Here is a 115343-nt window from a genome sequence, read left to right as displayed (position 1 = left end):
TCCAGTCGGTCCCGCCAGAACTCGGTCGGGTCGGGGACTGCCCGGTTCACCGGCGCGTCGGCGCGAGCCACGTCTGTACCTCCAGGGAAGGCGGCTTCCGGACATGGGCGTGCCAGGGCAAGGAGCCGGAAGCCGACAAAGGAACGTCGGAAGGGGAGCGAAGGGGGAGCGGTCCGGGGCCGGGGCCGGCCGGTGCGCGGACCGTGGCGGGGTGCCGGCGGGACGGGTGCGGTTACGCAGCCGTCGTCCGCCGGGCGGAACGACCGCCGAGCTGCATGAGAGTGACGTCGCCGGTGGCGGGGTCGGTGACGAACCGGCCGGAGAAGGGCGCGGTGCCGGTGTCCGTCCGCCGGGCGGTGAAGACCAGGTCGGCGTGGACGGTCAGGTCGGCGGTGAGCCCGGTGGCGTCCGTCAGGCGGAGCGTGGCGCCGTCGTGGTGGGTGCGTACGGCGAACGAGGTGTCGCCGTTGCGGTAGTCGCCGGCGAAGCGGCCGAGACCGGAGGAGAGGGCCGGTGCGGCGGGGGTACCGGGACGGTGGTCGCCGACCGGGATCCCCTGTTCGCGGAGCACGTCGACGAGGTCGGCCCACATCCGGGTGCCGGTGGTCGCGTTGGTGGTCAGGGCGACGGCGGTGCCGCTCGCCGAATGCCACCGCACGTGGGCGGTGCCGCCGTCGACGGTGCCGTCGTGGCCGAGCCAGTGCCCGGCGGGCGAGGCGTAGTGGGCGGGGCCCATGCCCCAGCCGTCGGCCATGCCGAAGGCGTCGGCGGCGGGCAACCGGCCGGCCATCTCGGCGCGTTGCTCCTCGGGGAGCAGCGCGCCGGAGTCGGGGTGGACGCCGAGGTGCAGTGCGGCGAGGTCGGCCAGGTCGTCGGCGCTGCCGGCGAGGCCGCTCGCCGGGGCCCAGCTGTGCGGGAGGAACAGGCCGACGGGCCGGGCCGGTTGGCCGCCTCCGGGCGGGACGGCGTGGCCGTCGGCGAGGGGGCGCTGCCCGGCCGAGGGGCCGTTCACGAACACCGGGTCGATGCCGAGCGGTCGGAGGACCCTGTTCTCCAGGGCGGCCTGCCATTTCATGTCCGTGACCGCCTCGATGACCCGGCCCAGAATGTTGTAACCGGAATTCGAGTACGAGAAGCAATGGCCCGGTTCATGCAGGGTCCGGGTGGTCGCGAGGCTCGCGGTGTAACGGACGAGCGAGGACTCCTCGACATCGTCGAGTTCATGGTCGGCGACCAGTCCGGCGGTGTGGCCGAGCAGTCGCCGCAGGGTGACGGACGAGAAAGCCTCGTCCACCGCCCCGTCGAACTCCGCCACGTACTCGCCGACCGGATCGTCCCATTCCAGGTCGCCCTCGGAAACGAGCTGGGCCACCAGGGTGGCCGTGAAAATCTTGGTGACCGAGCCGTAGGCGAAAGCCATTTCCCCGGTCACCGGTTCCGCGGTGCCGGCCCGGGCCACGCCGGTGCACAGCGACCGGCGTCTCCCGGCCTGCTGGATCGTCAGCTGTGCGCCGGGGACCGAGTGGTCGTGCGCGAGTTCGCGCAATCGGTCCGCCGCGAGATGCGCTTCCACATTTCCCCCTTATAGAAGCTCCACAGTACGGCTACCCGCACCGTGTGGGGTGCGGGTAGCCGTACCACCCCAATGATCGATCAGGTGGCCGTCGCGCGGCAAGGGCTTTCGATCAGAGGAAAACTCGCACGTCAGAAGGTGTGCGCCGACCAGGGGAGGGCGGCCCGGACGGTGGTCGGGCCGCCGGGCGGACTGCTGAGTTCCAGGCGTCCGCCGAGCGCGGCGGCCCGGTCCTCGAGCCCGCGCAGCCCCGTGCCGGCCGCCATGGAGGCGCCGCCGGCGCCGTCGTCCGTCACCGAGACGACCAGCTGGTTGTCCTCTTCTTCCAGGCACACGTGAATACGCGTGGCCGACGCGTGCTTGACGGTATTGGCCAGGCATTCAGCGGTGATGTAATACGCGGTCGACTCCACGTTCACATTCGGACGCCGGTCGAGGCTGCTGTGCACCGTCACCGGTACATGGAATCGTTCGGTCAGAGCCGTCACGGCCGCTTCCAGGCCGCGGTCGCTCAAAATGGGCGGCTGAATACCCCGGACCAGATCGCGTATGTCATCGAGCGCTTTGCCGATTTCCTCGTGGGTCCGTTCGATGAGCCCGCACAGATACGCCACGTCGTCCGTGCGCCGGCTCTTGGCGCGCGAAAGGTGCATGAGCAGCACGGCCAGCCGCGCCTGTGCCCCGTCGTGCAGATCCCTTTCCAGACGGCGGTAATCGGCGTCGTTCACCCGGAGCGCCGCGACGCGCTGACGTTCCGCCGCGTCCTCCCTGCGCTGCGCTTCGGCCACGTCGATACGGCTCAGGATGCGGCGCACCATCCGGGCGCGCAGTTTCCCCATCCAGAACAACAGCCGCAGGAGCACCGCGAAGAGCACCACGGAGGCCAGCGCCACCGACGAACGCGTCACCACCCCGGTCACCAGCAAGGTGTTGCCGGGGCCGAACGCCAGCTGTTCGGGCGGTCCGATGGGCAGGGCGATGAGGAACACCACCACCGGGAGCGCCAGGGCGGCCAGCGGCAGCAACCACACCGTGCCGAGGAGCAACAGGCCGAGGTAACCGATGTCGTCCCAGCTCGCCTTCGCGCCGCGGTGCACCCACTCCCGTTCCTCGGCGGCGGCGCGGGGTGTGCCGTCCCCTTGTCCGGGGTCGGCGGCGACCGAGTGGGCGAGCAGCCGCTCCAGGTCGGCGACGGCCCGCAGCAGCGGCAGGCTGAAGGAGAGGCCGTCCCGCAGGTGCGCCACCCGGCCCGGAAGCTGCCGCAGCACTTCCCGCAGCGGGGTGTCGGGCCGGCCCGGCCGCCGTTCCCCCGCGGCGGTCACGAACCGGACCGCGGCGGTCACGGCGCGCACGCCGAGGACCACCGCCATCGGCAGGCCGACGAGCAGCAGCCAGGAGGCGGCACGCAACGCCAGTGAGACCACGAGCAAAGGGGCGAGCAACAGGCCCACCAGGCTGCCGACGGAGAGATAGATGAGGCCGGCCGCCACGCGGTATGAAGTCGGAAAAGTCACAGGACTACGCGCATCCGTGTGTTATTCGGCTAGGTCCTGGACTTTTTCTCTGCCCCGCAGGTAGTTCAATACCGCCAGTACCCGCCGATGGTCCTCGCCCGAACTGGGGATGCGCAGCTTGCTGAGGATCGACGTGACGTGTTTCTCCACGGCACGCTCGGATATACCGAGCCGGTTGACGATTCCGCTGTTGGTCAGCCCGGTCGCCATGAGTTCGAGAACCTGGCGTTCGCGCGGTGTCAGCAGCTCGGTGGCATGCTTTTCGCGAGGGCTGCCGATGAACTGCTTGAAGATATCGGAATCCAGTACGGTCTCCCCGCGCCGCACCCGGTGCAGTGCGGAAAGGAACTCCTCGAAGTCCCCCACGCGCTGCTTCAGCAGGTACCCCACCCCGGCCGGCGCGTCCCGGACCAGCTCTTCCGCGTACGTGGGCTCCACGTACTGGGACAGCAGCAGGACCGCCGTCCCGGGGCCGAGTTTCTGAATCTCAAGGGCGGCGCGAATGCCTTCGTCCGTGAACGTCGGAGGCATACGGACGTCCATGGTCACCACGTGCGGCCGGGTTTCGCGGACGACTTCCAGCACCTCTGTGGCGTCACCGAGGGAAGCGACGACATCGATTCCCTCATCGGACAGCAGCCTCGCCATTCCGGCTCGCAAGAGCGCGGAATCCTCGGCGATCACGACGCGCATGGGAGACTCCTGCTCGTAAGGATCGTGCCAACCAACTCGCGGACGCGTGCCGCCGAATGGTGTGGACAAAGTGGAGCTGTGGGGACTGCCTCAGCATAGGCGCGGCACGACCGATGACGCTACGTGGTGTCTCGTAAGTCCACAGTGTGGAAGATGTTACTGGCGAGAAGTGACCGTTGCCACGCTCACTTGCCGGAGCAAACGTCCGGATGCCGCGAGGCTCACCACCACGCCCACGACTGCACACGCGGCCGTGAGCGTTCCGAGCATCGCCCACGGCACGCTCAGCGGCGCCGCGCCGCCGAGCACGTCCAGCGACGCCCGGTGGGCACGCACACCGAGTGCCACCACCACACCGGCGATCACCACTCCCAGCAGCGTCGTGGAGAGCGTCTCCCACAGCGCCATCCGGCGCACCTGCGCCGCGCTGACGCCGATCATCCGCATGCCCGCGATCTCCCGGCTGCGCCGGCTGTACGACATCACCAAAGTGCTTGCGACCGCGATCAGTGCGTACAGCGAAGCGGGCACTGTCAGGACGCCCAGAACCAGCCGGTTGAGCCGGTCCTGACCGGTCGCCGTCCGGCCGAACCAGTCGGCGGTCGGCGTCACCCGCACCCGGTCCGGACCCAGCCGCTCGGCCAGGTCCGCGGCCTCCGCCGCGGCGGAGCCCGCGGTCTCCTCGTCAAGCAGCACCGCCGCACGCTCCGGCCCCGGGGCGGGGGTTCCCCGGGAGCCGGAGGGCAGCAGCAGCGGGGGCACAGCCGACCCGCCGTCCAGTACCGCGGTCACCCGGCCCGTCATCGGCTTCCCGCCGAAGAGGCCGTACCTGACCACGGAGCCCACGTGGTACCCGTACCAGTCGGCGAACTCCCGGGAGACAGCGACCTTCCCGGGCCCGAGGTGACCGAGGGCGCCGTCCACCACGGTGACCCGGTGGGTCCGGGCCAGTGCCACCGGGTCGGCCACCGCCGCCTGTTCCTTCCACACCGAGTCGGGCCCGGCCACCGCCACCTCCAGCGGGGCCGGCGCGGAGACCGCGGCCACCCGGTCGTCGGACCGCAACCGGTGGAGGACGTCCCGCCCCAGCGTGGCACCACCGGTGGCGGGTTCGACGACGAGCTGCGCCGCGGTGCGCGCCCGGTCGTCGGCCTCGGTCGCCGCCCCCGTTGTGGAGAGCACCGTGGTGAAGACGCCGACGATCGCGAGGATGGCCAGCACCGGGCCCACGAGGGAGGCGGTGCGGCGGCGCGAGGTGCGCACCGACTCCGCGGCGAGCCGCCCGGCCACCGGGTCCGCCCAGCGCAGCGGCAGCGCCATCAGCCGCAGCAACGGCGGCAGGTACAGCGGCCCGAACGCGGTGGCCGCCACCGCCAGCGCCATCGTGCCGAAGAGTGCCAGCGGGGTGGCCGCTTCGGCACCGGCACCGGGGGCGAGCGCCACCATCACCGCACCGGCGACCAGCGCCAGCGCACCCATCACACCGCGCCCCGCGGTCATCGTCCGGGCGTCCAGGTCCGCCTCGCGCAGCGCCTCGGTCGGCCGCACCCGGGCGGCCCGCTTCGAGGCGGCCAGCATGCCCAGTACGGCGATGACCAGACCGCTGCCCGCGGCGAACAGCAGGGGCCACCACAGGGGACCCAGGTGCAGCTCGACCGGCGACAGCCCGGTCCCGTTGAGGGCCTTCACGACGACCGGGGCGGTCCCGGCCGCCACCGCGCAGCCGACCGACGCGGCCGGCACCGCCACGGCCAGGGACTCACCGAGCACCATCCGGCGCACCTGCGGGCCGCCCGCGCCGACCAGGCGCAGCAGCCCCATGTCGCGGCGACGCAGCGCGATGCCGAAGGCGCAGGTGCCCGCGATGACGAAGACGGTGACGAATGCCGAGACCACGCCGGCCATCGCCAGTACGCTCTGCACCCCGCCCATGTCCACGTCGCCGCTGGACAGGGTGCGGGCGGTGCCGTGGCCGTCGGTCAGGGTCACCGACGCGCTCTCGGCCCGCGGTGCCGCGGGCACCGCCCAAGTGGCGGCGAGCGCCGCGGCCGACACACCGATCAGCGCCACACCGAGCGCCAGCGCCACGAACGTACCGGCGAACAGCGCCCAGTAGTGGCGCACCGACCGCACCGAGATGCGCCACATCACCGCTCCCACAGGCTCAGCTGCTGAGCGACGGCCTCGGCCGTCGGGTGGTCGAGCCGGCCGACGACCTTGCCGTCCGACAGGAACACCACGCGGTCGGCGCACGCGGCGGCGGCCGGGTCGTGCGTCACCATCACCACCGTGCTGCCCACCCGGTCGACGGAGTCGCGCAGCAGCTCCATGATCTGCCGGCCGCTGCGCCGGTCCAGCGAGCCGGTCGGCTCGTCGGCGAAGACGATCTCGGGTTCGGCCACCAGCGTCCGGGCGATCGCCACCCGCTGCTGCTGACCGCCGGACAGCTGAGCGGGCCGCCGGTCCGCCTTGTCCTCCAGCCCCACCTGACGCAACGCCTCCCGTACCCGGTCGCGCTTGACCCGGCCGCGCTGCAGCCGCAGGGGCAGCGCCACGTTCTCGTAGGCCGTCAGCATGGGCAGCAGGTTGAACTGCTGGAAGACGAAGCCGATACGGCTGCGGCGCACCACCGTCAGCTCGCGCTCGCCGCACTTCGCCAGATCGGTGTCGCCGAGCAGTACCTTGCCGCTGTCGGGCTTGTCGAGACCGGCGGCGCAGTTCAGCAGGGTGGTCTTGCCGGACCCGGACGGCCCCATCACCGCGGTCAGCGCCCGCTGGGGGAAGCCCAGGCTGACCTCGCGGAGCACGGGTACGGCGCCGGCGGCGCTCGGGTAGCTCTTGGAGACGGCGGCCAGCTGGACGGCGGGGAGCCGGATGTCGGTGAGCAGTGCCATGCTTCCAGTCCAACAGAAGCGGCGGTCCTGGTCAGTGGGGCTTCGGCGAATCATGGGGGGAGGGTTTTCCCTACCACCGGCCGGGCCGCCGGGCCGGTTAGAGTTCCTGCTGGACCAGTCCGCCGCACGGTATCCCGGAGGGACCGCATCATGACCGTCGCCGTCTGGGAGGCCATGCGACGGCGCCCGCTGCGCTTCGCCCTCTCCGCCTGGCCGCTGCGCGCCTGGGCGTTCCTGCTGAGTGGCACGGTCTTCGGGTCCGTGGTGCTGTTCCTGTTCGCCGCGTTGCTCTGCGCCGGTCTCGGCCTGTCGGTGGTGGGCATCGGCCTGGTGCTCCTCGCCGCTTGGGCCGTCTTCGGCATCCCGGTCGCCGCCCTGGAACGGCGGCGGCTGCTGCTGGTCGAACCGGAGCCGCTGCTCGACCCGCACGGCTCGCTGCCCGGTACGGGCGCCGTGCCGTGGGTACGCAGCCGACTGCGCGAACCGGCCACCTGGCGTGAACTGGCGTACACGCTGATCCTGGGCGCCGTGTTCACGGCCACGGGCATCGGCTTCACCGCCCTGCTGGGACTCTCGGCGATCCTGACGGTGACACCCGTCATCGTGTGGGCGATCGCTCCGGACACGGTGATGCTGGTGCCCGGGGAGCCGCTGTCCGACCCGGTCGCGGCCCTGCCGGGCAGCGCCGTCGGCCTCTTCGGGCTCCTCGTCTCGGCGTACGTGGGCGGACTGCTGGCGGGCGGCCAGGTACGGATCGCGCAGCACCTGTTGTCGGCCCGGGACGAGGACCTCAAGAGCCGGGTCATCGAACTCACCCGTTCACGCGCCCGGTTGGTCGATGCCTTCGAGGCGGAGCGGCGGCGCATCGAGCGGGACCTGCACGACGGCGCCCAACAGCAGCTCGTCGCACTGACGATGACCCTGGGCCTGGCCGAACTGGAGCTGAAGGGAGCGGAGTCGCCCGCCCGGCCGCTCATCGCCCGGGCCCGGGACGAGGCCCGCCAGGCCTTGGAACAGCTGCGCTCCCTGGTGCGCGGCATCCACCCACAGGTCCTCACCGACCACGGGCTGCCCGCCGCGGTCGCCGAACTCGCACTGCGCAACCCGATACCGGTGACGGTGGAGATGGACCTGCCGCACCGACTGCCCACCGGGGTGGAGTCGACGGCGTACTTCACCATCACCGAGGCGCTGACCAACGCCTCCAAGCACAGCGGCGCGGACCAGGTGTCCGTCGTCGGACAGCTCAGCAACGACAAACTCGTCCTCCTGATCACCGACAACGGCCACGGCGGCGCCGATCCGGCCGCCGGCGCCGGTCTGCAGGGATTGGCGGACCGGGTGGCGATTCTGAAAGGCAGGCTCATCGTGACCAGCCCCGTCGGCGGACCGACGCAACTGCGGGTGGAGGTGCCGTGCTCCGCATAGTGCTCGCAGAGGACGCCGTCCTGCTCCGCGCCGGCCTCGTCGAGCTGCTCTCCCGGGTCGGGCACGAGGTGGTCGCCGCCGTCGGGGACGCCGAGGAACTGGCCCGCGCCGTGGACGCCGACCGTCCGGACGTGGTCATCACCGACGTACGGATGCCGCCCGGCTTCCAGGACGAGGGGCTGAAGGCGGCGCTGGAGCTGCGCGAGCGGCACCCGGGCCTGCCCGTGCTCGTACTGTCGCAGTACGTCGCCACCGCCTACGCGACGCAGCTGCTCAGCGGCGGCTCGTCGGCCGCCGGCGGCCTCGGGTACCTGCTGAAGGACCGGGTCGGGGAGGTCACGGACTTCCTCGACGCGCTGGCCCGGGTCGCCGGCGGGCAGACCGTGATCGACCCCGAGGTGGTACGGGTGCTCCTCCAGCAGCGGACCGCGGACGAACCGCTCCAGCGGCTCACCCCCCGGGAGCGGGAGGTGCTGACCCTGATGGCGGAGGGCCTGAACAACCAGGCCATCGCGCAGCGGCTCACCATCACCGAGGCGTCGGTGGTGAAGCACTCCAGCAACATCTTCATGAAGCTGGAACTCGACCCGGCCGAGGGCAACCGGCGGGTGCTGGCGGTCCTCGCCCACCTCCGCCGCGAAGACCCGCCGGCCTGAGAGCCCGGGGCCCGGGCGGTGCGCGGGCCCCGGACGGTCAGTCTTTCGCGGATGCGGCCCGCAGCCGGTCCGTCTCCGGGTCGAGCAGCCGGGCCAGGCGCTCCGCCGACGCGTCCCAGGACCAGTGCTCCGCCACCCACGCGCGGCCCGCCTCGCCCATCGCGGCGGCCCGGTCGGGGTCGCGCAGCACGGCCGAGACGGCGTCGGCCACGCCCTGTACGTCCGTGCCGTCCACCACGGTGCCGGTCCGTCCGTCGACGACGGTGTCCGGCGCGCCGCCCGAGTCGCCCACGACGACCGGCAGCCCGCTGGCGGACGCCTCCAGGAACACGATGCCCAGACCCTCCGCCTCCAGCCCCGCCTTCCGCGTCCGGCACGGCATGGCGAACACGTCGGCCGCCGCGTAGTACGCGGCCGTCGCGGCGTGGTCCAGGCCCCCGGCGAACACCACGTGCCCGTCGGCGTGCTTGGCCGCGAGCCTGCGCAGCCGCCCCATGTCCGGGCCGTCGCCCACGATCACGAGCACCGCCTCGGGCACGGCCCGCCGGATGGCCGGCAGCGCCCGTATCAGCGTGTCCTGGCCCTTGCGCGTCACCAGCCGCGAGACGCACAGGACGATCCTGCGGTCCTCGATGCCGTGCCGCTCACGGACCTGCCGGGCCTGGCCGTCCGCGGGCCGGAACGCCGACGCGTCCACGCCCGGCACCAGCCGTACGAGTTCGGCGCGCGGCCCCAGCGCGGGGGCGATGCGGCGCCGGGTGTACTCACCCAGGTACGTGACGACGTCCACGTGCTCGCCTATGCGCCGCATCACCCGGCGCGCTCCCGGTGTGCGGGCCCACCAGATCTCGTGGCCGTGCGTGGTGGCGACCATCCGCCGGATGCCGCCCTGCCGCAGCGCCGGAGCCATGGCGGCGAGCGGCGCAGCGGCCCCGAACCAGACCCGGTCGCAGCCGTGCGTCCGGGCGATCTCCAGGACGCGGCGGGTGACACGCGGCGTGGGCAGCAGCATGCGGCTGCGGTCTCTGATCACCGGGAAGGGCAGTGTGGAGTCGTACGCGGCACCGCCCGGTTCGTCGGACGTGTAGACGACCACGTCGTTGCCGGGCATCCGCGCCGCCATGGCGTACACGAACGTCTCGATGCCTCCCTGACGGGGCGGGAAGTCGTTGGTGACGATCAGAGTGGTGCTCATGAGTGGTCGCTGCCTCACTGAGGGGGGTCAGGTGGTGAAGAGGTGGTTACGGCAGTCGCCGGTGACGCGCGGGGCGGATGTCCAGCTGCAGTGGTGCCGGTGGTGGGCGCGGTAGCCGAGGTCCCCGAGGTGCTGGAGCACCTCGGCGGGCGCTCCGCCGTACTTGGCCAGGTGCCGCTGCTCGGTCTCCAGCAGCACGGGCCGGTGGCGCCACAACGTCGCCGTGCCGCCCCGGAGCACCGCGAGTTCGGCACCCTCCACGTCGGCCTTGACGAACGCGAGTGCCTCCAGGCCCGCCTCGTCGGCGAGCTGGTCGAGGATGCGCACAGGAGTCCGCACGTGGCGCGGGGTGCGGAACTCCGCGTTCGGCCCCGGTTGTTCGGCGCCCTCGGTGACGTACGCCCGGCCGTGCACCGGCAGCCCCCGGCGGACCGGCAGGCTGAGCACGCCGGAGCCGGGTCGGGCGCCCAGGGCGGTGCGGTACGCGGTGACGTGGTGTGCGCCGAGGAGCCGGGCGGCCGTGCGCAGCCGGCGGCTGGGCACGGGCAGCGGCTCCACACCGTGCACCTGGCCGGAGGGCCCGGCGAGCGCGGACAGGGCCCAGGTGCAGAGGCCGTACTCGGCACCGATGTCCACGCACACCGCACCGGGACGTACGAACGCGCGCGGGCCGACGACCTCGTCCTCGACGAACGGCCGCCGGCGCGCGCCCCAGCGCAGCGCCGCCGCCACCGCGGCGGTGCGCCGGGCGCTCACCGGCCGTCCCCGACCGGTACCGACCGGGCCGGCACGGAGGCCGCCACGACGAGGCTCCGCGCGGGGGCGGTGCGCCGGACGCCCCGCACCAGCCGGGCCCACCCGGCGAGGAAGACCGGCAGGGCGAGGTAGCCGAACCGTCCGGCGGGCGCCAGGAGGAAGGCCACGCAGAGCCCGAGGGCGAGCCGGTCCGCCGCGGTCACGAGGTCGTGCGGTGGCCGGACGAAGAGGGAAACGGCGACGGCCAGCCCGCCGGTCAGCAGCAGGCCCACCGCCGCGCACCAGCCGGCCGGGCCGAGGTCGGCGAGCAGCCGGCCGGGCAGCGGACTGGCGGCCGGGGTCTCCCACTTGCCCTGCCCGAGGGGGAAGGCGAACACCTGCTGCACCAGCGGCCCCGGCGACAGCACGGCGCTGGGCAGGACCAGTACGAGCGTTCCGGCCACCGCGACGGCCGCACCGCGCACCGCTGCCCGCAGCCCCGCACGGTGGCCGAGGAGAGCCACCGCGACCGCGACCGCGGGCCACGCGGTCCACTTCATCGAGCAGGCCAGGGCGAGCGCGAGCCCGGCGGCGACCGGCCGTTGCCGGGCGGCGCACGCGAGCGCCAGGCAGAGCAGCCCGGTCATCGGCAGGTCGACGCCGCTGACCGACAGCGGCAGCGCCACGACCGGCGAGGCGATCAGGACGCCGATGGCGAGCCGGCCGGCGCCGTCCGGGCCGAGCACGCGGCGTGCGCCCCACAGGCAGCCGAGGAACACCGCGGCGCACCAGAGCCGGGCGTCGCCCAGGAAGCCGAGCAACCCGCCGCCCTCGCCCAGGACCGCCCGCGGCAGGCCGAACACCGCCATGCCCGGCAGGTACGGGGTGACCTCCGTGACCGTGTGCGGATCGGCGAGGTACGGGGTGGCCTGATGCATCGTCAGGATGCCGGAGCGCTCGATCACACCGACCTCGCTCTGCGCTCCGCCGGTCACCAGGAGCGCGACGAGGGGCACGACGACGGCGCCGCCGGAAGCCAGCCAGACCGAGGCGACCCGGCCGTACGGGCGCGACGACAGGACGGCACCCGCCGCGCAGACGTAGCCCACGCAGGCGCTCATGCCCCACACACGGTGCGGCTCGGGCGCCGTGATCAGCGGGAACACGGCGGCCCACACGGCGGCCACCAGCCACCCGCCGCACCACAACTTGCGGGTTCTCGCACACTTATGAGCCTGGTGAGTCAGCACACACCCATTGCAGCGGGAGCAGCCTTGAGGGTCATGACAGCCAGGTCGAGACTTGAGGGTCGGGTTTTCCCCACCATGCCCTGCACCGCCCCGGCGCGCTCAACGGCATCGCTCCGCCCGCCTCTTGGCCGCCTCGGCTCCTGCCGGTCGGCCGGATCGCTGTGGACCGCCCCTTCCGCTCCGGCGGACACGCGAGGCACGGAACGGACGTCCAGCTCCTCGCCGATCCGTCCGGCCGACCGCCGTGGGCCCCACCGACTTCGCCCGGCGCCGCCCACGACGTCCGGCCGCCCGGGAGCACGGCGTCATCGACGCCTTCGCCGAAGTCGGCATCACGAGCCTCTTCCAGGCGGTCCGCACCCTGCACCTGGCCGGCTCGGAGTGAGGCCGGAAACGGCTCAATGGCAGGAGGCGCGCGAAAATCCTGCTGGTAGTGGCAGTGCGCAGAGTGGGTAATCGTGGCGATGGCACCGGATAAACCTGATGCTGCTGTTTCCGGTCGACCGATTCTCTCATGCTGGTTCTCGGCGCGGGGGAGCTCCCCGTCGCAGTGCGCAGAGGAAGGACGCGAAGGTGTGCCGAAAAATCGGCCGGGAGAAGCGGGACGTCACTATTCCGGGGAATGGCTCCCGACCGAATCCCTGCTTGCATCGGACGCACCGGGACGGGCCGGCGAGAGCGTGGCGCACGCAGGGGTCCTTCGCTGTCGGAGGTGGACTGTCGACAGTCGTGACCTGACCACTGACCGCGTCATCGACACAATGCACCGGTTGCGTGCAACGGGGTCGCGTAATCAGAAAACATTTGGGTGAGCCATTCCGCACCTTGCCGGGAATCTCGGGCGGCGCGGGCCGACCTGGAGAAGGGGACGAATATCATGACCGTCGAAACCGTTGAATCGATATCCGATCGGCTCGTCGGAACCGAGGCGCACCGCGCCTTCGTCGACCACGAGTTCTTCCAGCAGGTACACGACCGCGATCTCTCACACGAGCAGGTGGAGACCTTCCTGGGCCAGTGGTGGCACCCGCTGCATTACTTCCCGACCTTCCTCGCGCGCTGCATCTCGGTTCTGCCCGACATCGAGTCCAAGAGCGCGATCACACGGATCCTTTCGCAGGAGGCCGGTGTCCGGTCGGTCAAGGCCGCCCACGAGGTGATCTATGCCGACAGCATGGAGAAGGCGGGCTACGACCGCCGGACGGTGACCGGTTCCGCGCCGTTCGCGGAGACCGCCGAGCTGTTGGCCTGGTACGAGAAGTGCTCGGCGGAGCAGTGCTCCGCGCTCGGCGGCATCTTTGCCACCGAGGTCACGGACCTGCTGATGGTCTCGGCGATCGGCGAGGCGGTCAGGCGGGAGTCCGGCACGGAGCGCAACGCGTGGGTCGACATCCACGTCACACAGGAACCCGACCACGTCGACCAGGCGACCAACGCCCTCTTCTCGGGGCTCACTCCGGAACAGGAACGGGCGGTCCTCGACTCCGCCGAGGAGATGTGGCGTCGCTGGACCGCCTTCTTCGACCGGCTGGCCGTCGAGACCGGGATGATCGCGCCTTCCGGACGCATCTAGGGAGAAGTGACTGCCGTGGCCTCCGTCATCGCCGATGCGGTGCGTACTGCCACGGGATGCGGACGACCGGACGCCGCCATGACAGGGAGCCCCATGTCCTGGCTGCTCGCCGGGCTCTTCCGCGCGCTTGCCCCACGCACCGTACCGGGGGCGCCAGGCGGACCCGGTACCGCCCGCCGTACCGCCGGCCGCGGCGGACGAGACCAGCGACGGCGTGCACGACATCGAGCCGGAACGGGGACCTGACCGGTCGGTCATCGCGTACGACCCGTGCCGCGCGCGGTCGGCGCGGCGGCGGGACCGAACGCCGGCACGCGTTCCGTGGCCGCCCACGGGGCGAGCCGATCGCCCCCGACCGTCCGGCAGGCGGTGCCGGCATCCGGTCGATGACCGTCGAGCGCTGGTGCGGACAGTCCAGTCCGACAAGGGGGTTCTCAGTGACCCATGCGGTCTCCGCCGAAGAAAGCGTTCGACACTCACCACGCGAAGGAGCTGACACGTGACTGCCCCCGTCATCACCGGGCTGACCGATCCCCATCTCTATTCCCACGGCGATCCGCATGCCACCTGGGCACGGCTGCGCAGAGAATGCCCGGTCTCCTGGCACGACGAACCGGATCACGAACCGTTCTGGGCGGTCACGACCTATGACGAGGGCCTTGAGGTACTGAGCGACTGGAAGCGGTTCACCTCGACCAGGGGAACGTTCCTGCGGCCCAACCTCTCCGATCCGTACCCCGGTGCGGGGGTGATGATGACGCTTTCCGACCCGCCCCGGCACGATGTGATCCGAAAGGCGGCAGCAGCCCTTTTCACGCCCAAGGCGGCCGCCAGGTTCCGGGCCAGGGCGACAGAGGTGTCGCGGGCGCTGTTGAGTGGTGTCGTCGACGCCGGGCCCCACGACTTCGTCAACGACGTCGTGGCACCGTACCCGCTCCAGGTCATCGCCGGTCTGCTCGGTGTCGAGGGTGAGGATGTGGAGCGGATCGCCGGCTACGCCGAAGCGGCCGTGGGCAACATCGTGGACCTGGACGGGACGGCCGCGCAGCGGGCGCACCTCGAGGTGCTCGCCTACTACGCCGACGCGATCGAGGAGCGCAGGGCGCGACCCACCAACGACGTGGTGTCGGCGTTCGTCCTCGCGCAGGCGGACGGGCTGGACATCACCGACGACGAGATCATCCTGACCTGCGACAACCTGGCTGTGGCCTCCGGGGAGACGACGCGCCAGGTGCTGAGCGGCGGGCTGCTCGCGCTGCTCGCCAACCCGGTGCAGATGGCCGCGCTGCGCTCCGGGGCGGTCTCGCTCAAGCCGGCCATCGAGGAGCTCGTGCGCTGGACGACGCCGGTGAATCACCTCATGCGCACCGCTGTCGCCGACACCTCTCTCGGTGGCGTCGAGATCAAGGAAGGTCAGGCGGTGAGCGTGTGGTTGCCGTCGCTCAACCGGGACGAGAAGGTGTTCGACCGGCCGATGGAGCTCCAGCTGGACAGGAGCCCCAACCGGCACGTGAGTTTCGGCGGCGGTCGCCATTTCTGCATCGGCGCACCGCTGGCCAGGGTGATGATCAGGGTCTTCCTCGAAGAAATGATGCGCAGCGTGGCGAGGATCGAGCAGGTCGGTGAGGTGCGACGCACGCCGTCCTACGTCACCAACAGTCTCGACTGCCTGCCCCTCGCGTTCTATTCCAAGTGATCAGAATTTCCCAGCTCAACTGACCTTTCTTCCAGCACTGTTCAACTGGCCGGAACGTGAACGGCTGCTGGATATGCCAGCACCATCCTGCCGCACAAGGGGGGCGTCAATGTCCGTGTATCACGACTCCACGAGGGAGCGATCGGGAATGGACCCGAGAACCGATCTCGTCCGGTCGATATTCGCCGAGCTCCTCGGTCTCCCTGCGGTGGCTCCGGACGACGACTTCTTCGAACTGGGCGGCCAGTCGCTGCTGGCCTCCCGCGTTCTCGGCCGGTTGCGTGCCGCCTTCGGGGTCGACGTCACCGCGCGAGAGTTCTTTTCTTCGCCGACTCCGATCGGTCTGACGGGCAAGCTCGACTCGTACCGGACGACCCGTCCGCCCGTCGAACCGAAACGGCAGCCAGCGCAGATCCCGTTGTCGTACGCGCAGCAACGCCTGTGGTTCCTCAACCAGGTCGCCGGTGGCGGGGCCGGCTACAACATCCCGGTGGCGCTGTGGCTGTCGGGCGAGCTGGACCGCGACGCACTCCGGCACGCGGTGCGTGACGTGATCTCCCGGCACGAATCGCTCCGGGCGATCTTCCCGGCCGAGTCGGACACGCCGCGACAGAAGGTCCTGGAGGTGCCTGACCTGGAGACCGTCATGCCGGTGGTCCACGTCGAGCCCGGCGAGGCGGCAGCGGCGGTCCGGCGGCGTGCGGCCGAGGGCTTCGACCTGACCGTCGACGTCCCACTGCGGGCGTGCCTGTTCGTCCTCGGACCGAGGGAGCACGTGCTCCTGCTGTCGTTCCACCACATCGCGGTCGACGGCTGGTCGTTCGCGCCGTTGCGGCACGACCTGTCCGCCGCCTACCGTTCCCGGCTGGCCGGTGAAGCTCCGACGTGGCCGGACCTGCCCGTGCAATACACCGACTACGCCCAGTGGCAGCGGGAGTTCGCCGACAACGACACCGACGGCATGCTGGCCGAGCAGCTGGGTTACTGGCTGACGACGCTCGAAGACCTGCCTGCGCAGATCGCCTTGCCCGTCGACCGCTCCCGTTCCGCCACCACCAGCTACCGCGGCGGACGAGTGCCCTTCCACCTCGACGCGGAACTGCACCAGCGGCTCACCGAGCTCGGCCGGGAGCACCAGGCGACGTTGTTCATGCTCCTGCATGCGGGCCTCGGTGCTTTGCTGACCCGGCTCGGCGCGGGCACCGACCTGCCGATCGGTGCACCGGCCGCCGGGCGCACGGACGCGGCGCTCGACGACCTCATCGGTTTCTTCGTCAACACGCTGGTGCTGCGCACCGACACCTCTGGCGAGCCGACCTTCCGCGAGTTGGTCGAGCGCGTCCGGGCGACCGATCTTGCCGCGTACGACGCGCAGGACGTGCCGTTCGAGCACGTGGTCGAGGCGCTCAACCCGGTCCGTTCGCTCGGCATGAACCCGCTTTTCCAGGTGATGCTCGCGGTGCAGACGCACGTCGATCCCGCGCTCGACGCGCCCGGCGTCGTGTCCCGGTTCGACCCCGTCGACATCGGGATGTCCCGGTTCGAACTGTTCTTCTCGCTCCAGGAACGGCGGTCCGCCGACGGCACGCCGTGCGGGATCGACGGAACGGTCGAGTACTCCGCCGACCTGTACGACCAGGGCACCGTAGAGGCCATGGTCGAGCAGTTCTGCCAGGTGCTGGCGCAGGCCGTCGCCGATCCGGACCGGCCGGTGCTGCGGGGGGAACTGCTGTCCGCAGCCGGCAGGCACCGGGTGCTGACGGAGTGGAACGACTCCGCCCGGCCCCTTCCGGCTGCCGACCTGGTGACGTTGCTCGATGACCAGGCCGCGCGGACGCCGTCGGCGATCGCCGCCGTCACGGACACGACCAGCGTCACGTACGCGGAACTGCACGCCAGGGCCAACCGAATGGCCAGGGAGCTGATCAGCCGGGGAGCGGGCCAGGAGCGGGTTGTCGCGGTGCTGCTGGAGCGGTCCGTGGACCTCCTGGTCGCGCTGCTGGCCACGGTCAAGGCCGGTGCGGTCTACCTGCCGATGGATCCGGAGTACCCCGACGAACGGCTCGGTTTCCTGATCGATGATGCCGCGCCGGTGGTCGTGGTGACCCACCGCGAGCACGCGCACCGGGTGCCCGGCGCGCTGGTCGTCGACTCCCCCGGCGACATGACGCGGATCGAGCGGCACCCGGCGACGGCACTCACCGAGGACGAATGCCGCACCGGCGACCCCGCCGCCGCGGCCTACCTGATCTACACCTCCGGCTCGACCGGCGCGCCCAAGGGCGTGGTCATGCCGGCCGCCGGCCTGCTCAACATGGTGTGCTGGCAGGCGGACCGCGATACGGGGAGCTCCAGCGGCGTCATCGCGCAGCTGGCGAGCGTGGGGTTCGACGTGTCCCTGGAGGAAACCCTGCCGGCTCTGGTCAGCGGTGGCACGATCGCGATTCCCGAACCGGATGTGCGCACCGATCCGGTACGACTGGTGCACTGGATGGACCGGCACCGGGTGACCATGGTCATCGCGCCGACACTGATGATCGACAGCATCTGCTCGGCCGCTGTCGCCGAGGGCCTCGAACTGCCCGCGTTCACCGACGTCGCGCAGGCAGGGTCGCCCCTGATGCTGAGCGATGACATGCGTTCGCTGCTGAGCAGCGGTCCCGCGGAGCGCAGGCTGCTCAACTACTACGGCCCGACCGAGACGCACGCCGCGACCATGCTCGTCCAGTCCGGTCAGGTGGCCGCCGAGGGGCGTTCCCCGGCCGTTCCGATCGGCCGTCCGGTGTGGAACCAGCGGATCTACCTGCTGGACGGGGAGTCGCGGCCGGTCCCGCCGGGAGTGGTCGGCGAGATCTTCATCGCCGGTGCGGGCGTCGCCCGCGGCTATCTGGCCAAGCCGGGACTCACCGCGGAGCGGTTCCTGCCCGATCCGTTCGCGGGCACCGGTGAGCGGATGTACCGCACCGGCGACCTGGCGAGGTGGGCCGGCGACGGCACCCTGGTCTTCGTCGGCCGCGCCGACCACCAGGTCAAGATCCGGGGTTACCGGGTCGAGCCGGGAGAGGTCGAGGCGACTCTGCTCAAGCACCCCGACGTGGCACGTGCGGTCGTGACCGCGGTCGAGCAGGCGCCGGGGGACGTCCGGCTGGTGGCCTACGCGGTGGGGGTGGACGGCACCCGGCTCGTACCGGCGCGGCTGCGGCGGTACGTCGCCGACACCCTTCCTGCGTTCATGGTCCCGGCGTCGTTCGTCGTGCTGGACCGGATGCCGATGACCGCCAACGGCAAAGTGGATGTCGCGGCACTGCCGGCACCACAGTGGACGGTCAGCGGCCGCGCCCCGCGCACGCCGCAGGAAGAGATCCTGTGTCGGCTGGTCGCCGACGTGCTGAAGATCGCCGAGGTCGGGGTCGACGACGACTTCTTCGAGCTCGGTGGTCACTCGTTGCAGGTCGCCAGGGTGGCGAGCCGGGTGCGTTCGGTGCTGGGCGTGGACCTGCCGGTGCGAGTGATCTTCGAACGGCAGACCGTTGCAGGCATCGCCAACGCCATCGACGACCTGGCGCCGAGCAGGCCGTCCGCCAGAGTCATGCACCGCCCGGAGCGGGTGCCGTTGTCCTTCGCGCAGCGCCGGCTGTGGTTCGTCGAGCAGCTGGAGACGTCGGCGGGCCACGGTTCCGCCTACCACCTCCCGTCGGCGTTCTCGCTGACCGGTGAGCTGGACGTGGCCGCACTGCGCGCGGCGATCGGTGACGTGATGACCCGGCACGAAAGCCTGCGTACCACGTTCCCGGTGTCCGGCGACGAGCCGTGGCAGCACGTCCTCGACCCCGGGGGCCCTGCGCTGACCGTGGTGGACTCCTCGGAGTCCGAAATCACCGACGCGATGACCGCTGAAGTGGAGCGCCGGTTCGATCTCGCCGGCGCGCCACCGATGCGGGCCGTGCTCTTCCGGCTCGGCCCCAACCGGCATGTGCTGCTGCTCTGCCTCCACCACATCGCCACCGACTACTGGTCGATGCAGCCGCTGCTGCGGGACCTGTCCACCGCCTACACGGCCCGGCGTGCGGGCAACGCACCGGACTGGGCGCCGTTGCCGGTCCAGTACGCGGATTACACGCTGTGGCAGCGGGAGATCCTCGGCGCGGACGGCGGGGCCGCCACGAACGAGCTGGCGTACTGGACCGAGCAACTGGCCGGTACTCCCGAGCAGTTGGAGCTGCCGCTGGACCGGCCGCGGCCGGCTGTGCGCGGTCATCAGGGCGAGACCGTGCACTTCGAACTGGACGCCGACCTGCACGCCGGTCTCGCGCGATTCGCCGGCGCCGGCCGTGCCAGCCTGTTCATGGCACTGCAGACGGCACTGGCCGGTCTGCTCACCCGGATCGGCGCGGGCCACGACATCCCGATCGGCGCGCCGATCGCCGGGCGCAACGACGACGCGCTCGACGACCTGGTCGGCTTCTTCGTCAACACTCTGGTCCTGCGCACCGACACCAGCGGCAACCCGACGTTCCGCACCTTGCTGGCGCGGGTGCGCGAGACCAACCTGGCCGCGTACGCCAACCAGGACGTGCCGTTCGAGCGGCTGGTCGAGGCGCTCAGGCCGACCCGCTCGCTGAGCCACAACCCGCTGTTCCAGGTGACGCTCACACTGCAGAGCGCGGGCGAGGCCACGCTCGACCTCCCCGGCGTCGCGGTGACCAGGCGGCAGGTCGACGTGCAGACCGCCAAGTTCGACCTGTCGTTCTCGTTCACCGAACGACGCGGCGCCGACGGCAGTCCGGAAGGCATGGCAGGGCTGGTCGAGTTCGCCGGTGACGTCTTCGACCGGGAGACGGTCGTCGCGCTGACCGAGCGACTGGTCCAGGTGATGCGTGCCGCGGTGGCCGATCCGGCGGCCCGGCTCGACACGGCCGATGTGTTGCTGCCCAGCGAGCGCGAAGCGCTGCTCAGCGGCGCGATGCCCATCTGAGTTGAGGAGGCTCCCCGTGCAGGGCACTGTCAGTGCACCGGTGGACGCGCCGGTCAAGCGGCTGCGGATCCATCCGGTCTGGTTGCGGTGGCTGGCCGCGGCGTCGCTGGCCAGGCTGCCGCAGACCGCGCTTCCGGTCGCGTTGGTACTCACCGCGCACGAGGCGACCGGGTCGTTCGTGGGCAGCGGACTGCTCAGCGGCGCGAGTGCGATGACGTACGCGCTGTGCGCCCCGTGGCGCGGCCGGCAGATGGACCGGGCCGTGCTGCCCCACGCTCTTGGGTGGTCGCTGCTCGCGGCGACCGCCGGGCTCGTCGCCACGTCGATCGCGGCGGTCGCGGGCGCTCCCTTGTGGCTGCTGCTGGTGTTCGTCGTCCTGGCCGCGTGCGCCGGCTCCGGGGTGGGCGGGGCTTACCGGTCGGTCCTGCCCCACTTCCTCCACCCCACCCAGCTCACCCAGGCCTATGCGGTCGACGCGGTCGCGGTGCAGGTGGCCTGGATCGGTGGCCCGGCGCTCGCGGCCGTGGTGGCCGCCGCGATCGGACCGCAGGCATGCGTCGGCGTCGTGGCCGCGGTGACGGCCGGGGGCGCCCTGCTCAGCTGGACGCTGCCGCGGAGGGAGCCGGGCAGCCCGACGCGGCAGCACGCCTCGGTGCGCGCGCTGCTCGGATGGCTGTGGGCGCCGCTCGTGCTCAACGCGGGGATCGGGATCAACCTCGGCGCGCTCGACGTGGCGCTGCCGGCCTTGATGACCGATCACGGCGAGGCCGCGACGAACGGCGGCCTGGTGCTCGCCGGCCTCTTCGCCACGAGTGCGATCAGCGGTGCGGTCTATGCCGCACTGCCCTCGACGAACCCCTTGCGGAAGGTGAAGACCCACACGGTGGCGTGCGTGCTGATGGCCGCGTACGGCGTCGTCATGGCGAGCGCTGTCGGAGCACCTCAGTTGTGGGTTTCCGTCGCCTGTCTCCTGGTTGCCGGGCTGGCCTTCGCACCGGGCGACAGCGCGGTCATCCTGCTGGTCTCCGAACAGGCTCCGCCGGAGCGGTTGGCGGAGGCCTACGGATACTTCTCCGCCATCGGTTACGTGGGCATAGCGCTCGCCAGCCCGGTGACCGGTTGGTTCGTGACGCGATTCGGCGCCGGGGCGGGTCTGCTCCTGGCGGGACTGGCACCCCTGGTCGCGGTCGTGGTGGTGATGACGACTCGCGGCCCGCGGAAGTAGAGAACGTTTTGTCGACGAAATGCGGAGGTCGATCATGGTGGACATCGACGAAAAGGTCGATTACATCGTCGTGCTCAACGGTGAGGAACAGTACTCGATTCTGCTGGCCGACCGGGAAATTCCGGCAGGCTGGGTCGCCGAGGGATTCCGCGGACCCCGGCAGGAATGCCTGGACCACATCGACGTCGTGTGGACCGACATGAGGCCGCTGAGTGTCCGCAGGCGCATGGAAGGGAATTAGCGATGCTGTACGAACGCGTCGTCCGGCAGGCCCTTCGGAATCCTTCGGCTCCCGCGGTCACGTGCGACGGCGAGACGCTGACCTACGAACAGCTCGTTCGCCGGGCAGACGGGCTGTCGGACGTCCTGACGACGGCCGGCGTCCGGCGGGGCGATGTCGTCGGTGTCCTGATGCGACGGTCCACCGACATGATCACGGCGCTGCTGGCGATCCTGCGTGCCGGTGCCGCCTACGTCGGGGTCGACCCCGACGACCCGCCACAGCGGCGCAACGACCTGCTGACGGACGCCGGCGTGGAGTTCGTCGTGGCGGACGACCCGCTGCGCGAGGGCGTTCCCGGCCGGTTCACCACGCTCTCGCCGTCGGCCGTCAGCCGGTCCTCCGGCGCCGCGGTGAGCACCACCGGGGACGACCTCGCCTACGTCAGCTTCACGTCCGGCTCGACCGGGCGGCCGAAGGGCGTGATGGTCCCGCACCGCGCGGTCCTCCGGCTGATCACGGACATGAACTGGATGGACGTACGCCGCGACGACGTGTTCCTCCAGGCGGCTCCACTGGCGTTCGACGCCTCCACCTTCGAGATCTGGGCACCGTTGGCCCACGGCTGCCACCTCGTGATGGCGCCGTCCGGCCGGTTGACCTTGGAGGGAGTGGCGGAGACCGTACGTGAGCACGGCGTGACGGTGCTGTGGCTGACGGCCGGCCTGTTCCACGAGATGGTCGCGCACGACATCGGTGCGTTCGCCGGCGTGCGTCACCTCGTCGCGGGCGGCGACGTGATCCAGCCGGGTCCGGTCGGGCGGCTGCTCGCGGCGCATCCCGGCATCACGTTCACCAACGGATACGGTCCGACCGAGAACACGACCTTCACCACGACCTGGACGACCAGCGCCGCTGCCGGGGACGGCCTCGACACGATCCCGATCGGCACGCCCGTCAACGGCACTCGGATCGCGGTGCTGGACGCCGAACTGCAGCCGGTCGAGGCAGGCGCCTGCGGCGAGCTGTACGTGTCGGGAGCCGGGCTTGCCCGCGGATATCTCGGTCAGCCGGGCGCCACGGCCGACCGGTTCCTCCCCGACCCGTTCTCGAGTGAGCCAGGGGCGAGGATGTACCGCACCGGCGACATCGTCCGGCTGCGGCCCGACGGCGCCTGCGAGTTCGTCGGCCGGGTCGACGACCAGGTCAAGATCCTCGGTCACCGGGTCGAGCCGGGCGCGGTCGAAACCGCGTTGCACCGCCTGCCGGGGGTCAGCCGAACCGCCGTCGTGGTGCGGACCGCCGCCGACGGCGCGAAACGACTGGTGGCCTACGTCGTACCGGAGGACGTGCCACCGCCGCACTGGGGCGAGCGCCTACGCGAACAGTTGCGCGCGACCCTGCCGGCGCCGTTGATCCCGTGGGCCGTCCTGGTACGGGACACCTTGCCGCTGACCAGCAACGGGAAGACCGACCGTGAGGCACTTCCGGTGCCCGACCTGACAGCACGCAACGTGCCGAACGAGTTCGTCGCGCCGCGGACCGACGTCGAGCACCGGCTGGCCGGGCTGTGGGAAGGCGTGCTCGGTGTGGAGCCGATCGGCGCCGACGACGACTTCTTCGACCTCGGCGGCCATTCGCTGAACGCCACGGAACTGCTCGGCGCGGTGCGGGCGGAATTCGGTGTCACGATTCCGGCGCGCGTCCTCTACCTGCAGCCGACCCTCAGCGAGCTCGGCGAGCAGCTGGAAACCGCCATGCGGAGCGGAGCGCAGCGATGACCGTTGCCGTAGAGGCGGGCCGGTGCCCGATGCACGCCACCCCGGAGATCGACCTGTTCGAGTCGGGCACGTTCGCCACCGCGGACATCCACGCCGTCTGGCGCACCCTGCGACGGGAGGCGCCGGTCAGCTGGCATCCGGTCGGCGACGACGGGTTCTGGTCCGTGACCCGGTACGACGACGTACAACACGTGCTGCGCGATCACGGCACGTTCACCTCCGAGCAGGGATCGCTGCTCACCCTCCTCGGCAAGGGCGACCCGGCCGGCGGCAGGCAGATGGCGGTCACCGACCCGCCGCGGCACGCGAGGCTGCGGGAACCGTTGCAGCGCGCCCTGTCGGTCAAGGAGGTGGAGCGCGACCTGCCGCGTATCCGGTCCCTGATCCGCGAACTGCTGGCCCCCATGAAGGACGGCGGCGTGTTCGACTTCGCCGCGGCCATGGCGGCCATGCCGATGGCGGTCATCGGTTCGTGGATGCGGCTGCCCCGGTCGGACTGGCCCGAGCTGACCCGGCTGACGGCCGCGTCCATCGCTCCGGACGACCCGGCCTACGTCGGCCCGGGCGGCCCGGGGAGGACACTCGTCAGAGCGCACCGCGAGCTGTTCGCCTACTTCCAGGACGTGGTCGCGGAGCGGCACGCCGCCCCCGGCGACGACCTGATCGGCGTGCTGCTGGGTATGCGTATCGACGGGGCGAGGCTCACGCCGAGTGAGATCGTGTCCAACTGCTACAGCCTGCTGCTCGGCGCCAACGTGACCACCGCCCAGCCGCCGAGCGCCGCATTGCTCGAGCTCGCCGGGACCGACGCGCTGGCCGACTGGGCGGCCCATCCGGACCTGCTGGTGAGCGGGGTGGAGGAAGCGTTGCGCTGGTCTTCACCCGCGCAGCACTTCATGCGCTACGCCAGACGGGACGTGCAGATCCGTGACGTCAGGGTGCGCGCGGGCGACGCGGTCGTCGCGTGGCTGGGTTCGGCCAACCGGGACGAGGCCGTGTTCTCGCGGTCCGACACGTTCGACATCCGCAGGCGCCCCAACAAGCATCTCGCCTTCGGCGTCGGCCCGCACTACTGCGTCGGGCACACCGTCGCCAGGGTCGCGCTGCGTGCCCTGTTCCACGAGCTGCTGACCGGCTTCGCCGACATCGAGGTCGTCGGCGAACCCGTGCGGCTGCGGTCGAACTTCATTGCGGGACATACCAGTCTGCCGGTGACGGCACGAGGAGTACGGCCATGACGAACGGATCGGCTGTTCCCCAGCGCAGGTGGCTGCCCCGGCCGCTGCAGGAGACTCCGTCGCGGATCTTCTGCCTGCCCTACTCGGGCGCGGGTGCCTCCATGTTCGGCCGGTGGCCGGACGCCGCGGGCGATACCGGTCTCTGCCCGGTGCAGTTGCCGGGCCGGGAGAGCCGGCTGCGGGAACCGCACTTCGGGACCTATGAACAGCTCGCGGAGGACTTGGTCGAGGCGCTGCTGCCCGCCATGGACCGTCCCTTCGGACTGTTCGGGCACTGCAGTTCCGCGCTGATCGCGTTCGAGATCGCCGCCGTGCTGCACCGCGAGGGGTTGCCGATGCCACGGCGGTTGTTCTGCTCCTCCCAGGTCGCGCCGCACGAAGGTCCCTACGGCAGCTACTTGACGATGACCGACGAACAACTCCGCGCGGAACTGATCGCGCTGAGTGACAGCGAGCTCGACGACAGCGTCCTGGACGTCGTCACCGAGGTGCTGAGAGCGGACGTCGAGGCCAACAAGGCCTACAGGCCGGCCGAGCCGGTGCTGCTGGACACCGCGATCACCACGATCGGCTGGTCGGCCGACCACGAGGTCGCTCCCGAGCGCATGGCCGGGTGGGACCAGTACTCCAAGAGGGTCCACCGGGTGGTGCTGCCGGGCGTGCACCACACGTTCCTCGACGCCCCGGCCGCGCTGCTGACGCAGTTCGCCGACGGAATGGCCTCGGATGACTGAGGCGCGGACCTGCCGGATCCCTGGGACCCACAACGGCCCATCCGGCAGCGCGAACGGTGGATACGCGTGCGGGATGTTCGCCAGGGCCGCCGTCGACGTGGTCGGGACGACCGCGGTGGTCCAGTTGCACGCGGCCCCGCCGCTCGACACCGAGCTGACCGTCCACCCACACCGCGGGCGAGCGCTCGTCTGGCACGAGGACGAGCTCGTCGCGACGGTCTCCGCCGCGGTGCACGACCAGCCGGCGGTGGCGCCGTTCGTCACCGTCGCCGCCGCGGAACGAGCCAGCGCCTCCTTCGCGGGGGAGACGGCGCACCCGTTCCCGCAGTGCGTGGTGTGCGGCACCGCCAGGACCGACCCGGCTGCACTGCATCTGACTCCTGGGAGTGTGGACGGTTTTCCGGGTGTCGTCGCGTGCACCTGGACCCCTGGCGGCCCGGACCTCGACACCGTGTGGGCCGTGCTGGACTGCCCCGGCGGCTGGGCCCTCGACCAGAGCGGCTCTCCTTACGTGCTCGGCAGGATGTCCGCGCGCGTCCACCTGGTCCCACCGCCCGGCGAGCCCACGATCGTCGTGGCCCAGCACATCGCGACCGTCGGACGGACCGCGCGCGTGACCAGCGCGCTGTTCGGTCCTGACGGCACCGAGTTCGGCCGGGCGCAGGCCACCTGGGTCCGGCTCAGTGCGTCTGCTCATCCGGCGCCGAGGAAAAGGGAGTGTCTTCGATGACGAATGCCAACCTGATCGACCTGTTCGAGGAGCAGGCGCGCCGACGCCCGGACGCTGTCGCGGTGGTGTGCGGCGAACTGTCACTGTCCTATCGGGAGCTCGACAGCCGGGCGAACCGGCTGGCCCACCTGCTGGCCGGGTCCGGCGCCCGCCCCGGCGCGTTCGTCGGGGTGTGCCTGCCGAGGTCCTTGGACCTGCCGGTGGCGCTGCTCGCCGTGTTGAAGACCGGCGCGGCCTATCTGCCGCTGGACCCGAGCTATCCCGAGGAACGGGTCGCGTGGATGATGCAGGACGCGGACCCGGTCGTGGTCGTCGGCACCTCGGAGGTGCTCCCGGCCGGGGACGCCGTGCTCCTGCTGGACGATCCGGCCGTGGCGGCCCGGCTGGCGGACACCCGGGACGTCGCTCCGCCGGTCGTGCGGGATCCCGGCGACGCCGCCTACATGATCTACACCTCCGGGTCGACGGGACGGCCGAAGGGAGTCGTCGTCGCGCACGCCAACGTCTTGGCGTTGTTCGCCGCCACCTGCGACCTGTTCGACTTCCGCGAGGACGATGTCTGGACGCTGCTCCACTCCTACGCGTTCGACTTCTCGGTCTGGGAGCTGTGGGGCGCGCTCCTCCACGGCGGCACGCTGGTGGTGGTTCCGGTCGACACCGCCCGGTCCGCGCCGGACTTCCTGCGGCTGCTGGCCGACCAGCGGGTCACCGTCCTCAACCAGACCCCGTCGGTGTTCTACGAGTTGATGCGGTCCGATGCCGAGGACCCGGCCACCTCGGGCCAGTTGGCCCTGCGCTATGTGATCTTCGGCGGCGAGGCGCTCGACCTGGCGAAACTGAAGGAGTGGTACGAGCGGCACGACCCGGGCAAGCCCGAGCTGGTGAACATGTACGGCATCACCGAGACCACCGTGCTCAGCACCCACGCCGCCCTCGACCGGGACCGGACGGCCACGACCGGCCTGATCGGCCAGCCGCTGCCCGGCGTCCGATGCTACGTCCTGGACGAGGGGATGAACCTGGTACCACCCGGTGTGGTGGGCGAGCTGTACGTGGGCGGCGTGGGCGTGGGGTGGGGCTACTGGGGCCGTGGAGGGCTGACGGCCGACCGGTTCGTGCCGGATCCCTTCGGCGGGGCCGGTGAGCGGCTGTACCGGACCGGCGACCTCGTGCGCTGGGGACGCTGGGGCCTGGAGTACTCGGGGCGGCTGGACGACCAGGTGAAGATCCGGGGGTTCCGGATCGAGCTGGGCGAGGTCGAGTCGGTGCTGGCCCGGTGCCCCGGTGTGGCGGATGCGGTGGTCGTCGCCGGTGCGAACGGCCGGGGCGAGCCCTGCCTGGTCGGGCATGTCACGCCGGCCAGGACGGCCGGTGCGGTGAACCCGTCTCAACTGGGCGCCGTCGCACGGGCGTTCACCTCCCGCTACCTGCCCGCCCACATGGTGCCGGCGGTGGTCATGGTCTCCGCCGAGTTCCCGTTGTCGCCCACCGGCAAGGTCGACCGGCGGGCGCTTCCCGCCCCGGCGTTCGACGCGTCGGACAGTCGCCCCCGCTCGCCGGTGGAGGCCGTGTTGTGCACGCTGTTCGCAGACGCGCTCGGCATCGACGACGTCGGTCCGGACGACGGGTTCTTCGACCTCGGCGGGCACTCGCTGGTGGCGACGAGGCTGGTGCGCCGGGTGCGGGCCGCGCTGGGAGTGGAACTGGGAGTCAGCGCCGTGTTCGAGGCACCGACACCGGCCGCGCTCGCGCGGCTGATCGCGGGGCGGAGCACGGGGGGCGGGGCGCTCGACGTACTGCTCGAGCTGCGCGGGCACGGCAGCCGGCCACCGCTGTTCTGCATGCATCCGTCCAGCGGGATGAGCTGGTCCTACGCCGCTCTGCTGCACCACCTCGACCCGGAGACGCCGCTGTACGGACTGCAGGCACCGGGCTTGAGCGGCGACACCGACCTGCCGCAGACCATCGAGCAGTTGGCGGCGGACTATCTGGGCCGCATCCGTACGGTGCAACCGAGCGGACCGTACCGGCTGCTCGGCTGGTCGTTCGGCGGTTTGGTGGCCCAGGCGATGGCAGCCCAACTCGAGCGGGAAGGGGAGCAGGTGGCGCTGCTGGCCATTCTGGACGTGACGCCGGTGGCCGAGGAGACCGAGGGCACGCGGGCGGAGGACCTCGCCGACGACGCGTTCGACGAGGCACTCGCTGAGGAGATCGGCAACGTCAGCCTGCCGGAGGAGACCATCGCCCGGATCACCGCCACCGTCGAGCACAGCGGCCGGCTGCGTGACCGCTTCACTCCCGGCCGGTTCGGCGGCGATCTGCTGCTGTGCACCGCCGGACCCAAGGCACTGGCCGAGCTCTGGCGCCCGTACATCGGCGGCCGCATCACGACCCACGAGATCGCCACCACCCACCTCCGGATGATGCGCTCCCCGGCGTTGGCCCAGATCGGTCCCGTCCTGGCGGCCGCGCTCGCCGACGGGGACCGTGCTCAAGAGGGAGTTGTGCGGGGTGTGGGAAGCCGTTCTACGGCACTCGCGTCGTCCACTCCGCCGAGCTGAACTTGGTGGTGGCCAGCTCGCGGGCGCGGGTGAACTCCTGGGCCGTCACCGTGGCGTCCGTGCCGCCGTAGCGGGTGCGGAAGGAGGTGATCATGCGGTCGATGACCTGGGCGCGGGGGAGGCCGGTCCGGCGTCGTAGTGGGTCGACGCGCTTCTTGGCGCTGGTGGTGCCCTTGTCGGAGAGCTTTTCCTTGCCGATGCGGAGTACCTCGACCATTTTGCCCGCGTCGATGTCGTAGGACATCGTCACGTGGTGCAGTACGGCGCCGGAGCCGGCGACGATGCGCTTCTGGGCCGCGCCGGCGATCTTCCCGGCGTCCGTCGCGATGTCGTTGAGCGGCTTGTACCAGGCGTTGATGCCCATGTCGCCGAGGGCCGCGAGGACCCAGTCGTCGAGGTAGGCGTAGCTCTCGGCGAAGGTCAGCCCGTGGACGAGCGGTGTGGTGATCAGGGGCGAGTGCGGTGTTCCCTCGCTGCCGTCGACAGCGACAGCCTCGTCCGTCGCCCGGTTGTGCCTGGGAGCTCCGCCCGCTCGGATCCCACGCCCTGCCGCCTGGACCGACTCATGCAGTGCCCGTACTCGCCCCACCCAGTAGCAGAGTCCTGGTCAGGGCGTCGAAGGCTTGCGGACCGAGGTGAGTATCCGCGCTGAACGTGCTCGCCGCTCTTCCCGAAACATTGCGCTTCGGAGAATCAATATCTGTGCCCGCGGGATGAGAGTTTGGCGGGCCGCGCGGAGAGGGTTTTTATACCAATGGACGGGATGGAATTATTCGACGTACGCAGGCCGTTGCGGCGTGCTACTGTCGGTCTCGGTTGCAGTTGTGGTTCCCAAACTTCAAGCCCCTCTGGTCGGATTCTGTGCCGCTGGAAGGGCTTTTGTATTCCGGTCTTTTCCGGTCGGGGTAATCATCGCGGCGACATGGGGTCCGCGCAGCGCGGACCCCGGTGCACTGCCCCAAAGGAGAGATGACATGGCTGCTGGTACTGTGAAGTGGTTCAATGCGGAAAAGGGCTTCGGCTTCATCGAGCAGGAGGGTGGCGGCGCTGACGTGTTCGCCCACTACTCGAACATCGCCGCCCAGGGTTTCCGTGAGCTGCTCGAAGGCCAGAAGGTGAGCTTCGACATCGCACAGGGCCAGAAGGGCCCGATGGCCGAGAACATCGTTCCCGCCTGACGCTGAACGCGACTTTGCAGCTGGGGCCCGCATCTTTCGGGGTGCGGGCCCCAGCTGCAAGCTTCTCCCGCGTCAAGTTCACCGGCGGGATGCCTCATCGAGGTTCGCCTTCCCGCCGTGCACGGGTCCTCGTTCAGGGTTGCAGACGTACCCGTTCAGAGTTGCACGCAGACAGCGCCTCGAACCCCGTGGACATTCCGTGTCCCCAAGTCGACGGCTGCGCCGCACGGCGTCCCTGCCGGACGCTTCAGCTTTTCGCATTCAATTCGGCTCATTCTTGCGATTCTGCATGCTGCTCATTGCTGCGGGAATTCCTTGATATGTGTCGCATCGAGGAAGGTTCCGTATGAACCGCACACGCACGAATGACCGCTTCGCACGCACTCGTGACGGCAGTGCCGGATCCAGTAAGGGCAGGAGCCGATTCGGCTCGTCAGCTCCGCGCCGTTCCGGTGGTCCCCGCAGCCGGCCCGTCGCACCCCAGGGTGAATTCGCGCTCCCCAAGACGATCACGCCGGCGCTTCCGGCCGCGGAGCACTTCGCCGATCTCGGCATGCCCGAGCAACTGCTGGCCGCGCTCGGCTCGGAGGGCGTGACCGTACCGTTCCCGATCCAGGGCGCGACGCTCCCGAACTCCCTTGCGGGCCGCGACGTACTGGGCCGCGGGCGTACGGGTTCGGGCAAGACGCTCGCCTTCGGGCTGGCTCTGCTGGCCCGCACGGCCGGACAGCGCGCCGAGCCCCGCCGGCCGCTGGGCCTGGTCCTGGTACCGACGCGTGAGCTGGCACAGCAGGTGACGGACGCGCTGGCCCCGTACGCCCGCTCGGTGAAGCTGCGGTTGGCCACGGTCGTCGGCGGGATGCCGATCGGTAAGCAGGCCCGTGCGCTGAACGCCGGCGCAGAGGTCGTCGTCGCGACCCCCGGACGGTTGAAAGACCTGATCGAGCGGGGCGACTGCCTGCTCAGCCAGGTGAACATCACGGTGCTGGACGAGGCCGACCAGATGGCCGACATGGGCTTCATGCCGCAGGTCACCGCGCTGCTCGACCAGGTACGCCCCGATGGCCAGCGCATGCTGTTCTCCGCGACCCTGGACCGCAACGTCGATCTGCTGGTCCGCCGCTACCTGACCGACCCCGTGGTGCACTCCGTCGACCCGTCGGCCGGTGCGGTCACGACAATGGAGCACCACGTACTGCATGTCCACGGCGCTGACAAGCACACGGCCACCACGGAGATCGCCGCCCGCGACGGCCGGGTGATCATGTTCCTGGACACCAAGCACGCCGTCGACCGCCTCACCGGGCATCTGCTGAACAGCGGGGTACGCGCCGCCGCTCTGCATGGCGGAAAGTCGCAGTCCCAGCGCACGCGCACATTGGAGCACTTCAAGACCGGCCACGTGACCGTGCTCGTCGCCACGAACGTCGCGGCACGCGGCATTCACGTCGACAACCTCGACCTGGTCGTCAACGTCGACCCGCCGGCCGACCACAAGGACTACCTGCACCGCGGCGGGCGCACCGCCCGCGCCGGTGAGTCCGGCAGCGTCGTCACACTGGTCACCCCGAATCAGCGTCGCGGCATGAGCCGCCTCATGGCGGCCGCGGGTATCACCCCGCAGACCACGCCAATTCACTCCGGCGGAGCAGCGCTGAGCCGCATCACCGGCGCCCAGGCCCCCTCCGGCGTCCCGGTCGTCATCACCGCACCGGTAGCCGAACGCACCAAGCGCAGAGCTGCCTCTCGCGGCCGACGCCGGCCTGCTTCGGCACCCCGGCGCGCGCCGGCGACGTCTGCCGCCACCGGAGCGGCGGCCTAGAACCGTCGTACTCAGAAAGCTGGCCCATCTCTGTAGGAGACCCTTTTTGACACTGGTTCAGATACAGCACCGCTCGACGGAAGCCACCTCGGTGGTGGTCGAGGCCATGAACGAGGCCGGACCGCACGTCTGCGACGACATGACCGTCGAGGTGGCCCTGTCCGTCATGGCCGCCGCCCGTACGGGGCATCTGCTCGTCTGCGACGCGGACGGCCAGTGCACCGGCCTGGTCATCCAGGCCCAGCTCACCGCCGTCCGCGACGGCTGCGCGTACACGGACCGGGTCCGCCTGCGCGACATCCTCGGTGCTTCCTCGTTCACCACGACGGCTGAAGCCGTGCATGCGACGCACGGTCGCCGGCTCGCGGTGTCTACCGTGACCGCCGAGCACGGCAGCGCTCCGGGCGTCCTGGCCTGCTCCCGCTGAACCATCTCGCCCGGCCGGACCGCTCCCCTTCTCCCCTGTGAGGCATCATGCGCTGTGTCATCGCCCGCTTCCCCTTCGACCTGACCAGGAGCGGCGTGCTGGAATCGATGGAGGGTGTCATGCCCGAGCCGGTCACCGGTGAGTCCGTGATCATCGGGCGGCGTACCTACCCCGTCAAGCAGGTGGGCGGGGTGATCACCAGGCAGGACCGCCGTGATTTCAGCATCGGTGAAGTCGTCCGTGCTATGACCCGACTCGGCTTCACCTGCGTCGGCCTTCCCCAGTCGGTGGCTCCCACGCACACCCTCAGCCCCTTCCAGCGCGCTTCCGCGATGCTCGGTTCCCCCCTGTCCGGCTGACCTACGGACAGGCGCAAGCCGACACCAGAACGACAGTGAGGGTTCGACCGGCACATGCCGGTCGAACCCTCACTGTCGTGCGTCTCGGGTGACGCGAAAGCTCAGGCACGCAGGTGCCCTTTCTCTTGCGCTTCCCGCGAGTCAACAGATGAGGGTGGCTCAGTGCTGGAGTGCTGAGCCGAGGGGCGGTGTGGCCGGCGACGATACCTACGGCCGGACCACCGACCGAAGAGAATCGGGGCGGGGCCGAGGTCTCGCAGGGGCACCACCTCAATGGGTGAACATGGCCGCTCCGGTGTTGGGCAGCCGGGAGCAATGGGAGGCGTGAGCGGCTTTGAACGCCGCATCGAGGGCTGGGTTTTCGGCTGGTGGACGCGCCGTTCTGCCGCGCGGCGGGAGCCGTTGGAGGTGGTGTCGATACTGCGGCAGGTCTGCGACGACAATGCCTTGATCATGCGGCGGGGGCGGGTGGTGACACCCAACGTATTCATTCTGGAAGTGTCTGCGGACAGTCACCAGCGACTTTGCTGTCATCGGGAAGCGTTGGAGCTCAACTTGATGATGGCCGTCCGTGCGCATGCGGCGCTCCGGTCGTACGACTTCATGGGGGCGGTGAAGGTGCTGCTGGGTCCGGATCCCGCCCCGGATGCCGGGCGCTACCGCATTCGTAGCTACATCGCCCCTTCCTCGGCCGGCTCTGCGCAGTTGTCGTCAGGCCACCATGCCCCAGTCGCTGCTGTAGGCCCTGCGCCACCTCGACGCCGTCTCCGCGGGTGCCACCCTGCAAGGGCGTGGACGACTTCAGGGCAGGCCCCACCTGCTCACGTTCAGTACCGGTGGCTCCGGCAATGCCACCCACCGGGCGGCGCGAACCCCGGAAGTGCGAGGTCCACCGGCGGCGACGGTGGCACTGGCGCGGGGTGTCGGAACCGACTGAAGGAAGGCGCCGGCGGGCGCTCCCTGCCGCTTGGTCACCTCACCCAGCCGCATGGAAGCCGCGTGGCCGAGGCCGCCCGTTTGATGGACGCACGCCTCTCGCAGGCCCCTGCGAGCCGCATCGGTGGAACGGGAACGGCGGTGGGACCGGCCGGCGTGGACCGGATGGGCGACAGATCGGATCCTGACCACCGGAACACCTTCACGGATGTAGGTGCAGCGGAAGTCGAGCCTGCCCTCTGGAAAAAAACTGTCACGGTGACTGTAGACATGGATGCGTGCCAGGCGTAGCGTTTCTCTCGTACTCAGGAAGTCGAAAGAAGGCGCAGCAGACATGAACTGCTGCGCAAGCGGATCGAGCAAGAAGGGAACGGCAGCGGAGGGAGGGGCCGAAAGTGGTGGGTTCCTTCACTGGCTGCCGGGCCGGGCGGCCTCAGGGGCCGCAAGCAGGAGCGCTCCATCCAGCAGTACTCTCTGGTTGATTCAACGAGGTAAGGAGCAGACACCATCAGGATCGCCCGGGCGAAGGAGAAGTCGTTCGGGTGCCGCAGGCCCCAGAACGGAAGGTGGTCCCCGGTCACGCATTCGCGATCCCCGTACCTCTGCCCTCTCAGGCGGAACCACGGAAAACGAAGGCCGGCGTGAAGTCGGCCGGTAGATGGTGTTGAAAGCTCGGGGCTCGGGTGCCACACGGCACCCGAGCCCCTCGACGCGTCCCCGAAAGAAGAGGTCTATGCCCCCTCGCAGTACCCACCCCGTCGACAAGTTCGACGACGACGATTACCCCGCCTACACCATGGGCCGGGCCGCCGAAATGCTCGGCACCACCCCCGCCTTCCTCCGCACCCTCGGCGAACACCGTCTGATCACACCGCTGCGCTCCGAAGGCGGCCACCGCCGCTACTCCCGCTACCAGCTGCGCATCGCCGCCCGCGCCCGCGAACTCGTCGACGCCGGCACCCAGATCGACGCCGCCTGCCGCATCATCATCCTCGAAGACCAGCTCGAAGAAGCCCAACGCATCAACGAGGAACTGCGCACCCGGACCACCGGTCCGCAGCCACAGACCCCAGTCTGACCGCGAGGCGGTGACGGGAGCGCAACGTCCCCCGTTGCCCATCGTGGTCACGCATCGAGCCTGTCTCCTCCCAGCGGTCGGCCGAGGGGGCAGGCTCCGGCGAATCCGCCGCGGTGAGCGCGACTGTCCGCGGCGACTCCCGGCGAGCCAACAGCCAACGTCTTCCTCCAGCGGTGAGGGACGGTCGTTCTTCCGGGTGCGTTCGCGCGTTCCCTGCGTCGATGGCCCAAGGGCGAGGCGTGATGCCCTGAGTGCTTGCGGCTGGCTGCCGGAAAACTGCAGGCCCCAGCTGTGTCAGGCCGTGGCTGTCGGTCCGGCGGCGCGGCGGTATGCGGCGCTGATGCGCTGGGCGTCCGGACGCCGCTCATCGGACTTCGCCGGCCGTGGCCTTCTGTGGAGCGGGGCCCCTGGTCATGTGGCTGCCAGGAGGATGGCCGTGTAGTGCGCGATGAAGGCGGCGATGGTGAAAGTGTGGAAGACCTCGTGGAAACCGAACCAGCGCGGCCAAGGGTCAGGACGCTTGACTCCGTAGACAACGGCGCCCGCGGTGTAGAGCAGGCCGCCGACGATGAGAAGGACGACGACCGCGGCGCCGCCGGTGCGCGTGAATTCCGGCAGGTAGAAGACTGCTGCCCAGCCCAGGACGATGTAGCACAGGGTGTAGAGCCAGCGCGGTGCCCTGATCCACCAGACACGGAAGGCGACGCCGGCCGCGGCCCCGGCCCATACCAGGGAAAGCAGGACCACCTGCGGGCGCGCGGGCAGCAGCAGTACCGCCAGGGGCGTGTACGTGCCGGCGATGATCAGGAAGATGTTCGCGTGGTCCAGCCGCCGCAGGACCGCCTCTCCACGCGGGCCCCAGTTGCGGCGGTGGTACAGCGCGCTGGTGCCGAACAGCAGGCAGGCCGACAGCGCGTACGCCGAGCAGGCCGCCACTGCCGCCGCCGAGCGGGAAAGGGCTATCAGGACGACGCCGCCGGCCAGCGAGAGGGGGAACATTCCGGCGTGCAGCCAGCCGCGCATCCTCGGCTTCAGCACAGCCGCCGCGCGCTCCACCCCGCCTTCCAGGCCGGTGGCTGTCCGCCCGGCAGTCCGCCTGCCGGTTGTGCCGGCAGGCGAATCAGCCGCCGATGCACGGTAGGTGTCGGGCGTGGTGACGGAGCGGCGCCGGTGCTCCCGTCCGTGTGTCGGCGGCTGGGATCCTTCAGCGATCATGCGCTCATATTAAGAAGTCTGTGCAAGGGCACGGTACCGGCGCATCGCCACGGATCGCGGGTCAGTTGCCTACCGTATGCGGGGATGTGGTGCGGCGGTTTCGGCGAAATGCTTGAGGGGCCCTGGTGCCATGTGGCACCAGGGCCCCGAAGGAACTGCTACACCATCTGCCGGCCCTGGTACTGCGCCGGCGTCCTGTTTCCGCTGACCCGACGGGAATGCTGTCGGGGGTGCGGGGATCGCGGTTGCTTGACCGAAGACCACCTCACTAACGATGTCCTGCGGTACCCGGACTCAAGGCTTCCGCCCGGGCGATCCTGATGGCGTCTGCTCCTCCGTTCTTCCCTCGGTGAACAACTGCGTAGCTGGTACCGCGAACTGCACTTACGGATACTGCGGTACCGCTCACGGCGGCCCCTGACCGCTGCGGGCCACCCGGTCCGGTTGCCGGTCCCGTCGCCGTCCTGCAACGAACCTGGCTTCGGAACTCCGCCACCGCACCGTCCTGCCAACTGCAACTGCGGGTACTGCTACCTGGCAGTCCGTCTCTGCCAGATCCTGCTGACTTCCTCGGTTACGAGAGAAACCCTAGCCAGACAGAGATCGAATGTCTACCTCGGCCAGCATAGATTTTCGGACGCGCGGTGAGGAGGTAATCGGCCTCGAGCGGCGGCGCCGCGAGGGTCCGCGGCGTCCGCAGCTGTCGCACGCGAGGGCGCCCGGTCCTTCCTCGAAGGGCTCGTACGTCCGATCGCGGCCGAGACCGCCGAAGCCGTGGCCCTGGTCGTCCCGGGGCTCGTCACCGATGCCCTGCACCCTGGGCCTGACCGCTCACCCGGACAGCGCCGAGATGGCCGCGCACGACCGCAGCCCGCAGGCGCCACACATGGGCACCTCCGACCTGAACGGCGGCACCGGAGGCTTCGGCCGGCCCATGGTCGGTCGCCGCGTCCGCACCGCCTCGGTCCTCCGCCGGCCGTCCGGTGGCAAGACCGTCAGTGCGGTTCTCGCCCGGTAGCACCTTGGCGCTTCGATGCCGACTGCCGCTCCGCTCCGGCGAAGCTGTAGGGCCGCTCGACCGCGTACCGGCGGATCTCGGCGGCCGCCTCGCTGGTGAGAACCGCTCTCACCGGAGGCATGATTCCCGCGGTCCGGCTACACCTACGCCTGCTGCCCGCTGCATCCTCGAAGAACAGCTCGAAGAGCCCAGCCCCTCAGCGGGCAACTGCGCGATTCGGCGGTGCCCTCGGGCTCGCAGTCGATGCCTGAGGCGCGCAGCCCCTTGTGTGACGGGCCGGGGGTGGCCCCTGTTTTCAGGGGGCCGAGAAGAAGCGTGCTCAAGCGGGCGAAGCTGCCCTCAAGGGGGCGGCGGGGTCCGGGCGGTGGACAGGGCGCGACAGCAGCCTGCCGGGGAATTCTGACAGCCCCTGGAGGGAAATACCTGGACTCGCCGTTGCAGATATATGGAGTATGCGTGGTGAGAATTTTCGGCCCGGCGAATGCGCTCCTTGGAAGTGTGGCCTCTCCTGAAGTGGCCGTGCTACGGTTACGTCAGTTGCAGTGGTGGTTCGCAAAGCTTCAAGTGTTTCTCCCGGGTTTCTGGGGGAGTCTTGTGTATTTCGGTATTCCCGGAATGGCGATCATTGCGGTAACTCCGGTCCCTGTACAGTGCGGGTTCCGGGTAGCACCCCGAAGGAGATGTATTTTGACTACTGGCACCGTGAAGTGGTTCAACGCGGAAAAGGGCTTCGGCTTCATCGAGCAGGACGGTGGCGGCGCTGACGTGTTCGCCCACTACTCGAACATCAACGCCGCCGGCTTCCGTGAGCTGCTCGAAGGCCAGAAGGTAAGCTTCGACGTCACGCAGGGCCAGAAGGGCCCGCAGGCGGAGAACATCGTTCCCGCCTGACGCTGACGCGCACGACGAGCTGGGGCACGCACCTGCGTGCGGCCCCGGCTCGTTGCGTTATTCACGCTCGCCCGCGGCGACGGACTTCCGCCCGCAGCGGCGAGCGAGCGGCATATCGTCTGCCGCTCCCCCTGGCCGGGGTCGGCACCTCCCGGCTCCCTCGCGCCCCTATACCGGTCGCGTTCGCCACCGACCGTGGCCCGATGCCTCTTCGCGACGATTCGGCGGCCATTCAAGACCGCGTTTGTTTCGTTATTCTTCGGCTCGGTCTTGCGAATCCGTGCGTGGTTCTTCAGCACAGCGGTGAATTCCCCGATCGGGTCACCAGAAGCGCCCGATCCAGCGCCGCACTGTGGCCGGGTCGCACTTCACCAGCACGGCGATCTGCGACGACGACAGGGCCTGCAGCGACAGCAGTACCGTCGCCCGCATCGCCGATCCCCATCGTCCCCGCAGCAGGTCGCGCAACCGTTCGCACTCGTTGACGGACGCATCGGCGAACACCGTGGGCGGGCGCACGCTGACCACAAGCTCGCCGGGCGGGCGGACGATGCTGACACCTCGATCCAACGCCCGGCAACGGCCATGTGCCCCCCGCATCCAGCCGTACCGGCTCTCATGGCGCGCAGAACTTCTGGAGACGCGCTCAGAACAGCTCGTGCACCTCGCCCAAGGCGGAGGTGACGCTCTCACCCAGTGTGAGACCGACGCCGTACTTGAAGGCCGCCGCATAGTCCACGTCGCCCAGGGCCGCACGGGCGAGGGCGACGGCGCTGTCGTGCGGGGCGTTGAAATGGACGGAACCGACAGGGGCAGTCCGGCCTTGCGCCAGATGCGCCAGACCGCGCCCTGTAGCACGGCGGCCCGCGGCCCAGGCCGCGAAGGAGAGCACGTAGAGGGCGTAGGCCTTGGCCCAGCGCTCGCCGTGCGTCCCGTGCAGGGAGCGGACCCCTGAGCAGACGTCGATCCGGCCGTCTCCAGGTCGCCCTGGAAGGCCAGGGGCGCGAATCGGACGCACCGTCAGCGGGTGGTGACGCTGCCGGTCTCGCCAGCGAGGTGGTCCGGTGGCCGGAGCTGATGGACGCGTACGAGGCGCCGGCCGTCCTTCCGCAAGTGAACGTGGTGGGCAGGGCTCTCGCCGCTGCGGCACGGTGCCGTGCTGGCGCACACCACTGCCGAGGCGTTGCCGCTGGCGGCCCGGACGACGCGTTCCGGTGATCGATGCGCCGGCCGAGTATCCGGCGACACCGCGAACTGCTGGACACCGGCGAACACCTGGTGGGCGAGTGCGCGTTTCCGAACGCGGGCTTCACTGACGGAAAGCCGGACACCGGTTGAACATCATCGGGCCGGCGGACCCCCGCACCGACCTGAACGCCGCGCCTGCCGGTCCTCGTCGGTTCGGTGAGGCACTGGCCGAGGATCTGGTGAGCCGTACTCGCACGCGCGTTGACGCAACGAAGCGAGGTCAGGGACGTGATCGATGGTCGACCATCGCGGTCGTCCGCTTCATCGATCCAGTAGAACCGGTGAAGGTGTGCGCGAGGTTCGTCGGCCTCCGCGGGTGTTGCTCATGGCACTCGCGTCGTCCACTCCGCCGAGCTGAACTTGGTGGTGGCCAGCTCGCGGGCGCGGGCGAACTCCTCGTCCGTCACCGTGGCGTCCGTGCCGCCGTAGCGGGTGCGGAAAGAGGTGATCATGCGGTCGATGACCTGGGCACGGGGCAGGCCCGTCTGGCGACGCAACGGGTCCACCCGCTTCTTGGCGCTGGTGGTGCCCTTGTCGGAGAGCTTCTCCTTACCGATGCGGAGCACCTCGACCATCTTGTCCGCGTCGATGTCGTAGGACATGGTCACGTGGTGCAGCACGGCCCCGGAGCCCGCGACGATCCGCTTCTGCGCCGCGCCGGCGATCTTCCCGGCATCCGTCGCGATGTCGTTGAGCGGCTTGTACCAGGCGTTGATGCCCATGTCACCGAGGGCCGCGAGCACCCAGTCGTCGAGATACGCGTAGCTCTCCGCGAAGGTCAGCCCGTGGACGAGCGACTCGGGGACGCAGAGCGAGTAGGTGATGGTGTTGCCCGGTTCGACGAACATGGCACCGCCGCCGCTGATCCGGCGGACGACCGTGATGCCGTGCTTCTCGGCGCCTGCCGCGTCGACCTCGTTGCGCAGCGACTGGAAGCTGCCGATGATCACGGCGGGGCGGTCCCACTCCCAGACGCGGAGCGTCGGCGGCCGACGGCCCTCGGCGACCTCGGTGGTCAGCACCTCGTCCAGCGCCATGTGCAGCGCGGGCTCCTGCGGCGGCTCGTGGATGATCTGCCAGTCGTGGTCGGTCCAGTCGGTGGCCCGGGCGACGGCCCGGCGCACCGCGATGCCGACCGCCTCGGCGGTGAAGCCGATCAGCGCGACGCCGGCGGGCAGCGCCGCCTCGATGCGGTCGGCCAGGCCCCGGGCGCCGGTGTCGGCGGGTGCGCCCTCCAGGGCCGCGTTGATGTCGAGCAGGGCCTCGTCCGGCTCCAGGAAGAAGTCACCGGCGACGCGGACGTGGCGCAGCGCGCCGTCCGTGACGTCGAGATCGACGACGACCAGCTTGCCGCCGGGCACCTTGTACTCACCGTGATGCCTGCTCTGCACGGCGCTCACCCTCCACGTTTTCGCAGGCCGTCCGTCCGGCCCGCCGCCCGGACAACCGTATCGTCGAGGCCGCCATTCCCCCCGAAAGGGGCAAGCCACCGCCTCAAGGGTGCAAATCGGCCAGCAGCCGGGGGAGCGCTTCGCCGATCGGGTCGCGGACGATCTCGTCGGCGAGCGCGTCGTACGGGGTCGGTTCGGCGTTGACGATGATCAGGCGGGCGCCGTGCTCGGCGGCCAGGCCCGCGAGCGAGGCGGCGGGCTGTACGGACAGGCTCGTGCCGACCGCCACGAAGACGTCGCAGCTCTTCGCGACCGTGACCGCCGCGCCCAGCACCTCCGGGTCCAGGTGCTCGCCGAACATCACGGTCGCCGACTTCATGATTCCGCCGCAGTCGAGGCACTTCGGGTCCGGCTCGCCGGCGGTCACCCGGGCCAGCGCGTCGGTCATCGGGGTCCGCGCGTCGCACTGGGTGCAGAGCGCGGTGCGCGCGGTGCCGTGCAACTCCAGGACCTTGCGGTCGGGCATTCCGGCGAGCTGGTGGAGGCCGTCGACGTTCTGGGTGATGACGCGGACGGGGGCGCCGGAGCGCGCCAGGCGCGCGACGGCTTCGTGCGCGGCGTTCGGCCGGGCCTTGAGCGCCGGGCCGTCGCGCCGCATCAGCCAGGACCGGCGCCGGATCTCGGGGTCGGTCATGTAGTGGTCGTACGTGACGAGCTTCTCGGCTTCCGGGTCGCGCCGCCACACCCCGTTCGGCCCGCGGTAGTCGGGGATGCCGGAGTCGGTGGAGATCCCGGCGCCGCTGAGGAGGGCGATCAGGGGCCGCCGGGCCGCGTCGTCGGGGGAGTCGACCGTGCTGCTCATGCGGCCAGCGTACGCAGTGCGGAGAGGGCGCCGAAGGGGGACTTGGCCGGGTTGTCCGCTCCGGTTATTTAGATGTAACCAGAAACTGGTCAAGATCCGGGACAACCTCTTGCCGGTCATCTGTATGCGAAATACGGTCTGCTGCATTCGCTCTTGGTGATCGTTCGCGACCGCATCGTCATGCGTGTCGGCATCTTCGCGGGTGTCGACATCGTCATGCGTGCCGACCGTTCGTGTGCGCACTCCTCACCAGGTGAGCGTTCGCCGTCTGCACCACTCATGCGGGAGGTAGGGCCACGTGCGCCGAACAGCGGCTTTTCTGGGGGTGGCCGGCCTGCTGGCCGGGGCTACGGGATGCGGGTCGCTGACCTCGGCCGCCACCGAGGTGGGCGGGGACCGGATGACGGACCCGCGCCCCGTACGGGACGGCGGCACGCTCACCGTCGCCCTCAAATCCGACCCCGACAAGCTCGACCCGTCCCTCGCCCAGACCCTCGTCGGCCGCACCGTCTTCGCCGGCATGTGCGAGAAGCTGTACGACACCGACCGCACCGGCAAGGTCGTGCCGCAGCTGGCGGCGGCGCTGCCGAAGACCTCCGACGGCGGCCGGACGGTGACCATCACGGTCCGCCACGACCTGACCTTCAGCGACGGCACGCACCTCGACGCGGCCGCCGTCGCCCGCTCCCTCGAACGCCACCGCACCCTCCCCGGCTCGGCGCGCGCCACCGAACTCGGCCCGCTGGTCAAGGCCGAGGCCACCGGCGCCTACACCGTCCGCATCCGCCTCAAGGAGCCCTACGTTCCGCTCACCGGCGTGCTCGCGGACCGCGCCGGCATGGTCATGTCCCCCACGGCACTGAAGAAGTACGGCAAGAACTTCACCAACCACCCGTCGTGCGTCGGCCCGTTCAAGTACGTCGAACGCGTCGCGGGCGACCGCATCGTGCTGGCGAAGGACCCCCGGTACTACGACGCGGACAAGGTCCACCTGGACAAGGTCGTCTACAAGACCATCACCGACGGCGGCGTCCGGCTCGCCAACCTCCGTTCCGGTGACATCCAGGCCGGCGACCAGATGGGCCCCGTGGAGGTGCAGAGCTCGCTCACCGAGAAGCAGCTCCAGCTCTTCACCTCGCCCTCGCTCGGCTACCAGGGCCTCGGCTTCAACACCGGCAACGTGCACGGCACGGGGCAGAAGCCCGGGAAGCTCGACACCGTCTTCGCCCGCGAGCCGCGAGTCCGCGAGGCCTTCGAACTCGCCCTGGACCGCAAGGTCATCAACAAGGTCGTCTTCCAGGACATGTACGAGCCGGCCTGCGGCCCCGTCTCGCCGGAGTCGGCCATCGCGCCGGGTGCGGCCGACTGCCCGGGACGCGATCTGGCGCGCGCGAAGAAGCTGTTGAAGGAAGCCGGCGTCACGCTGCCGGTCCCCGTCGAGCTGAAGGTCTCCACCTCGCCCGAGGACAGCCGCCTCGGCCAGGTCATCCAGGCCATGGCCCGCGAGGCCGACTTCGACGTACGGCTGCGGCCCATGGAGTACGCCACCCTGCTGGAGGAGACCGATGCCGGGCGGTTCGACGCCTACGTCAGCGGCTGGTCGGGCCGGCTCGACCCGGACGGCAACATCGCCTCCTTCGTGGGCACGGCCGGCGCCATGAACACCTACGGCATCTCCGAACCGGCCATCGACCGGCTGATCGCCAAGGGCCGCACCACCGCGGACCCCGCCGCACGCGCCCGCGTCTACGGGCAGCTCACCGACCGCATCCGCGACCAGCACGCACTGCTCTACCTCTACCGGCAGAAGAACTACGTCGTGGCGCGGAAGGACGTGGCGGGCCTGCGGGTCTACGGCGACGGCCTGGTACGCGTCAAGGATGCGGGGTACGTCCGATGAGCCGTTCCACCGATGCGGGGCGCCCGATGAACCACCTCATGGATGTGGGGAGCGCCCTGTGAACCGCTACCTCCTCACCCGGCTGCGCCAGTCCCTGATCACCCTCTTCCTCGTCAGCGTCGTCGTCTTCGCCGGCATCCGCGCGCTGCCCGGCGACCCGGCCCTCGCGCTGGCCGGCGAGGAGCGCAGCCCCCAGGCGCTCGCCGCGATCCGCGAGGCGTACGGGCTGAACGACAACATCGTGGTCCAGTACGGCCGGTTCGTCGGCCACGCCCTCACCGGCGACCTCGGCACCTCGGCCCGCACCGGCCTCCCCGTCCTGGACTCCATCCTCGACGCCCTCCCCGTCACGCTCGAACTCGCCGCGCTCTCCCTCCTGCTGGCCGTCGTCCTCGGCATCGGCGCGGGCGTGCTCGCGGCCGTCCGGCGCGGGAAGGCCACGGAGTGGCTGGCCAACGCGATCGCCCTGCTGGGCCTCTCCGTACCGACCTTCTGGCTCGGCATCGTCCTCGTGCTGGCCTTCGCCATCGCCGTACCGATCTTCGCCGCCTCCGGGTACGTGCCCTTCGGCACCGATCCGCTGGACAACCTGCGGCGCATGGTGCTGCCCGCGATCGTGCTCGGCTCCGGGCTCGCGGCCGTCGTGATGCGGCAGACCCGCGGCGCGATGCTCGACAACCTCTCCGCCGACTACGTGCGCACCGCGCGCGCCAAGGGCCTCTCGCGCCGCCAGGTCGTCGGCGGGCACGCACTGCGCAACAGCCTGGTGACCGTGGTGACCGTCCTCGGCCTCCAGCTCGGCCACCTGATCTCCGGCGCCGTCGTCACCGAGCAGATCTTCGTCCTGCCCGGCTTCGGCAAGCTCACCATCGACGCCGTCTTCACCCGCGACTACACGATGCTCCAGGGCGTGGTGCTGTGCACCTCCGCCGCCTACATCCTCGTCAACCTCGCGGTCGATGTGCTCTATTCGGTCATCGACCCGCGGATCCGGCTCGGAGGCGCCCGATGACCACTCCCTCGGACAGCACCTCGGACATCCCCTCGGGCGCCACCTCGGGCGCCACTGCGGTGATCGCCACCGCCTCCGGCGCGGGCTCCCCGGCCGCCGCGGACGGGTCCGCCGCCGCACCGCGCCCCGGCACGCTGCGCACCCGGCTGCGCGCCCTGCGCCGGAACCGGCTCGCCCTCACCGGAGCCGTGATCGCCGCCGTCTTCGTACTGGTCGCGCTCTGCGCCCCACTGATCGCCCCGTACGACCCGGCCCGCCCCGACTTCGGCGCCGCCCTCGCGCCGCCCTCCTGGGCACACTGGCTCGGCACCGACGACCTCGGCCGCGACCAGCTCTCCCGAGTGATCCACGGCGCCCGCGCATCCATGCAGGTGGGGCTGCTCGCCGTCGTGCTGGCCTTCCTCGTCGGCGTACCGCTGGGGCTGGCCGCCGGCTTCTACGGGAAGTACGCCGACTCCGCCGTCTCCCGGCTCACCGACACCCTGCTCGCCTTCCCCTTCCTCGTCCTCGCGGTCGGCCTCGCGGCGGTCCTCGGCCCGTCCCTGCTCAACGCCACCATCGCCATCGGCATCTCGCAGGTACCGGCGGTGATCCGCATCGCCCGCGCCGAGACGCTGCGCTTGAAACACCTGGACTACGTGGGCGCCGCGCTGGTCAACGGGGGCGGCGACGCCACCGCCCTCTTCCGGCACATCCTCCCCAACGCCACCTCCGCACTGATCGTCCAAGCCACCGTCGGCATCCCCTCCGCGATCATCGGCGAGGCGCTGCTGAGCTTCCTCGGCCTCGGCGTCCAGCCCCCGGCACCCTCGCTCGGCGTGATGCTCTCCGGGGCCCAGCCCTTCCTCGGCCCCGCGCCCTGGATGGCGGTCTTCCCCGGCCTCGCCATCGTCGCCGCGACGCTGGCCTTCAACCTGCTCGGCGACGGCCTGCGGGACGTCCTCGACCCCCGTGGAGCCACCCGATGAGCACCGCACACCCGAAGACCGCACACCCGAAGAACGCCGAGCCGGCGTCCGCGGTTCCCGGCACGCCCGTACTGAGCGTCCGCGACCTGTCCGTCTCCTTCCGTTCCGACACCCGTACCGTGCACGCCGTCGACTCCCTCTCGTACGAGGTGGCGGCCGGCGAGGTGCTCGCGATCGTCGGCGAGTCCGGCTGCGGCAAGTCCGTGACCTCCATGGCCGTCATGGGCCTGCTGCCGCCCACCGCGACCGTCACCGGATCCGTACGGCTCGGCGGCCGGGAGCTGGCCGGCGCCACGGAGAAGGAGCTCTCGGCGGTCCGCGGCAAGGACCTCGCCATGATCTTCCAGGAGCCGATGACCTCGCTGAACCCGGTCCTCACCATCGGCCGGCAGATCGGCGAGGTGCTCCGCCGCCACCAGGGCCTGAGCCGCAAGGAGGCCAAGGAGCGGGCCGTCGAGCTGCTCGCGCTGGTCGGCATCCCCGCGCCGGAGCGGCGGGTGGCGGAGTACCCGCACCAGCTCAGCGGCGGCATGCGGCAGCGCGTGATGATCGCCATCGCGGTGGCCTGCGACCCGGCCGTCCTCATCGCCGACGAGCCGACCACCGCGCTGGACGTCACCGTCCAGGCCGGCATCCTCGAAGTCCTCCAGTCGCTGCGCGAACGCCTCGGCACCGCCATCGTCCTGATCACCCACGACCTGGGCGTGGTCGCCGACGCCGCGGACCGGGTGCTCGTGATGTACGCGGGCCGGGCCGTCGAACAGGCGCCGGCGGACGAGCTGTTCACCGCGCCCCGGCACCCGTACACCCGCGGCCTGCTCAGCGCCGTGCTCCGGCCCGGCCAGGAAGGCAAGCGCCGGCTGCCGGAGATCCCGGGCCTGGTCCCGAGCCTGGCCGCCCAGCCGGACGCCTGCACCTTCGCCGCACGCTGCACCCACGCGGACGAACGGTGCGGCACCGCACGTCCCGCACTGACCCCGGACACGGGCCACCGGGTGGCGTGCTGGCACCCCGTGGCCGCGACCGCCCCCGCACACGAGGAGGCCGCCCGATGAGCGCCTATGAGGAGGCCGTCAGATGAGTGCCGTACGCGAGGCGCCGGCCCCGCGCGAGGGCTCCGCACACGAAGGGGACGCCGTCCCCGTACTCGAAGTACGCGACCTGGAACGCCACTTCCCCGCCTCCGGCGGCACCGTACGGGCCGTGGACGGCGTCAGCCTGACCATCGGGCGGGGCGAAGTCCTCGGCCTGGTGGGCGAGTCGGGCAGCGGCAAGTCCACCGTCGGACGCTGCGTGGTCCGCCTGGACGAGCCGACCGGCGGCAGCGTCGCCCTCAAGGGCACCGACATCACGCACCTCTCACGCCGCGCCCTGCGCCCGCTCCGCACCGACATGCACCTGGTCTTCCAGGACCCGTCCTCCTCGCTCGACCCGCGCATGACCATCGGGCAGATCGTCGCCGAGCCGCTGCGGCTGCACCGCCTGGTGCCCAGGTCCGGCCTGCGGGCCCGGGTCGAGGAACTCCTCGGCCAGGTCGGGCTGCGCCCCGAACACGCCGACCGGCACCCGCACGAGCTCTCCGGGGGGCAGCGCCAGCGCATCTCCCTCGCCCGCGCGCTCTCCGTGGGCCCGGACCTGCTGATCGCCGACGAGCCGACCTCCGCGCTGGACGTCTCGGTCCAGGCCTCGGTCCTCAACCTCCTCGCCGACCTCCAGCGGGACCGCGGCTTCGGCTGCCTGTTCATCACCCACGACCTGGCCGCCGTGGAGTTCCTGGCGGACCGCATCGCCGTGATGTACCTGGGCCGCATCGTCGAGGAGGCCCCGACGGCCCGCCTCTTCGCCGAGCCCCTGCACCCGTACACGCAGGCGCTCCTCTCCGCCGCCCCGGTGCCGGACCCCGCCCTCCAGCGCACCCGCGAACGCATCGTCCTCAGCGGCGACCTCCCCAGCCCCCTCGCCCCGCCCCCGGGCTGCCACTTCCACACCCGCTGCCCGGTGGCGGTGGACCGCTGCCGCACGGAACCCCCGGCGCTACGGGAGCTGCCGCAGGGCAGGAGAGTGGCGTGCCATCTGGCACATCCCGATTCCCGCTTGTCGGGTGAGGGACCCAGCCCGGAACATTCGAGCCCGTCCGGGGGCACCTCCCAGCGGTAGCCGGGGGAGATCGAGGACGAGCCCGTAGGGCGACTCCGGCGCGCCACAGCGCCACCCGCACCATCCGTACAACCGCGACCGCAAGGGAGCCCAGTGTTCACCACCCGCCCCACCCTCAACGGCACCTTCGGGATGGCCTCCACCACGCACTGGCTGGCGTCCCAGTCCGCCATGGCGGTACTGGAGGGCGGCGGCAACGCCTACGACGCCGCGGTCGCCGCCGGCTTCGTGCTGCACGTCGTCGAGCCCCACCTGAACGGCCCGGCCGGCGAGGTCCCGATCATCCTGGCCCCGGCCGACGGACCCGTGCGGGTGCTGTGCGGCCAGGGCCCGGCCCCGGCCGGCGCCACCGTCGCGCACTACACCTCCTTCGGCCTCGACCTCGTCCCCGGTACGGGCCCGCTCGCCGCCGCCGTACCGGGCGCGTTCGACGCCTGGATGGTGCTGCTCCGCGACCACGGCACGAAGACGCTCGCCGAGGTCCTGTCGTACGCCATCGGGTACGCGCGCCACGGCCACCCGGCCGTCGAACGCGTCGGCGAGACCGTGGAGACCGTCCGCGAGCTCTTCGAGAACGAGTGGACGACCTCGGCCGAGGTGTACCTGCCCGGCGGCCGCTCCGTGGCCCCCGGCGGGCTCCTGCGCAACCAGCCGCTCGCCGACACCTGGGAGCGACTGGTCCGCGAGGCCGAGGCCGCGGGGTCCGGGCGGGAGGCGCAGATCGACGCGGCCCGCCGGATCTGGCGCGAGGGCTTCATCGGCGAGGCGATGGCGGCGTTCGCCGCGCGCCCGGCCATGGACACCTCCGGCGAGCGGCACGCGGGCACCCTGACCGGCGACGACCTGGCCGCCTTCCGGGCCACCTACGAGGCGCCCGTGACGTACGAGCGCAACGGCTGGACCGTGGCCAAGGCGGGCGCCTGGTCCCAGGGCCCGGCCTTCCTCCAGCAGCTCGCGCTGCTGCCCGAGGAACTGCCCGCCTACGGGAGTGCCGAGTACGTCCACACCCTCGTGGAGGGCACCAAGCTGGCCATGGCCGATCGCGAGGCCTGGTACGGCGACGCGGACGGTGCCGGCGCGGCGGACGTACCGGTGGAGACGCTGCTCTCCCCGGAGTACAACGCCGAGCGGCGGGCGCTGATCGCCTCCACCGCCTCCTACGAGCTGCGTCCCGGCCGCCCCGGGGGCCGCACCCCGCGCCTCAGCAAGCACGCGGCGGCGGTGGCCTCCGGAGAGGCGGGCTTCGACGCGCTGGGCGTCTCGGGCAGCGGTGCGGGTGAGCCCACGGTGGCCAAGAGCCCGGGCGACGCGGCACAGAAGGCCGCCGTGCAGGAGGCCGCGGCGCCGCCCGCCGTCGCCCCCGAGGTGGACCGCACCGGGGCCACCCGGGGCGACACCTGCCACATCGACGTCGTCGACCGCTGGGGCAACATGGTCTCGGCGACGCCCTCCGGCGGCTGGCTCCAGTCCAACCCGGTGATCCCGGGCCTCGGCTTCCCGCTCGGCACGCGCCTGCAGATGGCCTGGCTGGAGGAGGGGCTGCCGAACTCCCTCACCCCGGGCCGCCGCCCCCGCACCACCCTCACGCCGTCCCTCGCGCTGCGCGACGGGGTGCCGGTCATGGCCTTCGGTACGCCCGGCGGCGACCAGCAGGACCAGTGGCAGCTGCACTTCTTCCTGGCCGTCGTGGAGCGCGCCCCCGTACGCGGCGGGCTCGACCTCCAGGGCGCCATCGACGCGCCGAACTGGCACACCGACTCCTTCCCGGGGTCGTTCTTCCCGCGCGCCATGCGGCCGGGCAGCGTGACCGTGGAGTCCCGGATCGGTGGCGAGGTCGTCGAGGGGCTGCGGGCCCGTGGTCACGACGTGACCGTGGGTGACGCCTGGTCCGAGGGGCGCCTCTGCGCGGTCGCCCGGGACCCGGAGACCGGCGTGCTCTCCGCCGGCGCGAACCCGCGCGGCATGCAGGGGTACGCGGTCGGGCGCTGAGCCCAGGGGCGGGGCGGTCCCGGTCGGCCCGGTCGACCCGCCCGCCCCGCCCGGCCCGCTTCACCCGGGGTTCACCTGCATTCCAGCTGTCGTGTCGGTGCCCCGTGTTTCCATGGAGACATGATCGAAGCAATTCCTGCGATTCCTGCAAACAACGATGACAGGACGGACAGGGCGGACGGTAAGGACATGACGGCGGCCGGGACGGCCGGCGCGACCGCCACCACGGCGGCCGAGGCGGTCCTCGCCGCGGTCGACCTCGACGCCGTCGAGAAGGCCGTCCGCGAGGCCGCGGCGGCGGAGGTCCTGCCCCGCTTCCGGCAGCTCGCCGCCCATGAGGTGGTCGAGAAGAACGGCCCGCACGACCTGGTCACCATCGCCGACCGGCGCGCCGAGGAGCACCTCACGGCCGCCCTGAAGGCGCTGCTCCCCGGCTCGGCCGTGGTGGGCGAGGAGGCGGTGCACGCCGATCCCGCGGTGCTGGAGGCGCTGCAGGGCGACGCGCCGGTGTGGATCGTCGACCCGGTCGACGGCACCCGGCAGTTCGTGCACGGTGACCCCGGCTTCGCGACCCTGGTCGCGCTCGCGCACCGCGGTGAGCTGCTGGCCTCCTGGACGTACGCGCCCGCGCTGGACGAGATGGCCGTCGCGGTCCGCGGCGCCGGTGCCTCGCTGAACGGCCGCCGGCTGCGCGCCGGTTCGCCGCACGAAGGCAAGACCCTCGAAGTCGCCATGTCGCACTTCGACTTCACCACCGTCGCCGAGAAGAAGGCGCTGTCCGGCCTGGCCTGTGAGGGCATCGCGCCGCGCCCCTGCGGCTCGGCGGGCCTGGAGTACCTCGCCATCGCCCGCGGCACCCTGGAGGCCATCGCCTTCACGTGGGAGAACCCCTGGGACCACGCGGCCGGCCTGCTGCTCGTCCACGAAGCGGGCGGCAGCAGCGCCACCCTCTCCGGCGCGCCGTTCCGGATATCCGGCGGCAACACCCTGCCGTTCACCGCGGCGCGGGACGAGGCCACCGCCCGGCGTATCCTCGATCTGCTGGCGGCCGCCGGCTGATCCTCGACGGCGAGGGTCGATACGAGGGGAGTGGCGCAGGTGCCGACGATGCTCGATGCCGTGGTGATCGGGGCCGGACCGAACGGCCTGACCGCGGCGGTCGAACTGGCCCGCCGGGGCATGTCCGTCGAGGTCTTCGAGGCCCGGGACACCATCGGAGGCGGCGCCCGTACGGAGGAGCTGACCCTCCCGGGCTTCCGGCACGACCCGTGCTCGGCCGTGCACCCGACCGGGATCGGCTCGCCCGCCTTCCGCGCCCTCCCCCTGGAGCGGTACGGCCTGGAGTGGCTGCACCCCGAGCTGCCCATGGCCCACCCCTTCCCGGACGGCAGCGCCGCGGTGCTGGCCCGCTCCGTGGGCGAGACCGCGCGGTCCCTCGGCGTCCGCGACGCCGGCACGTACCGCCGTCTGGTCGAACCGTTCCGCGGCAAGTGGGACACGCTCGCGCGGGACATGATGCGCGGCGTCCTGGAGGGCTTCCCCCGCGACCCGGTCACCCTGGCCCGCTTCGGGCTGGCCGGCGTCCCCCCGGTGACCGTGCTCAACAGCCGCTTCCGGGACGAGAAGGCGCGCGCCGTCCTCGCCGGCTGCGCGGCCCACGTCATCCACCCGCTCTCCGGGATCGCCACCGGCGCCATCGCCCTGACCTTCGTGCTGGCCGCGCACGCCTACGGCTGGCCCATCGCGCGCGGCGGTTCGCAGGCCATCCCCGACGCGCTGGCCGGGTACCTCCGGGACCAGGGCGGCGAGATCCACACCGACTACGAGGTCAAGCGGCTGGACGACCTGCCGCCCGCCCGCGCGTACATCTTCGACACCTCGCCCACGGCGCTGGCCCGCATCGCGGGGCTCGGAAATGCCTTCAGCCGGTACCGCTACGGCCCCTCCGCCTTCAAGATCGACTACGCCCTGTCAGGCCCCGTCCCCTGGACCTCGGAGGCGGCCCGCCGCGCCGGCACGGTCCATGTCGGCCCGACCGCCGCCGACATCGGCCGGGCGCTCCGCGACGTCCACCAGGGCCGCGCCCCCGAGCGCCCCTTCCTGATCACCTCGCAGCCGACCCTGACCGACCCGAGCCGCGCCCCCGAGGGCAAGCACACCTTCTGGGCGTACGGCCACGCCCCCAACGGCTGGACGGGCAACCTCACCGACGCCGTCGAAGCCCAGCTGGAACGCTTCGCCCCGGGCTTCCGCGACCTCGTCCTGGCCCGCGCGACCGCCGGCCCGCCCGAACTGGCCGCACGCAACGCCAACTACGTCGGCGGCGACATCGGCGTCGGCTCCTTCTCCGGCCTCCAGACCCTGCTCCGCCCCAAGCCCCGCCGCATCCCGTACGCCACCTCCCACCCCGCCGTCTTCCTCTGCTCCTCGGCCACCCCACCCGGCGGCGGCGTCCACGGCATGTGCGGCCACAACGCCGCCCGCGCAGCCTGGCGCCGCATCCGCGAGACCCGGCGCTGACGGCGTCCCGCAACCGGCGGGGGTGCCCCGTGTCCTGCCGGAGGCTTGTCCGCTGCGTCATGATGCCTTCATGAGCAAAGCCGAGGACACGTACGGCGAGGGCGGGCTGACGCTCGTGCTGGGGGACATCACTCAGCAGGACGTCGACGTCGTCGTGAACGCCGCCAACTCCTCGCTGCTGGGCGGCGGGGGAGTGGACGGGGCGATCCACCGGCGCGGCGGGCCGCGCATTCTGGAGGAGTGCCGGGCGCTGCGGGCCTCCCGGTACGGGCGGGGGCTGCCGACCGGGCAGGCCGTGGCCACCACCGCGGGGGAGTTGCCGGCCCGGTGGGTGGTGCACACGGTCGGGCCCGTGTACTCGCGGGAGGAGGACCGGTCGGCGCTGCTCGCCTCCTGCTACCGGGAGTCGCTGGGGGTGGCGGCCGGACTGGGCGCGCGGACGGTGGCCTTCCCCGCGATCTCGACGGGCGTGTACGGCTGGCCGCTGGAGGACGGGGCGCGGATCGCGGTCCGGACGGTACGGGAGGCGCTCGCCGCCGGTACGGGCCCGTTCGACGAGGTGCGGTTCGTCGTGTTCGACGTCCGGGGGGAGCAGGCCTTCGCGGCGGCGCTGGGAAGGTGACCCGGCGCCCCACGTCCATGTCGGATTCTCGCCAGCCACCCGTTGCCGCCTGCGGAATCCTTGGAGCATGCACACCGACACCGAGCGGTGCGTACGCGCCGTGCAGTCCAAGGACGCCCGTTTCGACGGGTGGTTCTTCACCGCCGTCACCACGACGAAGATCTACTGCCGGCCCAGCTGCCCGGTGGTCCCGCCCAAGCCCGCGAACATGCGCTTCTACCCCAGCGCCGCGGCCGCGCAGCAGGCCGGGTTCCGGGCGTGCAAGCGGTGCCGGCCGGACGCCGCGCCCGGCTCCCCGCAGTGGGACGAGCGCGCCGACCTGGTCGCGCGGGCCATGCGCCTCATCGGCGACGGGGTCGTGGACCGGGACGGGGTACCGGGGCTGGCCGCGCGCCTCGGGTACAGCCCGCGCCAGGTCGAACGCCAACTGCTGGCCGAGCTGGGGGCCGGACCACTCGCCCTCGCGCGGGCCCAGCGCGCCCAGACCGCCCGGCTGCTCATCGAGACCAGCGCGCTGCCGATGGCGGAGGTTGCCTTCGCCGCGGGGTTCGCCAGTATTCGATCGTTCAACGACACCGTGCGGGAGGTCTTCGCGCTGTCGCCGAGCGAGCTGCGACAGCGGGTGCGGCCCGCGCACCCGGCCGCCGTTCCGGGCCCGCAGGCGGCCGCGCCGGGCTCCCCGGCACCCACCACGCTCGCCCTCCGCCTCCCCTTCCGTAAGCCGCTGTGTCCGGACAACCTCTTCGGGCACCTCGCCGCCACCGCCGTCCCCGGCGTGGAGGAGTGGCGGGACGGCGCGTACCGTCGCACCCTGCGTCTCCCGTACGGGCACGGCATCGTGGCGCTCACCCCGCGCCCGGAGCACGTGGAGTGCCGGCTGTCCCTGACCGACCTGCGGGACCTCGCGGGCGCCATCGCGCGCTGCCGGCGGCTGCTCGACCTGGACGCCGACCCCGAGGCGGTGGACGCGCTGCTGGCCGAGGACCCGGTACTGGCGCCGCTCGTCGCGAAGGCGCCCGGACGGCGGGTGCCGCGCACCGTGGACGCCGACGAGTTCGCCGTACGGGCGGTGATCGGGCAGCAGGTCTCCACCGCGGCGGCGCGTACGCACGCGGGGCGGCTGGCCGCGGCGCACGGGGAGCGGATCGACGACCCCGAGGGCGGGCTCACCCACCTCTTCCCGAGCGTGGACGCGCTGGCCGGGCTCGACCCGGAGACGCTCGCGATGCCCCGTACCCGGCGTGCCACGCTCACCGGCCTGATCGCCGCGCTGGCCGCGGGCGACCTGCAACTCGGGCCCGGCGGCGACCGCGAACGGGCCCGTGCAGCGCTCGCCGCGCTGCCCGGCTTCGGCCCGTGGACCGTCGAGTGCATCGCGATGCGGGCGCTCGGCGACCCCGACGCGTTCACCGCCACCGACCTCGGCGTGCGGCGCGCCGCGCAGGGCCTGGGGCTGCCCGGCACGCCGGCCGCCCTGCTCGCCCGGGCCGCCGCCTGGCGCCCCTGGCGTGCCTACGCGGTCCAGTACCTCTGGGCCACCGACGACCACCCGATCAACCACCTCCCCGCCGACTGAGGGAAGCACCATGTCTGTCAGCAGCACAGCCAGCAGCACCACAGCCATCGGCAGCACTACCGCCATCGGCAGCACAGCCAGCACCACCGCCGCGCGCACAGGCTCCACGTCCGTGGCCACGCATACCGTCGTGACCGGCACACCGGTGGGGCCGCTCACCCTGGTCGCCCGCGGCGGCGCGCTCACCGGCCTGTACATGACCGACCAGCGGCACCGGCCGCCGCAGGAGTCCTTCGGGCACCCGGAGAAACCCGGTACCGAGCCCTTCGCCACCGCGATCGCACAGCTCCGGGCCTACTTCGCCGGCGAGCTGACCGTCTTCGACCTGCCGCTCCGCCTCGACGGCACGCCGTTCCAGCAGCGCGTCTGGGCGGCGCTGCGCGAGATCCCGTACGGCGCGACCGTCTCGTACGGCGCACTGGCCGACCGGCTCGGCAAGCCGTCGGCGGCCCGCGCCGTCGGACTGGCCAACGGCAGGAACCCGATCGGCATCATCGTGCCCTGCCACCGCGTCGTCGGCGCGAGCGGCAGCCTGACCGGTTACGGCGGCGGCCTGGACCGCAAGCGCCACCTGCTGGACTTCGAGCGGGGCGCGGCGGCCGTGTGACCCGGCGGCCGTGCGGTCGCGGTCTAGGCCGAGTGCTGCGGCGGTACGCCGTCCTCCAGTTCGGCCGGACCGCGGCCGTCCGCCAGCGCGCCCAGCGCGGCGCCCAGCCGCAGCGCCATCGGGCCGTCCACATAACCGCCCAGCTCTGCCGGGTTCACCAGTCTCCAGGAGAGCAGCTCCTCCTCCTGGAGACGGATCGCGGCGAGCTGCGCCTCGTCCAGGACACCGCCGTCGAAGAGGTACGACACCAGCGGCGGTCGCGCCGGGCCGCGCACCCAGTCCACGGCCAGCAGCCGGCCCGGCTCGATGTCCAGGCCGATCTCCTCGGCGGTCTCCCGGCGGGCCGCCTGCCGTGGCGACTCGCCCTGGTCGGACTCCACCGTCCCGCCGGGCAGGATCCAGGTGTCCTTGTAGTTGGGCTCGACGAGCAGGACGCGCCCGGCGGCGTCGCGGAAGACGGTGCCGGCGCCCGCGAGCACCCGGGGCAGGCTTGCGATGTAAGCGGCGTAATCCGAGGTCACGCCCGCGAGCCTAACCTCATCCGCCGCACGGGGCACGGGCGTTCAGGCGGCAGACACGTTCAGGCACGTTCAGGCATGTTCAGGCATGTTCAGGAATTCTCCATACCAACTGGACCGGTGGGGCTGTCCGGGCTGCCGACCGCCAGCCGGTACGTCCGCTCGGCCAGTTCGCTGATCCGTACGCCGTCGAAGCCGAAGACGGCCGTGCGCAGGCGGTCGTGGAGCGGTTCGGTCCACTGCGGCGGGATCGCGGCTGCACCGCACAGCACGCCCGCCACCGAGCCGGCCGTCGCGCCGTTGGAGTCGGTGTCCAGGCCGCCGCGTACGGTCAGCGCGACTGTCGAGGTGAAGTCGCCCTCGCCGTAGAGCAGTCCGGCGGTGAGCACGGCGGCGTTCGGGACGACGTGGATCCAGTGCAGGTGGCCGACCTCGCGCGCCATCTCGGTGAGCGTGTCGGCCCAGCCGGCCCCCGCGTCGTACAGCGCCGCGGTGTGCCGGACCGCGCGGGACAGCCGGCTGCCCGCGGGGATGCGGGCGAGCGCCGCCTCCACGGCCTCGCGCGGGCCGCCGGCCTCGAACGCCGCGGCGATCAGCGCGGCCGCCCACATCGCGCCGTACACGCCGTTGCCGGTGTGCGAGAGGACCGCGTCCCTGCGGGCCAGCGCGGCCGCCCGGCGCGGCTGCCCCGGTGACACCCAGCCGTACACGTCCGCCCTGATCAGCGCGCCGATCCACTCCTGGTACGGGTTGTCGGTGGTGGCGGCCAGCGGGGGCCGGATGCCGGCGGCGAGATTGCGGTACGCGGCGCGCTCGGCGGTGAAGGTCTGCAGGTACGGCAGCCGGCGCAGCCAGAGGGTGCCGAGCTGTTCGGTGGTGAAGTCGGTGCCGTGGGTCTCCAGCAGCTCCAGGACCAGCACCGAGTAGTCGATGTCGTCGTCCCGGCAGCTGCCGTCGATCCCGCCGCGTACGCACTGGCGCCACTCCGGGCGCAGCTCCGCCGCGTCCTCGGCGCTCGGCGGCGGGGGCAGGTAATCGGTGAGCGGCAGCGCATCGGCGCGGCGCAGGTAGTGGTCGATGCGCTCGCGGGTCCAGCGGTCGCCCTGCTCGACGGGCTTGCCGAGCATGTTCCCGGCGATCCGGCCGAGCCAGCCGCCGTGGATCCGGTCGGCGAGCCCGGGTCGCGAAGCGGTGGGGGAGGCACTGCTGTGCGCCGGGTGCGACGGCGTCCTGCCTTCAGTCATGTCTCCAGGTGTACCGAAGTCCGCGGGGGTGTGCGCGGACCCGAACGCGCCGAACCGGGACGCGGCAGGCGCGTGCGGGGTACCGTACGACCGTAGGAGGAGTGGAAAAACAAATCCGCTTCGTGGAAAACTCCATCGACGTCCCTGTTCTCCCCGTCCCCCGGCGGATAGGGTCTCAGCGGCGCGACGGCAGTTCGACGGCAAGGGGAGTCAGAGTGGCGGACGTGGACGCAGCAACGACAGGGAAGCCGGCAGCACACGTGCTGATCGCCGCGGACAAGTTCAAGGGCTCGCTGACGGCCGTCCAGGTCGCCGAGCACGTCACGGCCGGTCTGCGGCGCGCCGTACCGGAGCTGTCCGTGGCCGCCGTCCCGGTCGCCGACGGCGGCGACGGCACGGTCGCGGCGGCGCTGGCGGCCGGCTTCGCCCGGCACGAGGTGCGGGTCACCGGGCCGACCGGCACACCCGTCACGGCCACGTTCGCGCTGCACGAGGACGGGACCGCGGTGGTGGAGATGGCCGAGGCGTCCGGCCTCCAGCACCTCCCCGAGGGCGTCTTCGCGCCGCTCACGGCCACCACGTACGGCACCGGAGAGCTGCTGCTGGCCGCGCTGGACGCGGGCGCCCGCAGCGTCGTCTTCGGCGTCGGCGGCAGCGCCACGAACGACGGCGGCGCCGGCATGCTCGCCGCGCTCGGCGCGCGCTTCCTGGACCGGGCGGGGGAGCCGGTGGCGCCGGGCGGCGGCCCGCTCGCCGGCCTCGCCACCGCCGACCTCAGCGGGCTCGACCCGCGCCTGGCCACCACCGAGATCGTGCTCGCCAGCGACGTGGACAACCCGCTGACCGGCCCGAAGGGCGCGCCCGCCGTCTACGGCCCGCAGAAGGGCGCGACCGAGGCGGACGTCGCCACGCTGGACGCGGCGCTGGCGCACTACGCGAAGGTGCTGGAGGCGGCGGTGGGTCCGAAGGCCGCCGAGTACGCGGTGGCGCCCGGCGCGGGGGCCGCGGGCGGCATCGGGTACGGCGCGCTGGTCGGGCTCGGCGCGGAGTTCCGGCCCGGCATCGACGTCATGCTCGACGTGCTCGGCTTCGGGCCGGCGCTGGAGCGGGCCACGTTCGTCATCACCGGCGAGGGCTCGCTGGACGAGCAGACGCTGCACGGCAAGGCACCGGCGGGCGTCGCCGCTGCCGCGCGCGCCCGGGGCCTGACCGTCGTCGCGGTCTGCGGCCGCCTCGCCCTTCCGCCCTCGGCGCTCCTCCAGGCGGGTATCGCCCGCGCGTACCCCCTCTCCGCGCTGGAGCCGGACCCGGCCCGCTCCATGGCCCAGGCGGGCCCGCTTCTGGAACAGGCGGCGGAGTCCCTCGCGCGGGACTTCTTGGCCTAGCCCCGTCAGGGGCGCGGGGAACTGCGCGAGCAAGCACAGCGGCGCCGCAGTGGGCCGCAGGCGGGACCAGCCCCGTGAGGCCGGTGGCCCCGTGCGGGAGCGAGTGGGCTGGGCGCGCAGTTCCCCGCGCCCCTGGGCGCCGCTACGCGGCCGCCCCCCCCAACGCCGGAGGCCCGGTACGAACCCCAAGGTTCGTACCGGGCCTCCGCACGTCGGCCGTCCGCCGCCGGAACTACGGCAGCTGCGCTGCCCTCGCCTCGCGGCGGTTGTCGCGGAAGGTGTTCACCCGGCGCGCCGTCGCGAAGAGCGGGATCATCGCCGCCGTCACGACCTGCAGCGCGCAGCCGGTCTGCAGCAGCAGCTGGCCGGCCGGCGCGTCCAGCGCCCACGCCGCGAGCATGCCCATGCTCAGCACGATCCACGAGAGCATCGCGACCGCGAGGCGCCCGCGCGGCTTCGGGTACTCCACCCGGCTGACCATCAGCCACGCCACGCCGATGATGGCGAGGAGCGTCGGCAGGAACGGCAGCTCCAGCAGCACGATCGCCACGACCGTCAGCGCGCCGAACGGGCTCGGCATGCCCTGGAACATCCCGTTCGGCACCGTCACGCACGAGAAGCGGGCGAGGCGGAGGATCACCGCCAGCAGCACCACCACCGCCGCGACCACCGAGACCCGCTGGTTCGCGTCCTGGGCGACCATGCCCCAGGTCACGACGAAGTACGCGGGCGCCAGGCCGAAGCTGATCAGGTCGGAGAGGTTGTCGAGCTCGGCCCCCATCGCCGAGGCCCGCAGCTTGCGCGCGACCAGTCCGTCGAACAGATCGAAGACCGAGGCGAGCAGCATCAGGATCACGACCATGGCGGCGCTGTGCCGCGCCATGCCGCCGTCGTCCGTGCCCGTGAGGTGCGGGATCAGGACGCCGGTGGTCGTGAAGTAGACGGCCATGAAGCCGCAGATCGCGTTGCCGAGGGTGAGCGTGTCCGCTATCGACAGCCGCGTCGACAGCGGCATGTCATCGTCTTCCTCTTCCTCGGCCACCCAGCCCGCCTGGGTATCGGGATCAATCACGGTCAAGACGAGTCACCCCCGCTGTGGTGGCCTGGCCGACCTCGACCGCGGCCTCGACGCCCTCGGGCAGGTACACGTCCACGCGCGAGCCGAAGCGGATCAGACCGATGCGCTCACCCTGCTCGACCTTGGTGCCCTGCGGGACGTAAGGAACGATGCGGCGGGCCACCGCACCGGCGATCTGCACCATCTCCACGTCACCGAGCTCGGTGTCGAAGTGCCAGACGACCCGCTCGTTGTTCTCGCTCTCCTTGTTGAACGCCGGAACGAAGCCGCCGGGGATGTGCTCGACGGACGTGACCGTGCCGGCCAGCGGCGCGCGGTTCACGTGGACGTTCAGCGGGCTCATGAAGATCGCGACGCGGGTGCGCCCGTCCTTCCACGGCATGATGCTCTGCACCACGCCGTCGGCCGGGGAGATGACGCGGCCCTGGGCGATGTCGCGCTCGGGGTCGCGGAAGAACCACAGCATGCCCGCCGCCAGAGCGGTGGTGGGCACGGCTACGGCGGCCCAGCGTCCCGAGCGCCGGGAGCGGGCCAGGCTGACCGCTGCCGTCGCGACGGTCGGCAGGAGCCACGGCGACGCTCCGCGCGCGAGGCGGACGCGACCACGGTGAGCAGAGGATTGGCTGTGGGGCATGGATGACCTTCGTAGCGGAGGATGCCGCGTAGGAATGGGGGACGCGCGGCTTTCCGGGGATGCTATCGGTTGCGAGCGGCAACTGGCCAAGAGCCAACGCCAATCCGTGGCCGAAGTCCCGTGACGGGGTGTGATCTTCTTCTCGAAGAAAACACCCCGAAACGGACATTCAGCCCTGGATTCGGTACTCCTCCAGTAGCCGGCGCCCAATGATCATTTTCTGGATCTCAGCGGTACCTTCACCGATGAGCAGCATGGGCGCCTCGCGGTACAGGCGTTCGATTTCATATTCCTTGGAGAAGCCGTAACCGCCGTGGATGCGGAAGGCGTCCTCCACGACCTCCTTGCAGTACTCGGAGGCGAGGTACTTCGCCATGCCCGCTTCCAGGTCGTTCCGCTGACCCGAGTCCTTCTTGCGAGCGGCGTTGACCATCATTGCATGGGCCGCCTCGACCTTTGTCGCCATTTCGGCCAATTTGAACTGGATGGCCTGATGCTTTGCGATCGGCTTACCGAAGGTGTGGCGCTGCTGCGCGTAGTCCACGCCCAGTTCGAACGCACGCTGCGCGACGCCGCAGCCACGCGCGGCGACGTTCACCCGGCCGACCTCGACGCCGTCCATCATGTGATAGAAACCACGTCCGGTCTCGCCGCCGAGCACCCGGTTCGCCGGGATCCGGAGGTCCTGCATGATGAGCTCGGTCGTGTCGACGCCCTTGTAGCCCATCTTCTCGATCTTGCCCGGGATGGTCAGTCCGGGGCGCACCTCGCCGAAGCCGGGCTCCTTCTCCACGAGGAAGGTCGTCATCGACTTGTGCGGCGCCGTGCCTTCCGGATGCCCCTCGTCCGTCCGGCAGAGCACGGCCACCAGCGTCGACGAACCACCGTTGGTGAGCCACATCTTCTGGCCGTTCAGAACGTACTCCTCGCCGTCCCGCACGCCCTTGGAGCTGATGGCCGAGACGTCCGAGCCGAGCGCCGGCTCCGACATCGAGAAGGCGCCCCGGATCTCGCCGGCCGCCATCCGGGGGAGGAAGTGGTCCTTCTGCTCCTGCGTGCCGTGCTGCTTGAGCATGTAGGCGACGATGAAATGGGTGTTGATGATGCCGGAGACGCTCATCCAGCCGCGGGCGATCTCCTCGACCGTCAGCGCGTAGGTGAGCAGCGACTCGCCGAGGCCGCCGTACTCCTCGGGGATCATCAGCCCGAAGACGCCCAGTTCCTTGAGGCCCTCGACGATCTGCGTCGGGTACTCGTCCTTGTGCTCCAGCTCGGTGGCGACCGGGAGGATCTCCTTGTCCACGAAATCGCGGACGGTGGAGAGGATTTCCCGCTGGATGTCGGTCAGCCCCTCGGTCTGTGCGAGACGCGCCATGGCTACTTCTCCTTGACCTGCAGCTCGGGGCGGCCGGGCTGCTCGCCGCCGCGCTCCTTGATGTACGTGGCGGTCGGCACCATCACCTTGCGCCGGAAGACGCAGACGAGCGTGCCGTCCTGCTTGTAGCCCTTGGTCTCGACGTGGACGATGCCGCGGTCGTTCTTCGACTTCGACGGCGTCTTGTCCAGCACGGTCGTCTCGCCGTAGATCGTGTCGCCGTGGAAGGTGGGCGCCACGTGCTTCAGCGACTCGATCTCCAGGTTGGCGATGGCCTTCCCGGAGACGTCCGGCACGGACATGCCGAGCAGGAGCGAGTAGATGTAGTTGCCGACCACCACGTTCTTGCCGAAGTCCGTCGTGGACTCCGCGTAATTGCTGTCCATGTGGAGCGGGTGGTGGTTCATGGTGAGCAGGCAGAAGAGGTGGTCGTCGTACTCGGTGACCGTCTTGCCGGGCCAGTGCTTGTAGACGTCGCCGACGGTGAACTCTTCGTAGGTGCGGCCGAACTGCATGTCGCTCACGCCTCCGGGGCTTCGAACTTGCTGGTGCGCTCCATGCCGGCGGCCCGGCCCTTGCCCGCGATGACCAGCGCCATCTTGCGGCTGGCCTCGTCGATCATCTCGTCGCCGAGCATCGCGGAGCCCTTCTTGCCGCCCGCCTCGGAGGTGCAGTACTCGTACGCGTCGAGGATCAGCTCGGCGTGGTCGTAGTCCTCCTGCGAGGGCGAGAAGACCTCGTTGGCCGCCTCGACCTGGCCCGGGTGCAGCACCCACTTGCCGTCGAAGCCCAGCGCCGCGGCGCGCCCGGCGACCTCGCGGAAGCCGTCCACGTTCTTGATCTGGAGGTAGGGACCGTCGATCGCCTGGAGGTCGTTGGCGCGGGCCGCCATCAGGATCTTCATCAGGATGAAGTGGTAGGCGTCCGCCGGGTAGCCGGGCGGCTGCTCGCCGACGACCAGCGACTTCATGTTGATGGAGGCCATGAAGTCGGCCGGGCCGAAGATGATCGTCTCGGTGCGGGGCGAGGCCGCCGCGATCTCGTTGACGTTGTTCAGGCCCTGGGCGTTCTCGATCTGCGCCTCGATGCCGATCCGGCCGACCTCGAAGCCCATCGTCTTCTCGATCTGCGTGAGCAGGAGGTCGAGGGCGACGACCTGGTCGGCGCTCTGCACCTTCGGCAGCATGATGCAGTCGAGGTTCTGGCCCGCGCCCTCGACGACGGTCACGACGTCGCGGTACGTCCACTCGGTCGTCCAGTCGTTGACCCGCACGACGCGCGTCTTGCCCGTCCAGTCGCCCTCGTTGAGGAACTTCACGATGGTGTGCCGGGCCTCCGGCTTGGCGAGCGGCGCGCAGGCGTCCTCCAGGTCCAGGAAGACCTGGTCGGCGGCGAGGCCCTGGGCCTTCTCCAGGAAGCGCGGGTTGCTGCCCGGGACCGCGAGGCAGGAGCGGCGCGGACGCAGACGGTTCACAGGGGCAGTCATGCGGGGACCTCCAGGGGGTCGAGCTTGTTCGCGGTACGGATCTCGTCGACGATACGGCCGATGATCTCCGTGATACCGAAGTCCTTCGGGGTGAAGACGGCGGCGACACCGGCCTCGCGCAGCGCTGCCGCGTCGGCCGAGGGGATGATGCCGCCGACGATGACGGGGATGTCGTCCACGCCGGTGCGGCGGAGCCGGGCGAGCACGTCCGGCACCAGCTCGGCGTGCGAGCCGGAGAGGATGGACAGGCCGACGCAGTGCACGTCCTCCGCGACGGCCGCGGAGACGATCTGCTCGGGGGTCAGCCGGATGCCCTGGTAGACCACTTCGAAGCCGGCGTCGCGGGCCCGTACGGCGATCTGCTCGGCGCCGTTGCTGTGCCCGTCCAGGCCCGGCTTTCCGACCAGCAGGCGCAGCTTGCCGCTGCCCAGCTCCTCGGCGGTACGGGCCACCTTCTCGCGGACGGCCGCGAGGGGGCTGCCCGCCTCGGCGGGGACCGCCAGCGGGGCGCTGGAGACGCCCGTGGGGGCCCGGAACTCGCCGAAGACGTCCCGGAGGGCCCAGGCCCACTCCCCGGTCGTCACACCGGCCCTGGCGCACTCCAGCGTGGCGGCGAAGAGGTTGGTGTCCCCGGCCGCCGCCTTCTTCAGCGCGGACAGGGCCTCCTGCGCCCGGTGCTCGTCCCGGGAGTCCCGCCACTCGTGCAGCGCCTGCACGACCCGCGCCTCGTTCTCCGGGTCCACCGTCATGATGGCGGTGTCCAGGTCGGCGGTGAGCGGGTTGGGCTCGGTGGACTCGTAGCAGTTGACGCCGACGATCTTCTCCTCGCCGGCCTCGATCCGGCCGCGCCGCTCCGCGTGCGAGGCGACCAGCTGCGACTTCAGGTAGCCGGACTCGACGGCGGCCATCGCGCCGCCCATCTCCTGGATCCGGTCGATCTCGGCCAGCGCCTCCTCGACCAGCGCATCCACCTTCGCCTCGATGACGTGCGACCCGGCGAAGATGTCCTCGTACTCCAGCAGATCGCTCTCGTGCGCGAGGACCTGCTGGATACGGAGCGACCACTGCTGGTCCCAGGGGCGGGGCAGGCCCAGCGCCTCGTTCCAGGCGGGCAGTTGCACGGCGCGGGCGCGGGCGTCCTTGGAGAGCGTGACGGCCAGCATTTCCAGGACGATGCGCTGGACGTTGTTCTCGGGCTGCGCCTCGGTGAGGCCGAGCGAGTTGACCTGGACGCCGTAGCGGAAGCGGCGCTGCTTGGGGTTCTCCACGCCGTACCGCTCACGCGTGATCTTGTCCCAGATGCGGCCGAAGGCGCGCATCTTGCACATCTCCTCGACGAACCGGACGCCCGCGTTGACGAAGAAGGAGATCCGCGCGACGACGTCGCCGAACTTCTCCGCCGGCACCTGCCCGGAGTCCCGCACGGCGTCCAGCACCGCGATGGCGGTGGACATCGCGTACGCGACCTCCTGCACCGGCGTGGCCCCGGCCTCCTGCAGGTGGTAGCTGCAGATGTTGATCGGGTTCCACTTCGGGATGTGCGCCACCGTGTACGTGATCATGTCGGTGGTCAGCCGCAGGGAGGGCCCGGGCGGGAACACGTGCGTGCCCCGCGACAGGTACTCCTTCACGATGTCGTTCTGCGTGGTCCCGGACAGCTTGGAGATGTCCGCGCCCTGCTCCTCGGCGACCACCTCGTACAGCGCCAGCAGCCACATGGCGGTCGCGTTGATGGTCATCGAGGTGTTCATCTGCTCCAGGGGGATGTCCTGGAACAGCCGGCGCATGTCGCCGAGGTGGGAGACCGGGACCCCGACCCGCCCGACCTCGCCGCGGGCGAGCACGTGGTCGGGGTCGTAACCGGTCTGCGTCGGGAGGTCGAACGCGACCGACAGGCCGGTCTGGCCCTTGGCGAGGTTACGCCGGTACAGCTCGTTGGACGCCTCGGCGGTGGAGTGCCCGGCGTACGTCCGCATCAGCCACGGACGATCCTTCTGACGCTCAGTCATGTGTCTTCGCCCTCTTAGACGGTTCAGACGTTCCGGAAGCGGTTGATGGCGTCGAGGTGCTTCGCGCGCTTCTCGTGGTCGCGGACGCCCATGCCCTCCTCGGGGGCCAGCGCGAGGACGCCGACCTTGCCCTGGTGGAGGTTGCGGTGCACGTCGTACGCGGCCTGACCGGTCTCCTCCAGGGAGTAGGTCTTCGACAGCGTCGGGTGGATCTTGCCCTTGGCGATCAGGCGGTTGGCCTCCCACGCCTCGCGGTAGTTGGCGAAGTGCGAGCCGATGATGCGCTTCAGGGACATCCACAGGTAGCGGTTGTCGTACTGGTGCATGTAGCCGGAGGTCGAGGCGCAGGTGGTGATGGTGCCGCCCTTGCGGGTGACGTACACGGAGGCGCCGAAGGTCTCGCGGCCCGGGTGCTCGAAGACGATGTCGATGTCCTCGCCGCCGGTGAGCTCGCGGATGCGCTTGCCGAAGCGCTTCCACTCGCGCGGGTCCTGGTTCTCCTCGTCCTTCCAGAACTTGTAGCCCTCGGCCTTGCGGTCGATGATCGCCTCGGCGCCCATCTTCCGGCAGATCTCCGCCTTGTCCTCGCTGGAGACGACGCAGATCGGGTTGGCGCCGCCGGCCAGCGCGAACTGGGTGGCGTAACTGCCGAGGCCGCCGGAGGCGCCCCAGATCAGGACGTTGTCGCCCTGCTTCATGCCGGCGCCGTTGCGGGAGACCAGCTGGCGGTACGCGGTGGAGTTCACCAGGCCGGGGGCCGCCGCCTCCTCCCAGCTCAGGTGGTCCGGCTTCGGCATGAGCTGGTTGGACTTCACGAGCGCGATCTCGGCGAGGCCGCCGAAGTTGGTCTCGAAGCCCCAGATGCGCTGCTCGGGGTCGAGCATCGTGTCGTTGTGGCCGTCGGAGGACTCCAGCTCGACGGAGAGGCAGTGCGCGACGACCTCGTCACCGGGGTGCCAGGAGTTCACGCCGGGGCCGGTGCGCAGCACGACGCCGGCCAGGTCGGAGCCGATGATGTGGTACGGCAGGTCGTGCCGCTTGGCCAGCGGGGAGAGCTTGCCGTAGCGCTCCAGGAAGCTGAAGGTCGACACCGGCTCGAAGATCGAGGTCCAGACGGAGTTGTAGTTGACCGAGGACGCCATGACGGCGACCAGGGCCTCGCCCGGGCCCAGCTCCGGCACCGGCACGTCCTCGACGTGCAGCGACTTGCGCGGGTCCTTCTCGTTGCTGGGGAGGCCGGCGAACATGTCGGCCTCGTCCTTGTGCACGGTGACCGCGCGGTACGAATCGGGGAGGGGCAGGTTCGCGAAGTCCTCGCGGGTGCTGTCCTGCGCGGTGATGGCGTCAAGAATGTGGTTCACGGTGTGCCTCCGGCGAAGCCATATGAGGGACGGCTTGAGGGAACGTCGGGGGTGGTGCGAAGGCGGTGCCGTCGGTTCGGCTGTGATGGTGCTCGGCAGGCGCGGGTGTGCGCGGGAGGTTGCCTGTGACGCAGGCATCCGGGCGCGCGGACCAGTGGAACGCGGGGACAACCGGTACGCCGAAGATCTCGGTGGGCCGGCCGCCCGGACAACATCAACGTATGACACCGCGTGCCAGCCGACAAGGCACTCGGTGCCAACAATTTCTCTCAGATGTCATCCGCCCGGCACGCATGAGCAACATAAACCGCCGCGAAAGCGGACGATTCGGTACGGGTGGCGAGGTCGGCGTGATGTTTGTTACTGACGGGTCGCATAGCGAAGCGCCGCCACGTCCAGGACGTGACGGCGCTCCTCAGCTCCGTTGCTCAGCTGTTGTGCTCGCGCAGCGCCTTCTGGATCGTGCGCATGACCTCGCTGAGCGGCGCGTCCGTCCGCGCCACCGTCACCAGCACCTCGCCCTCCCGGGCCGCCGTCGCGGCCGGCGGCGGGCCCGCGGGCGTCCGGCCGGCCCCGATGCCGGTGCCGAACGTCTCGCGGACGATCGCGAAGGCGTGGTCGAGCTGCGATTCCACATCGCCCTGGGCGCCCGCGCGGAGCCAGCGCCGCAGGACGTGGTTGTGCGCGGTGACGACCGCGGAGGCGGCGACCTCGGCCAGCAGCGGGTCGTCGTTGCCCTCGCGGTGCGCGCCCTCGTCGAAGTGGCCCAGCAGGTAGCGCGTGAAGAGCCGCTCGTACCGGGCCACCGAGGCGATCTCCGCCTCGCGCAGCGTCGGCACCTCGCGGGTCAGGCGGTAGCGGGCCACCGACACGGCCGGCGAGGCCGCGTACATCCGCATGACTTCCTTGATGCCACGGCAGACCGTGTCCAGCGGGTTCTCGTGCGCGGGCGCCGCGTCCAGCACCGCTTCGGCCCGTACGAGGGTGTCGTCGTGGTCGGGGAAGATCGCCTCTTCCTTGGAGCGGAAGTGGCGGAAAAACGTCCGTCGCGCGACGCCCGCCGCCGCGGCGATCTCGTCGACGGTCGTCGCTTCGTAGCCCTTGGTCGCGAACAGTTCCATCGCCGCCGCCGCCAATTCGCGGCGCATCTTGAGCCGCTGAGCGGCCGCGCGGCGAGAGCCGGGGGTGGTGTCGTTTCCGTCGGAGGGCTGCGTACGAGCGGGCTGGGACATGTGGGGACGGTACTTCATATTGCCGCGGCCTGCGCCATCAGCCCGGGTGACGGGCGGCCAGGAGGGAGCGGACGGGCCGCCCCGAGGGTCGAGCAGCCCGCCCCAGCCGCCCCCGGCGTCAGCGCTTGGCGTACTCACGGAAGCCGCGGCCGGTCTTGCGGCCGAGGCAGCCCGCGGCGACGAGGTGCTCCAGCAGCGGCGCCGGAGCCAGGCCCGGGTCGCGGAACTCCTGGTGCAGCACCTTCTCGATGGCCAGCGAGACGTCCAGGCCCACCACGTCGAGCAGTTCGAAGGGGCCCATCGGGTAACCGCCGCCCAGCTTCATCGCGGTGTCGATGTCGTCCGGCGAGGCGTAGTGCTCCTGCACCATCTTCACCGCGTTGTTCAGGTACGGGAAGAGCAGCGCGTTCACGATGAAGCCCGCCCGGTCGCCGCAGTCCACGGGGTGCTTGCGGACCTTGGCGCAGACCGCGCGCACGGTGGCGTGCACGTCGTCGGCGGTCAGCACCGTCCGGACGACCTCGACCAGCTTCATGGCGGGCGCCGGGTTGAAGAAGTGCATCCCGATGACGTCCTGCGGGCGCGAGGTGGCCCGCGCGCACGCCACGACCGGCAGCGAGGAGGTGGTGGTGGCCAGCACCGCGCCCGGCTTGCAGACCTTGTCCAGCGTCGCGAACAGCTGCTGCTTGACCGCCAGGTCCTCGGCCACCGCCTCGACGGCCAGGTCCACGTCGGCGAAGGCGTCCAGCGAGTCCGCGGGGGTGATCGCCGCCAGCGCCGCGTCCCGGGCCTCCTCGGTCAGCCGGCCCTTGGCCACCGACCGGTTCAGCGACTTCTCGACCAGGGCCTTGGCCCGGTCCGCCTTCTCCTGGCTGCGGGCCGCGAGCACGACCTGGAAGCCGGACTTCGCGAAGACCTCCGCGATGCCGCTCGCCATCGTCCCGGACCCGGCCACGCCGACGCTGCGCACCGTGCGCGAGCCGGCCTGCTCGTGCTGCGCGTCGGGGGTCCCGCCGTCCGGCACGACCGTCGCGGAGCCGGGCGTCTCGTACGTGTAGAAGCCGCGGCCCGCCTTGCGGCCGGTCAGCCCGGCCTCGGCGAGCTGGCCGAGGATCGGCGCGGGCGCGTGCAGCCGGTCGTGTGAGGCGGCGTACATGGCCTGCAGCACCGTACGGGCGGTGTCGATGCCGATCAGGTCCAGCAGCGCCAGCGGGCCCATGGGCAGGCCGCAGCCCAGCCGCATGGCCGCGTCGATGTCCTCACGGGTCGCGTACTTGGCCTCGTACATGGCGGCGGCCTGGTTCAGGTAGCCGAAGAGCAGGCCGTCGGCGACGAAGCCGGGGCGGTCGCCCACCGCGATCGGGTCCTTGCCCAGCTCGCGGGCGAGTTCGGTGACGGCCGCGACGGCGGTCGGCGCGGTGAGCACGGAGGAGGCCACCTCGACCAGTTTCATGGCCGGCGCCGGGGCGAAGAAGTGCAGGCCGAGCACGCGCTCGGGGCGCTGGGAGTCGGCGGCGAGCCGGGTCACCGAGAGGGAGTTGGTGCCGGTGGCCAGGACCGTGTCCGGGCGGACGATGGAGTCCAGCGCGGTGAAGATCTGCCGCTTGAGCTCGTAGTCCTCCGGCACCACCTCGATCACCAGGTCGGCCTCGGCGGCCGCCTGCAGGTCGGAGAAGGTACGGAACCGGGCGAGCGCGTCGGCCCGCTCCCGCTCGGTGAGCCGCTCGCGGCGCACGGCGCGGGCGGTGGAGGACTCCAGGGTGGCGACGGAGCGGCGGACCGCGGCGTCGTCGATGTCGATGCCGATGACCTCGCGGCCGGCGCGGGCGAGCACCTCGGCGATGCCGGTGCCCATCGTGCCCAGGCCGACGACGGCGACCGTGGCGATACCGGAGGCGGCGGTGGCGGGGGGCAGCTGCGAATCAGGGGTGGACGAGAGGCCCATCGCGAGACTCCTGAGGGTGTTCCCCTGCGGGCAGGGGAGAAGTGACGACTGAGGGTGAGGCGCACACGCGGTCGACGCGGTCGAGAGGCGCGTACGGAGGGAGCTGCGCGGCGGACCCTGTCCCGGGATCGCTGCCGGTCACTCGCTGTGTGTCGTGCTGTGCGGTGCCGAACCGACTTCACTCATGGCGGCTGCGTCACCAGGCCGCCGGAGCAGGGGTGCTGCTCGTGCCAGCAGATTAACTCGCGGGTAACGGCAAGCGCCAGGGGGAAAAGGGGGAATTAATCTGTGGCGCGGGCCACGTCGAGGCAGTGGGGGAGGAGCCACACAAATGGAAGACCACTTCCACGAGTTGACCGACCGGGTACGGGGCGAGCTGCGGTCACCCGCCGATCTCGTCACCTACGAGCGCCTCCTGGGCCTCGCCCGCAAGAACACCCCGGCCGGGCGCGAGGAGCTGGCCAGAATGCTCACCGCCGTCGAGCGTCCCCTGTGGACCCGCGAGATCGCCGCCTTCTCATTGGGCTGCGCCGGCGACCGCCGCGCCTTCGAGACGCTCGTCCTGCTGCTGAACTACCGCGACCCCGTCCGCTGCGCCACGGCCGCGCACGCGCTGGCCCGCCTCGGCGACCCCCGCACGGCGCGTGCCGCCGCGGCCCTCGCCACCAACCCCCTCCGCACCGCCTATGCGCTGCACCCCGTGCGCCTCCTGGTCGATCTCCGCGCTCCGGAGTCCGTCCCGGCCCTGATCTCCACCCTCGAACGCCTCCTCACCCCGCACACCCCGTACTGGCGCGTCGCGCTGGCCTGCGTGGAGGGCCTGGGGGCGCTCGGCGACCGGCGCGCCGTCCCGGCCCTCACCTCGGCGCTGGACCACCCGCGCCTGGCCGCCGCCGCGGCGGCCTCGCTGGCGAGACTGGACAGCGCGGGCAACGGGAGCCGCTGACCGGCGCGCTACAGGGAGCGGGCGTACCGGACCTCCGGTACGAGGACGCCCGCCAGCTCGAAGGACTCCTCCGCGCCGTCCGGCGCGAACCCCGCCCGCTCGTAGAAGCGGCGCGCCCGGACGTTGTGTTCGAGCACCCACAGGCGCATGCCGGGGTAACCCCGCTCCCTGGTGAGGTCGAGGGACGAGGCCATCAGCGCGCGGCCGATACCGGTGCCGACCTGCTCGGGCATCACGTACAGGGCGTACAGCTCCGCGAGCGCATCGTCCCGCCGGCCGGTCGTCTCGTCGCGGTACGGCCCGACGGCGGCCCACCCGGTCACCGAACCGGCGCGCTCCGCCACGAGGTTGACCACCTCGGCGGGCGCCTTGGTGAACAAGTCGCGCCGACGCTGCGCCTCTTCCTCGACGTCCAGCCCGTCGAGGAAGTGCTGCGGCACCAACCCGGCGTAGGCCCACTGCCAACCGCGGACCCGGACCGCGCAGACCGCCCCGATGTCGTCCTCGGTCATCCGTCGTATCCGCAGCTCATCCATGGCGGCAGGCTAGGCGCGCAGGCACCGGGTGTGGTCGGTGTTTCCGCGGGCGCGTCGCCTCGGGGTTGACCTTGACGCAGGCGGCAGGGTTCCAGACTGCCCGGCATGAGCACAGAGAAGCAGGAGTTCGGCGGGCGGGTCGTGGTGGTCACGGGGGCCGGCACCGGCATCGGGCGGGCCACCGCGCGGGCCTTCGCGGCGGCGGGGGCGCGTGTGGTGGCGGTCGGGCGGCGCCCGGAGCCGCTGGCGGAGGCCGCCGCGGGCCACTCGGTGATCACACCGTACGCGGCCGACATCACCGCCGACGGGGCCGCGGAAAGGATCGCCGCGCATGCGGTGGCCACGTACGGGCGACTGGACGTGCTGGTCAACAACGCGGGGATCGTAAGAAGCGGGGCGCTGGCGACCTGCACGAAGGAATCGATCGGACCGCAGCTCGCGACCAACCTGGTGGCGCCCGTGCTGCTGACCCGGGCGGCGCTGCCCCACCTGGAGCGCGCCGGCGGCGTCGTGGTCAACATCTCGACGTCCGTGGGGCAGCGGGCCTGGCCCGGCAACGCCGTCTACGCCGCGAGCAAGGCCGGGCTCGACACGCTGACCCGCAGCTGGGCGGTGGAGCTGGCGCCGCGCGGCATACGGGTCGTCGGCGTAGCACCGGGCGCCGTGGAGACGCCGATCGGCGCGCACCAGGGCCTGTCGGCCGAGCGCCTGGCGGCCGTACGCGCCTGGCAGATCGACCACACTCCACTGGGCCGGCTGGGCCGCCCGGAGGAGGTGGCCCATGCGGTGCTGCGACTGGCCTCCCCGGAGTCCGCGTTCGTCACGGGCGCGATCCTGCCGGTGGACGGGGGCGCGGTGGTGGCGTGAACGGCGCCCCGGGCGGGGGCTGCGCCTCTGGTGTGAGCTGCGCCTCGGGCGGGGGCTGCGCCGCGGCCAGCGCGCGGGCCAGCCGGTCGCGTGCCGCCGTCTGCGCGGCGAGCCGTGCGTCGATCAGGGCGAGTCGCTCCCGGGCGATGCGCAGGCCTACAGGGGACGGCTGCGCGGTCGTCATGTCCCCGTCCAGGCAGCCGGCGAAGCAGCGTACGTCGGCCAGCGTGAGCCCGGCGTCGAGCAGGTGCCGGATGTTCCGGACCCGCACCGCCGCCCGTTCGTCGTAGACGCGGTAGCCGTTGGCCTCGCGTACGGAGCCGATCAGCCCCTCATGCTCGTAGTGGCGCAGCGCCCGAGAAGTCGTCCCCGTGGCCGCCGCCAGTTCCCCGATGCGCACCGGCTCAGCGTACGGCGCCGGCGCCTGCCGCGCTCACCGGCCCAGCGCCGCCCGCAGCGTCACGCCGTACCGGGAACGCAGCCGGCGCACCTCCCGGACGATCACGGGGCGGGCCGGGAGCCGGTCAGAGCAGCGTCAGCTGGGTGGCCCCGGCCGCCGCGGGGCCGGTGGGGGAGTCCGGCTCCACCGGGCCGGCCTGGGCCGGTACCCGGGGCGCCGGGCGGCGCGTGCCGCGGCGGTGCCCGGCGGCGTGCGCGGGGCCGATGCCGTACTCGGCGGCCAGCTCGTGGACCTGACGGGTGATCCGCCGCTGGTACCACTTCGGGGCGTACGCACCGTCCGCATACAGGCGCTCGTACCGCCGCACCAGATGGGGGTGGTGGCGCTCCAGCCAGGCCATGAACCACTCACGTGCGCCCGGCCGCAGGTGCAGCACCAGCGGCGTCACGGAGGAGGCGCCGGCCGCCGCGACGGCCCGCACGGTGGCGCGCAGCTGATCGGGATGGTCGCCCAGGAAGGGGATGACCGGCGCCATCAGGACGCCGCAGCCGATGCCGTGCTCGGTGAGGGTGCGGACGGCGTCCAGGCGGCGCTCCGGGGACGGCGTGCCGGGCTCCACCGTGCGCCACAGCTCGCGGTCCAGGAAGCCGACCGACATCGAGATGCCGACGTCGGTGACCTCGGCCGCCTCGCGGAGCAGGTCCAGGTCGCGGAGGATCAGCGTGCCCTTGGTGAGGATCGAGAAGGGGTTCGCGTGGTCGCGGAGGGTCTCGATGATGCCGGGCATCAGTCGGTAGCGGCCCTCGGCCCGCTGATAGCAGTCGACGTTGGTGCCCATGGCGATGTGCTCGCCGCGCCAGCGTCTTCCGGACAGTTCGCGTCTGAGCAGGTCGGGCGCGTTGACCTTGACCACGATCTGGCTGTCGAAGCCGAGCCCGGTGTCCAGGTCCAGGTAGCTGTGGGTGCGCCTGGCGAAGCAGTACACGCAAGCGTGAGTACAGCCCCGGTACGGGTTCACCGTCCATTCGAACGGCATGCGGGAGGCGCCCGGCACCCGGTTGACGATCGACCTGGCCCGTACTTCGTGGAACGTCACCCCGGCGAACTCCGGGGTGTCGACGGTCCGGGTCACCACGTCCGTGCCGAAGAGCGCGGGCGTGCGCGCCGGACCGGACGGGTCCGCCGAGCCCTCGCTCAAGTTCTCCCAGCGCATTGCGCCTCCTCATGGGTGCTGCGGCCCCCCGCCGTCGATAATAGAACAGGCGTTCCCATCGGTGCTGTCAACCCGGATTTGGGCGCGCAGCGCCGGAGTGGTTGGCTTGCCGCACACCGGACCACCAGCAAGCGAGCACCCCGGAGGGCGACACACATGGGCCAGGTCGAAGCCACCACGCAGCGCGAGATCGCGGCGGATCCGGAGGACGTCTTCGACGCGCTCGCGGACTACTCCGGCACCCGCCCGAAGCTGCTGCCCGAGCACTTCAGCGAGTACGAGGTCCGCGAAGGCGGCGACGGCAAGGGCACGCTGGTGCACTGGAAGCTCCAGGCGACCAGCAAGCGCGTCCGCGACTGCCTGCTGGACGTCGACGAGCCGACCGACGGACAGCTGGTGGAGAAGGACCGCAACTCCTCCATGGTCACCACCTGGATCGTCACCCCGGCAGGCGAGAAGCGCGCCCGCGTCACCGTGACCACCACCTGGCAGGGCGCGGGCGGTGTCGGCGGCTTCTTCGAGCGGACCTTCGCACCCAAGGGGCTCGGCCGGATCTACGACGCGATGCTCGCCAACCTCGCGGCGCACGTGGAGAAGTGACCGCGCTCGCGGGGGAGCGGGAACGGGGTCGCGCGCCTCGCTGGATCGGGTGGTTTCCTCTCGCGTCCGCATGACGCGCGCCGTTCCCGCGCGCGGCGCTAAAGCCCTGATGAGGGCCGGGCGCGCCACCCCCGTACGGCGGTTGACGGCGGCTCCCGCCCCGTACACACCCTTTCGTCACGCTTGATCGCAGTTGTCGCCCGATGCGAGAACAGGGCGCGGCACAGGCGTGACGAGGGGAGCAGCACGTGGGAGGGACCACCCTGGCGGAGCCGGACGAGAGGTCGGAACCGCCGGCGTCCGGCGCGACCACGGACGAGGCGGACGCGGCACCGCCGGCTCGGCCCGGCGCCACGGAGGCGGACCGGCCCGGTCCCCGCCGCGTCCGCCTGGCGGCCGTACTCGGCCTGGCCCCGGCGCTGCTCCTCGCGGCGCTGGGCCAGACCGTCGTGGCCCTCCCGCTGCCGGAGATCGCCGACCGGCTGCCCGGCGCCGACCGGACGGCGTGGCTGGTGCCCGGGTACCTCCTCGCCTCGGCCGTGGCCCTGCCCCTGTACGGCAGGCTCGGCGACCGCTTCGGCCGCAAGCCGGCGCTCCTCCTCGCCCTCCTCGCCTTCGTGGCCGGGTCCGCGCTGGCCACTCGGGCGCACACGATGGACGCGCTGCTCGCCGGCCGCGCCCTCCAGGGCTTCGGTGCCGGCGGCATCATGGGCGGCGTCCAGGCCCTGGCCGCCGAGACCGCGCACCACCGGACGCGCGTCCGCGCCACGGTCCTCACCGGCACCGCCTACGGCCTCGCCACCGCCGCGGGCCCGCTGATCGGCGGCCTCCTCGCCCAACACGCCTCCTGGCGCTGGTGCTTCGCGGTGAACGTGCCCCTCGGGCTCTTCGCCCTCCTCGTGGTGGCCGTCGCCCTGAAAGCACCGCGGTCCGCCCGGCGGCCGGGGACCGACCCCCTGGGCGCCCTGCTGCTCGCCGCCTTCTCCGTGTGCGCCGTCCTGCTCGCCTGCTGGGCCGGCACGGCGTACGCCTGGGACTCGCGGGTCGTTCTCGGCCTCTCGTGCGGCGCGCTCGGCAGCGCCCTGCTCCTCGTGGCCGTCGGGTACGCCACCGCCGAACCGATCCTGCCGGCGCGCCTCCTCCGCGACCGGACGGTGCTCGCCGCCGGTGCGGTGGGCGCCGCGGCCGGCGCCGCGCTCCTCGGGGTCGCCGTACAACTCCCGGCCTTCCTTCAAGGGAGGGGCGGCGCCTCGCCCCTGGAGGCCGGCATCTCGCTGCTCCCGATGGCGGGCGGTTTCGTCCTGGCAGCCGCCGTCGCCGACCGGCTCGTCGGCCGCACCGGTCACCACAGGCTGTTCCCGGTACTGGGCTGCGCGCTGGCCGCCGAGGGCATGTGGCTCCTCTCCCACCTCCAGGCGGACACCGCACGCGCCACGTGCGCGCTCTGGACGGGCATCCTCGGGCTCGGCCTCGGCTTCGCCCTGCCGGTCCTCCCCGTGGCCGTACGGCACGCCGGGCGCCCCCACGGCGGCACCACCGCCCTCGCCGCCAGTACGTACGCGCGACAGCTCGGCGCCGCCGCCGGCGCGGCCGCCCTGGGTGCCGTGCTCGCCGTACGGACGGCGGGGCCGCTTCGCGATGCCCACCCCGCCGTCTCCGCCGAGGCCGTGCCCGGCCTCCTGCGCCACCTCGTGCCCGTGCTCCTCCTCGGGCTGTTGCTCGCCTTCTTCCTCAAGGAGAACCCCCACGTGTCCCACGCTGCCTACTCCCCGCACGGCCCGCAGACCGCCCCCGGCGAGGGCGGCGCGGAGGCCGTCGCGACCGTTCCCGCCGCCCGCACCGCGCCCGCGGCGACCCCGTACTCCCCGGCCGGCGTGCCGATCTGCGGCACCGTGCAGCACCACGACGGCTCCGTCGTGCCGCGCGCCGCGCTCACCCTCATCGACGTCACCGGGCGGCAGATCGGGCGCGGCGCGACCGGCGAGGACGGGCGGTACGCGCTGAGCACGCCGGGCGCCGGGCCGTACGTGCTGATCGCGGCGGCCGGCGGCCACCAGCCGCGGGCCGTCAGCGTCACGGTCGGGGACCGGCCGGTCGACCTGGACGTCGTCCTGGGCGGCGCGGGGCGGCTCGCGGGCACGGTCACCACGGCCGACGGCACACCCGTGCGCGACGCCATGGTGACGCTGACGGACGTGCGCGGCGAGGTGGTGGCCACGACGCGCAGCGGGCGCGAGGGCGCTTACGTGATCGGCGAGTTGGTGGCGGGGGAGTACACGCTCGCCTCCAGTGCCCCCGCCTTCCGGCCGGCCGCGCTGCCGGTGTCCGTGCAGGCGTCCCGTGAGACCCGGCAGGACGTCGAGCTGGCGGGCGGCGCGGTGCTGCGCGGCACCGTACGGGCCGGCGGCGGGCGGCCCGTGGAGGACGCCCGGGTCACGCTCCTGGATGCGGGCGGCAACGTCGTGGACACCGCGACCACGGGCCCCGACGGCCTGTTCCGCTTCGTGGACATGGCCGCCGGCGAGTACACCGTCGTCGCCGCGGGCTATCCGCCGGTGGCCACCGTCCTCCAGGTCGCGGGCGGCGGCCGGACGGAGCGCGACCTCCAACTGGGGCACGAGGACTGACCGCTGGGCCCCGGGAGCCCGCCGCGAGGTGCCCCGGAGCGCGGGCCTCCGGAGTGCACGCGCATCCGCGGGGCGCACTCGGCGGAAATATGCACCTTCGTGCGTCGGCGGCCACCGCGCGGCGCCGCTTTCCGCTACGGTCCCGTGCTCGTGGACGACGGTCGTCCACGGGACCGGCGGGAGGTGTGCGGGCGGTGGGAACGGCGGGTGTGTCGTGGAGTAACGCGAGGCAGGACGCCCTTCGCCCGGGTACGGCACTTCCCGGAATGCGCCCCGTCAGGCAACGTGTGGCCGTACCGTGGTAGCGGGACGCAGATCATGCGTACGCGTACGAAGGAGCAACCGCCCATGGAGCGTGGCCCGTCGCACGGCGACGACATGGTGAGTGCGGTGCCGGGAGTGCCCACGCCGCGGGGCCCCGAGCCCGGCCGGATCCCCCTGGCCGTGGTCGTGGTCGACGCCCGCGGTCTGGTGTCCCACTGGAGTCGGGGCGCGCGCCGGCTCTTCGGCCCCTCGCGCGAGGACGCGGTGGGCGCGCCCGCCGTGGAGCTGATGCCGGTCTCCGGAGCGCTGGGCTCCGACGAGTGGCGCGGCCCGGACGGCGACGAGGATCCGGACGGCCCCGGCCCCGACCTGGAGTCCGCGCTCGGCGGCGAGACCTCCTATCCGCGGGCCGGGCGGGCCCGGATGGCGACTCCGGAGCGCGGCCAGGTCGACATCCTGTGGTGGGCGTACCCCCTTGTCGGGCCCGGTGCCGAGCGGCTGCTCGTACTGGCGGCCGACGCGGGGCAGTTGCACGGCGAGGGCGGCGAGGAGGGGGAGGCCGGCGCGCAGGGCGGCCGGGAGCGGGAGCGGTACGCGCCGGGGTTCGCGCTGCACACGGACTTCCCCGGCTTCGAGGAGCTGGCCCGGCGGCTGCCCGAGATCCTGCCGAGCATGAGCCCGCAGGAGAGCGCCCGGATCGTCTCGCAGGTGCTCGAACTGGGCTATCCGGTACTGGAGATCAGTCAGCAGGAGCGCTTTCCGGTCACGCCGGACTGGGGCGTGCCGCGGCGCGTGGAGCGGCGGGCCCGGCTGCTGCGCGCCGCCTCCGAGTCGGCCGCCGATTCGCGGGCCGCCGAGGCGGCCACCGCGGAACTGGAGTCGGACCTCGAATATGCCGCGGTCCGCGAGCGCCTGGAGTTCCTGAACGAGGTCAGCGGCCGGATCGGCTCCTCGCTGGACCTGGCCCGCACGATCCAGGAGGTCAGCGAGGCGGTCGTGCCCCGCTTCACCGACGTCGCGGGCACCTACCTCCGCGAGCAGGTCATCGCAGGCGAGGGCTTCCCCGACGGTCCGCCGGACACCACGACCATGTGGCACCGCGTGGCGGTGGAGCACAACGACGAGCCGGGGCGCTGGGACGACGTGGTGCCGGTCGGCGAGTCGATGCCGTTCCCGGCGCACACCCCGTTCTTCCAGTGCATGACGACCGGCGAGCCCGTGCTGATCCCGCGGATCAGCGAGCAGATGGGCAACGCCATCGCGGCGCAGTTCGACAAGCGCGACATCAGCCCGCTGATCAACCTGCGTTCCATGCTGGTCGTCCCGCTGAAGGCGCGGAACGTCGTGCTGGGCTTCATGATCCTGCTGCGCCACCCGGAGCGCGCCGAGTTCAACGACATGGACCGGGTCACCGGTGCGGAACTGGCCGCGCGCGCCGGCCTGGTGCTCGACAACGCCCGCATGTACACCTACCAGGAGAACGTCGCGGAGACGCTGCAGGACAGCATGCTCCCGCACATCGAGCCCCGGATGGCGGGCTGCGACACCGCCACCCGCTATCTGCCCGGCACCCGCCTCGGCCGGGTCGGCGGCGACTGGTTCGACACCATCAAGCTGCCCGGGTCACGTACCGCGCTGGTGGTCGGGGACGTCATGGGACACGGTCTGAACTCCGCGGCGATGATGGGCCAGTTGCGGACCGCCGTACAGACCATGGCCGCCATCGACATGCAGCCGGCGCAGCTGCTGCGCAGTCTGGACGACCTCGCCCAGCGCCTCGGCGACAACTATCTCGCGACGTGTCTGTACGTCGTCTACGACCCGATCGAGTCCCGGCTGACCCTCGCCAACGCCGGGCACATCCCGCCTGTCGTGGTGCGCGCGGCGGACGGCCGCAGCGAGCTGCTGGACCTGCCGACGGGTGCGCCGATCGGCGTCGGCGGCGTGCCCTTCGAAGCGGTGACCGTGCCCGTGGCGCCGGGTGACCGTCTCGTGCTGTGCACGGACGGCCTGGTGGAGGTGCGGGGCGAGGACATCGGCGTCGGGCTGGCGGCGCTCGCCGAGTCCGCCGCGCATCCGGCGGCCTCCATGGACGACGCCTGCGACACGATCATCCGGGCGCTGGCAGCCACGCTGAACGCGGGCCGGGGCGGCCGCAAGGACGACGTGGCGCTGTTGATGGCCCGGCTGAACGGCATCGAGCGCGCGGACGTGGCCGAGTGGCGGCTGCCCATAGCGGCGAGCGAGGCGTCCCGGGCCCGCCGTCTGGTCCGCGACCAGCTCGCCGACTGGGGCCTGGAGTCCGCGGCGGACACCGCCGAGCTGCTGGTCAGCGAGGTCGTGACCAACGCCGTGCGGCACGCCCACACCCAGCACGTGGTGCTGCGCCTGGTGCGGACGGACGCGCTGCTGTGCGAGGTGTCGGACGACGATCACAGTCTGCCGCAGCTGCTGAGCGTGACGGACGAGGACGAGTACGGGCGCGGTCTGCGGGTGGTGAGCCGGCTGGCCCGCGAGTGGGGCACGAGCCGGACGGCCACGGGCAAGACGGTCTGGTTCGAGCAGTCGCTGCCGAGGACGCATCGGGGATCACGTTCGAACAAGAGGTGAAAGAGCGTCCATCACTTTTGAAAGAATCGTTGCCGGTCTTGCGGGTTGCCGAGACCGAGCAGTAGCAATTGGCCATGAGCGCATCGAGCCACGGTCCGACGGCATGGGAAGGCTTCTGGCGCGATGCGCCGGCAGGCGAGGGCGAGGTCTTCTGGGACGCGGCGCCGTCACTGGCGGTCGCCCGTCATCTCCCGTTCTTCGCCGAGCACTTCGACCCCGCCCTGCCGGTGATCGACCTGGGATGCGGGAACGGCACACAGACCCGCTTTCTGGCGCAACGGTTTCCCCGTGCGATCGGTGTTGACGTCTCGGCGTCCGCAATTGACCGGGCCCGTCGGGAGGATCCGGCGCGGGTGGCCGAATACCGACAGGTGGACGCGGCGGACGCCGAGCAGGTGACGGCGTTGCACGAGGACGTGGGCGAGGCGAACGTCTACGTACGCGGCGTACTGCACCAGTGCGCCCCCGAGGACCGGCCGCGCATCGTCGCGAACATCGCCCGGCTCCTCGGCAGCCGCGGCCGGGCCTTCCTCGTGGAGCTCTCCGAGGACGCCAAGAACGTCCTGATGTCCCTGGTGCAGCGCCCGGACGGCCCGCCGCCCAAGGTGCGCGCGATCTTCTCCCACGGCATCGCGCCCGCCGAGATGCCCGACAGCGCGATACCGGATCTGCTGGCCGCCCATGGCCTGGAAACCGCCGCCTCGGGCCGCCTCCCCCTGATCACCACCGAGACCCGCGCCGACGGCACCCGCGTCGAGGTCCCCACCAACTGGCTGCTGGCGAGACCCCGGGGAGCGTGAGGCGGGGTACGCGAAGGACCCGTGCCGGGCTCAGGCAGGGCCCGCCGCGGCGGCGACGGCGTCCCGCACCCGCTCGGCAGTCTCCGCCACCGTGCCCGCGGCGTCGACCGTCACCAGCAGATCCGCGTACGTGGCGAGCAGCGGCGCGGTCTGCCTGCGGTACACCCGTAGCCGGTTGCGGATGACGTCCTCGGTGTCGTCGGGGCGGCCGCGGCCCAGCAGGCGGTCCACCACGACCTCCTCGGGCGCGGCGAATTCCAGTACGGCGGTCAGCCCGGTGCCGTCCTCGGCGAGCAGGTCCGCGAGTACGCCGGCCTGCCGGACGGTGCGCGGATAGCCGTCGAGCAGGAAGCCGTCGCGGGCGTCGGGCTCGGCCAGCCGGCCGCGCACCATGTCGTCGGTCAGTTCGTCGGGGACGAGCTCGCCGGCGTCGAGGTAGCGCCGGGCGGCCCGGCCCAGCCGGGTGCCGGCCGCGAGGTGGGTCCGGAACAGGTCGCCGGTGGACAGGTGCGGAACGCCGAGCCGTTCGCTCAACACGGCCGCCTGGGTGCCTTTGCCCGCGCCGGGCGGGCCGATGAGCACGAAACGCATGGGTGAGGGTGCCTTTCGAGGAGGAAAGAGGGACGGGCGCGGGCGCGTCAGCCGTCGGCGAGGCCCTGCTGGATCGAGGCCATGACGGAGGCGTCGGCCAGCGTGGTGACGTCCCCGATCTCGCGGTTGTCGGCCACGTCCCGCAGCAGCCGCCGCATGATCTTGCCCGAGCGGGTCTTCGGCAGCTCCGGCACGACCATGATCTGCCGGGGCTTGGCGATCGGCCCGATCTCCGCGGCGACGTGCGCACGCAGCGGGCCCACCACGTCCGTGCCGTTGTCGCGTTCGTCGTGCTGCGCGTCGCCGCGCAGCACGACGAACGCGACGATGGCCTGCCCGGTGGTCGCGTCGGCCGCGCCGACCACCGCGGCCTCGGCCACGCTCGGGTGCGCGACCAGCGCCGACTCGACCTCGGCGGTGGAGATCCGGTGCCCGGAGACGTTCATGACGTCGTCCACCCGGCCCAGCAGCCAGAGGTCGCCGTCCTCGTCGTAGCGCGCGCCGTCCCCGGCGAAGTAGTAGCCCTGGCGGGCGAAGCGCGACCAGTACGTCTCCCGGAACCGCTCCTCGTCGCCCCAGATGCCGCGCAGCATCGCGGGCCAGGGCCGGTCCAGTACGAGGTAGCCGCTCTCGCCGCGGCCGACCGGCTCGCCCCGGTCGTTGACGACGGCGGCCGAGATGCCGGGCAGCGGAGCCTGCGCCGAGCCGGGCTTGAGCGGCTTCGTGTCCGCCTCCGCCGGCAGCGGGGAGATCATGACGGCGCCGGTCTCGGTCTGCCACCAGGTGTCCACCACAGGTGCCCGGTCGGCGCCCAGATGCTTCCGGTACCACCGCCACGCCTCCGGGTTGATCGGCTCGCCGACGCTGCCCAGCACGCGCAGCGTGGACAGGTCGTACCGGCCCGGCAGCTCCTCGCCCCACTTCATGAAGGAGCGAATCAAGGTGGGCGCGGTGTAGTAGAGCGAGACGCCGTACTTCTGGATGATCTCGAAGTGCCGCCCTTCGTGCGGGGTGTTGGGCGTGCCTTCGTAGAGGACGGAGGTCGCGCGGTTGGCCAGCGGTCCGTACACGATGTAGGTGTGCCCCGTGATCCAGCCGATGTCGGCGGTGCACCAGTAGACGTCGTCGCCGGGGCGGTGGTCGAAGATCGTGCGGTGGGTGTAGGCGGCCTGGGTGAGGTAGCCGCCGGAGGTGTGCAGGATGCCCTTGGGGCTGCCCGTCGTGCCCGAGGTGTAGAGGATGAACAGCGGGTGCTCGGCGTCGAACGCCTCCGCTTCGTGCGTGTCGGACTGCGCGTCGACCAGCTCGTGCCACCACAGGTCGCGCCCCTCGGTCCATGCCACCTCGCCGCCGGTGCGCCGGACGACGAGCACGTGCTCGATGCTCGGGGTGTCTGCCGTGGCCTCGTCCGTGCCGTCCTTCATCGGTACGGCGGTGCCCCTGCGGTACTGCCCGTCCGCCGTGATCAGCAGCTTCGCCTCCGCGTCCGCGATCCGGGACCGCAGCGCCGCCGGCGAGAACCCGCCGAACACCACGCTGTGCGGCAGCCCGAGCCGTGCGCAGGCCAGCATCGCGAAGACCGCCTCGGGGATCATCGGCAGCTGGATCGCCACCCGGTCGCCGGCCGTCAGGCCCAGCGAGAGCAGGGCGTTGGCGGTGCGGCACACCTCGCGCTGAAGGTCGGCGTAGGTGATCGTGCGGGTGTCGCCCGGCTCGCCCTCCCAGTGGAAGGCGACCTGCTCGCCGTGGCCGGCCGCGACGTGGCGGTCGACGCAGTTGTACGCGACGTTCAGCCGGCCGCCGGAGAACCACTGCGCGAACGGTGCGTCGGACCAGTCCAGCACCTCGGCCCAGGGCCGTTCCCAGTGCAGCTGCCGGGCCTGCCCGGCCCAGAAGGCCGTCAGCGCCGGGTCGGGCTGGGCGAGCGGGTCGCCGGCCGGGCCGGACTGCGCGTTGCCGGCGGTCTGTTCGGTGGGCGGCGGAACGGACATCAGGGGGCCTCCGGGCGGGACGTCGGACAGCGGGGAGAGGTGGGAGCGCTCAAGCGAGCGAGGGTGTACTCAATGTGGCGCGGGGAGGTTGGCGGAAGGTTGGTGTGCGGAGCGCGGCGTATGGGAGGGCGGGGACGCGGCGGGCGGCCGGGCCGGTACGGCGGCGGTCCGTACGATCCGCGGCAGCAGCGGCCCCGCGGTCCGGCGGCGGAACGCGCCGCGCCACACGCCCCAGCCGTACGCGAGGTCGTCCAGACGGCGGACGGCCGTGTGCGTCAGCGGGTCGAGGCCGGAGGCGGCGCGCCGGTGGTCGAGGAGTCCCTCGGCGAGCGCGGCGGCGAGCAGCACCCGGCGGGCCCGGCGGCTCGCCGCGCCGGCCGCCACCGCCAGCGGCCAGTGGTGCCGGGTCGCGCAGCGCAGCAACTGCTCGGCGGTGCCGCGCAGTCCGGCGAGGGTCAGCAGCGCGGCGGCGCGTACGGGAGTGTCGGCGTCCGGCATCCGGCGGGCCAGCCGTACCGCGGTCACCCCGGTCAGTGCGACCGCGGCGGCCGCCGGCAGCGGGCGTCCGCGCAGCAGCAGGGCGCAGGCGGCCACCGACCAGGGCGCGGCGTGCAGCGGCGGCACCTGTCCCGGGTGCCGCAGCGCCAGTTCGGCAGCGCCGGTGCCGTAGCCGGCCCGCTGCCCGAGCCAGTCCCGCAGCCCGGTGCGGTGGTGGTGGCCCACGGTGACCTCGGGCACGTACCGCAGCCGCCAGCCCGCCGCGTGCAGCCGCATGCAGAGGTCCACGTCCTCGGCCACGCGGAGCCGGGGATCGAAGCCGGTGCCCAGCGCGGCCCGCCGGACGACGAGCGTGGCGCTCGGTACGTACGCGAGCGCCGACAGCGGCACGACGGGGCCCTCCCGCGCGCCCATGTCCAGCGGTGACCGCACGTCCTCGTAGCGGTGCAGGACGCCGCGCCGCCCGCCGGGGGCCGGTGCCGCGACGATCCGGGGCGCGACGAGCGCCACCGCTGGATCGGCGAACTGCGCCAGCAGCGGCGCCAGCCAGCCCGGTCCGGGCGCCACGTCGGAGTCCAGGAACGCGACGTACGGGGTGGCCGCGTGCCGCAGCCCGGTGTTGCGGGCCGCGGCGGGGCCGAGGTTGCGGGGATGGCGGAGCAGGGTGGCGCCGTGCCGGGCCGCGGCCGCCGCCAGCGCCGCGGGGTCGCGCGAGCCGTCGTCGACGACGAGCACCGGCAGCGGTGCGGTCTCCGGGGCGGCCCGCAGCCGGGCCAGCAACGCGTCCACCAGCTCCGCCCGGTCGCGGGCGGGCACCACCACGGTGGTACCGGTCGTGGTGCCCGCAGGGCCGGTGCCGAGGGGCGGCCGGGGACGTACCGCACCGATGTCCAGCAGCCGCCGGGCGAGCGCTGCCGAGGTCCGGCCGGTCACGGTGAACCGGCCGCCGTCCAGCAGCCGCGCGGCCGTCGGCCCGAGCCGCAGCAGCCGCGGCGGCGCGCCGCCGAGCAGCAGCCGCCCGTCACGCGACCGGTGCGCGTCACCGGCCAGTTCGACGGCGAAGCCGACGGGGAGGCGGGTGTCCCAGGGGCCGGGCAGAGGCGGGGGCAGGGGCGTGGCGGTCATCCGGTGAAGCCTCCGTCCGCGTGCAGGACCGACCCGGTGACGGCGCCGGCCTCGCGGGCGCAGGCCCAGGCGACCACGGTGGCCACCTCCTCCGGTGCCAGCACCCGCCCGACCAGTTGACTCGCGGCGAGTTCGGCGGTGTCGTCGAGGCCGTACAGGGCGGCGGTGGCCCGCAGCATGGCGGTGTCGGTGGAGCCGGGCGAGACCGCGACCGCGTTGACACCGGTGTCCCGGAGGTCGCAGGCGAGGCCGCGGACCAGGCCCAGTACGGCGTGCTTGGCCGCGCAGTAGCCGCCCAGGCCCCACAGGCCGCGGTGCGCGGCGGCCGAGGCGAGGGCGACGAACCGGCCGTGCCGGGGCGCCGGTCTGCGGAGCAGCGCGGGCACGGCGGCGCGCGCCAGGTTCAGTACGCCGGTGACGTCCACGTCGAAGAGCGTCCGCCACTCCGCTTCGGGCTGCTCCCAGACCGGGCCGCCGCCCAGGATCACCGCGGCGGCACCCACCGCCGCGTCCAACCCGCCGAACTCCCGCTCGGCCAGCTCCACGGCGTGGCGCACGGCGTCGGCGTCGCGGACGTCGGCCCGTACGGTGCGTACGTCGGTGAACTCCGCGCCCAACGAGGCCAGTTGCTCCGGTGTGGCGAGGGCGTAGGGAACACCGGGGTCGTCCGTGCAGGCGTCGACCGCGACCACCGCCCAGCCCTCGCCGGCCAGCCGCCGTACGACCGCGGCGCCGATGCCCCGCGCGGCTCCGGTGACCACGGCCACCCGCCGCTCCGGCCGCGTCATCGCGTCGCCTCCCGCGCCGCTCCGGCCGGCTGCGCGGTCCGCCCGCCCAGCCGGCCGTCCTCGCCCACCCGCCAGCCGCCGGCGTCGGCCGCCAGCCGCTCGGCCATCCCGGCGAGCAGCCGTTCGCCCTCCGCCGCGTGCGCACCGGCCGGATCGCCGAGGACGCCCGACGGGCTGACCGCGCGGACCGAACTCGCCCGCAACCGGGGCAGCAGCCGCTCGATGGGGTCGGTGCACCCGGCGACCGCGCGGCCGATGCGTACCGAAGCAGGCCGCACCCGCAGCATCATCGACGTCTCGGTGCGCCCGGCGTGCGCGTCGGAGCCCGGCGGCACGCACGGCCACCAGGCGGCGTCCCGACCCTCGTACCGCAGCAGGGTCACCGCACGGGACAGCGCCTCGACGTTGCCGCCGTGCCCGTTCACCACCAGCAGCCGCCCCGCCCAGCGCAGCAGCGAGCGCCCCAGCTCCACGACGAGGAGTTCCAGCGCGGCCTGCCCGAGGGAGACCGTGCCGGCGAAGCCCTCGTGCTCGCCGCTCGCGCCGTACGGCTGGACCGGCGCGACCACGACGTCCAGCGGGTCTTCCGCGCCCAGGAGCCGCGCGGCGGACCGCTCGGCGACCGCTCCCGCCACCGCGGCGTCGGTGTCCAGCGGCAGGTGCGGGCCGTGCTGCTCGCAGGAGCCGAGGGGGAGGAGCACCAGCGCCCTGCGGTCCGTGAGGTTCGGCCAGGCCAGGTCGGCGAGGTGCGGCGCCGACCGGGCCGTGGCGGGCTCGGCCGGCATCTCAGACCGCGCCCAGGGTGCGGGTGAAGCCGGGCGGGACCACCACGTCGTCGCGGGTCAGCTCGTGGACGGAGGAGCGGCCGAGGCCCAGCAGCGCCGAGTCGATGCCGCCGCGCAGGATGTCCAGCACGTTCTCCACCCCCGCCTGACCGTTCGCGGCCAGGCCCCAGAGGTAGGCGCGGCCGATCATGACGGCCTTGGCGCCGAGCGCCAGCGCCTTGACCACGTCGCTGCCGCGGCGGACACCGCTGTCGAGCAGTACCTCGATCCGGTCGCCCACCGCGTCCGCGACGGCCGGCAGCACGCGGATCGGGGCCGGGGTGCCGTCGAGGTTGTTGCCGCCGTGGTTGGTCACCGAGATCGCGGTGACACCGGCGTCCACCGCGCGCCGGGCGTCGTCCACCCGGCAGACGCCCTTGAGCAGGAACGGCCCGTCCCACTGCTCGCGCAGCCAGCGCACGTCCTCCCACGAGGGCGGCGGGGTCTGCATCCACTCGCCGTAGGCCCCGAAGAACGTGGGTGCCTCGTGCCCCGGCTCGGCGAGGTTGGGTGTCGTCAGGTCGGGCAGGCTGCGGGACCTGACGAAGTCCGCCAGCCAGCGCGGGCGCGCGAGCGCCTCCGGGGCGAACCGCACCATCGCCTTGAGGTCCAGCCGTTCGGGGATCTTCGGGCTGCCCCAGTCCCGGCCGTGCGAGAAGGACCAGTCCAGAGTGGCGATCAGCGCCTTGGCCCCGGCCTCGCGGGCCTGCTCCATCCGCCGGCGCATGTCGTCCCGGGTCCCCATCCAGTACATCTGGAAGAACGTCTGCGGGTTGGCCGCGACGACGTCCCGCAGCGGCTTGCTGGCGAAGGAGCTCAGGCCCATCGCCGTGCCGCGGGCCGCGGCCGCGCGGGCCACGGCCACCTCGCCGTCGGGGTGCACCGCCTGCACCCCGGTCGGGGAGATGAGCACCGGCAGGGCTATCTGCTGGCCCAGGACCGTCGTCGCCAGCTCCCGCTTGGCCGACAGCCCGGCGACGTGCGGGGCGAACCCGAGCTGCGCGAAGGCCGCGGTGTTGTCGTCGTAGGAGACGCCCTTCTCGGACCCGGCGAGCAACGCGCTGTAGACGGACTTCGGCAGCCGCTTCCTGGCCCTGCGCTGCGCCTCCGTCACCGTCTCGAACCAACCGCTCATGATCTTCCTCTCTGGTCGTCTCTGCCCGTGCGCGCGACGTGGCGACCGCTCACCGCAGGTCCATGCCGGCCATGCCGTCCACGCCGGCCAGCGGGCTCTCGTCGCAGATGCGGTCGGGCCGGCCGGTCCGCAGCGCGGGCATGCCGAGGGACACCGGGCGCGGCGCCGGGCTCGTACGGTGCGAGTGGTCCTTGCCCTGCGGCGGCAGGCCCTGCCGGTCGACGGCGGCCAGCGCGGCGGCGCCGTGGCCCTTGACGCACTCGGGGTCCGGGCCGTCCAGCGGGAGCCCGGTGAAGAACTTCGCGGCCATGCAGCCGCCTTGGCAGACGTCGAAGGCAGAGCAGGACGTGCACGCGCCGGAGGACTGCTCACCGCGCAGCTGCGCGAAGAGCGCCGAGGAGCGCCACACCTCGTCGAAGCCGCCGGGCGCGCGGATGTTGCCCGCCTTGAAGGCGTCGTGGATCGCGAACGGGCAGGCGTACACGTCGCCCACCGGGTCGATCAGGCACACCACCCGCCCCGCGCCGCACAGGTTCAGGCCCGGGATCGGCGTCGAGCCGAGCGCGTTGAGGTGGAAGAAGGAGTCGCCGGTCAGCACCTTCTCGCCGTTGGCGACCAGCCACTGGTACAGCTCGCGCTGCTGCGCGTCCGTGGGGTGCAGCTCGTCCCACACGTCCGCGCCGCGCCCCGAGGGACGCAGCCGGGTGAGCCGCAGCTGCGCCCCGAACCGGTCGGCGAGCGCGGCGAAGTCGTCCAGCTGGGGGATGTTCTGCCGGGTCATCACCACCGAGATCTTGAAGTCGGCGAAGCCGGCGGCCGCCAGGTTCTCCATCGCGCGTATGGCCATGTCGTACGAGCCGGGCCCGCGCACCGCGTCGTTGACCTCGCGGGTCGCGCCGTCCAGGGAGATCTGGATGTCGACGTAGTCGGTGGCGGCCAGCCGCTCCGCGCGCTCCGGCGTAAGCCGCAGCCCGTTGGTGGAGAACTTCACGCCCACCTGGTGCGCGATCGCGTAGTCCAGCAGCTCCCAGAAGTCCGGGCGTACGGTCGGCTCGCCGCCGCCGACGTTCACGTAGAACACCTGCATCCGCTGCAGCTCCCGGATCACCGACTTGATCTCGTCGGTGGTCAGCTCCATCGGGTCCCGGCGGCCCGAGGAGGACAGGCAGTGGGCGCAGGACAGGTTGCACGCGTAGGTCCACTCCCAGGTCAGGCAGATCGGGGCGTGCAGGCCGCCCTTGAACTGCTCGACCAGGGCCGGCACCGGCCCGTCGTGCGGGGCTTCGTGTGGGGCTTCGGGCGGGGCTTCGTAGAGGGTGGTCATCACCGGACTCCTCTTCCGCTTCTCTTCCGCATCACTGCGGGATGATCATGTCGGCGGCGGCCAGCGAGGCGAGGGCGCGCAGGAAGGCGGTGCGCCGCTGCCCGGGGACGCGGTCCAGCGCCTCGGTCACGCTGGGGTGCCGGTCGAGCCCGGTGACGAGCTCGACGAGTTCGGGGGCCTTCAGAAAGGACAGCCGGCGGTTGCCGAAGTGGTACGCCAGCGCCCCGAACGGCTCGGGGCGCAGCGCGACACTCGGGTTCAGCCGGTAGGGCCGTCCGGCGTCGAACGTCGAGTGCACGGCGGCGGCCTAGTAGACGCCGCACATGCCGTCGATGGAGACCTCCTCGACGAGCAGTTCCTCGATGATGCCGTCCTCCGGCGCGGCGGTGGGGTCGGTGGCGGTGGCGGGCTCGGTGGTACGGGCGTCCTCGTGCATCGCAGTTCCTTCCGGGACAGGGGAGTCGGGGAGCCGTCGTGCTCCTGGAAACGACGCTAGGACGGCGGCCCGCACCGCCTCGCCGTAACTTCGGCCGCCGTCGCCCCCTCCGTTCGGAGGGGGCCCGTGCCCTGCGTCCGTGCCGTACGGGCCGCCGGTCGACCGGGATCGCTCCCGCACCGCTTCCACGGCGGGAAGCGGCGCGCCTACGTTCGGCCCGTCCGAGCTCACGGGCTCCCCACCGCGGAGAGGAAACGAGTCCCCATGCAGGTCGACGAACTTCTCAAGCCATTCCCGATCAAGGAGTTCCACCCGTTCCCGCGGGCCCTCCTGGGCCCCGGCGCCCACGAGTTGATCGGCCCCGAGGCCAAGAAGCTGGGCTTCAGGAAGACGCTGGTGATGACCACCGGTCTGCGCGGCAGCGACACCGTGCACAAGATCGTGGAGTCGATGAAGTACCACGGCCTGGAGGTCGTGGTGTACGACCAGGTCGAGTCCAACCCCAAGGACTACAACGTCATGGACGCCGTGGCGCTGTACCAGCAGAACAAGTGCGACTCCTTCGTCTCGATCGGCGGCGGATCCTCGCACGACGCCTGCAAGGGCGCGCGGATCTCCGTGGCCCACGACGGCCGCAGCGTCAACGAGTTCGAGGGCTTCAACAAGTCCGAGAACCCCAAGAACCCGCCGCACATCGCGGTCTCCACCACCGCCGGCACCGGTTCGGAGACCTCCTGGGCCTACGTCATCACCGACACCACCACCGACCCGGAGAACCCGCACAAGTACGTGGCGTTCGACGACGCCTCCGTCGCCACCCTCGCGATCGACGACCCGACGCTGTACTACGACTGCCCGCTGGACTACACCGCCCAGTGCGGCTTCGACGTCCTCGCGCACGCCTCCGAGCCGTACGTCTCCCGGCTCGACTTCCAGCCCTCGCTGGGCAACGCGCTGCACGCCATCAAGCTGACCGCGAAGAGCCTGCGGCAGGCGGTCTGGAACGGCCAGGACCTGGCCGGGCGCGAGGGCATGATGTACGCGCAGTACATCGCGGCGCAGGCCTTCAACTCGGGCGGCCTGGGCATCATCCACTCCATCTCGCACGCCGTCAGCGCCTTCTACGACACCCACCACGGGCTCAACAACGCCATCGCGCTGCCCCGGGTGTGGGCGTTCAACATGCCGGCGCACTACGAGCGGTTCGCCGACATCGCCGAGGCGATGGGCGTGGACACGCACGGCATGACCAAGGTGCAGGCCGCCGAGGCGGCGCTGGCGGCCGGGATCCGGCTGCTGCGCGACGTCGGCATCCCCGAGCGGTTCGTGGACGTCAAGCAGGACTCGTACTCCAAGAACCGGCTGGGCACGGGCCCGACCGCGTACTACGAGAAGGCCTCCGTGATCAGCGGCGACGCCGCCGACGTCGACCGCATCACCCGGCACGTCCTCGGCGACGCCTGCACCCCGGGCAACGCCAAGGAGTGCACCTTCGACACCGTCCGCCCGGTCGTAGAGCACTGCATGACCGGCGACCTGGACGACCTGCTCAGCTGACCCACCACCCCCGCGTCGGGCGGGGCCGGCCGCACACCGGCCCCGCCCGCCCCCGGACGGACGGAGGAGCCGTGCCCGCAACACCTGCCCCCACGGACGACACCACCACCCCCTTCGCCTCGGTCGAGGACGTGGCCGAGCGGTTCGCCGCGCACGGTTACCTCACCGACCGCCGCCTGGCCACCACCGTCTTCCTGCAGTCCCGGCTGGACAAGCCGGTACTGCTGGAGGGCCCGGCCGGCGTCGGCAAGACCGAGCTGGCCAAGACCCTCGCCGCGGCCACCGGCCGCCGGCTGCTCCGCCTGCAGTGCTACGAAGGCCAGGACGAGAGCAAGGCGCTGTACGAGTGGGACTACGGCAAGCAGCTGCTCTACACCCAGATGCTGCGCGACAAGATCAGTGACATCACCGCCGACGCGCCCGACCTGGCCGGCGCCGTGGAGCGCATCGGCGGACAGGACAGCGTCTTCTTCTCCGACCGCTTCCTGGCTCCGCGCCCGCTGCTCGACGCCATCCGCGGCGAGCAGCCCGCCGTGCTGCTGATCGACGAGGTGGACCGCGCCGACGAGGCGCTGGAGGCGGTGCTGCTGGAGTGCCTGGCGGAGTTCCAGGTCTCGGTGCCGGAGATCGGCACGTACCTCGCGAAGGTCCCGCCGTACGTGGTGCTCACCTCCAACAACACCCGCGACCTGTCCGCCGCGCTCAAGCGCCGCTGTCTGCATCTTTTCCTGGACTACCCGGACGCCGAACGGGAGTTGGCCATCCTGCGGTCGAAGGACACCGGGCTGCCGGAGGCCGCGGTGCGCCGGCTGGTGGACGTGGTGCGCGGGCTGCGCGAGCTGGACCTGCGCAAGAGCCCCAGCATCTCCGAGACCGTCGACTGGGCCCGTACCCTCGCCGTGCTCGGCGTCGAGGAGCTGGACGCCGAGGTGCTCGCCGAGACCGCCAACGTGGTCCTGAAGTACGAGCGCGACATGGACCGGGCCTTGGGGATCCTGCCCCGTCTCGTCGACCCGAACGCCGAACTGCCCGTACCGCACGGCCACCACCACGGCCACGACCACGGCCACGACCACGACCACGACCACGGGCATCATCACGACGATGCGCCGGTGACTAGCGGCCCGACCCCCGCGGCGTCGGCGTCGGCGGCGGCGTCGGCGTCCGCGGCTCCCGCCGTCGGCTCCGGTCAGGGCGCCCGCGCGTTCTCCGCGATCACCCGCCGCAAGGCATAGGGGGCGGTGACGTGGAGAGCAGCCTGCACCGGTTCGTCCGCATCCTGCGCCTGTACGGCCTGCGGGTGTCGGTGTCGGAGGCGAGGGACGCGATGCGCTGCGCGGCCCAGCCCGGCGTGCTGGCCGACCGGCCGACGCTGCGTGAGGCGCTGCGGCTGGCGCTGGTGAAGGACCGGCGGGACGACCCGGTGTTCGACGAGCTGTTCACCGCGTTCTTCTCGCTGCGCCCGGTGGGCGGCCGGGACGACGGGCACGGCCACAGCCATGAGCACGACGACCTCACCGACACCGGCGCGCTGGACTCCTTCACCGTCTCCGAGGAGCCCTCGGAGACCCCGCAGCAGGGCCACAGCCACGGCAAGCCTTCCGACATCCGCGACTACTTCGACCAGCGGGACCTGGCCGAGCAGTACAACCTCCACCAGGAGGCCAACAAGATCGACCTGGCCGCCATGACCGACGAGATCGTGCTGTCCAAGGACGGTGCGCGGGCGGGCGGCGACGACGTGCCCTCCGTGCAGCTGGAGACCGAGCGGCTGCACGGCGCCGGCGTCCCCGGCGAGCTGTCCGCCGCCACCGGCCACCGCATCGACACCGAACTGTCCGTCGCTCAGCAGGACGCCCTCCTCGGCCGGCTCTCCGGTGGCGAGGACTCCGACGACCTCGACCGGGAGGCGCTGAACGCGCTGCGCCGCCGCCTCGCCGGCACCCTCGACAACCTCCCCGAACTCCTCAAACGCCACCTGGACCGGCTCGCGGAACTGGAGTCGGCCGCCGTGGAGACCCGGATCGCCGAACAGGTACGGGCCGAGCGCGTCGACGAGGACGAACGGGCCGACCTGGAGGACGCGCTGCGCCGGCTGGCGCACTCCCTGCACGGCGCGCTGACCAGCCGCAAGCGCAACACCCCGCGAGGGCGGGTGCATCCGGGGCGGACGATGCGCCGCAACATGCGGTACGACGGCGTGCCGTTCCGCCCGGTCACCGTCACCCGCGCCGAGGACAAGCCCCGGCTCGTCGTCCTCACCGACGTGTCGCTCTCCGTACGGTCCACCGCACGCTTCACCCTGCACCTCGTGCACGGCCTCCAGTCGCTCTTCGCGCAGGTGCGGACCTTCGCCTTCGTCGACGAACCGGCCGAGATCACCGAGCTGTTCGCCGAGCATCCGCTGGAGCGCGCGCTCGGCCTGGTCTTCGACGGCCTCCCGGCCGGCGGCCTGCTCGACACCGACGCCAACTCCGACTACGGCCGGGCCTTCGAAGCGCTGCTGCAGGACCACGGCGGCGCCTTCAACCGCCGCACCACGTTCCTCGTCCTCGGCGACGGCCGCGGCAACGGCAACGACCCGGGCATCGACGCCTTCGCCGAGCTGACCCGCCGGGTCCGGCAGACCCTCTGGCTCACGCCCGAACCCCGCTACTCCTGGGGGCTGGGCGCCTGCGACCTGCCGCGGTACGCGGAGTTCTGCGACCGCGTCCAGGTCGTCGGCGACCTCGCCGGGCTACGGCGCACGGCGGACCGGATCTCGGCGGAGGTGACGGGCCGGTGACCGGGGCCGACCGGCTGCGGCTCGCCGCCACCGCCATCGACCCGCTCGCCCCGCACCGCCCTGGCCACTACGCCGACCACCTGGTCAGCGTGGTCCGCGATGACGGGGGCGCCGCCCGCGCCCCGGAGCCACCGGTGGTCCGTACCGACCACTTCTGCCTGCGCCGCCGCGCCCACCGCATCGAGGTGACCCACCGGATCACCCCCGAAGCGCTCGACAACGACCTGGCCGGGCTGCTCGCGGGCGAGCTGTTCGCGCCCGGCTGGCTGTCCGGGCCCGACGTCTTCGAGCGGGTCTTCACCGGCGTGGTGCGCTCCTGCGTGCCCGGCCCGGTCGCCTCCTGGGCCCGCTTCTACGACAACACCCTGGCCCGCATCCGCGCCTGCTGGCAGGGCCCGGCGCCGGCCGGCCACTCCTCGATCGCCGGATTCGCGCCGGTCTACCGCCGCACCCTGGACCTGGTGCCGCCGGGCAGCGTCCTGGACCTCGGCGCCTGCTTCGGCTTCCTCGCCCTGCTGCTCGCGCGGAAGCCGGACCGCACCGTCCTCGCCTCCGACGTGTCGTCCGGCACGATGCGGCTGCTCGAAGCGGTCGCCGACGCCCGCGGTACGCCGCTGCGCACCCTCACCTGCGACGCCGCGCGCGTACCGCTGCCGGACCGCGCCGTGGACACCGTCACCGCCATCCACCTGCTGGAACACCTCGACCCCCGGCACGGCGCCGCGGTCCTGACCGAGGCCCTGCGGCTGGCCCGGCACCGGGTGGTGGTCGCGGTGCCGTACGAGGACGAGCCGACCGCCGCGTACGGGCACGTCCGCTGCTTCGACCGGGACCAGCTCGGCGCGCTCGGCCGCGGCACGGGACGCCCCTTCACGGTCAGCGACTTCCACGGCGGCTGGCTGGTGCTCGACACGGAGTGAGGGACGCCGGGCCGGCGGTCAGATCACGCCCATCTTGCTCGCCTCGTACACCGCCTCGGCCCGGCTCGCCGCGTCCAGCTTCCGCATGATGTTGCGGACGTGGAACTTCACCGTGGTCTCGGAGATGTAGAGCCGGGTGCCGATGTCGCGGTTGCTCAGGCCGCGGGCGAGCAGCTCCAGGACCCGCAGCTCCCGCTCGGTGAAGACCGGCCGGTCGGCGGGCGGCCGCAGGGAGCGCACCATCGCGGCCGCCGAACGGGAGTCGAAGGCGCTCTCGTTGCGGGCCACGGCCCGGATGGAGCGCAGCAGTTCGGTGGTGTCCACGTCCTTGACGACGTAACCGCGCGCGCCGTGCTGGATCGCGCCCACCACCAGCGCGTCGTCGAGGAAGGTCGTCAGGACGAGGACCGCCAGGCCGGGGTGGTCCCCGGTGAGCCGCGCGCACAGCTCCAGGCCCTCCGCGTCGGCGCCGGTGGACAGCTTCAGGTCCAGCAGCACGATGTCGGGCCGGGTGCGCTCGGTGACGGCGGTGGCCTCCGCCGCCGTACTGGCCTCGCCGACGATCTCCAGGTCCGGTTCCCGCTCCAGGATGGACCGCAGCCCCTGCCGCACGATGGCGTGGTCGTCGACGAGGACGACCCGCACCCGGGCGGTGGGCGCGGCGGTCTGCGTGGTGCCGGACGTGCGCTGTTCGGTGGTCATCTGGGTCTCACTCGTCATCGGCGATCTCCGGATCGGTAGGGACCGGCAGCGGGATCTGCACCCGCAGCTGGATGCCGCCCAGCCGCGCCCGCCGGATCGACAGGGTGCCGCCCAGCTCCTCGGCCCTGGCCAGCATGTTGGCCAGCCCGCGGTGGCGGCCCGAGAGGTCGGCGGCCCGGCACAGCCGCAGCGCTCGCCGCAGCTGCGCCGGCTCGCCCGTACCGTCGTCCGACACGCTCAGGACGACCGTGTCCGGGCGGTACCCCAGGCGCACCACGGCTTGGCGGGCGCCGCCGTGCGCGCCCGCGTTGAACAGCGCCTCGCCCGTCAGCCGCAGCAGCGACTGCTCGGCGCGCGGCGGCAGCGGTACGGGACTGCCCGCCACTCGTACGCGGACCTCCAGGTCCGACCGGAGGTGCACCGTGGACAGCCGTTCCAGCATCACCGGGAGCGGGCCGGGCGGTTCGTCGGCGGTGTGGTGCAGCGCGTAGATGGCGGCCCGCAGCCGCTCCACGGCCTGCCGGTTGAGGTCCTTGGCGGCCGCGAGCCGGTCGGCGATCTCCGCCACCGGGTCGCCCAGGGCCGCCAGTTCGGCCCGGCACACCTCCATGGTCATGCCCGCGCTGAGCACGTACTGCGTGACACTGTCGTGCAGTTCGCGGGCGATCCGGTGCCGTTCGTCGTCCAGCGCCTGCCGCTGCATCGCCTCGACCAGCCGCGCCTGCGTCTCGGCCAGCTCGGCGCTGCGTGCCGCGAGGTCCTTGGCCTGCCGGGCCGCCGCCTCGGAGAGCTGCTCCGTACGGCCGCGCAGCCGGGTCGCGGAGTGGAAGAGGTAGGAGTTGTGCAGCGCGACGGCCGCCTGGTTCGCCAGGACGCGCAGGATCGCCAGGTCCGTGTCGGCGACTTCGAGGCCGGTACCGGGCTGCGCCGCGATCCCGCCCACCGGCTCGTCGTCCAGCGTCATGGGCGCCCGTACCCAGCCGTCGCCGCCGTCCGCCGACTCCGCCTCCCACGGCCGGGTCCGCAACACCGCCAGGTGCGCGCGTACATCTGCGGGGAGCATCGTCTCGTCGTCGATCAGCACGTCGTCGGCGAGCAGCAGGAAGCGCGGGCGGGCCGCACGGAGCGCGCCGTCCGCCACGGCCAGCAGCAGCCGGCGCGCCCGCAGGTGCTCGGCGGCGGCCCGCACCACCGCCTCGACCAGTGCCCGCGGCCCCTCGGCCGTGCGGACCAGGGCGCGCGAGATGCCGTCCAGCGCCTCCACGGCCCGCTCCAGGCGCTCGTTGGAGCGCACGTACGCGGGGTAGAAGGACCGCTTGCCCGAGCGGAGCCCGGTGAGCGCGCCCAGGTCCGTCCCGCTGCCCGGCGCCCGACCGTAGACATTCATGCGGCCCGCCTCACAGTGCGGCCCGGAAGAGCGCTTCGATGTCCTGCGCCCCGGCGTCCCGCGGGTTGGTGGCCAGACAGGCGTCCTTGAGCGTGGTCCGGGCCAGCCGGGGCAGGTCGGCCTCGGCGACGCCGAGGCTGGCCAGGCCCTTCGGCACGCCCACGTCGTCCGCGAGCGTTCTGACCCGCTCGGCCAGCGCCAGCGCCGCCTCCTCCGGCGGGACGCCGTCGGTGGCCAGCCCGGCGGCCGAGGCGAGCGCGACGAAACGGTCCGGCCGGGCCGCCGCGTTGAAGCGGATCACGTGCGGCAGCAGCACGCCGTTGACCACGCCGTGCGGCGCGTCCAGCAACCCGCCGACCTGGTGGCTCATGGCGTGCGTCGCGCCGAGGATCGCATTGGTGAAGGCCATGCCGGCCTCCAGTGAGCCCTGTGCCATCGCCAGCCGCGGGCTGACCTCCTTGGGCCGGGTCTGGGTACCCCGCAGATGGCCGGTGATCAGCTGTACGGCGTGCAGCGCGAGGGTGTCGGTGAGCGGGTTGTGGGCCCGGGAGACGAAGGACTCGATGGCGTGCGTGAGGGCGTCCAGGCCGGTCGCGGCGTTCAGCCAGTCCGGCATGGTGGTCAGCAGCCGCGGGTCGATCAGCGAGATCTCCGGGACCAGCGTCCGGCTGATGATCGTGATCTTGACCTGCTCGGCGGTGTCGGTGATCACCGCGAACTGCGAGACGTCCGCGCCCGTACCGGACGTGGACGGCACCATCACGGTCGGCGGGATCGGCAGCCCCACCAGGTCCACGCCCTCGAAATCCAGGATCCGGCCACCATTGCTGGCCAGGATCGCCACGCCCTTCGCCGCGTCGATGCACGACCCGCCGCCCAGCGCGACGATCACGTCGCTGCCGCTCTCCGCGTACCGCTGGAAACCGGCCTCCACCTCGTGGTCCTTGGGGTTCGGCGTCAGCTCGTGCCACACCACGGGCCGCAGTCCGACCTGCCGCAGATGGCCGACCGCCTCGTCCACCCAGCCGGCCTCGATCAGGCCCGGGTCCGTGACGAGGAACGGGCGTCGACCGCCGACGCGCAGCGCGCAGTGGCCCAGCTCGGCCAGCGAGCCCGTACCGAACACCACTTCGGGCGCATGGAATTTGGCCAGTTGCACGGGGGACGCCTCCGTACCGCCGGCCGTCACGGCGCCGTCCGACAGCGGCATGCACCCTCCTGGGCTGGGGGTCTGTGCTCCGTGCGCGGAGCGCAGTATTTTTGCGTTCACCGATCAATAACACCCCTGTCACATGCGCACAACGCTACGGGCGGCGGGGGTGGGGGCAGTACCGTCCTCCGGGACGGGGACGTCCTGTCCGTCCGGACAGGTGCGCCCCGGCGGTTTCCGGGAGACGATTATTGGTTGACCCTGCTGGAGACGACAAGGTTCGGGACGCTCATGTCATCAGTGCGGAGTGACCTCCGGCAGCGCAGAGCCGCGCTGGAGAGCGAGTGGGCCCGCTGGGTACCGGAGCTGCGCGAGGCCCGGCGGGTACTGGAAGGCGAGGCCCCGCTGCGCCGGGAGGTGGCCGACTCCTGGGTCCGCTCGCTGCACACCGTCGACCCGGGCGCCGCCAGCGCCCCGGTGACGGACGGCGGCGAGGTGCGCCCGCGGTGGGCCGACTCGCCACTGCGGCGCCCGGTCATCGACCTCGCCGACGAGCTGAACAGCATCGCCGACGACGCCGGGTTCGTCGCCGGCGTCACCGACGAGTCCGGCACCCTCCTGTGGACCTGCGGCGGCCGCGTCATGCGGCGCCGCGCCGAGCGGGTCAACTTCGCGCCCGGCGGTCGCTGGGACGAGCAGGCCATGGGCACCAACGCGCTCTCCCTCGCGCTGCGCACCGGCCGCCCCAGCGCCGTCTTCTCCGCCGAGCACCTGGTCGCCGCGTTGCACGGCTGGGCCTGCTACTGCGCCCCGATCCACGCCCCCGACGGCCGCATCCTCGGCGTACTGGACCTCTCCACCACCTGGGACCGCTCGCACCCGCTCGCCATGTCCACCGTCCGCACCCTGGTCTCCACCATCGAGACCCGGCTCCGCGCCGACCTCGGCGACCACCGGGGAAGCGGCACGGCCGCCGTCCCGGGCCCACCGGCCGGTGTCCGGCTGACCTGCCTGGGGGCCGAGGAGGCGGAGCGCGGTGGCGTCCGGCTGCGGCTGCGCCCCCGCCAATTGGAGATCCTCACGCTGCTCGCGCTGGAGCCGGCGGGTTTCACCTCCGAGCGGCTGCGGGACGCGCTGTACGGCGAACGCCCGGTGACCGCGTCCACCTTCAAGGCCGAGGTCTCCCACCTGCGGCGCGCCCTCGGCGGTGGGGTCGCGACCCGCCGGTACGCGCTGACCACGCCCGTCGAGTGCGATGCCGTGGAGGTGCTGCGGGCGCTGGCGGCGGGTGACACGGACGGGGCGCTCGCCCGGTACAGAGGGCCGCTGCTGCCGCAGTCCGAGGCGCCGGGCATCGAGGCCTGGCGGGAGCACCTGGAGGTCGCGGTCCGCGAGGCCGCCCTCGCCAGTCCCGTCCCGGACCACGCCCTCGTATACGGCGAGCGCGTCCCGCACGACGCCGAGATCCACGAACACGCGCTGCGCGTCCTGCCGGCCGGCGACCCCCGCCGCGCCCTCGCGGCCGGCCGGCTGAGCACCGCACTGCGCGACTGACGGCCCCAGCGGATGCCGGCCCGGCGGACCGCGGAGAGGCCCCCGCCGGACCGCGGAACGGTCCCCGCCGGCCACGGAAAGGTTACGCCAACCTTTCGCCAACCTCACGGGGTGAGGGTGTGCCGCACCCCGTAGAAACCCGCACTTCTGAGGAGCGCACCATGGTGTACGCGCAGCCCGGCAGCGAAGGCAGCGTCGTCAGCTTCAAGCAGCGCTACGACAATTTCATCGGCGGCGATTGGGTCGCCCCCGTGAAGGGGCAGTACTTCGACAACCCCTCGCCGATCGACGGCCGGACGTTCACCCAGGTCGCGCGGTCCACCGCGGCCGACGTCGAGCTCGCGCTGGACGCCGCGCACGCGGCCGCGCCGAAGTGGAGCCGCACCTCCACCACCGAACGCGCCAACCTCCTCAACAAGATCGCCGACCGCATCGAGGAGAACCTCGAAAGGCTCGCGGTCGCCGAGACGTGGGAGAACGGCAAGCCGGTCCGCGAGACGCTGGCCGCCGACCTGCCGCTGGCCGTGGACCACTTCCGCTACTTCGCGGGCGCCGTACGCGGCCAGGAGGGCTCGATCTCCGAGATCGACGCCGACACCGTCGCGTACCACTTCCACGAGCCGCTGGGCGTGGTCGGCCAGATCATCCCGTGGAACTTCCCGCTGCTCATGGCCATCTGGAAGCTGGCCCCGGCGCTGGCCGCCGGCAACTGCGTGGTCCTCAAGCCCGCCGAGCAGACCCCCGCCAGCATCCTGGTCCTCGTCGAGCTGATCGCCGACCTGCTGCCGGCGGGCGTGGTCAACGTCGTGAACGGCTTCGGCGTGGAGGCCGGCAAGCCGCTCGCGTCCAGCCCGCGGATCGCCAAGGTGGCGTTCACCGGCGAGACCACCACGGGCCGCCTGATCATGCAGTACGCCAGCGAGAACATCATCCCGGTCACGCTGGAGCTGGGCGGCAAGAGCCCGAACATCTTCCTGCCGGACGTCATGGCCGCCGACGACGACTTCCTGGACAAGGCCGTCGAGGGGTTCGTGATGTTCGCGCTCAACCAGGGCGAGGTCTGCACCTGCCCGTCCCGCGCGCTGATCCCCTCCTCGATCTACGACGACTTCATGGCCCGCTGCGTGGAGCGCACGAAGGCCATCGTCAGCGGCAACCCGCTGGACCCCGCGACCATGATCGGCGCGCAGGCCAGCAACGACCAGTTCGAGAAGATCCTCTCCTACATCGACATCGGCAAGAAGGAGGGCGCCGAGCTGGTCACCGGCGGTGCCGCCCGGACCGTCGACGGCTTCGAGGGCGGCTACTACATCGAGCCGACGATCTTCCGCGGCACCAACGACATGCGGATCTTCCAGGAGGAGATCTTCGGCCCGGTCGTCTCGGTGACCACGTACGACTCGGTCGACGAGGCCCTGAAGATCGCTAACGACACGCTCTACGGCCTCGGCGCCGGCGTGTGGACCCGGGACGGCAACACCGCCTACCGTCTCGGCCGCGAGATCAAGGCCGGGCGCGTGTGGACCAACTGCTACCACGCCTACCCCGCGCACGCGGCCTTCGGCGGCTACAAGAACTCCGGCATCGGCCGCGAGAACCACAAGATGATGCTCGACCACTACCAGCAGACCAAGAACCTGCTGGTCAGCTACTCGGCTAAGAAGCTCGGGTTCTTCTGATGGACGCCCCCACCCGACGCGTCGAACTGACGCCGGCCGCCGAGGAGCTGGTGGCTCGGCTGACGGAGACGCATGGCCCGGTGATGTTTCACCAGTCCGGTGGTTGTTGCGACGGCAGCGCCCCGATGTGCTATCCGCGGGGCGAGTTCCGGGTCGGGGGTGCCGACGTGCTCCTCGGCCACGTCGCCGGGGACGCGCCGTTCTGGATGAGTGCCGACCAGTTCACCTACTGGCAGCACACGCACCTCACGGTCGACGTGGTGCCGGGCCGGGGCAGCGGCTTCTCGTTGGAGGCTCCCGAGGGGGTCCGCTTCCTGATCCGGTCCCGGCTGCTCACCGACGAGGAACTGGCCCGGATCGAGGCCGAGCCGCCGCTCCCCACGGGCGCCGACACGGCCGGCTGAATCCCGTGCCTCCCGACCGGCCCGGGAACGTCCCGTACGGCCCGGAGCCGGGCGGCCGCACGGCCTCCGAACCCCGGGCCGTGCGGCCGTCTCACGCCGGGAGCGGGCGCTCGTACACCACGTGTTTCATCACGAGGGTGGAGCTGAGCCGCTGCACCCCCGGCAGCGTGGCCAGCTTCTCGTCGTAGAGCCGCTGGAAGGCCGGCAGGTCGGCGCTCACGATGCGCAGCAGGTAGTCCGGGTCGCCGAAGAGACGCTGCGCCTGCAGCACCTGAGGGATGCCCGCGACGGCCTCCTCGAAGGAGGAGACGGTGCTGCGGTCCTCCTGGCGCATGGTGACGAAGACCAGCGCCTCGAACTTCAACCCGACCACCTCGGCGTCCACGACCGCGCGGTAGCCGCGGATCGCGCCGCTGCGCTCCAGCTCACGCAGCCGGCGGTGGCACGGCGAGAGGCTGAGCCCGACCCGCGCCGCCAGCTCCGTGACCGTGAGGCGGCCGTCCTCCTGGAGCTCCGCAAGAATCGTCCGGTCCAAGTCGTCCATGGGGAAAATCCTTCCACAGGCATCCCGCGGGACGACAATATCGGGAAACACTTTTCGCGTTTCCGTGACTAATCTCCCTCTCTGCCGCCGTCCGCACAGAGAGAACCAGCGAGAACCACGTCATGGCCGCCAGCTCCATAGCCGCCTTCTGGGCAGTGTCCGTCCTCCTCGTCCTCGTGCCGGGCGCGGACTGGGCGTACGCCATCACCGCCGGCCTCCGCGACCGGTCCGTCCTGCCGGCGGTCGGCGGCCTGATGCTCGGCTACGTGGGGCTCACCCTCGTGGTCGTCGCCGGCGTGGCCGCCCTGGTAGCGAGCAATCCGGCGGTGCTCACCGCCCTGACGGTGCTCGGCGCCCTGTACCTCGTCCGGCTCGGGGTCCTGACCCTGCTCCGGCCCGCGGCGCCCGCTTCGGCCGAGCCGTCCGAGGTGCCGGCGGGCGCCGGCGCCGGGGCGCGGCTCCTCAAGGGGGCCGGCATCAGTGGCCTCAACCCCAAGGCGCTGCTGCTCTACCTCGCCCTGCTGCCGCAGTTCGCCGCCGCCCACGCCGGCGGCAGCAGCTGGCCGCTCGCGGCCCAGATCGCCGTGCTGGGCCTGGTCCACATGGCCAACTGCGGCGCGGTCTACACGGGAGTCGGCGTGCTCGCCCGTACCGTCCTGCGCGCCCGGCCCGTCGTCGCCCGCGCGGTCACCCGCGTCTCGGGCGCCGCCATGATCCTCATCGGCGCCCTGCTGCTCTGGGAGCGCCTCGTCCCCTGACCGGCCGGGAGCGGCGCCGTACGTACGGGGGCGCCGGGTGCCCTCAGCCCGCGAAGCGGCGGACGTACCGCTTCTGCCAGGGCGTCTCGACGGCGTGCCGGTCGTAGTGGCGCCGTACGAACTCCACCGCCCGGTCGGCCGGGACGCCGTCCAGTACGGCAAGGCAGGCCAGGGCCGTACCCGTCCGGCCGCGGCCCCCACCGCAGGCGACCTCGACCCGTTCGGTGCCGGCCCGCTCCCACGCCTCGGTGAGCACGGCCGAGGTCCGGGCGCGGTCGCCGGGCAGCCGGAAATCGGGCCAGCGCAGCCACCGGGACTCCCAGGGCAGCTCCGGCGGCGGCTTGCCGAGCAGATAGACGCCGTACGTGGGATCCGGCCCGGCGGGCCGCGGTCGCCGCAGCCCCCGCCCGCGCACCAGCAGCCCGGAAGGCAGTTGCAGCACGCCCTCGTCAGTGGGCTTCCAGGTCTCGGTCACGCCCGCACGATACCGGCCAAGCCACCTGCGGTGACGGCCTTTTGCGCGACTCCCTCGCAGGTCACGCGCGGAGCGGGCCGCCTCGGCGACGGCCCGCGGTGGAGCGCCGGTGGTCTGGACCTCAGGAGTTTTCCACAGGCATGGCCCGGTCCGGTGGGGTCGCGTAACGTGACGGAGTGTGAAGATCCCCGCGCCGCGCGGGGGTCGTCCGCGTCACGGGCCTGACCTGCGATAGGACTGGTGCATGGTGAAGATCCTCATCTCCGCCGACATGGAGGGCGCCACGGGCGTGACCTGGCCCGCTGACGTGCTGCCGGGGACGAGTCAGTGGGAGCGCTGCCGTCACCTGTTCACCTCCGACGTCAATGCCGCGATCGCCGGGTTCTTCGACGGCGGTGCCGACGACGTCCTGGTGAACGAGGCGCACTGGACGATGCGCAATCTGCTGCTGGAGAAGCTGGACGAACGGGCGCAGATGCTGACCGGCCGGCACAAGTCGCTGAGCATGGTCGAAGGCGTGCAGCACGGCGATGTGGACGGCCTGGCGTTCGTCGGCTATCACACCGGTGCCGGGACGGAAGGCGTGCTCGCACACACCTACCTCGCCAATTCGATCACCGGCGTGTGGGTCGACGGCGTCCCGGCGAGCGAGGGGTATCTGAACTCCCTCGTGGTCGCCGAGTACGGCGTCCCGGTGGTGCTGGTGACCGGGGACGACCGGACGTGCGCCGACGCGCAGGGATATGCCCCGCAGGCGCGGGGCATCGCAGTGAAGGACTACGTGTCGCGGTATGCGGCGGTGTGCCGCCCGCCGGCGCGTACCGCGGCCGACATCAGGGCCGGCGCCCGCGAGGCGGCGGCGCTGGCGCGGCGGCACGCGCCCGCGCGGCGCGGCCCGTTCACCGTGGAAGTCGAGTTCGACGCCGAGCACCTCGTGGGAGCCGCCACGGTCGTGCCGGGCGTGGAGCGCAGCGGCACCCGCCGCGTCAGTTACGAGAGCCCGACCATGTACGAAGGTATCCGCTGCTTCAAAGCGGTCACCACCCTCGTCTCGTCCGCCGTGGAGGAGCAGTATGGCTGAGCAGATGACCGATGTGGAGGAGCTGGTCGACGGCGACAGATCCGTGCCGGGCGCCCGTCCGGACAGTGCCGTGGACGCCCGGGCGCTGGAGGAGGTGGTCCGCTTCACCTCCGAGCTGATCCGGATCGACACCACCAACCGGGGCAACGGGGACTGCCTGGAGCGGCCGGCCGCCGAGTACGTCGCGGAGCGGCTGGCGGACGCCGGGATCGAGCCCACGCTGCTGGAGCGCAGCCCCGGGCGGACGAACGTCGTGGCCCGTATCGAGGGCACCGACCGGGGCGCCGACGCGCTGCTGGTCCACGGCCACCTGGACGTGGTGCCGGCCGCGCCGCACGACTGGAGCGTGCACCCCTTCTCCGGCGAGGTCGTGGACGGCGTGGTCTGGGGCCGCGGCGCGATCGACATGAAGAACATGGACGCGATGATGCTGGCCACGGTGCGGGCCTGGGCGCGCGCCGGGGCCCGCCCCCGCCGGGACGTCGTGCTCGCCTTCACCGCGGACGAGGAGGCCAGCGCCGAGGACGGCTCCGGCTTCCTCGCCGACGAGCACCCCGGCCTCTTCGAAGGCTGCACGGAGGGCATCAGCGAGTCCGGCGCCTTCACCTTCCACGCGGGCGACGGGCTCCAGCTGTACCCGATCGCGGCGGGGGAGCGGGGCACGGCCTGGCTGAAGCTGACCGCGAAGGGCAAGGCCGGCCACGGCTCCAAGGTGAACCACAGCAATGCCGTGAGCCGGCTCGCCGCCGCCGTCGCCCGCATCGGGGCGCACGAATGGCCGGTGCGGCTCACCCCCACCGTCCGGGCGGCGCTCCAGGAGCTGGCCGCGCTGCACGGCGTCGAGGCCCGGCTGGACGCCGCCGAACAGCGGGATCTCGCGCGGGACGTCGACGCGCTGCTGGCCGCGCTCGGCCCGGCCGCCGATCTGGTCGCGCCGACGGTGCGCAACAGCGCCAACCCGACGATGCTGGACGCCGGTTACAAGGTCAATGTGATCCCCGGCAGTGCCACGGCCTTCGTGGACGGGCGGGTGCTGCCCGGCGGCGAGGAGGAGTTCCGCACCACCCTGGACCGGCTCACGGGCCCGGAGGTGGAGTGGGAGGTCCACCACGGCGAGGTGGCGCTGCAGGCGCCCGTGGACGGGAAGACGTACGCCGCGATGCGGGACTCCATCGAGCGCTTCGACCCGCAGGCCAGGGTCGTGCCGTACTGCATGTCGGGCGGCACGGACGCCAAGCAGTTCTCCCGGCTGGGCATCAGGGGGTACGGCTTCTCGCCGCTGAAGCTTCCCGAGGGCTTCGACTACCAGGCGCTCTTCCACGGCGTCGACGAGCGGGTGCCGGTGGAGGCGCTGCACTTCGGGGTGCGGGTGCTGGACGACTTCCTGGTGCACAGCACGGGGTGAGGAGGCGAGGACGCGCGGGAGCAGCCCCACGCAGCGGCGGAGCCGACCGGCACCACCGGCGAGGACCGCACCGCCGGAGGCGAACGGGCCGCCGGCGACGACCGGACCGACGGAGACGAACGGACTGAGAGGAACACCGCCATGGTGACCACGGCGCCCTACGGGACCTGGCCGTCCCCCATCGACGGCCGGCTGGTGGCCGCCCACGACGGCCGTCCGGAGTACCTCGGCGTGGTGGGCGACGAGGTGTGGTGGACCGCGCCGCGGCCCGAGGAGGGCGGCCGCCGCGCGCTGATCCGCCGCGGCCCCGAGGGTACCGAGGAGTCGGTGCTGCCGCCGCCGTGGAACGTCCGCAGTCGGGTCATCGAGTACGGCGGCCAGCCCTGGGCCGGTGCGCAGGACGCCCGGGGCGCCACCCTCCTGGTCTTCGTGCACTTCGCCGACCAGCGGTTGTACGCGTACGCGCCGGACGAGGGCGGCGAGCCCCGGCCGCTCACCCCGCTCTCCGCCGTCGGTGGCGGGCTGCGCTGGGCGGATCCGGTGGTGCTGCCGGAGCGCGGCGAAGTCTGGTGCGTACTGGAGGAGTTCACCGGCGAGGGCCCGTCGGACGTGCGCCGGGTCATCGCCGCCGTGCCGCTGGACGGTTCGGCGGCGCGGGACCGCTCGGCCGTGCGTGAGCTGAGCGACGACCGGCACCGCTTCGTCACCGGCCCGCGGCTCTCCCCGGACGGCCGGCGTGCCGCGTGGCTCGCCTGGGACCACCCGCGGATGCCCTGGGACGGCACGGTCGTGCTGCACGCGGACGTCACCGAGGACGGCGGCTTCACCGGCATCCGGCCGCTGGCCGGGGGCGTCGACGAGTCCGTCGCTCAGATCGAGTGGGCCGCGGACGGCTCGCTGCTGTTCGTGTCCGACGCCGACGGCTGGTGGGAGCTGCGCCGCGTCCACCCGGACGCGGCGGGCGACGGCAGCGCGCCGAGCACCCGGCTGTGCCCGGCCCGCCGGGAGGAGTTCGGCGGGCCGCTGTGGAAGGTCGGGCTGCGCTGGTTCCTGCCGCTGGAGGACGGCACGATCGCCACGTTGCACGGCCACGGCACGAACTGCCTGGGCATCCTCGACCCGGTCGGCGGCGAGCTGGTCGACGCGGCCGGGCCCTGGACGGAGTGGGCGCCCTCGCTCGCCGTGCACGGCAGCCGGGTGATCGGCATCGCCGCGAGCCCGCGCAGCGCGTACGAGATCGTCGAGCTGGACACGGTGACGGGCCGGGCGCGGGTGATAGCGGCGCCCCATACCGACGCGCTGGATCCGGCGTACTACCCCGAACCGCAGGAGCGCACGTTCACCGGCCCCGACGGGCGCGACATCCACGCGCACATCTACCCGCCGCACAGCCCCACGCACGCCGCGCCGGACGGTGCGCCGGCCCCCTTCGTGGTGTGGGCGCACGGCGGCCCGACCGGCCACGCCCCGCTCGTCCTCGACCTGGAGATCGCCTACTTCACCTCGCGCGGCTTCGGCGTCGCGGAGGTCAACTACGGCGGCTCGACGGGGTACGGCCGGGAGTACCGCGAGCGGCTGCGCGAGCAGTGGGGCGTGGTGGACGTGGCGGACTGCGCGGCGGTCGCCGAGGCGCTGGCCGAGGAGGGCACCGCCGACCGCTCCCGGCTCGCCATCCGCGGGGGCAGCGCCGGCGGCTGGACCACCGCGGCCTCGCTGGCCGGCACGGACCTCTACGCCTGCGGCACGATCAGCTACCCCGTTCTGGACCTGGCCTCCTGGGCGGACGGGGAGACCCACGACTTCGAGTCGCGGTACCTGCACTCGCTGGTCGGGCCGCCGGACGAGGTCCCCGACCGGTACCGCGACCGCTCGCCGGCGCACCGGGTGGACCGGATCTCCGTACCGTTCCTGCTGCTCCAGGGGCTGGACGACGTGATCTGCCCGCCCGCGCAGGCCGAGCGGTTCCTCGCCGAGGCCACCCGCTGCGGGATCCCGCACGCCTACCTGACGTTCGAGGGGGAGGGGCACGGCTTCCGCCGCGAGGACACCCTCGTCCGCGCCGTCGAGGCGGAGCTCTCCCTGTACGCGCAGGCCTTCGGCATCGAGCGTGCGGACGTGCCCGCGCTGGAGTTGGGCAAATGAGGGCCGGGCCGCCGGTAGGGGAGAGGCAGTGGTGAGGGTGCACATACGGAAGGCGCCGCGGTGACCGTGCGGGCGGGGGCCAGGCCGCCGCGACTGCGCCCCGGGGACCGGGTGGCGGTGGTCGCGCCCAGCGGCCCGGTCGCCCCCGAACGGCTGGACGCGGGCCTGGACATCCTGCGCGGCTGGGACCTCGAACCGGTGCCGGCGCCGCATGTCCGCACCGGGCACCCGGAGTTGGCGTACCTCGCGGCGCCGGACGAGTGCCGGGCCCGGGACCTCCAGGACGCCTGGTGCGACCCCGAGGTGGCCGCGGTGTTCGCCGCCCGCGGCGGGTACGGCGCCCAGCGGATGGTGGACCTGCTGGACTGGGCGGCGGTCCGGGCGGCGCGGCCCAAGCCGCTGGTCGGGTTCAGCGATGTGACGGTGGTGCACGAGGCGTTCGCGCTGCGCGCCGGCGTCGCGACGCTGCACGGGCCCGCGGTGGCCGGCGAGGTCTTCCTCAAGGACGAGCCGACCCGGGACCAGCTGCGGCGCACGCTCTTCACTCCCGAGGACCCGGCCGTGACGACCCTGGCGCCCGGCACGGCGCGCACGCTCGTACCCGGGCGGGCGCACGGCGTCACCTTCGGCGGCTGCCTGGCGTTGCTGGCGAGCGAGGCGGGCACGCCGGACGCCCGGCGCGACGCGGCGGGCGGCCTCCTGCTGCTGGAGGACGTGGGCGAGCAGCCGTACGCCGTCGACCGGGCGCTGACCCAGTTGCTCCGCTCCGGCACGCTGGCCGGGGTCGCCGGGGTCGTACTCGGGTCCTGGGCGCGGTGCGGTCCGTACGACCGGATCCGGGCGGTGCTGGCGGACCGGCTGGGCGGCCTCGGGGTGCCGGTGGTGGAGGAGTTCGGCTTCGGCCACGGCGACTCGGCGCTCACGGTGCCGCTGGGCGTCCCGGCCACACTGGACGCGGACGCGGGCACCTTGACGTTCGACGTTCCTCCACTGTTCTGACGGGCCCGGTGCCACCGGGCGGCGGTGCGTCGCACGGCGGTGCGACCCCTACGGTGCGCATGTCAACAACGGTGTGAGCAGCGGTAACTGACGCTCGGGTAAGAACTCTCGTCAACTCCGTTGACATGTCCAAAACGCATGTCGGACCATGAGCGCGCCGTACTGACTGGTAGGTATGGCGTGTCTCTGTGGAGGTCAGCGTGTACCGAGCAGTGCCCCGCCCCCTTCTCCGCACGTCACTCGCCCTGTTGGCCGCCGGCTCCCTGGCCGCCCCGCTCGCCCTCGCGTCCGCCGCGTCAGCGGCCGCCGCACCGTACGACGTCACCGCCGTGCAGCTGACCGTGGACGCCGGTGACCGCGACTGCACCGTGGACGCCGACCTCTACCGTCCCGCCGGCGTCGACGCGGCACACCCCGCGCCCGCGATCCTCACCACCAACGGCTTCGGCGGCGACAAGGCGGACGGTTCGACCGCCGCCACGGCCCAGGCGTTCGCCGCGCGCGGTTATGTCGCGCTGTCCTATTCGGGCCTCGGCTTCGGCAAGTCGGGCTGTCCGATCTCGCTGGACGACCCCTCGCTCGACGGCAGAGCCGCGAGCCGGCTCATCGACTTCCTCGCCGGCACGCGCACCGCCGACGACGGCACCCGCGTCGACTACGTCACCAAAGAAGGCAAGGGCGGGACGGCGGCCGCCGATCCGCGCGTCGGCATGATCGGCGGCTCGTACGGCGGCGCGATCCAGATGGCCACCGCCGCCGTCGACCACCGTGTGGACGCGCTCGTACCGCTGATCACCTGGAACGACCTGGCGTACGCGCTGGACCCCAACAACGCCGAGCAGCCCGCGGGCAGCGTCAACAACGACGTCCCGGGCGTCTACAAGAAGGAGTGGACGAACGGCTTCTTCCTGATCGGCGAGGCGCAGGGGCTGCTCCACCCCGGCCTGGACCCGTCCCGGCTGGGCGGCGCCGGCTGCCTGCACTTCGTCGCGAAGGCCTGCGAGACCAAGCGGTGGCTGGACTCGGGCCGGTACCCGGCCGACAGCACGAAGCCGATCCTCGACTACGCGCGCAGCGTCAGCCCGGTCTCGTACCTGAAGGACGTGAAGGCCCCGACCCTGCTCGTACAGGGCCAGGCGGACAGCCTGTTCAACCTCAACGAGGCGGCGGCCACCTACCGGACGCTGAAGGCACAGGGCACCGAGACCAAGATGATCTGGCAGTCCTGGGGCCACAGCGGCGGCATGACGGATCCGGCCTCGGGCGAGCTGAACCTGTCCGAGGGGAACCTGGAGACGAGCTACGTCGGGCAGCGCATCCTCGCCTGGTTCGACCGCTACCTCCGGCACGAGAAGGGCACCGACACCGGGCCCGCCTTCGCCTACTACCGCGACTGGATGCCGGTCGGGCAGACGTACGGCACGTCCGCCACGTTCCCCGCGAGCGGCGACTCCTGGAAGCTTTACCTCTCCGGTGACGGCAAGCTCGTCGACGACCGCGCGGAGGTGGCGCGCGGCAGCCGCGAGTACCGCAACGGGCTGCTGCCCACCAGCCATTCGGAGTCCCAGCTCGCGGGCCTCCTGGGGCTGCCGGACCCCGCGCCGTACGACATCAAGGGCACGTACCTGGACTGGACCTCCGAGCCGGTCGAGGGCCGGCCGGTCGACGTGGTCGGCGCGCCGAAGGCCACCCTGAAGGTGGTCTCGCCGCGTACGGAGCGGGTGCAGCACTCCGGTGACGCCGCCGACAAGCTGGTCCTCTTCGCGAAGCTGTACGACATCGCGCCGGACGGCTCCAAGACGCTGGTGCACCGGCTGGTGGCGCCCGCTCGGGTCCCGGACGTGACCCGTCCGTTCACCGTCGAGCTGCCCGCCCTCGTACATCGCTACCAGCCCGGCCACCGCCTGCGGTTCGTCCTCGCGGCGAGCGACACGGCGTACTACGGCAACAAGGGCGTCAAGCCGGTCACCGTCGTCAGCGCACCCGAGGACACGGGCACGCTCGAACTCCCGCTGGCGGGCCGGTAGCCGGTCGGGTCAGTCCTCGGCGACCGTGATCGCCTGCACCGGGCAGGCGCGGGCGGCCTCGCGCGCGAGGGGGTCTTCGGACGCCCTCTCGTCGGGCGGCAGCAGTGCGCTGAAACCGTCGTCGTCCTGCGTGAACGTCTTCGGCGCGGTCAGGGCGCACTGCCCCGAGCCGATGCAGCGGTCCGTGTCGATGCTGATGTGCTGGGTGGTCGGCATGGTCGGTCCCTGAATCCGTGGGTGGCTTGCGGGGAAGGGGCCGGCCCGGCGCGGTGGTGGTGCTGCCGTGTCGGGGACGGGGCCGGCTCCGGTGGTGCTGAGCGGTGTGCTGTCAACTGCTACCAGGCGACGGGGAGTTCCACCATGCCCTGGATGGTGTCGCCGGGCTTGAACGGGATCTCCTCGGCCGGCGCCGCGAGGCGGAGGCCGGGGAACCGGACGAAGAGCGAGTGCAGCGCGATCTCCAGCTCGGCGCGGGCGAGGTTCTGCCCGAGGCACTGGTGGATGCCGAAGCCGAAGGCGATGTGGTGCCGCGCGGAGCGGTCCCAGTCCAGCTCGTCCGGCGCCGCGTACGCCGTGGCGTCACGGTTGACCAGCGAGGTGGACAGCACCACGCCCTCACCCTTGCGGATGGTCACGCCGCCGACCTCGATGTCCTCGGCCGCCACCCGGAGCATGCCGTCCGCGATGGAGAGGTAGCGCAGCAGCTCCTCGACGGCGGCGGGCATCAGCGCGGCGTCCGCGCGCAGCGCCGCGAGCTTCTCGGGGTGCTGGAGCAGCGTGAAGGTGCCCAGCGAGATCATGTTGGCGGTCGTCTCGTGCCCGGCCACCAGCAGGATCATCGCCATGCTGACCAACATCTCGCGCGACAGGTCGCCGGTGCGCAGCCGGTCGGCGATCAGCTCGTCCAGCAGCCCGTCGCCCGGCTCGGCCTCCTTCCGGGTGATCAGCTCGCCGAAGTACTCCTCCAGGTCGTCCAGCGCCTTGCGGGAGTCGGCAGCGGTCGGGCCGCGCAGCAGCCGGCGCGAGGCGTCCTCGAAGAACTCGTGGTCGGTGTACGGGACGCCCAGCAGCTCGCAGATGACCATGGACGGCACCGGCAGCGCGAACGCCGACACCAGCTCGGCCGGGTGACCGCCGGCCTCCATGTCGTCCAGCAGCCGGTCGACGATCTGCTGGATGCGCGGGCGCATCGCCGCGATCCGCTTCAGGCCGAAGCTGGGGATGAGCATCCGCCGCTGTACGTTGTGCTCGGGGTCGTCGACCCCGAGGAGCGTGGTGCGGCTCTTGCGGTCCTCGGTCCGCAGGCCCTCGAACCGGGGGCTGGGGGCCGGGAAATCGGGGTTCATGCGGTCGGACGAGAGCCGCTGGTCGGTGAGCAGGGCGCGTGCCTCGGCGTGCCCTGTCACCATCCACACCTCCCGTCCGTCGTAGAGGTGGACGCGGCTGAGGGGCTGCCCCTGGTCACGCAGGGGTGCGTAGGCGGTGGGCGGGTGGTAGGGACAGGTGCGGTCCTGCGGAAACGCGACGGTCTCCGGAACCGCTTCCGATATGACTTCCGACACGGCGTACCTCCGGTGCGGTGACTCGGTTGTGCCACTTCTCATTTCATGTCAGGTCAGGAGAAATCACTACGCCAAGTTCAGCCAAGTGGTCAGCTACTGCCAAGAGTTGCCGCTCCTTCTGGTAGGCGGTGACCGAACAGGACGTTCCGGTGCGAGATGGGGCGTTGCGGTGACCGCAAGGCGGCCGAGCCGAGTCCGCCGCGCGCCGAGGATGTCGCGTGAACCGGCCCTCGCGTGGCCGAGAAGTGCCGGGTGTGGCGAACGGTTCGCGCCGACCCGGTTCCGGTCACCGCGCCCCGGCAGGCGCTCTTCTCGCGAGTGGCACTCAGTGCCACACTGGCGCCATGAGTGACGACACGCAGTACCGGGACGACGCGGCGGCCCTGGCCTGGGCCGCGCTCGGCGGCGAGGCCGGCCTGACCGGACGGGTGCGCCACAGCGGTGCGCGGGGGCTGCTGCCCGCGCGGCTCCCGGTCATGGACCTGGCCCGGGCGACCGTCACGGTCTGCGCGCTGGCCGGCGCGGAGCTCGCGGCGGCCCGTACCGGCGGCGCCCTGCCGGCCGTCGAGGTCGACGACGGGGCCGTGGCCACCGCCTTCCTCAGCGAACGGCACCTGCGCATCGACGGCCGGGCGCCCACGGCCTTCGCGCCGCTCTCCGGCTTCTGGCGCACCGCCGACGGCTGGCTGCGCACCCACGCCAACTACCCCCACCACCGCGCCCGGCTGCTCGCAGCGCTCGGCCTGCCGGAGTCCGCCGGGCCCGTCGCGCTCGCCGCCGAACTGGCGGACCGGCGGGCGGGGGAGACCGAAGAGGCGGTGTACGCGGCGGGCGGCCTCGCCGTCGCCGTCCGGGACGCGAAGGAATGGGCCGGTCACCCGCAGGGTGCCGCCGTGGCCCGCCGGCCGCTGCTGCGCCTCGAACCGCTCGGCCCCGCCACGCCGCCCCGCCGCGCGCCCGGCCCGACCGGCGATCCACTGCTGCCGGCGGCCGGGCTGCGCGTGCTGGACCTGTCGCGGGTGCTCGCCGGGCCGGTCGCCACCCGTACGCTCGCGCTGCTCGGCGCCGATGTGCTGCGGATCGACGCGCCCGGCCTGCCGGAGAGCCGGGACACGCACGCCGACACCGGTTTCGGGAAGCGCTCGGCCGTACTGGACCTCGATGCGCGGGCCGGGCGCGCGACGTTCGAGGAGCTGCTGTCGTCCGCCGACGTGGTCGTCACCGGGTACCGGCCGGGCGCCCTGGACCGCTTCGGACTGGCGCCGGAAGCGCTCGCCGAGCGCCGCCCCGGCATCGTTGTCGCGCGCTTGTCCGCCTGGGGCGACCACGGCCCCTGGGGCGCCCGCCGCGGTTTCGACAGCCTCGTCCAGGCCGCCACCGGCATCGCCGTGACCGAGGCGGCGGCCGACGGCACCCCCGGAGCGCTGCCCGCGCAGGCACTGGACCACGGCACCGGCTATCTGCTGGCCGCCGCCGTGCTGCGGGCGCTGACGGAGCGGTCCCGTACGGGCGGCGCGCGGCTGGCGACGCTGGCCCTCGCGCAGACCGCCGCGCTGCTCACCGATGTCCTGCCGCGGCGCGCCCCCGCCCCCGCCGACACGTACGACCCGGCCGCCCGGCTCGCGGAGACCGCGAGCCCCCTCGGCCGGCTGCGGCACGCGCTGCCGCCGGTCTCCTTCGCCGGCGGACCCGCCAACTGGTCCCGGCCGCCGGGGGAGTGGGGCGCCGACGCGCCTGCGTGGCGGTGAGGGCACGGACGTCCCGAGCGTCCGGAACTCCGTACGCCCGACCGATACCATCCGACGGTGACCGACGACCGACGCCCTTCGACCGCTGCCGTCCCGGATGCCGACCGTTACCTCGCCCGCGGCGCGCGCGTGGGCATCCGACCGTTCCGGCCCGAGGACCGGGCGGAGTTCACCGCGCGGGTCCGGGAGAGCGCGGAGCTGCACCGGCCCTGGCTCGCCCCGCCCGCCGACGAGGCGACGTACGACGCGTACTACGCGCGGCTGCAGGAGCCCGGGCGCGAAGGCTTCCTGATCTGCGAGCTCGACGGCGGCTCCATCGCGGGCTACCTCACCGTCAACAACATCGTGCACGGCGCCTTCCGCTGCGGCGCGGCCGGCTACGGAGCCTTCGCGCACGCGGCGGGCCGCGGCCTGATGAGCGAGGGCCTGCAACTGGTCCTGCGGTACGCCTTCGGGCCGCTCGGGCTGCACCGCATCGAGATCAACGTGCAGCCGGAGAACACCGCCTCCATCGCGCTCGCCCGCCGCAACGGCTTCCGCAAGGAGGGCTACTCGCCCGACTTCCTCTTCGTCGACGGCGCCTGGCGGGACCACGAGCGCTGGGCGATCACCGCCGAGATGCTCCCCCCGGAAGCCCCGTGAACCCCGCATCGCCGGTCCGCCCCCTCAGCGCCGTTTCCGGTTGACCTTCATCGTGTCCATGTCCGTGGCCGAGGAGCGCAGGCCACGGTGGCCGAGCCCGGCGGCGCGCAGCGCCTGCTCGGCCTTCTCCTCCGCGAGCGCGGCCGCCAGCTCCTCGCCGTCGGCCGCGTCCGAGACGATGACGTAGCGGTACGTGAACGAGGTGAGCGACCGGTCGTACGCGAGCGACCCCTCGGGGGTGAACCGCAGCTGCGCCAGGCCGTGGTCGTCGGCCTCGGCCAGCAGCCGGGCGCTGGCCTCCTCGGTCAGCCCGTCCCACGTGCCGCGCACGATCACGCGGTAGGTGTGCTCGGTGGCCATCCCGTCCGTCCTCGCCTTCGTCGTGGCGCAACGCCGCCTCGTACGGTGTACGAGGTCAGCATCCATCATCTTGCACGGCCCTGTCGCGCGCATTTCTTTTTGCGCAACCCTGACCGGAGGACGCCCTGTTCAGGGCGGGCACGAGAGGGTTCCATGGTCACCAGACGGCCGCCGTGACCGGGGCGGCCCGCTCCGACTGCGAGGCGCCGTGACCACGAGCGTGCGACGCACGACCCTCACCCTGCCCGCGGCGGCCGTCGGCCCGGACAACCCGCTGCCCGCGCTGGCCGGCCCCCGGGACGTGCACCGCAGCACCGTCCCCGAGGGCACGGACGTGCCCGCCGACATGGCCCGGCAACTGGCGTACCGACCACTGGAATCGCTGCTCCCCGTACGCCGCCGGGACGGATACTCCCGGCACCGCACCCCCACCGCTCTCGACGCGCTGGTCATCGAGAACGACCGGCTGCGCGCCACCGTCCTGCCCGGCCTCGGCGGCCGCGTCCACTCCCTGCACCACAAGCCCACGGGCCGCGAACTCCTCTACCGCAACCCGGTGTTCCAGCCCGCGGACTTCGCCCTCAACGGCGCGTGGTTCTCCGGCGGCATCGAGTGGAACATCGGCGCGACCGGACACACCACGCTCTCCTGCGCGCCCGTGCACGCCGCACGCGTGCCGGCGCCGGACGGCGGGGAGATGCTGCGCCTGTGGGAGTGGGAACGGCTGCGGGACCTCCCCTTCCAGGTCGACCTCTGGCTCCCCGACGGCTCCGACTTCCTGTACGTCGGCGTGCGCATCCTCAATCCCCACCACCACACCGCGCCCGTCTACTGGTGGTCCAACATCGCCGTCCCCGAGGGCGAGGGGACCCGCGTCCTCGCCCCGGCCGACGAGGCCTGGCTCCCCCAGTGCCTTAAGGGCCTGGGAGGTACCCCCATCGGGTACGAGCGCACCCTGCGCCGCGTCCCCGTGCCCGAGTCCGGCGGCACCGACCGCACGTACCCGCTGCGCAGCGAGTACCCCGCCGACTACTTCTACGAGATCGCACCCGAAGAGCGGCGCTGGATCGCCTCCCTAGGTCGTTTCTGATGGCTCTTGTCAGCAGGGTGGACCAGGCCGTGGTGAGGGCATGCGTCCGGCATGGTGCGACGACATGAACTGAGCGACGCGCA

The 115343-nt window shown here is 72.1% G+C and carries 97 protein-coding genes and 4 pseudogenes (1 of these 101 running past the window's edge); 55 read left to right on the top strand and 46 right to left on the bottom strand.

Annotation, left to right across the window (positions count from 1 at the left end; translation table 11 throughout):
- From IF20_RS27450 to IF20_RS27425, 6 genes are all read right to left on the bottom strand, one after another.
- Positions 1-71, bottom strand: the beginning of a protein-coding gene (locus IF20_RS27450; protein WP_052868033.1) for a non-ribosomal peptide synthetase. Its footprint begins 10144 nt before the window's first position; the window shows 71 of its 10215 coding nt (coding positions 1-71); its start codon is at positions 69-71; the stop codon falls past the left edge of the window.
- A 161-nt stretch (positions 72-232) separates the two neighbouring features.
- Positions 233-1573 (bottom strand): serine hydrolase domain-containing protein, encoded by a 1341-nt coding sequence (locus tag IF20_RS27445; RefSeq protein WP_052868032.1) that lies wholly within the window; start codon positions 1571-1573, stop codon positions 233-235.
- A 131-nt stretch (positions 1574-1704) separates the two neighbouring features.
- Complete coding sequence (locus IF20_RS27440; protein ID WP_234426842.1) at positions 1705-3063, bottom strand: sensor histidine kinase; 1359 nt, start codon at positions 3061-3063, stop codon at positions 1705-1707.
- A gap of 45 nt (positions 3064-3108) precedes the next feature.
- The gene (locus IF20_RS27435) at positions 3109-3780 is read right to left on the bottom strand and encodes a response regulator transcription factor (protein WP_052868030.1); all 672 of its coding nucleotides are present in this window, start codon (positions 3778-3780) and stop codon (positions 3109-3111) included.
- A gap of 156 nt (positions 3781-3936) precedes the next feature.
- The gene (locus tag IF20_RS27430) at positions 3937-5928 is read right to left on the bottom strand and encodes an ABC transporter permease (protein WP_052868029.1); all 1992 of its coding nucleotides are present in this window, start codon (positions 5926-5928) and stop codon (positions 3937-3939) included.
- Positions 5928-6674 carry an ABC transporter ATP-binding protein gene (locus IF20_RS27425; RefSeq protein ID WP_052868028.1) on the bottom strand — a complete coding sequence of 249 codons (747 nt, stop codon included), beginning with the start codon at positions 6672-6674 and terminating at the stop codon, positions 5928-5930. Before IF20_RS27425 ends, IF20_RS27430 begins: the two co-directional genes overlap by 1 nt.
- Positions 6675-6824: 150 nt before the next feature.
- On the opposite strand from IF20_RS27425, the gene IF20_RS27420 reads away from it, so the two are divergent.
- Together IF20_RS27420 and IF20_RS27415 are read left to right on the top strand one after the other, a co-directional pair.
- Positions 6825-8102, top strand: coding sequence for a sensor histidine kinase (locus IF20_RS27420; protein ID WP_052868027.1), 1278 nt, complete (start codon positions 6825-6827; stop codon positions 8100-8102).
- On the top strand, positions 8090-8758 hold the full coding sequence (locus IF20_RS27415; protein WP_110944600.1) for a response regulator: 669 nt from the start codon (positions 8090-8092) through the stop codon (positions 8756-8758). Before IF20_RS27420 ends, IF20_RS27415 begins: the two co-directional genes overlap by 13 nt.
- Positions 8759-8795: 37 nt before the next feature.
- Here IF20_RS27415 and IF20_RS27410 read toward each other — a convergent pair whose 3' ends face one another.
- The 3 genes from IF20_RS27410 to IF20_RS27400 are packed head-to-tail and all read right to left on the bottom strand — an operon-like array spanning position 8796 to position 11875.
- On the bottom strand, positions 8796-9953 hold the full coding sequence (locus IF20_RS27410) for a glycosyltransferase family 4 protein (protein WP_052868025.1): 1158 nt from the start codon (positions 9951-9953) through the stop codon (positions 8796-8798).
- A 27-nt stretch (positions 9954-9980) separates the two neighbouring features.
- Entirely contained in the window at positions 9981-10709 is a 729-nt protein-coding gene (locus IF20_RS27405) for an FkbM family methyltransferase (RefSeq protein WP_052868024.1), read from the bottom strand.
- On the bottom strand, positions 10706-11875 hold the full coding sequence (locus IF20_RS27400; RefSeq protein ID WP_052868023.1) for a glycosyltransferase 87 family protein: 1170 nt from the start codon (positions 11873-11875) through the stop codon (positions 10706-10708). The genes IF20_RS27405 and IF20_RS27400 overlap by 4 nt, the downstream gene beginning before the upstream one ends.
- A 200-nt stretch (positions 11876-12075) precedes the next feature.
- Between IF20_RS27400 and IF20_RS40095 the strand changes: the two are divergent.
- The 11 genes and pseudogenes from IF20_RS40095 to IF20_RS27350 all read left to right on the top strand — a co-directional run.
- Positions 12076-12272, top strand: a pseudogene (locus tag IF20_RS40095) (IS5/IS1182 family transposase); the annotation flags it as partial.
- A 543-nt stretch (positions 12273-12815) separates the two neighbouring features.
- The gene (locus tag IF20_RS27395; RefSeq protein ID WP_052868022.1) at positions 12816-13511 is read left to right on the top strand and encodes a TenA family transcriptional regulator; all 696 of its coding nucleotides are present in this window, start codon (positions 12816-12818) and stop codon (positions 13509-13511) included.
- A gap of 499 nt (positions 13512-14010) precedes the next feature.
- On the top strand, positions 14011-15207 hold the full coding sequence (locus IF20_RS27390; protein WP_052868021.1) for a cytochrome P450: 1197 nt from the start codon (positions 14011-14013) through the stop codon (positions 15205-15207).
- A gap of 148 nt (positions 15208-15355) precedes the next feature.
- Positions 15356-20182 carry a non-ribosomal peptide synthetase gene (locus tag IF20_RS27385; protein WP_052868020.1) on the top strand — a complete coding sequence of 1609 codons (4827 nt, stop codon included), beginning with the start codon at positions 15356-15358 and terminating at the stop codon, positions 20180-20182.
- A gap of 16 nt (positions 20183-20198) precedes the next feature.
- The gene (locus IF20_RS27380; RefSeq protein ID WP_199896763.1) at positions 20199-21407 is read left to right on the top strand and encodes an MFS transporter; all 1209 of its coding nucleotides are present in this window, start codon (positions 20199-20201) and stop codon (positions 21405-21407) included.
- Between the two features lie 34 nt (positions 21408-21441).
- The gene (locus IF20_RS27375) at positions 21442-21648 is read left to right on the top strand and encodes an MbtH family protein (RefSeq protein WP_052868018.1); all 207 of its coding nucleotides are present in this window, start codon (positions 21442-21444) and stop codon (positions 21646-21648) included.
- The gene (locus tag IF20_RS27370) at positions 21597-23408 is read left to right on the top strand and encodes a non-ribosomal peptide synthetase (RefSeq protein ID WP_234426841.1); all 1812 of its coding nucleotides are present in this window, start codon (positions 21597-21599) and stop codon (positions 23406-23408) included. The genes IF20_RS27375 and IF20_RS27370 overlap by 52 nt, the downstream gene beginning before the upstream one ends.
- On the top strand, positions 23405-24646 hold the full coding sequence (locus IF20_RS27365) for a cytochrome P450 (protein WP_052868016.1): 1242 nt from the start codon (positions 23405-23407) through the stop codon (positions 24644-24646). The genes IF20_RS27370 and IF20_RS27365 overlap by 4 nt, the downstream gene beginning before the upstream one ends.
- Complete coding sequence (locus IF20_RS27360) at positions 24643-25380, top strand: thioesterase II family protein (RefSeq protein WP_052868015.1); 738 nt, start codon at positions 24643-24645, stop codon at positions 25378-25380. Before IF20_RS27365 ends, IF20_RS27360 begins: the two co-directional genes overlap by 4 nt.
- Before the next feature lie 73 nt (positions 25381-25453).
- Positions 25454-26110 (top strand): hypothetical protein, encoded by a 657-nt coding sequence (locus IF20_RS27355; RefSeq protein WP_052868014.1) that lies wholly within the window; start codon positions 25454-25456, stop codon positions 26108-26110.
- The gene (locus IF20_RS27350) at positions 26107-28671 is read left to right on the top strand and encodes an amino acid adenylation domain-containing protein (protein WP_052868013.1); all 2565 of its coding nucleotides are present in this window, start codon (positions 26107-26109) and stop codon (positions 28669-28671) included. Before IF20_RS27355 ends, IF20_RS27350 begins: the two co-directional genes overlap by 4 nt.
- On the opposite strand, the pseudogene IF20_RS27345 reads toward IF20_RS27350, so the two are convergent.
- Positions 28637-29107, bottom strand: a pseudogene (locus IF20_RS27345) (lipoate--protein ligase family protein); the annotation flags it as partial. The gene IF20_RS27350 and the pseudogene IF20_RS27345 sit on opposite strands and share 35 nt — an antisense overlap.
- 538 nt (positions 29108-29645) lie before the next feature.
- Here IF20_RS27345 and IF20_RS27340 point away from each other — a divergent pair.
- The 6 genes from IF20_RS27340 (at position 29646) to IF20_RS27320 (ending at position 34471) form a co-directional block, all read left to right on the top strand.
- The gene (locus IF20_RS27340) at positions 29646-29849 is read left to right on the top strand and encodes a cold-shock protein (RefSeq protein ID WP_052868012.1); all 204 of its coding nucleotides are present in this window, start codon (positions 29646-29648) and stop codon (positions 29847-29849) included.
- A gap of 346 nt (positions 29850-30195) precedes the next feature.
- Positions 30196-31671, top strand: a complete 1476-nt coding sequence (locus tag IF20_RS27335; RefSeq protein WP_052868011.1) for a DEAD/DEAH box helicase — start codon at positions 30196-30198, stop codon at positions 31669-31671.
- A 46-nt stretch (positions 31672-31717) separates the two neighbouring features.
- A complete protein-coding gene (locus IF20_RS27330) occupies positions 31718-32098 on the top strand; it encodes a CBS domain-containing protein (RefSeq protein ID WP_052868010.1) in 381 nt (126 codons plus the stop codon).
- A 47-nt stretch (positions 32099-32145) separates the two neighbouring features.
- Positions 32146-32457: an SCO5918 family protein gene (locus tag IF20_RS27325; protein WP_052868009.1), complete on the top strand. Its 312-nt coding sequence runs from the start codon at positions 32146-32148 to the stop codon at positions 32455-32457.
- Positions 32458-32730: 273 nt separating this feature from the next.
- Positions 32731-33684 (top strand): FhaA domain-containing protein, encoded by a 954-nt coding sequence (locus tag IF20_RS40945; protein ID WP_110944597.1) that lies wholly within the window; start codon positions 32731-32733, stop codon positions 33682-33684.
- Positions 33685-34126: 442 nt separating this feature from the next.
- Positions 34127-34471 carry a MerR family transcriptional regulator gene (locus IF20_RS27320; RefSeq protein ID WP_052868008.1) on the top strand — a complete coding sequence of 115 codons (345 nt, stop codon included), beginning with the start codon at positions 34127-34129 and terminating at the stop codon, positions 34469-34471.
- Positions 34472-34882: 411 nt separating this feature from the next.
- Here IF20_RS27320 and trhA read toward each other — a convergent pair whose 3' ends face one another.
- Positions 34883-35686: a PAQR family membrane homeostasis protein TrhA gene (gene trhA / locus IF20_RS27315; protein ID WP_234426840.1), complete on the bottom strand. Its 804-nt coding sequence runs from the start codon at positions 35684-35686 to the stop codon at positions 34883-34885.
- Between the two features lie 805 nt (positions 35687-36491).
- Here trhA and IF20_RS40940 point away from each other — a divergent pair.
- Positions 36492-36704, top strand: a complete 213-nt coding sequence (locus IF20_RS40940) for a hypothetical protein (RefSeq protein ID WP_407702560.1) — start codon at positions 36492-36494, stop codon at positions 36702-36704.
- A gap of 687 nt (positions 36705-37391) precedes the next feature.
- Complete coding sequence (locus IF20_RS27305; RefSeq protein ID WP_052868007.1) at positions 37392-37595, top strand: cold-shock protein; 204 nt, start codon at positions 37392-37394, stop codon at positions 37593-37595.
- A gap of 327 nt (positions 37596-37922) precedes the next feature.
- Here the strand turns inward: IF20_RS27305 and IF20_RS27300 are convergent.
- From IF20_RS27300 to IF20_RS27285, 4 genes and pseudogenes are all read right to left on the bottom strand, one after another.
- Positions 37923-38114, bottom strand: a pseudogene (locus IF20_RS27300) (IS630 family transposase); the annotation flags it as partial.
- A gap of 127 nt (positions 38115-38241) precedes the next feature.
- On the bottom strand, positions 38242-38613 hold the full coding sequence (locus tag IF20_RS27295; RefSeq protein ID WP_199896760.1) for a hypothetical protein: 372 nt from the start codon (positions 38611-38613) through the stop codon (positions 38242-38244).
- 553 nt (positions 38614-39166) lie between these two features.
- Positions 39167-40234: a lipoate--protein ligase family protein gene (locus tag IF20_RS27290; protein WP_052868004.1), complete on the bottom strand. Its 1068-nt coding sequence runs from the start codon at positions 40232-40234 to the stop codon at positions 39167-39169.
- 103 nt (positions 40235-40337) lie between these two features.
- A complete protein-coding gene (locus tag IF20_RS27285; protein ID WP_052868003.1) occupies positions 40338-41096 on the bottom strand; it encodes an SIR2 family NAD-dependent protein deacylase in 759 nt (252 codons plus the stop codon).
- 298 nt (positions 41097-41394) lie between these two features.
- Between IF20_RS27285 and IF20_RS27280 the strand changes: the two genes are divergently transcribed.
- The 11 genes from IF20_RS27280 to IF20_RS27230 all read left to right on the top strand — a co-directional run bounded on the left by IF20_RS27280 (position 41395) and on the right by IF20_RS27230 (position 54447).
- A complete protein-coding gene (locus tag IF20_RS27280; protein WP_052868002.1) occupies positions 41395-42996 on the top strand; it encodes an ABC transporter substrate-binding protein in 1602 nt (533 codons plus the stop codon).
- 58 nt (positions 42997-43054) lie between these two features.
- A complete protein-coding gene (locus IF20_RS27275; RefSeq protein ID WP_052868001.1) occupies positions 43055-44008 on the top strand; it encodes an ABC transporter permease in 954 nt (317 codons plus the stop codon).
- Complete coding sequence (locus tag IF20_RS27270) at positions 44005-44976, top strand: ABC transporter permease (RefSeq protein WP_110944596.1); 972 nt, start codon at positions 44005-44007, stop codon at positions 44974-44976. Before IF20_RS27275 ends, IF20_RS27270 begins: the two co-directional genes overlap by 4 nt.
- Positions 44973-46031 (top strand): ABC transporter ATP-binding protein, encoded by a 1059-nt coding sequence (locus IF20_RS27265; RefSeq protein ID WP_110944595.1) that lies wholly within the window; start codon positions 44973-44975, stop codon positions 46029-46031. Before IF20_RS27270 ends, IF20_RS27265 begins: the two co-directional genes overlap by 4 nt.
- Positions 46032-46053: 22 nt before the next feature.
- Complete coding sequence (locus tag IF20_RS27260; RefSeq protein ID WP_110944594.1) at positions 46054-47133, top strand: ABC transporter ATP-binding protein; 1080 nt, start codon at positions 46054-46056, stop codon at positions 47131-47133.
- 93 nt (positions 47134-47226) lie between these two features.
- Entirely contained in the window at positions 47227-49122 is a 1896-nt protein-coding gene (locus IF20_RS27255) for a gamma-glutamyltransferase family protein (RefSeq protein ID WP_052868000.1), read from the top strand.
- A gap of 189 nt (positions 49123-49311) precedes the next feature.
- Positions 49312-50181 (top strand): inositol monophosphatase family protein, encoded by an 870-nt coding sequence (locus IF20_RS27250; protein WP_052867999.1) that lies wholly within the window; start codon positions 49312-49314, stop codon positions 50179-50181.
- Positions 50182-50229: 48 nt separating this feature from the next.
- Positions 50230-51642, top strand: a complete 1413-nt coding sequence (locus tag IF20_RS27245; RefSeq protein WP_052868044.1) for a phytoene desaturase family protein — start codon at positions 50230-50232, stop codon at positions 51640-51642.
- Positions 51643-51712: 70 nt separating this feature from the next.
- Positions 51713-52264: an O-acetyl-ADP-ribose deacetylase gene (locus IF20_RS27240; protein WP_052867998.1), complete on the top strand. Its 552-nt coding sequence runs from the start codon at positions 51713-51715 to the stop codon at positions 52262-52264.
- A gap of 67 nt (positions 52265-52331) precedes the next feature.
- The gene (locus tag IF20_RS27235; protein ID WP_052867997.1) at positions 52332-53840 is read left to right on the top strand and encodes an AlkA N-terminal domain-containing protein; all 1509 of its coding nucleotides are present in this window, start codon (positions 52332-52334) and stop codon (positions 53838-53840) included.
- A 112-nt stretch (positions 53841-53952) separates the two neighbouring features.
- Positions 53953-54447, top strand: coding sequence for a methylated-DNA--[protein]-cysteine S-methyltransferase (locus IF20_RS27230; protein WP_052868043.1), 495 nt, complete (start codon positions 53953-53955; stop codon positions 54445-54447).
- 23 nt (positions 54448-54470) lie between these two features.
- Here the strand turns inward: IF20_RS27230 and IF20_RS27225 are convergent, their stop codons facing one another.
- Together IF20_RS27225 and IF20_RS27220 are read right to left on the bottom strand one after the other, a co-directional pair.
- Positions 54471-54968, bottom strand: coding sequence for an NUDIX domain-containing protein (locus IF20_RS27225; RefSeq protein WP_052867996.1), 498 nt, complete (start codon positions 54966-54968; stop codon positions 54471-54473).
- A gap of 89 nt (positions 54969-55057) precedes the next feature.
- Positions 55058-56209: an ADP-ribosylglycohydrolase family protein gene (locus IF20_RS27220; RefSeq protein ID WP_110944593.1), complete on the bottom strand. Its 1152-nt coding sequence runs from the start codon at positions 56207-56209 to the stop codon at positions 55058-55060.
- A gap of 260 nt (positions 56210-56469) precedes the next feature.
- Between IF20_RS27220 and IF20_RS27215 the strand changes: the two genes are divergently transcribed.
- Complete coding sequence (locus IF20_RS27215; protein WP_052867995.1) at positions 56470-57594, top strand: glycerate kinase; 1125 nt, start codon at positions 56470-56472, stop codon at positions 57592-57594.
- Between the two features lie 232 nt (positions 57595-57826).
- On the opposite strand, the gene pssA is transcribed toward IF20_RS27215, so the two are convergent.
- The 9 genes from pssA to IF20_RS27170 all read right to left on the bottom strand — a co-directional run bounded on the left by pssA (position 57827) and on the right by IF20_RS27170 (position 68714).
- A complete protein-coding gene (gene pssA, locus IF20_RS27210; protein WP_199896757.1) occupies positions 57827-58672 on the bottom strand; it encodes a CDP-diacylglycerol--serine O-phosphatidyltransferase in 846 nt (281 codons plus the stop codon).
- On the bottom strand, positions 58659-59306 hold the full coding sequence (locus IF20_RS27205; protein ID WP_030612964.1) for a phosphatidylserine decarboxylase: 648 nt from the start codon (positions 59304-59306) through the stop codon (positions 58659-58661). The genes pssA and IF20_RS27205 overlap by 14 nt, the downstream gene beginning before the upstream one ends.
- A 169-nt stretch (positions 59307-59475) precedes the next feature.
- Positions 59476-60681 (bottom strand): acyl-CoA dehydrogenase family protein, encoded by a 1206-nt coding sequence (locus IF20_RS27200; RefSeq protein ID WP_052867994.1) that lies wholly within the window; start codon positions 60679-60681, stop codon positions 59476-59478.
- 2 nt (positions 60682-60683) lie between these two features.
- Positions 60684-61196 (bottom strand): MaoC family dehydratase, encoded by a 513-nt coding sequence (locus IF20_RS27195; protein WP_052868040.1) that lies wholly within the window; start codon positions 61194-61196, stop codon positions 60684-60686.
- 5 nt (positions 61197-61201) lie between these two features.
- The gene (locus tag IF20_RS27190; RefSeq protein WP_052867993.1) at positions 61202-62167 is read right to left on the bottom strand and encodes an HpcH/HpaI aldolase/citrate lyase family protein; all 966 of its coding nucleotides are present in this window, start codon (positions 62165-62167) and stop codon (positions 61202-61204) included.
- Entirely contained in the window at positions 62164-64176 is a 2013-nt protein-coding gene (locus tag IF20_RS27185; RefSeq protein WP_052867992.1) for a protein meaA, read from the bottom strand. Before IF20_RS27185 ends, IF20_RS27190 begins: the two co-directional genes overlap by 4 nt.
- A gap of 23 nt (positions 64177-64199) precedes the next feature.
- A complete protein-coding gene (gene ccrA / locus IF20_RS27180; protein ID WP_052867991.1) occupies positions 64200-65537 on the bottom strand; it encodes a crotonyl-CoA carboxylase/reductase in 1338 nt (445 codons plus the stop codon).
- A gap of 428 nt (positions 65538-65965) precedes the next feature.
- A complete protein-coding gene (locus IF20_RS27175) occupies positions 65966-66769 on the bottom strand; it encodes a TetR family transcriptional regulator (RefSeq protein WP_052867990.1) in 804 nt (267 codons plus the stop codon).
- A gap of 118 nt (positions 66770-66887) precedes the next feature.
- The gene (locus IF20_RS27170; RefSeq protein ID WP_110944592.1) at positions 66888-68714 is read right to left on the bottom strand and encodes a 3-hydroxyacyl-CoA dehydrogenase family protein; all 1827 of its coding nucleotides are present in this window, start codon (positions 68712-68714) and stop codon (positions 66888-66890) included.
- Between the two features lie 331 nt (positions 68715-69045).
- Here IF20_RS27170 and IF20_RS27165 point away from each other — a divergent pair, with 331 nt between their 5' ends.
- A complete protein-coding gene (locus tag IF20_RS27165; RefSeq protein ID WP_052867989.1) occupies positions 69046-69660 on the top strand; it encodes a HEAT repeat domain-containing protein in 615 nt (204 codons plus the stop codon).
- A gap of 8 nt (positions 69661-69668) precedes the next feature.
- On the opposite strand, the gene IF20_RS27160 is transcribed toward IF20_RS27165, so the two are convergent.
- Positions 69669-70196: a GNAT family N-acetyltransferase gene (locus IF20_RS27160; RefSeq protein WP_052867988.1), complete on the bottom strand. Its 528-nt coding sequence runs from the start codon at positions 70194-70196 to the stop codon at positions 69669-69671.
- A 105-nt stretch (positions 70197-70301) separates the two neighbouring features.
- On the opposite strand from IF20_RS27160, the gene IF20_RS27155 reads away from it, so the two are divergent.
- Positions 70302-71063 carry an SDR family NAD(P)-dependent oxidoreductase gene (locus IF20_RS27155; RefSeq protein WP_052867987.1) on the top strand — a complete coding sequence of 254 codons (762 nt, stop codon included), beginning with the start codon at positions 70302-70304 and terminating at the stop codon, positions 71061-71063.
- Here the strand turns inward: IF20_RS27155 and IF20_RS27150 are convergent.
- Positions 71017-71463: a MerR family transcriptional regulator gene (locus IF20_RS27150; RefSeq protein WP_110944591.1), complete on the bottom strand. Its 447-nt coding sequence runs from the start codon at positions 71461-71463 to the stop codon at positions 71017-71019. The genes IF20_RS27155 and IF20_RS27150 overlap by 47 nt on opposite strands.
- A 124-nt stretch (positions 71464-71587) precedes the next feature.
- Entirely contained in the window at positions 71588-72676 is a 1089-nt protein-coding gene (locus tag IF20_RS27145; protein WP_052867986.1) for an Rv2578c family radical SAM protein, read from the bottom strand.
- A 156-nt stretch (positions 72677-72832) separates the two neighbouring features.
- Here IF20_RS27145 and IF20_RS27140 point away from each other — a divergent pair, with 156 nt between their 5' ends.
- The 4 genes from IF20_RS27140 (at position 72833) to IF20_RS27125 (ending at position 79577) form a co-directional block, all read left to right on the top strand.
- Positions 72833-73276 carry an SRPBCC family protein gene (locus tag IF20_RS27140; protein WP_052867985.1) on the top strand — a complete coding sequence of 148 codons (444 nt, stop codon included), beginning with the start codon at positions 72833-72835 and terminating at the stop codon, positions 73274-73276.
- 248 nt (positions 73277-73524) lie between these two features.
- Positions 73525-75903, top strand: coding sequence for an MFS transporter (locus IF20_RS27135; protein WP_052867984.1), 2379 nt, complete (start codon positions 73525-73527; stop codon positions 75901-75903).
- Positions 75904-76251: 348 nt separating this feature from the next.
- Positions 76252-78777, top strand: a complete 2526-nt coding sequence (locus IF20_RS27130) for an ATP-binding SpoIIE family protein phosphatase (protein ID WP_199896756.1) — start codon at positions 76252-76254, stop codon at positions 78775-78777.
- A gap of 74 nt (positions 78778-78851) precedes the next feature.
- A complete protein-coding gene (locus IF20_RS27125) occupies positions 78852-79577 on the top strand; it encodes a class I SAM-dependent methyltransferase (RefSeq protein ID WP_052867983.1) in 726 nt (241 codons plus the stop codon).
- A 30-nt stretch (positions 79578-79607) separates the two neighbouring features.
- Here the strand turns inward: IF20_RS27125 and IF20_RS27120 are convergent, their stop codons facing one another.
- From IF20_RS27120 to mftA, 9 genes are all read right to left on the bottom strand, one after another.
- Positions 79608-80168, bottom strand: a complete 561-nt coding sequence (locus tag IF20_RS27120) for an adenylate kinase (protein ID WP_052867982.1) — start codon at positions 80166-80168, stop codon at positions 79608-79610.
- Positions 80169-80215: 47 nt separating this feature from the next.
- The gene (acs, locus tag IF20_RS27115) at positions 80216-82159 is read right to left on the bottom strand and encodes an acetate--CoA ligase (protein ID WP_052867981.1); all 1944 of its coding nucleotides are present in this window, start codon (positions 82157-82159) and stop codon (positions 80216-80218) included.
- 69 nt (positions 82160-82228) lie between these two features.
- Entirely contained in the window at positions 82229-83782 is a 1554-nt protein-coding gene (mftF, locus tag IF20_RS27110) for a mycofactocin biosynthesis glycosyltransferase MftF (protein WP_052867980.1), read from the bottom strand.
- Positions 83779-84570, bottom strand: a complete 792-nt coding sequence (locus IF20_RS27105) for a mycofactocin-coupled SDR family oxidoreductase (RefSeq protein ID WP_052867979.1) — start codon at positions 84568-84570, stop codon at positions 83779-83781. Before IF20_RS27105 ends, mftF begins: the two co-directional genes overlap by 4 nt.
- A complete protein-coding gene (mftE, locus tag IF20_RS27100; RefSeq protein WP_052867978.1) occupies positions 84567-85355 on the bottom strand; it encodes a mycofactocin biosynthesis peptidyl-dipeptidase MftE in 789 nt (262 codons plus the stop codon). Before mftE ends, IF20_RS27105 begins: the two co-directional genes overlap by 4 nt.
- 1 nt (position 85356) lies before the next feature.
- Positions 85357-86529 carry a pre-mycofactocin synthase MftD gene (gene mftD, locus IF20_RS27095; protein ID WP_052867977.1) on the bottom strand — a complete coding sequence of 391 codons (1173 nt, stop codon included), beginning with the start codon at positions 86527-86529 and terminating at the stop codon, positions 85357-85359.
- Between the two features lie 49 nt (positions 86530-86578).
- A complete protein-coding gene (gene mftC, locus IF20_RS27090) occupies positions 86579-87853 on the bottom strand; it encodes a mycofactocin radical SAM maturase (protein WP_052867976.1) in 1275 nt (424 codons plus the stop codon).
- A gap of 31 nt (positions 87854-87884) precedes the next feature.
- Positions 87885-88151: a mycofactocin biosynthesis chaperone MftB gene (mftB, locus tag IF20_RS27085; protein WP_052867975.1), complete on the bottom strand. Its 267-nt coding sequence runs from the start codon at positions 88149-88151 to the stop codon at positions 87885-87887.
- Between the two features lie 9 nt (positions 88152-88160).
- Entirely contained in the window at positions 88161-88289 is a 129-nt protein-coding gene (gene mftA, locus IF20_RS38210; RefSeq protein WP_110944589.1) for a mycofactocin precursor MftA, read from the bottom strand.
- A gap of 264 nt (positions 88290-88553) precedes the next feature.
- On the opposite strand from mftA, the gene mdo reads away from it, so the two are divergent.
- The 4 genes from mdo (at position 88554) to mftM (ending at position 93551) form a co-directional block, all read left to right on the top strand.
- Positions 88554-89846, top strand: a complete 1293-nt coding sequence (gene mdo / locus IF20_RS27080) for an NDMA-dependent methanol dehydrogenase (RefSeq protein WP_052867974.1) — start codon at positions 88554-88556, stop codon at positions 89844-89846.
- A gap of 71 nt (positions 89847-89917) precedes the next feature.
- On the top strand, positions 89918-91081 hold the full coding sequence (locus tag IF20_RS27075; protein ID WP_052867973.1) for an AAA family ATPase: 1164 nt from the start codon (positions 89918-89920) through the stop codon (positions 91079-91081).
- 11 nt (positions 91082-91092) lie between these two features.
- Positions 91093-92631 (top strand): VWA domain-containing protein, encoded by a 1539-nt coding sequence (locus IF20_RS27070; RefSeq protein WP_052867972.1) that lies wholly within the window; start codon positions 91093-91095, stop codon positions 92629-92631.
- Positions 92628-93551 carry a mycofactocin oligosaccharide methyltransferase MftM gene (mftM, locus tag IF20_RS27065; RefSeq protein ID WP_234426838.1) on the top strand — a complete coding sequence of 308 codons (924 nt, stop codon included), beginning with the start codon at positions 92628-92630 and terminating at the stop codon, positions 93549-93551. The genes IF20_RS27070 and mftM overlap by 4 nt, the downstream gene beginning before the upstream one ends.
- Positions 93552-93569: 18 nt before the next feature.
- Here the strand turns inward: mftM and IF20_RS27060 are convergent, their stop codons facing one another.
- The 3 genes from IF20_RS27060 to IF20_RS27050 are packed head-to-tail and all read right to left on the bottom strand — an operon-like array spanning position 93570 to position 96850.
- Positions 93570-94271: a MadR family response regulator transcription factor gene (locus IF20_RS27060; RefSeq protein ID WP_324605596.1), complete on the bottom strand. Its 702-nt coding sequence runs from the start codon at positions 94269-94271 to the stop codon at positions 93570-93572.
- Positions 94261-95640: a MadS family sensor histidine kinase gene (locus tag IF20_RS27055; protein WP_052867970.1), complete on the bottom strand. Its 1380-nt coding sequence runs from the start codon at positions 95638-95640 to the stop codon at positions 94261-94263. The genes IF20_RS27060 and IF20_RS27055 overlap by 11 nt, the downstream gene beginning before the upstream one ends.
- Before the next feature lie 10 nt (positions 95641-95650).
- Positions 95651-96850 carry an iron-containing alcohol dehydrogenase gene (locus tag IF20_RS27050; RefSeq protein WP_052867969.1) on the bottom strand — a complete coding sequence of 400 codons (1200 nt, stop codon included), beginning with the start codon at positions 96848-96850 and terminating at the stop codon, positions 95651-95653.
- A gap of 231 nt (positions 96851-97081) precedes the next feature.
- Between IF20_RS27050 and IF20_RS27045 the strand changes: the two genes are divergently transcribed.
- The 3 genes from IF20_RS27045 to IF20_RS27035 all read left to right on the top strand — a co-directional run bounded on the left by IF20_RS27045 (position 97082) and on the right by IF20_RS27035 (position 100427).
- A complete protein-coding gene (locus IF20_RS27045; protein ID WP_052867968.1) occupies positions 97082-98344 on the top strand; it encodes a GAF domain-containing protein in 1263 nt (420 codons plus the stop codon).
- 161 nt (positions 98345-98505) lie between these two features.
- Positions 98506-100023, top strand: coding sequence for an aldehyde dehydrogenase (adh, locus tag IF20_RS27040; protein WP_052867967.1), 1518 nt, complete (start codon positions 98506-98508; stop codon positions 100021-100023).
- A complete protein-coding gene (locus tag IF20_RS27035; RefSeq protein WP_052867966.1) occupies positions 100023-100427 on the top strand; it encodes a DUF779 domain-containing protein in 405 nt (134 codons plus the stop codon). Before adh ends, IF20_RS27035 begins: the two co-directional genes overlap by 1 nt.
- Positions 100428-100518: 91 nt before the next feature.
- Here IF20_RS27035 and IF20_RS27030 read toward each other — a convergent pair whose 3' ends face one another.
- Entirely contained in the window at positions 100519-100971 is a 453-nt protein-coding gene (locus tag IF20_RS27030) for an Lrp/AsnC family transcriptional regulator (protein WP_052867965.1), read from the bottom strand.
- 122 nt (positions 100972-101093) lie between these two features.
- Here IF20_RS27030 and IF20_RS27025 point away from each other — a divergent pair, with 122 nt between their 5' ends.
- Positions 101094-101729: a LysE family translocator gene (locus IF20_RS27025; protein ID WP_052867964.1), complete on the top strand. Its 636-nt coding sequence runs from the start codon at positions 101094-101096 to the stop codon at positions 101727-101729.
- Positions 101730-101772: 43 nt separating this feature from the next.
- On the opposite strand, the gene IF20_RS27020 is transcribed toward IF20_RS27025, so the two are convergent.
- Positions 101773-102204, bottom strand: a complete 432-nt coding sequence (locus IF20_RS27020; RefSeq protein WP_052867963.1) for a protein-tyrosine phosphatase family protein — start codon at positions 102202-102204, stop codon at positions 101773-101775.
- A gap of 247 nt (positions 102205-102451) precedes the next feature.
- Here IF20_RS27020 and IF20_RS27015 point away from each other — a divergent pair, with 247 nt between their 5' ends.
- The 5 genes from IF20_RS27015 to IF20_RS26995 all read left to right on the top strand — a co-directional run bounded on the left by IF20_RS27015 (position 102452) and on the right by IF20_RS26995 (position 109858).
- Positions 102452-103285, top strand: a complete 834-nt coding sequence (locus IF20_RS27015; protein ID WP_052868036.1) for a M55 family metallopeptidase — start codon at positions 102452-102454, stop codon at positions 103283-103285.
- Positions 103286-103289: 4 nt separating this feature from the next.
- Positions 103290-104690 carry a M20/M25/M40 family metallo-hydrolase gene (locus IF20_RS27010; protein WP_110944601.1) on the top strand — a complete coding sequence of 467 codons (1401 nt, stop codon included), beginning with the start codon at positions 103290-103292 and terminating at the stop codon, positions 104688-104690.
- Positions 104691-104831: 141 nt separating this feature from the next.
- Positions 104832-106832 (top strand): S9 family peptidase, encoded by a 2001-nt coding sequence (locus tag IF20_RS27005; RefSeq protein ID WP_052867962.1) that lies wholly within the window; start codon positions 104832-104834, stop codon positions 106830-106832.
- A 60-nt stretch (positions 106833-106892) separates the two neighbouring features.
- Positions 106893-107831, top strand: coding sequence for a S66 peptidase family protein (locus tag IF20_RS27000; RefSeq protein WP_052867961.1), 939 nt, complete (start codon positions 106893-106895; stop codon positions 107829-107831).
- Positions 107832-108031: 200 nt separating this feature from the next.
- On the top strand, positions 108032-109858 hold the full coding sequence (locus IF20_RS26995) for a CocE/NonD family hydrolase (RefSeq protein WP_234426837.1): 1827 nt from the start codon (positions 108032-108034) through the stop codon (positions 109856-109858).
- 9 nt (positions 109859-109867) lie between these two features.
- Here the strand turns inward: IF20_RS26995 and IF20_RS26990 are convergent, their stop codons facing one another.
- The gene (locus tag IF20_RS26990; protein WP_052867959.1) at positions 109868-110074 is read right to left on the bottom strand and encodes a ferredoxin; all 207 of its coding nucleotides are present in this window, start codon (positions 110072-110074) and stop codon (positions 109868-109870) included.
- Between the two features lie 119 nt (positions 110075-110193).
- Complete coding sequence (locus IF20_RS26985) at positions 110194-111462, bottom strand: cytochrome P450 (RefSeq protein ID WP_052867958.1); 1269 nt, start codon at positions 111460-111462, stop codon at positions 110194-110196.
- A 302-nt stretch (positions 111463-111764) separates the two neighbouring features.
- Between IF20_RS26985 and IF20_RS26980 the strand changes: the two genes are divergently transcribed.
- Together IF20_RS26980 and IF20_RS26975 are read left to right on the top strand one after the other, a co-directional pair.
- On the top strand, positions 111765-113168 hold the full coding sequence (locus IF20_RS26980; RefSeq protein ID WP_052867957.1) for a CoA transferase: 1404 nt from the start codon (positions 111765-111767) through the stop codon (positions 113166-113168).
- 57 nt (positions 113169-113225) lie between these two features.
- Positions 113226-113810, top strand: a complete 585-nt coding sequence (locus IF20_RS26975; RefSeq protein WP_052867956.1) for a GNAT family N-acetyltransferase — start codon at positions 113226-113228, stop codon at positions 113808-113810.
- A gap of 24 nt (positions 113811-113834) precedes the next feature.
- Here IF20_RS26975 and IF20_RS26970 read toward each other — a convergent pair whose 3' ends face one another.
- Positions 113835-114170: a DUF6204 family protein gene (locus IF20_RS26970; protein ID WP_052867955.1), complete on the bottom strand. Its 336-nt coding sequence runs from the start codon at positions 114168-114170 to the stop codon at positions 113835-113837.
- 208 nt (positions 114171-114378) lie between these two features.
- On the opposite strand from IF20_RS26970, the pseudogene IF20_RS26965 reads away from it, so the two are divergent.
- Positions 114379-115248 (top strand): annotated as a pseudogene (locus IF20_RS26965) (DUF5107 domain-containing protein); the annotation flags it as partial.
- Between the last annotated feature and the right edge of the window lie 95 nt (positions 115249-115343).

Source organism: Streptomyces niger (genome assembly GCF_000718305.1).
In the GTDB taxonomy this organism is placed as follows: domain Bacteria; phylum Actinomycetota; class Actinomycetes; order Streptomycetales; family Streptomycetaceae; genus Streptomyces; species Streptomyces niger.
Note: the sequence above shows the minus strand (reverse complement) of the source record. Positions and strands in the feature narration are given on the sequence as shown.

Bases quoted from the DNA above. Each gene is read 5' to 3' on its own strand.
- IF20_RS27435 (WP_052868030.1), bottom strand. From the start codon at position 3,780: ATGCGCGTCGTGATCGCCGAGGATTCCGCGCTCTTGCGAGCCGGAATG.
- IF20_RS27430 (WP_052868029.1), bottom strand. From the start codon at position 5,928: ATGTGGCGCATCTCGGTGCGGTCGGTGCGCCACTACTGGGCGCTGTTC.
- IF20_RS27425 (WP_052868028.1), bottom strand. From the start codon at position 6,674: ATGGCACTGCTCACCGACATCCGGCTCCCCGCCGTCCAGCTGGCCGCC.
- IF20_RS27420 (WP_052868027.1), top strand. From the start codon at position 6,825: ATGACCGTCGCCGTCTGGGAGGCCATGCGACGGCGCCCGCTGCGCTTC.
- IF20_RS27410 (WP_052868025.1), bottom strand. From the start codon at position 9,953: ATGAGCACCACTCTGATCGTCACCAACGACTTCCCGCCCCGTCAGGGA.
- IF20_RS27395 (WP_052868022.1), top strand. From the start codon at position 12,816: ATGACCGTCGAAACCGTTGAATCGATATCCGATCGGCTCGTCGGAACC.
- IF20_RS27385 (WP_052868020.1), top strand. From the start codon at position 15,356: ATGGACCCGAGAACCGATCTCGTCCGGTCGATATTCGCCGAGCTCCTC.
- IF20_RS27375 (WP_052868018.1), top strand. From the start codon at position 21,442: ATGGTGGACATCGACGAAAAGGTCGATTACATCGTCGTGCTCAACGGT.
- IF20_RS27365 (WP_052868016.1), top strand. From the start codon at position 23,405: ATGACCGTTGCCGTAGAGGCGGGCCGGTGCCCGATGCACGCCACCCCG.
- IF20_RS27360 (WP_052868015.1), top strand. From the start codon at position 24,643: ATGACGAACGGATCGGCTGTTCCCCAGCGCAGGTGGCTGCCCCGGCCG.
- IF20_RS27355 (WP_052868014.1), top strand. From the start codon at position 25,454: ATGTTCGCCAGGGCCGCCGTCGACGTGGTCGGGACGACCGCGGTGGTC.
- IF20_RS27350 (WP_052868013.1), top strand. From the start codon at position 26,107: ATGACGAATGCCAACCTGATCGACCTGTTCGAGGAGCAGGCGCGCCGA.
- IF20_RS27340 (WP_052868012.1), top strand. From the start codon at position 29,646: ATGGCTGCTGGTACTGTGAAGTGGTTCAATGCGGAAAAGGGCTTCGGC.
- IF20_RS27335 (WP_052868011.1), top strand. From the start codon at position 30,196: ATGAACCGCACACGCACGAATGACCGCTTCGCACGCACTCGTGACGGC.
- IF20_RS27325 (WP_052868009.1), top strand. From the start codon at position 32,146: ATGCGCTGTGTCATCGCCCGCTTCCCCTTCGACCTGACCAGGAGCGGC.
- IF20_RS40945 (WP_110944597.1), top strand. From the start codon at position 32,731: ATGGGTGAACATGGCCGCTCCGGTGTTGGGCAGCCGGGAGCAATGGGA.
- IF20_RS27320 (WP_052868008.1), top strand. From the start codon at position 34,127: ATGCCCCCTCGCAGTACCCACCCCGTCGACAAGTTCGACGACGACGAT.
- trhA (WP_234426840.1), bottom strand. From the start codon at position 35,686: ATGATCGCTGAAGGATCCCAGCCGCCGACACACGGACGGGAGCACCGG.
- IF20_RS40940 (WP_407702560.1), top strand. From the start codon at position 36,492: ATGCCCTGCACCCTGGGCCTGACCGCTCACCCGGACAGCGCCGAGATG.
- IF20_RS27285 (WP_052868003.1), bottom strand. From the start codon at position 41,096: ATGAGCAGCACGGTCGACTCCCCCGACGACGCGGCCCGGCGGCCCCTG.
- IF20_RS27270 (WP_110944596.1), top strand. From the start codon at position 44,005: ATGACCACTCCCTCGGACAGCACCTCGGACATCCCCTCGGGCGCCACC.
- IF20_RS27265 (WP_110944595.1), top strand. From the start codon at position 44,973: ATGAGCACCGCACACCCGAAGACCGCACACCCGAAGAACGCCGAGCCG.
- IF20_RS27260 (WP_110944594.1), top strand. From the start codon at position 46,054: ATGAGTGCCGTACGCGAGGCGCCGGCCCCGCGCGAGGGCTCCGCACAC.
- IF20_RS27250 (WP_052867999.1), top strand. From the start codon at position 49,312: ATGACGGCGGCCGGGACGGCCGGCGCGACCGCCACCACGGCGGCCGAG.
- IF20_RS27245 (WP_052868044.1), top strand. From the start codon at position 50,230: ATGCTCGATGCCGTGGTGATCGGGGCCGGACCGAACGGCCTGACCGCG.
- IF20_RS27240 (WP_052867998.1), top strand. From the start codon at position 51,713: ATGAGCAAAGCCGAGGACACGTACGGCGAGGGCGGGCTGACGCTCGTG.
- IF20_RS27235 (WP_052867997.1), top strand. From the start codon at position 52,332: ATGCACACCGACACCGAGCGGTGCGTACGCGCCGTGCAGTCCAAGGAC.
- IF20_RS27220 (WP_110944593.1), bottom strand. From the start codon at position 56,209: ATGACTGAAGGCAGGACGCCGTCGCACCCGGCGCACAGCAGTGCCTCC.
- IF20_RS27205 (WP_030612964.1), bottom strand. From the start codon at position 59,306: ATGCCCCACAGCCAATCCTCTGCTCACCGTGGTCGCGTCCGCCTCGCG.
- IF20_RS27200 (WP_052867994.1), bottom strand. From the start codon at position 60,681: ATGGCGCGTCTCGCACAGACCGAGGGGCTGACCGACATCCAGCGGGAA.
- IF20_RS27195 (WP_052868040.1), bottom strand. From the start codon at position 61,196: ATGCAGTTCGGCCGCACCTACGAAGAGTTCACCGTCGGCGACGTCTAC.
- IF20_RS27190 (WP_052867993.1), bottom strand. From the start codon at position 62,167: ATGACTGCCCCTGTGAACCGTCTGCGTCCGCGCCGCTCCTGCCTCGCG.
- IF20_RS27185 (WP_052867992.1), bottom strand. From the start codon at position 64,176: ATGACTGAGCGTCAGAAGGATCGTCCGTGGCTGATGCGGACGTACGCC.
- IF20_RS27175 (WP_052867990.1), bottom strand. From the start codon at position 66,769: ATGTCCCAGCCCGCTCGTACGCAGCCCTCCGACGGAAACGACACCACC.
- IF20_RS27170 (WP_110944592.1), bottom strand. From the start codon at position 68,714: ATGGGCCTCTCGTCCACCCCTGATTCGCAGCTGCCCCCCGCCACCGCC.
- IF20_RS27165 (WP_052867989.1), top strand. From the start codon at position 69,046: ATGGAAGACCACTTCCACGAGTTGACCGACCGGGTACGGGGCGAGCTG.
- IF20_RS27160 (WP_052867988.1), bottom strand. From the start codon at position 70,196: ATGGATGAGCTGCGGATACGACGGATGACCGAGGACGACATCGGGGCG.
- IF20_RS27155 (WP_052867987.1), top strand. From the start codon at position 70,302: ATGAGCACAGAGAAGCAGGAGTTCGGCGGGCGGGTCGTGGTGGTCACG.
- IF20_RS27145 (WP_052867986.1), bottom strand. From the start codon at position 72,676: ATGCGCTGGGAGAACTTGAGCGAGGGCTCGGCGGACCCGTCCGGTCCG.
- IF20_RS27140 (WP_052867985.1), top strand. From the start codon at position 72,833: ATGGGCCAGGTCGAAGCCACCACGCAGCGCGAGATCGCGGCGGATCCG.
- IF20_RS27130 (WP_199896756.1), top strand. From the start codon at position 76,252: ATGGAGCGTGGCCCGTCGCACGGCGACGACATGGTGAGTGCGGTGCCG.
- IF20_RS27125 (WP_052867983.1), top strand. From the start codon at position 78,852: ATGAGCGCATCGAGCCACGGTCCGACGGCATGGGAAGGCTTCTGGCGC.
- IF20_RS27120 (WP_052867982.1), bottom strand. From the start codon at position 80,168: ATGCGTTTCGTGCTCATCGGCCCGCCCGGCGCGGGCAAAGGCACCCAG.
- acs (WP_052867981.1), bottom strand. From the start codon at position 82,159: ATGTCCGTTCCGCCGCCCACCGAACAGACCGCCGGCAACGCGCAGTCC.
- mftF (WP_052867980.1), bottom strand. From the start codon at position 83,782: ATGACCGCCACGCCCCTGCCCCCGCCTCTGCCCGGCCCCTGGGACACC.
- IF20_RS27105 (WP_052867979.1), bottom strand. From the start codon at position 84,570: ATGACGCGGCCGGAGCGGCGGGTGGCCGTGGTCACCGGAGCCGCGCGG.
- mftE (WP_052867978.1), bottom strand. From the start codon at position 85,355: ATGCCGGCCGAGCCCGCCACGGCCCGGTCGGCGCCGCACCTCGCCGAC.
- mftD (WP_052867977.1), bottom strand. From the start codon at position 86,529: ATGAGCGGTTGGTTCGAGACGGTGACGGAGGCGCAGCGCAGGGCCAGG.
- mftC (WP_052867976.1), bottom strand. From the start codon at position 87,853: ATGACCACCCTCTACGAAGCCCCGCCCGAAGCCCCACACGAAGCCCCG.
- mftA (WP_110944589.1), bottom strand. From the start codon at position 88,289: ATGCACGAGGACGCCCGTACCACCGAGCCCGCCACCGCCACCGACCCC.
- mdo (WP_052867974.1), top strand. From the start codon at position 88,554: ATGCAGGTCGACGAACTTCTCAAGCCATTCCCGATCAAGGAGTTCCAC.
- IF20_RS27060 (WP_324605596.1), bottom strand. From the start codon at position 94,271: ATGACGAGTGAGACCCAGATGACCACCGAACAGCGCACGTCCGGCACC.
- IF20_RS27055 (WP_052867970.1), bottom strand. From the start codon at position 95,640: ATGAATGTCTACGGTCGGGCGCCGGGCAGCGGGACGGACCTGGGCGCG.
- IF20_RS27050 (WP_052867969.1), bottom strand. From the start codon at position 96,850: ATGCCGCTGTCGGACGGCGCCGTGACGGCCGGCGGTACGGAGGCGTCC.
- IF20_RS27045 (WP_052867968.1), top strand. From the start codon at position 97,082: ATGTCATCAGTGCGGAGTGACCTCCGGCAGCGCAGAGCCGCGCTGGAG.
- adh (WP_052867967.1), top strand. From the start codon at position 98,506: ATGGTGTACGCGCAGCCCGGCAGCGAAGGCAGCGTCGTCAGCTTCAAG.
- IF20_RS27035 (WP_052867966.1), top strand. From the start codon at position 100,023: ATGGACGCCCCCACCCGACGCGTCGAACTGACGCCGGCCGCCGAGGAG.
- IF20_RS27030 (WP_052867965.1), bottom strand. From the start codon at position 100,971: ATGGACGACTTGGACCGGACGATTCTTGCGGAGCTCCAGGAGGACGGC.
- IF20_RS27025 (WP_052867964.1), top strand. From the start codon at position 101,094: ATGGCCGCCAGCTCCATAGCCGCCTTCTGGGCAGTGTCCGTCCTCCTC.
- IF20_RS27010 (WP_110944601.1), top strand. From the start codon at position 103,290: ATGACCGATGTGGAGGAGCTGGTCGACGGCGACAGATCCGTGCCGGGC.
- IF20_RS27005 (WP_052867962.1), top strand. From the start codon at position 104,832: ATGGTGACCACGGCGCCCTACGGGACCTGGCCGTCCCCCATCGACGGC.
- IF20_RS26990 (WP_052867959.1), bottom strand. From the start codon at position 110,074: ATGCCGACCACCCAGCACATCAGCATCGACACGGACCGCTGCATCGGC.
- IF20_RS26985 (WP_052867958.1), bottom strand. From the start codon at position 111,462: ATGAGAAGTGGCACAACCGAGTCACCGCACCGGAGGTACGCCGTGTCG.
- IF20_RS26980 (WP_052867957.1), top strand. From the start codon at position 111,765: ATGAGTGACGACACGCAGTACCGGGACGACGCGGCGGCCCTGGCCTGG.
- IF20_RS26970 (WP_052867955.1), bottom strand. From the start codon at position 114,170: ATGGCCACCGAGCACACCTACCGCGTGATCGTGCGCGGCACGTGGGAC.